70 protein-coding genes, 1 pseudogene and 1 riboswitch (2 of these 72 cut by a window edge) are annotated in these 115,343 nt (G+C 72.9%); of the genes and pseudogenes, 39 read left to right on the top strand and 32 right to left on the bottom strand.

Translation table 11 applies throughout. The annotated features are described in order from the left end of the window. Positions 1-407, bottom strand: partial view of a family 2 encapsulin nanocompartment cargo protein terpene cyclase gene (locus BS80_RS13905; protein WP_083974607.1) — the beginning only. The gene continues 679 nt to the left of window position 1, outside the view; 407 of the gene's 1,086 nt are visible here — the first part of the coding sequence; it begins with the start codon at positions 405-407; the stop codon falls past the left edge of the window. A 23-nt stretch (positions 408-430) separates the two neighbouring features. Beyond that, the gene (locus BS80_RS13900; protein WP_035796865.1) at positions 431-1,861 is read right to left on the bottom strand and encodes a family 2B encapsulin nanocompartment shell protein; all 1,431 of its coding nucleotides are present in this window, start codon (positions 1,859-1,861) and stop codon (positions 431-433) included. Positions 1,862-2,492: 631 nt separating this feature from the next. On the opposite strand from BS80_RS13900, the gene BS80_RS13895 reads away from it, so the two are divergent. Beyond that, complete coding sequence (locus BS80_RS13895; RefSeq protein WP_063771961.1) at positions 2,493-3,593, top strand: AraC-like ligand-binding domain-containing protein; 1,101 nt, start codon at positions 2,493-2,495, stop codon at positions 3,591-3,593. Between the two features lie 182 nt (positions 3,594-3,775). Here the strand turns inward: BS80_RS13895 and BS80_RS13890 are convergent, their stop codons facing one another. The 4 genes from BS80_RS13890 to BS80_RS13875 form a co-directional block, all read right to left on the bottom strand. After that, entirely contained in the window at positions 3,776-5,014 is a 1,239-nt protein-coding gene (locus BS80_RS13890; RefSeq protein ID WP_232246459.1) for an FAD-dependent oxidoreductase, read from the bottom strand. Positions 5,015-5,135: 121 nt separating this feature from the next. Beyond that, entirely contained in the window at positions 5,136-6,296 is a 1,161-nt protein-coding gene (locus tag BS80_RS13885) for a nucleotide disphospho-sugar-binding domain-containing protein (RefSeq protein WP_035796863.1), read from the bottom strand. Positions 6,297-6,320: 24 nt separating this feature from the next. Beyond that, a complete protein-coding gene (locus BS80_RS13880) occupies positions 6,321-7,694 on the bottom strand; it encodes an ATP-grasp domain-containing protein (protein WP_035796860.1) in 1,374 nt (457 codons plus the stop codon). Continuing rightward, complete coding sequence (locus tag BS80_RS13875; RefSeq protein WP_051966565.1) at positions 7,691-9,718, bottom strand: PEP/pyruvate-binding domain-containing protein; 2,028 nt, start codon at positions 9,716-9,718, stop codon at positions 7,691-7,693. Before BS80_RS13875 ends, BS80_RS13880 begins: the two co-directional genes overlap by 4 nt. A 340-nt stretch (positions 9,719-10,058) precedes the next feature. Between BS80_RS13875 and BS80_RS13870 the strand changes: the two genes are divergently transcribed. Continuing rightward, positions 10,059-10,628 (top strand): mycothiol transferase, encoded by a 570-nt coding sequence (locus BS80_RS13870; RefSeq protein WP_083974605.1) that lies wholly within the window; start codon positions 10,059-10,061, stop codon positions 10,626-10,628. A 49-nt stretch (positions 10,629-10,677) separates the two neighbouring features. On the opposite strand, the gene BS80_RS13865 is transcribed toward BS80_RS13870, so the two are convergent. Together BS80_RS13865 and BS80_RS13860 are read right to left on the bottom strand one after the other, a co-directional pair. Next, positions 10,678-11,376: a response regulator gene (locus BS80_RS13865; protein WP_035796857.1), complete on the bottom strand. Its 699-nt coding sequence runs from the start codon at positions 11,374-11,376 to the stop codon at positions 10,678-10,680. A gap of 87 nt (positions 11,377-11,463) precedes the next feature. Next, positions 11,464-13,365 (bottom strand): S9 family peptidase, encoded by a 1,902-nt coding sequence (locus BS80_RS13860; protein WP_232246458.1) that lies wholly within the window; start codon positions 13,363-13,365, stop codon positions 11,464-11,466. A gap of 186 nt (positions 13,366-13,551) precedes the next feature. Between BS80_RS13860 and BS80_RS13855 the strand changes: the two genes are divergently transcribed. Further along, positions 13,552-14,490 (top strand): helix-turn-helix domain-containing protein, encoded by a 939-nt coding sequence (locus BS80_RS13855; protein WP_035796854.1) that lies wholly within the window; start codon positions 13,552-13,554, stop codon positions 14,488-14,490. A gap of 45 nt (positions 14,491-14,535) precedes the next feature. On the opposite strand, the gene BS80_RS13850 is transcribed toward BS80_RS13855, so the two are convergent. The 4 genes from BS80_RS13850 to BS80_RS13835 form a co-directional block, all read right to left on the bottom strand. After that, positions 14,536-15,009 (bottom strand): GNAT family N-acetyltransferase, encoded by a 474-nt coding sequence (locus BS80_RS13850; protein WP_035796853.1) that lies wholly within the window; start codon positions 15,007-15,009, stop codon positions 14,536-14,538. A gap of 80 nt (positions 15,010-15,089) precedes the next feature. Beyond that, positions 15,090-16,478, bottom strand: coding sequence for a lytic transglycosylase domain-containing protein (locus tag BS80_RS13845; protein ID WP_063771959.1), 1,389 nt, complete (start codon positions 16,476-16,478; stop codon positions 15,090-15,092). A gap of 133 nt (positions 16,479-16,611) precedes the next feature. Continuing rightward, positions 16,612-18,207 (bottom strand): phytoene desaturase family protein, encoded by a 1,596-nt coding sequence (locus BS80_RS13840; RefSeq protein ID WP_035796852.1) that lies wholly within the window; start codon positions 18,205-18,207, stop codon positions 16,612-16,614. 18 nt (positions 18,208-18,225) lie between these two features. Continuing rightward, a complete protein-coding gene (locus BS80_RS13835; RefSeq protein ID WP_051966564.1) occupies positions 18,226-18,951 on the bottom strand; it encodes a GNAT family N-acetyltransferase in 726 nt (241 codons plus the stop codon). Positions 18,952-19,305: 354 nt separating this feature from the next. Continuing rightward, a riboswitch (SAM riboswitch) is annotated at positions 19,306-19,415 on the top strand. Positions 19,416-19,448: 33 nt separating this feature from the next. On the opposite strand from BS80_RS13835, the gene BS80_RS43830 reads away from it, so the two are divergent. The 6 genes from BS80_RS43830 (at position 19,449) to BS80_RS13810 (ending at position 27,142) form a co-directional block, all read left to right on the top strand. Continuing rightward, complete coding sequence (locus tag BS80_RS43830; protein WP_332262168.1) at positions 19,449-19,562, top strand: putative leader peptide; 114 nt, start codon at positions 19,449-19,451, stop codon at positions 19,560-19,562. 130 nt (positions 19,563-19,692) lie between these two features. Further along, complete coding sequence (locus BS80_RS13830; RefSeq protein ID WP_035796850.1) at positions 19,693-20,685, top strand: amino acid ABC transporter permease; 993 nt, start codon at positions 19,693-19,695, stop codon at positions 20,683-20,685. Positions 20,686-20,744: 59 nt separating this feature from the next. Further along, positions 20,745-21,779, top strand: a complete 1,035-nt coding sequence (locus tag BS80_RS13825; RefSeq protein WP_035796849.1) for a transporter substrate-binding domain-containing protein — start codon at positions 20,745-20,747, stop codon at positions 21,777-21,779. A gap of 182 nt (positions 21,780-21,961) precedes the next feature. Further along, positions 21,962-24,181: an NADP-dependent isocitrate dehydrogenase gene (locus tag BS80_RS13820; protein WP_035796847.1), complete on the top strand. Its 2,220-nt coding sequence runs from the start codon at positions 21,962-21,964 to the stop codon at positions 24,179-24,181. Positions 24,182-24,407: 226 nt separating this feature from the next. Beyond that, a complete protein-coding gene (locus BS80_RS13815) occupies positions 24,408-25,601 on the top strand; it encodes a CaiB/BaiF CoA transferase family protein (protein ID WP_035796846.1) in 1,194 nt (397 codons plus the stop codon). Between the two features lie 263 nt (positions 25,602-25,864). Next, on the top strand, positions 25,865-27,142 hold the full coding sequence (locus BS80_RS13810) for a S53 family peptidase (RefSeq protein WP_035796844.1): 1,278 nt from the start codon (positions 25,865-25,867) through the stop codon (positions 27,140-27,142). A gap of 236 nt (positions 27,143-27,378) precedes the next feature. Here the strand turns inward: BS80_RS13810 and BS80_RS39375 are convergent. Together BS80_RS39375 and BS80_RS13800 are read right to left on the bottom strand one after the other, a co-directional pair. Beyond that, positions 27,379-27,569, bottom strand: a pseudogene (locus BS80_RS39375) (HoxN/HupN/NixA family nickel/cobalt transporter); the annotation flags it as partial. Between the two features lie 37 nt (positions 27,570-27,606). Continuing rightward, positions 27,607-27,798, bottom strand: a complete 192-nt coding sequence (locus BS80_RS13800) for a hypothetical protein (RefSeq protein ID WP_035796840.1) — start codon at positions 27,796-27,798, stop codon at positions 27,607-27,609. Positions 27,799-28,097: 299 nt separating this feature from the next. Here BS80_RS13800 and BS80_RS13795 point away from each other — a divergent pair, with 299 nt between their 5' ends. From BS80_RS13795 to BS80_RS39370, 14 genes are all read left to right on the top strand, one after another. Beyond that, positions 28,098-28,985, top strand: a complete 888-nt coding sequence (locus tag BS80_RS13795) for an ACP S-malonyltransferase (protein WP_035796838.1) — start codon at positions 28,098-28,100, stop codon at positions 28,983-28,985. 3 nt (positions 28,986-28,988) lie between these two features. After that, the gene (locus BS80_RS13790) at positions 28,989-29,273 is read left to right on the top strand and encodes a phosphopantetheine-binding protein (protein ID WP_035796836.1); all 285 of its coding nucleotides are present in this window, start codon (positions 28,989-28,991) and stop codon (positions 29,271-29,273) included. Next, complete coding sequence (gene asnB, locus BS80_RS13785; protein WP_051966563.1) at positions 29,261-31,252, top strand: asparagine synthase (glutamine-hydrolyzing); 1,992 nt, start codon at positions 29,261-29,263, stop codon at positions 31,250-31,252. The genes BS80_RS13790 and asnB overlap by 13 nt, the downstream gene beginning before the upstream one ends. After that, positions 31,249-53,322, top strand: coding sequence for a non-ribosomal peptide synthetase (locus tag BS80_RS13780; RefSeq protein WP_035796834.1), 22,074 nt, complete (start codon positions 31,249-31,251; stop codon positions 53,320-53,322). The genes asnB and BS80_RS13780 overlap by 4 nt, the downstream gene beginning before the upstream one ends. Beyond that, a complete protein-coding gene (locus BS80_RS13775; protein WP_035796832.1) occupies positions 53,319-65,654 on the top strand; it encodes a non-ribosomal peptide synthetase in 12,336 nt (4,111 codons plus the stop codon). The genes BS80_RS13780 and BS80_RS13775 overlap by 4 nt, the downstream gene beginning before the upstream one ends. A gap of 58 nt (positions 65,655-65,712) precedes the next feature. Continuing rightward, positions 65,713-65,925, top strand: a complete 213-nt coding sequence (locus BS80_RS13770; protein ID WP_035796831.1) for an MbtH family protein — start codon at positions 65,713-65,715, stop codon at positions 65,923-65,925. Further along, positions 65,922-66,926, top strand: coding sequence for a 2,3-diaminopropionate biosynthesis protein SbnA (sbnA, locus tag BS80_RS13765; protein WP_035796829.1), 1,005 nt, complete (start codon positions 65,922-65,924; stop codon positions 66,924-66,926). Before BS80_RS13770 ends, sbnA begins: the two co-directional genes overlap by 4 nt. Before the next feature lie 31 nt (positions 66,927-66,957). Next, complete coding sequence (locus tag BS80_RS13760) at positions 66,958-68,085, top strand: LLM class flavin-dependent oxidoreductase (protein ID WP_035796827.1); 1,128 nt, start codon at positions 66,958-66,960, stop codon at positions 68,083-68,085. A gap of 509 nt (positions 68,086-68,594) precedes the next feature. Further along, the gene (locus tag BS80_RS13755; RefSeq protein ID WP_035796825.1) at positions 68,595-70,085 is read left to right on the top strand and encodes an APC family permease; all 1,491 of its coding nucleotides are present in this window, start codon (positions 68,595-68,597) and stop codon (positions 70,083-70,085) included. Positions 70,086-70,202: 117 nt separating this feature from the next. After that, the gene (locus BS80_RS13750) at positions 70,203-71,159 is read left to right on the top strand and encodes a hypothetical protein (RefSeq protein WP_035796823.1); all 957 of its coding nucleotides are present in this window, start codon (positions 70,203-70,205) and stop codon (positions 71,157-71,159) included. Positions 71,160-71,196: 37 nt separating this feature from the next. Further along, the gene (locus BS80_RS13745) at positions 71,197-73,935 is read left to right on the top strand and encodes a SpoIIE family protein phosphatase (RefSeq protein ID WP_083974603.1); all 2,739 of its coding nucleotides are present in this window, start codon (positions 71,197-71,199) and stop codon (positions 73,933-73,935) included. A gap of 231 nt (positions 73,936-74,166) precedes the next feature. Beyond that, entirely contained in the window at positions 74,167-74,586 is a 420-nt protein-coding gene (locus tag BS80_RS13740) for a TOBE domain-containing protein (protein ID WP_035796820.1), read from the top strand. A 79-nt stretch (positions 74,587-74,665) separates the two neighbouring features. After that, complete coding sequence (locus BS80_RS13735) at positions 74,666-75,592, top strand: hypothetical protein (RefSeq protein ID WP_035796818.1); 927 nt, start codon at positions 74,666-74,668, stop codon at positions 75,590-75,592. 42 nt (positions 75,593-75,634) lie between these two features. Further along, on the top strand, positions 75,635-75,859 hold the full coding sequence (locus BS80_RS39370; protein WP_408607375.1) for an HPP family protein: 225 nt from the start codon (positions 75,635-75,637) through the stop codon (positions 75,857-75,859). A gap of 9 nt (positions 75,860-75,868) precedes the next feature. Here the strand turns inward: BS80_RS39370 and BS80_RS13725 are convergent, their stop codons facing one another. Continuing rightward, positions 75,869-76,807 carry a LysR substrate-binding domain-containing protein gene (locus BS80_RS13725; RefSeq protein ID WP_051966562.1) on the bottom strand — a complete coding sequence of 313 codons (939 nt, stop codon included), beginning with the start codon at positions 76,805-76,807 and terminating at the stop codon, positions 75,869-75,871. 71 nt (positions 76,808-76,878) lie between these two features. Here BS80_RS13725 and BS80_RS13720 point away from each other — a divergent pair, with 71 nt between their 5' ends. Next, positions 76,879-77,925, top strand: a complete 1,047-nt coding sequence (locus BS80_RS13720) for a YeiH family protein (protein WP_035796816.1) — start codon at positions 76,879-76,881, stop codon at positions 77,923-77,925. Here the strand turns inward: BS80_RS13720 and BS80_RS13715 are convergent. Then, positions 77,898-79,670 carry a chloride channel protein gene (locus BS80_RS13715; protein ID WP_083974699.1) on the bottom strand — a complete coding sequence of 591 codons (1,773 nt, stop codon included), beginning with the start codon at positions 79,668-79,670 and terminating at the stop codon, positions 77,898-77,900. The genes BS80_RS13720 and BS80_RS13715 overlap by 28 nt on opposite strands. Positions 79,671-79,738: 68 nt before the next feature. Next, the gene (locus BS80_RS13710) at positions 79,739-80,236 is read right to left on the bottom strand and encodes a MarR family winged helix-turn-helix transcriptional regulator (RefSeq protein WP_035796813.1); all 498 of its coding nucleotides are present in this window, start codon (positions 80,234-80,236) and stop codon (positions 79,739-79,741) included. Positions 80,237-80,530: 294 nt separating this feature from the next. Here BS80_RS13710 and BS80_RS13705 point away from each other — a divergent pair, with 294 nt between their 5' ends. Then, complete coding sequence (locus BS80_RS13705) at positions 80,531-82,228, top strand: enoyl-CoA hydratase-related protein (RefSeq protein ID WP_035796810.1); 1,698 nt, start codon at positions 80,531-80,533, stop codon at positions 82,226-82,228. Positions 82,229-82,240: 12 nt separating this feature from the next. On the opposite strand, the gene BS80_RS13700 is transcribed toward BS80_RS13705, so the two are convergent. Continuing rightward, positions 82,241-82,684: an acyl-CoA thioesterase gene (locus tag BS80_RS13700; RefSeq protein WP_035796807.1), complete on the bottom strand. Its 444-nt coding sequence runs from the start codon at positions 82,682-82,684 to the stop codon at positions 82,241-82,243. A gap of 146 nt (positions 82,685-82,830) precedes the next feature. Here BS80_RS13700 and BS80_RS13695 point away from each other — a divergent pair, with 146 nt between their 5' ends. From BS80_RS13695 to BS80_RS13680, 4 genes are all read left to right on the top strand, one after another. Continuing rightward, the gene (locus BS80_RS13695; RefSeq protein WP_035796804.1) at positions 82,831-83,076 is read left to right on the top strand and encodes a DUF6296 family protein; all 246 of its coding nucleotides are present in this window, start codon (positions 82,831-82,833) and stop codon (positions 83,074-83,076) included. A 67-nt stretch (positions 83,077-83,143) separates the two neighbouring features. Further along, positions 83,144-83,590 carry a MarR family winged helix-turn-helix transcriptional regulator gene (locus tag BS80_RS13690; RefSeq protein ID WP_035796801.1) on the top strand — a complete coding sequence of 149 codons (447 nt, stop codon included), beginning with the start codon at positions 83,144-83,146 and terminating at the stop codon, positions 83,588-83,590. Positions 83,591-83,640: 50 nt separating this feature from the next. Further along, on the top strand, positions 83,641-84,255 hold the full coding sequence (locus BS80_RS13685) for a cation transporter (protein ID WP_051966560.1): 615 nt from the start codon (positions 83,641-83,643) through the stop codon (positions 84,253-84,255). 60 nt (positions 84,256-84,315) lie between these two features. Then, on the top strand, positions 84,316-85,449 hold the full coding sequence (locus BS80_RS13680; RefSeq protein WP_035796798.1) for a Fic family protein: 1,134 nt from the start codon (positions 84,316-84,318) through the stop codon (positions 85,447-85,449). A gap of 18 nt (positions 85,450-85,467) precedes the next feature. Here the strand turns inward: BS80_RS13680 and BS80_RS13675 are convergent, their stop codons facing one another. Continuing rightward, complete coding sequence (locus BS80_RS13675) at positions 85,468-86,574, bottom strand: AI-2E family transporter (protein WP_063771958.1); 1,107 nt, start codon at positions 86,572-86,574, stop codon at positions 85,468-85,470. Positions 86,575-86,793: 219 nt separating this feature from the next. Next, positions 86,794-88,803, bottom strand: coding sequence for an Ig domain-containing protein (locus tag BS80_RS37740; protein ID WP_051966559.1), 2,010 nt, complete (start codon positions 88,801-88,803; stop codon positions 86,794-86,796). 601 nt (positions 88,804-89,404) lie between these two features. Here BS80_RS37740 and BS80_RS13665 point away from each other — a divergent pair. Then, a complete protein-coding gene (locus tag BS80_RS13665) occupies positions 89,405-90,277 on the top strand; it encodes an LLM class F420-dependent oxidoreductase (protein ID WP_035796795.1) in 873 nt (290 codons plus the stop codon). Here the strand turns inward: BS80_RS13665 and BS80_RS13660 are convergent. Then, positions 90,274-90,702 carry a RidA family protein gene (locus BS80_RS13660; RefSeq protein ID WP_035796792.1) on the bottom strand — a complete coding sequence of 143 codons (429 nt, stop codon included), beginning with the start codon at positions 90,700-90,702 and terminating at the stop codon, positions 90,274-90,276. The genes BS80_RS13665 and BS80_RS13660 overlap by 4 nt on opposite strands. Before the next feature lie 149 nt (positions 90,703-90,851). Between BS80_RS13660 and BS80_RS13655 the strand changes: the two genes are divergently transcribed. Together BS80_RS13655 and BS80_RS13650 are read left to right on the top strand one after the other, a co-directional pair. Further along, positions 90,852-91,769 carry a LysR family transcriptional regulator gene (locus BS80_RS13655; RefSeq protein WP_035797543.1) on the top strand — a complete coding sequence of 306 codons (918 nt, stop codon included), beginning with the start codon at positions 90,852-90,854 and terminating at the stop codon, positions 91,767-91,769. Positions 91,770-91,879: 110 nt separating this feature from the next. Continuing rightward, positions 91,880-92,473 (top strand): flavodoxin family protein, encoded by a 594-nt coding sequence (locus BS80_RS13650; protein ID WP_332262167.1) that lies wholly within the window; start codon positions 91,880-91,882, stop codon positions 92,471-92,473. 6 nt (positions 92,474-92,479) lie between these two features. Here the strand turns inward: BS80_RS13650 and BS80_RS13645 are convergent, their stop codons facing one another. Further along, positions 92,480-94,018: a M1 family metallopeptidase gene (locus tag BS80_RS13645; protein WP_051966558.1), complete on the bottom strand. Its 1,539-nt coding sequence runs from the start codon at positions 94,016-94,018 to the stop codon at positions 92,480-92,482. A gap of 229 nt (positions 94,019-94,247) precedes the next feature. Between BS80_RS13645 and BS80_RS13640 the strand changes: the two genes are divergently transcribed. The 3 genes from BS80_RS13640 (at position 94,248) to BS80_RS13630 (ending at position 98,740) form a co-directional block, all read left to right on the top strand. Next, positions 94,248-96,587, top strand: a complete 2,340-nt coding sequence (locus BS80_RS13640; protein ID WP_051966557.1) for a molybdopterin cofactor-binding domain-containing protein — start codon at positions 94,248-94,250, stop codon at positions 96,585-96,587. Between the two features lie 10 nt (positions 96,588-96,597). After that, entirely contained in the window at positions 96,598-97,074 is a 477-nt protein-coding gene (locus tag BS80_RS13635) for a (2Fe-2S)-binding protein (protein ID WP_035796787.1), read from the top strand. Between the two features lie 235 nt (positions 97,075-97,309). Then, on the top strand, positions 97,310-98,740 hold the full coding sequence (locus tag BS80_RS13630) for an amino acid permease (protein WP_035796784.1): 1,431 nt from the start codon (positions 97,310-97,312) through the stop codon (positions 98,738-98,740). A 469-nt stretch (positions 98,741-99,209) separates the two neighbouring features. On the opposite strand, the gene BS80_RS13625 is transcribed toward BS80_RS13630, so the two are convergent. The 9 genes from BS80_RS13625 to BS80_RS13585 form a co-directional block, all read right to left on the bottom strand. Then, positions 99,210-101,312 (bottom strand): sensor histidine kinase, encoded by a 2,103-nt coding sequence (locus BS80_RS13625; protein ID WP_051966556.1) that lies wholly within the window; start codon positions 101,310-101,312, stop codon positions 99,210-99,212. Positions 101,313-101,551: 239 nt separating this feature from the next. Next, a complete protein-coding gene (locus BS80_RS13620) occupies positions 101,552-102,244 on the bottom strand; it encodes a response regulator (protein ID WP_232246456.1) in 693 nt (230 codons plus the stop codon). Between the two features lie 44 nt (positions 102,245-102,288). After that, positions 102,289-103,401 carry an NAD(P)-dependent alcohol dehydrogenase gene (locus BS80_RS13615; RefSeq protein ID WP_035796781.1) on the bottom strand — a complete coding sequence of 371 codons (1,113 nt, stop codon included), beginning with the start codon at positions 103,399-103,401 and terminating at the stop codon, positions 102,289-102,291. Between the two features lie 59 nt (positions 103,402-103,460). Beyond that, the gene (locus BS80_RS13610) at positions 103,461-105,020 is read right to left on the bottom strand and encodes an FAD-dependent oxidoreductase (RefSeq protein WP_051966555.1); all 1,560 of its coding nucleotides are present in this window, start codon (positions 105,018-105,020) and stop codon (positions 103,461-103,463) included. Beyond that, positions 105,017-105,574: a VOC family protein gene (locus BS80_RS13605; RefSeq protein ID WP_051966554.1), complete on the bottom strand. Its 558-nt coding sequence runs from the start codon at positions 105,572-105,574 to the stop codon at positions 105,017-105,019. The genes BS80_RS13610 and BS80_RS13605 overlap by 4 nt, the downstream gene beginning before the upstream one ends. Next, the gene (locus BS80_RS41855; RefSeq protein WP_051966553.1) at positions 105,571-106,053 is read right to left on the bottom strand and encodes a pirin family protein; all 483 of its coding nucleotides are present in this window, start codon (positions 106,051-106,053) and stop codon (positions 105,571-105,573) included. Before BS80_RS41855 ends, BS80_RS13605 begins: the two co-directional genes overlap by 4 nt. Continuing rightward, entirely contained in the window at positions 106,050-106,820 is a 771-nt protein-coding gene (locus BS80_RS38580; RefSeq protein WP_035796778.1) for a cupin domain-containing protein, read from the bottom strand. The genes BS80_RS41855 and BS80_RS38580 overlap by 4 nt, the downstream gene beginning before the upstream one ends. Before the next feature lie 47 nt (positions 106,821-106,867). After that, complete coding sequence (locus tag BS80_RS13590; RefSeq protein WP_232246455.1) at positions 106,868-108,109, bottom strand: sedoheptulose 7-phosphate cyclase; 1,242 nt, start codon at positions 108,107-108,109, stop codon at positions 106,868-106,870. 151 nt (positions 108,110-108,260) lie between these two features. Continuing rightward, positions 108,261-109,466 (bottom strand): dehydroquinate synthase/iron-containing alcohol dehydrogenase family protein, encoded by a 1,206-nt coding sequence (locus BS80_RS13585; RefSeq protein WP_035796775.1) that lies wholly within the window; start codon positions 109,464-109,466, stop codon positions 108,261-108,263. A gap of 322 nt (positions 109,467-109,788) precedes the next feature. On the opposite strand from BS80_RS13585, the gene BS80_RS37730 reads away from it, so the two are divergent. Beyond that, positions 109,789-110,520 carry a JmjC domain-containing protein gene (locus BS80_RS37730; protein WP_051966552.1) on the top strand — a complete coding sequence of 244 codons (732 nt, stop codon included), beginning with the start codon at positions 109,789-109,791 and terminating at the stop codon, positions 110,518-110,520. Between the two features lie 34 nt (positions 110,521-110,554). On the opposite strand, the gene BS80_RS13575 is transcribed toward BS80_RS37730, so the two are convergent. Further along, complete coding sequence (locus BS80_RS13575) at positions 110,555-111,439, bottom strand: SURF1 family cytochrome oxidase biogenesis protein (protein WP_035797524.1); 885 nt, start codon at positions 111,437-111,439, stop codon at positions 110,555-110,557. Between the two features lie 218 nt (positions 111,440-111,657). Between BS80_RS13575 and BS80_RS13570 the strand changes: the two genes are divergently transcribed. The 3 genes from BS80_RS13570 to BS80_RS13560 all read left to right on the top strand — a co-directional run. Beyond that, on the top strand, positions 111,658-112,947 hold the full coding sequence (locus tag BS80_RS13570) for a helix-turn-helix domain-containing protein (RefSeq protein WP_035796772.1): 1,290 nt from the start codon (positions 111,658-111,660) through the stop codon (positions 112,945-112,947). A 61-nt stretch (positions 112,948-113,008) separates the two neighbouring features. Continuing rightward, on the top strand, positions 113,009-113,752 hold the full coding sequence (locus BS80_RS13565) for a toll/interleukin-1 receptor domain-containing protein (protein ID WP_035796769.1): 744 nt from the start codon (positions 113,009-113,011) through the stop codon (positions 113,750-113,752). Then, positions 113,749-115,343 carry the 5' portion of an nSTAND3 domain-containing NTPase gene (locus BS80_RS13560; RefSeq protein ID WP_051966551.1) on the top strand. The gene runs 364 nt beyond the window's last position, so 1,595 of the gene's 1,959 nt are visible here — the first part of the coding sequence; its start codon is at positions 113,749-113,751; its stop codon lies beyond the right edge, outside the window. Before BS80_RS13565 ends, BS80_RS13560 begins: the two co-directional genes overlap by 4 nt.

Below are 115,343 nucleotides of genomic sequence, written 5' to 3'. Positions count from 1 at the left end.
CGCTCTGGGTGGTCGCTGGTGGCGGCGTCCTCGCAGAAGTAGTCGTCGACCGCGAACTCCGCCGCCATGCAGCGGGCCGCGGCCAGCAGCCGGTCGGGGTCGTCGGTGTCGGGGTGGGTCAGCATGAGCAGCCGGCCGTAGTTGGCCTGCCGGAACGTCTCCGACTGCCCGGCGTAGATGCCGACTTCCTCGGCCCAGCGGACCAGCCGCTCGTTGACCTCCTCGCCGAGGGCCGTGTCGTCGCGCAGGTGCGGCGGGCAGTAGAGCTCCGGGAGCCGGCTCTTTCGCGTACCGGTGTGGGGGCTGGTGTTGCTGGTGTTGTGGAGGCGGGCGGCCGAGGTGCCCAGTCCGGTCGGGCCGTGCGGGATCCAGCGGACGGAACCGGCGACGGTCTGTGGGGATGTCATCGATCCTCCTGGAGCGCCGGGGGTCAGGACCGGGGAGCGGCCACGTGGACGTTCTCCAGGATGCCGACGGCGTCCTGGACGAGGATGGCCACCGAGTAGTAGGCGGTCACCAGGTAGCGGATGATCGCCTGGTCGTCGATGCCCATGAAGCGGACGTTCAGCCCGGGCTCGTACTCGTCCGGGATGCCGGTCTGCCGCAGCCCGATGACGCCCTGCCGGTCCTCGCCGGTCCGCATCGCGACGATCGAGGACATCTGGCGTCCCGTCACCGGGATCTTGCCGCTGGGGAAGATCGGGACGCCCCGCCAGGCGGGGACCCGGTGGCCGTCGACCTCCGTGCTGTCCGGGTAGATGCCGCGCTTGGTGCACTCGCGGAAGAACGCGGCGATGGCCCGGGGGTGGGCGAGGAAGAAGTCGGTGCCGCGGCGCATCGACAGCAGGTCGTCCATGTCGTCCGGGGTCGGCGGCCCCGACCAGGTGCTGATCCGCTGGTCGTACGAGGCGTTGTGGAGCAGGCCGAACTCACGGTTGTTCAGCAGCTCCCACTCCTCGCGCTCGCGGATCTCCTGCACCGTCAGGTGCAGCTGCTGGTCGATCTGGTTCATCGGGTCGTTGTAGAGGTCGGCGACCCGTGAATGGACGCGGAGCACCGTCTGGGTGAGCGAGAGTTCGTACTCGCGGGGCGAAAGATCGTAGTCCACGAACGACCCGGGGATCTCTGCCTCACCCGCGTGGCCGGCCGATACGGCGACTTCCACCTCGCCCTTGGAATTCACCTTCCGGGCCGCGTTGTCGAGGAATGCGGCGATATGCAGGCGCAGTTCCTCGGAACGGTTGAACAGGTCGAGGAAACCCGCCCAGGGAAGAACCAGCAGCGTTCCGTCGGTGGCTGCCCGGACGGTGGCCGCCCAGAGCGGATCGCTCTGCAACAGGGCCTCGTCGCCCAGATGGTCGCCGTCGGCCAGGACGCCCAGGGTCTCCTGTCCGCCGTACTTGCCGGTGCCGATCCGCTCCATCCGGCCGTGCGCGACGATGAAGACCTCCTCGATGGGATGGCCCTCCTCGACGATGACCTCGCCGCTGCGGAAGTCGCGCAGGGTGAACCGGCCGGCCAGCTCGGCCAGCAGCGCGTCGTCACCGAACCCGCGCAGCACCGGAATCTCGCGCAGTGTCTCCGGGATGATGCGTACGTCGTCCGCGCCCGCCTGGACGAAGCCGACCCGGCCCCGGCCGACGGCCAGCGAGAGCCGCCGGTTGACCCGGTAGGTACCGCCGGACACTTCCACCCACGGCAGCCGGCGCAGCAGCCAGCGCGAGCTGATTCCGCGCATTTGCGGAGCGGATTTGGTCGTTGTTGCCAGATTTCGTGCGGCGGCGGTACTGAGACTGAGCCTTTCCCGATCCTGTGAAGCCTCCCGTTCTCGGGCGGCTTCGGTATCTGCTTCCACTGTCATGCGAAATCTCCATCGACGGGCCGGGAAATGAGGTCTGCGTCGGCGCAGCCGTCGGGAAAGGACGGCGGAGCGGACGACTGCCGAGTCGGCGACATTCCGCTGCGGTGCCCGGCCTATTCATTGATAGCGGGAAGCGGAGGGGGAGACACCGAGTGAGGGGAAAGCAGGACGGAAGTTCGAAACTATTCCGCCAGAATCGGCCGGTGGCTGGAAGAGGCGGATCGGGTTGAAACCCCGCAGGCGGGGTAGGCGGCCACGAACCGGCGGAGTCCCGCGCCGGCTTCGGGCCGTTCGTAGGAGAAGTGACACCGGGTCCGCCGACGGCAGGCCCGTGTGGCGGGCGCGGCCGGGCGCGACGGCTCCGGAAACCGGACACCGGGCGCCGCCGGCCGCCGTCCGGGGCCCGCGGCGGTCGCCGAGCGGACGATCAAGGTGGCGAGAACTGCCCGCTGTTCGGCCCCTCAATACCGGGATCGGTTTATCCGACCGTCCGGGCGGTTTGCGCCTGTTTCATAGGATGGTGACCGGAGGGCGGGTCTCCGGGGCCGTGGTCCTGAGTCATTGATCGTTCGTCAGATCGTCAGATCGTCAGATCGTCAGATCGTCAGGTTCGTCAGAGAGGTCATGCGCGATGTGGTCGACGCTGTCGTCAGCCGCGGTACCGGCGGGGGACCGGTTCGAGTGGTTTGCCGACGTGGTGGCCCAGGCGCTGGCGCCCACCGCGCTCAGCTGCGCGGCGCCCGCCCAGTTCCAGGCGGAGGCCGCGGTGCTGGACCTGGGGCCGGTGCAGCTGTCGACGTTCAGCTACCCGGCGCTGCGCTCCCGGCGTCCGCCGGCCCTCGTGCGGCAGAGCGATCCGGAGCGGTACGAGCTGGCGCTGGTGACCGGGAGCCCGATGTGGATCTCGCAGGGCCGCAACGACTCCGGCCTGGTCCTCGACGACCTGGTGCTCTGGGACACCTCCCACCCGTTCGAGGCGGGCGCACCCGTGGAGGGCAGCAGGGTCCGCGCGGTCATCCTGCAGATCCCCAAGGTGGCGCTGCCGCTGCGCGCGGACCGGGCCGACCGGCTGCTCGCCCGGCGGATCTCCGCCGATCAGGGGATGGGCGCGATCATGGCCCAGTTCATCGGCACCCTGGCCGCCCACGGCGCCGACTGCGATCCGGCGGACCGCGTCCGACTGGGCCGCGCCGCACTCGACCTGGCCGCCGGATGCCTGGCGCCGTATGTCGACGCCTGCGACGAGCTGCCCGCCGAGACCCGTACCCAGGTGCTGCTGGAGCGGGTGTCCTCCTTCATCGACCACAACCTCGGCGACCCGGAGCTGACGCCGCAGCTCGTCGCGGCGCACCACCACATCTCGCTGCGCCGCCTCTACCAGCTGTTCCAGGGGCAGCCGGAGAGCGTCGCGGCCACCATCAGGAGCCGACGGCTGGCCCGGTGCCGTGCGGACCTGACCCGACCGGAGCTGCGGACGCACCCGGTCCAGGCGATCGCCGCCCGCTGGGGCTTCGCGAACGCCGCCGTCTTCAGCCGGGCCTTCCGCGACGCCTACGGCCTCACCCCCTCCGAGCTGCGCCACCGGGCGGCGCGGGAGGACGGGGGCGGTTGCACGGATCGTCAGGAGGCACTGCACGCGGTGCACAGTTCCAAGATCCGCTCGGTCCTAGGCTCTGATGTCGAGGGACGGGCCGCCGTCCCGCCGCCGGGCGTCGAGGGGGAGACAACGTGAACCGTGGCAGCCGCGCCGGCCGTTCGCCGTGGGACTCCGTTGCGCGCGGCTGTGCCGTGCTGGGCGCCACGGCGGCGGGCGGCGGTGGGGGGAGGATTCCCGCGCAGTTCGTCCCGAGGCCGGCCGGTCCGGGCGCCGCTGAACCGCGCCAGGACGGTCCGAGCCCGTCGGATGCGGGCCCATCACTGGGGAGTGGGCCCGCATCCGACCGGTAGTGCGGTGTCCCAGTCGAGGAGGCGGAGGAGTTCCTCGTCCACCCGCTGGGCCGGGCGCGCCGAGTCCTGCGGGGGCCGCCCCTCGCCGCCGCCGGTGCCGTCGGCGCCGCTGTTGCTGTCGTCGGGTTGGGAGCGGTCCGTGCTCCGGCTCGCGGTGAGCGCGGCGCTGACCGTCATGTTCTGCTCGGCGCGCGGCCTGCGGTGCCGTTCGTAGGAGTCCAGAGCTGCGGCGAGGGTGTCGGCGTCGCGCAGCGCCTTGGCCAGCACCACGGCATCCTCCAGAGCCATCGAGGCGCCCTGGCCGGTGGCGGGCGAGGCCGCGTGGGCGGCGTCGCCGATCAGGACGCCGCGTCGGCTGTGCCAGCGCGCGCCGGGGCTCAGGTGCAGGGCGTTGGTCGCCATCAGGCGGTGCTCCGTCGCCGCGACGATGTCCGCGGCGGGCGTGCGGTCGGGGCGCAGCGCCGGCAGGAGGCGGTCCCGCCACCGGCCCGCCGTCGTCCCGGCGAGTTCCCGGGCGGTCAGTGCCGGGCCGGCCACCCGGGCGAACCAGAAGGTCTCGCCGGTGCGGGAGACCAGGTAGCCGAAGGCGGCGCCACTGCCGCGCACCATCGTGATGTGGTCCGGCTTCTCGTCCTGCGCCGGGTAGTCGGTGGTGTACCCGTAGAAGACGCTCTGGCCCGCGTAGGCCGGACCGGCCGCCGTCGGGAAGAGCTGGGAGCGCACCGCCGAGTGCAGCCCGTCGGCCCCGACGAGCAGCTCGCCGCTCGCCGAACTGCCGTCCGCGAACGTCACGGTGACGTCCGTCGCGCTCTCCGCGACGCCCACCAGCCGTGCCCCGTGCCGGATCGGGATCCCCCGGCGCCGCACCTCGCGCTGCAGCGCCGCGCCCAACTCCGCACGGCGCAGGCAGCGGTAGCGGGTCAGCGGGTGGTCGTGCTCGCCCAGCGGCAGGCCGGCCAGCTGCGCGCCGGTCTCGTCGACGACGCTCAAGCCGGTGACCGGGAAGCCGAGTTCGGCGATCGGCGCGGCCGCGTCGAGCTGCCCGAGCGCGCGCATGCCGTTGCTCGCGAGGGTGAGGAAGGCGCCGATGTCCTCGCCGGTGTCCGGATGGGCCTCGTACACCGTGACGTCGAGCCCCGCCTTGTGCAGCGCGAGGGCTGTCGCCGTTCCGGCGATGCCGCCGCCGATGACCATGATCCCAGCCAACTCGGCCCCTCTCGAAAGCTGCCGACAACGTCCCCTGACGACCATAGCGTCGAGCTGCTCGGGAATCAGGCCGTCAGCGTCCGTGGCCGTCAGCGTCTGTGGCTGTCAGCTCCGTTGGCTGTCAGCTTCGTTGGCCGGCGGGGACGGTGCGGGAGGCGAGGGCGGTGAGGCGTGGCTCCAGCGAGGCCGGGGCAGGCAGCGTCGCGATCTCGGTGCGGACCTCGCGGGCGGCCCGGCGCAGGGCGGGATCGGTGAGCAGGTGGTTCAGCAGGTCGGCGTCGACCTCGGCGGCGGTCGCGCTCAGGCCCGCTCCCCGGTCGCGGACCGCGTCGGCGGTGACGAAGCGGTCCGAGCCGTCCGGCAGCAGCAGTTGCGGCACTCCGGCGTCCAGCGCGCCGAGGGCGGTGCCGCTGCCGCCGTGGTGGACGGCGGCGGTGCAGGTGTCCAGCAGCGCGCGCCACGGGACCCAGCCGTACGGCCGCACGTTGGCGGGCAGCGGGCCCAGCGCGCCGAGGTCGAGGTCGCCGGTGGCGAGGACGAAGTCCGCGTCGACCCGGGCCGCCGCCTCGACCACGCGCTCGATCCTGCTCAGCCCGTCGAGCTTGGGCGCTACGGTGCCCAACGTCACGGCCACCCGCGGGCGTCGGGCGGGACTGGGCAGGCTCAGCGGCAGCTCACCCTCCCCGCTGTAGGCGACCGGGCGCATCGGCCACCCGTACCGCTGCCCGCCGGCCGCCATGCTCGGCGGGCACAGGTCGAGGGTGGCGGCGTCCTGCGGGAGCCGGCCGACCCCGTGCCGCGCGAAGGCGTCCGCCATCTCCGTGAGCATCAGCGCGCGTAGCGCCGGGGTGCGGGCGACCCCCAGGTCGTGCTGGACGGCGGGCACGCCCAGGCTCGTCGCCGCCAGCAGCGCGGCCGGGAACAGGTACTCGTACACCACCAGGTCCGGCCGCCAGCGGGCGGCGAGTTCGACGGTCGCGTCGGCCACCACGGTGTTGACGAGCGCGGCCAGCGGCACGAAGGCCTCGCGGTCGGCCGCGTTGGAGGCGACCACCCGCCGCAGCAGGTCGGGCCGCAGGTCCCGGCCCGCCTTGCGGATCTCGGTGCGCCAGTCGACGCCCGGGGCCAGCGGCAGGAACGGCAGTCCGGACGCTACCACCGCCTCCCCGCCGTCCATCGAGGCCACCGCGACCTCGTGGCCGAGCCCACGCAGCGCTCTGGCCAGCGGGACCAGCGGAAAGAGATGACCGATTCCGGGGGCGCCGGCGAACAGGACACGCATCAACAGCTCCGTGGTGGTGAGGTATCAGATCGTGGCGGCGTGGTGCAGGGCGGCTTCCAGCCCGTTCAGTACGGCGTTGCAGTCGCGGCGCAGGGTGGCGGCGTCGACGGCGGTCAGCAGGTAGACGCCGAGCCAGTTGCGCGACCCGCCGGACGGGTCGAAGACCGGCACCGGCCGCCCCGACGGCAGCGCGAACGCGGGCACCGGCTCGATGGTGCTGCCCGGCGAGAGCAGGCGCTGCCAGTCCACCGCCGCCGGGTTCCAGACGGGACCGGTCCGCCAGGGCACCCCCGCCGCGTCGACCGGGACGACCGCCAGCGACGCGGCGGCGCCGACCCGTCCGGCTCCGGTGACCGTGACCGGCATGACCGGCGGGTGGTCGACCCGTTCCCCCAGCAGCTCGCGCACCAGCAGGCCCAGCGGATCGACCCCGAACACCTCCTCCAGCTGCCGGAGCGTCAGCAGCCCGCCGAACCGGGCCGCGGTCTCGATCACCACCACCTGCCCGTCCGGCAGCAGCTTGAGCTCGGTGTGCGTGCCACAGGTCTCCAGCCCGAGCGCGTCGACGGCCCGGCGGGAGACCTCCTCGATCCGGCGTTGCAGCGGCTCCGGCAGCACGCACGGCGAGGTGCTGGCCACCTCGACGAAGGACGGCACGGTCGGCAGCTTCGCGGTGACGGCGAGCGGGTGGTAGACCCCGTCGGCGACGATGCCCTCGACGCTCACGTAGTCGCCGTAGCCCGGCTCCTCGTACCAGCCCTCGGTGGAGCCCTGGGCGATCTCCTCGACGAGCCGGTCCCGGTCGGTGTCCGGCGCGTACAGCTCGTCCATGCCGACGTGGCGGCCCGCGCGCAGCGCGTCCTCGATCTGCGACCAGGCCGGGCCGGCGTCCTGCGGCGAGTCCAGCACCAGCTGGGCGACCGACCCCGCGCCCCAGGCCGGCTTGAGCAGCAGCGGAGGCGTCAACTCGGCCAGCGCCGCACTGAGTTCCCGCTCGCTGTCGACCCGTCGGAAGCGCGGCACCGGCACCCCGGCCGCCACCCAGGCCTCCCGCATCAGCCGCTTGTCCCGGGCCCGCAGGATGCCAGGGCCGGCGCCGGCCAGGCCCAGCCGGCGCGCGGCGTGCGCGACGGCCAGCACCGCGAACTCCGACAACGTCAGGACGGCGTCGGCACCGAGGGCCTTCGCGTGCTCGACGATCAGCTCGACCAGTGCGTCACCGCGCGGCGGCGCGGACACCTCGGTGATGCCGGTGCAGCTGGGCAGCCACGCGTCCCGCGCGGCCGCGGGCAGCGGCGCCAGCGCGAGGACGTGCAGCTCGCCGCAGGCGGCGATCCGCGGGAACGCGTACTCCAGCGGTGCGCCGCCCTTGACGTACACGTACAGGATCCTGTTCAACCGGCGTTCTCCTCGGAATCGTCAATTCCCCCGCTGTGAAAGGGGCGTAGCTGAAGCAGGTGGATCAACTCGCCCTCGACCAGCCACTCGACGTCGACCGGCCGCGCGAAGCTGTCGTCGGGCGAGAAGTGCGACTGCAACAGCCGGCCGATCAGGGCGAGCTTGCGCAGGACGGCCTTGGTCGCGGCGTCCAGGTCCGTCCCGTCGCTGCCGAGCGACACCGTGCGGCTGGTGCCCTCGACGGTGTTGCACAGGTACTGCAACGGGCTGCCGCTGCCGGAGACCACCTCGGCCACCGAGCGCCGCGAGACGTTCAGGCAGACGGTGCGGAAGTCCCGGCGGTCCAGCGGGTTGCAGGTGACCAGGACACCCCCGGTCGTCGCCTCGACCTGCTCCTGCACGATCACGCCCATCGCACAGTGGTCCAAGGGGATCCCCGCCTGCCGGCGCAGCAGCACGGCCCGCGGGGAGACCAGCGAGGCCCACACCTCCCGTACGGCGTCCAGGACGTGACCCTGCTCCGCTGCGCCGACCCCCGGGAGGGAGGTGTAGAGCCCGGCGGCGGAGAAGCCGGCCAGGTCCTCCGCGTTGGACGAGCTGCGCACGACGAACCGGGGGACGCCGGTGAGATGGCGGACGACCGCGCGCTCGATCTCGTCGCGGAGGTCGGCCGGCAACGGGGTTGCGCGGACCAGCTGTTGCAGGTCGAGGCAGCGCGCCGCGAGGGCGGCGCCCTGCTCCCGGCTCTGCGCCAGCCGGGCGTGGGCGTCGCGGACCGTCGCCGAGGAGTCGAGGAACCGTTGGTGGAGCGAGAACGGCAGCGCGATGCCCCGGGGCACCCGCACATGCTCCTTCACCAGGCGCTGCGCCGCGGCGGCCAGTTCCGTTGTTGCTGTTGCCGCCTTCTCCGTCTCCGGTTCCAGGACGTCGAGTTGGCGCGCGAGGTGGCGCAGCAGGTCGGCCCGGGGAGGCCGGGGGACCTGGTAGAAGCCGAGCCATCGCGGCGACCCGTGCTGCACCAGATGGCAGATCTCGCCGAGATGCGCGGCCTTCGTGCCGAACCGGACGCGGTCGGCCGTCCGCAGCTCGGAGAGCGCGCTGATCGGCGTCGCCGCCAGCTCCGGCCGCTCCAGGGCGACCCGCCCGGCCGCCGCCCAGGGCGCGGCTGCCCAGGGCGCCGACGCGTCGGCGCCCGGCGGCCGGGCGGCGGTCAGCACGAGATCCGCGGCATCGGCGTCGACCCGGTACTGCGCCCACTGACCGTCGAGCCCGGCCCGCTCGATCAGCTCGAAGACGTCCAGCCGCACGGCATTGGGAATCCGCCACCCGGCGGCCATCACATTCACGTGCGACAGCGGGGTGGTGTGCTCGGCGTGGATGATGCCCGCCACCCGTGGGATGTCCTCGGGAATCCTTGGCATCACCAGGATGTCGTGCCATTGCGGCGGTTCCGCTGCCGCCCGGTATTCCTCCGCCGACCGGAACACCCGCACCCGCCCACGGACCGACCCGGGGTTCAACGGCACGAACGTCGCACAGGAGTAGAGCTCGTGCGCCAGAACCCGCGGTATCTCCTGCGCCGGGACGTCCACCAGATACCCCTCCTGGAGGTGGTTGGCCGGCTTCAGCACCAGGCGCACGGCCGGGTCGACCCACCCCCGGACCGCCCGGTAGAAGTCCCGCAGCAGCTCCCGGGACATGGTGTCGACGTCCACGGTCTCCAGCGACAGGAACCCCTCCCCGCCCCCCGCCCGCCGCCCGTGCAACGCCAGCGTCCCGAGGCAGAACCGCCGCCCGGGATCCCGGTACACCGCGTCGTTGAACGCGTCCAGCCCACGCGCCAACTCGTCCATGGACATGCCCAGTACATCGCACGCGACGTACTGCACGTGCAGGATCCCGCCCCCGCTGTCGATGAAATGAACCGCCCCGTCGCCCCGGTCCAGCACGACCTTCACATACCGGTACCCACTCACCGTCCCCGCCAGCCGGGAGAACCCCGGGAGCGTGAGTACTTCGCCCACGAGGGAGCTGCGCGGCGAGCGTGGGGAGGGTGCCTCTTCGGTGCCTAAGTGGGAGGAGTTCACGATTCAGCCATTCGTCTGTGCAAGCGTGGGCCTGGTGTATGTGGAGTCTTGGACTGGTAAAGACTTGGTGCATCGTGTCATCAGATCGGCTTTCTGGCGAATAGTTGTACGAATTTCGGCCAGGGTGAGTTGATCCGGCCAGGAATGGCGACAGGTGTCATGAGCAGGGCATTCACGGCGCGTGGACGGCCCTGCGACCGGATGACACGAGTGAACCTGCGCGCCGCCTCCGAGTACCGAGAAAACCACTGGCGAGCCAGGGCCCTCGCGAAGGACGATGGAAGGTATGACCGATCAACCCGCGCGATGGACCCAAGCGACCGTCCACCCCGACATGTGGGCAGACCCGGACGACGACCCCCGCAACAGTGACGGAGCCAGCCCCGACGGCGAACTGCCGACGCTGCAGGGGTACTTGACGGACTACCGGCTGACCCTGCTGATGAAGTGCGAGGGCCTCGACGCGGAGGCGCTGGCCCGTCGGTCGGTTCCGCCGTCGACGATGTCGCTGCTCGGCCTGGTGCGGCACCTCGCCAGGGCGGAACGGGACTGGCGTGACTGGATCAGCGACGGCGATCCGCTGCCGAAGCTGTACGGCAAGCGCGACGCGGACTTCGACGGAGCTGTCGCCGACCAGGCCGTGGTGGACGCCGGGTACGTCGATCTGGCGCGTGAACAGGCCGCGACGGACGCCGCGTTGGCCGCGCACCCGGACCTGGGAACGCGGCTGGGGAAGGACGGGATCACGGTGCGGGATCTGCTGGTGCACAGGATCGAGGAGTATGCCCGGCACTGTGGGCACGCCGACCTGTTGCGCGAGTGCATCGACGGCAGGGTGGGCCAGTGAGCTCAGCGCTCGCGTCCGGATGAGGCGGCACCGGGGCGGCGGCCGTCCGTCACGGTAGCGCCTGTTCCGCCCGGGGTTCGACCAGGCCGGACTCGTAGGCGGCGATGACCGCCTGGGCGCGGTCTCGCAGGCCGAGTTTGCCGAAGATGCTGGTGATGTAGTTCTTGACGGTGGAGACGCTGATCGCCAACTCCCCGGCGATCTCGGCGTTGTCGAGCCCGGTGGCGATCAGGCGCCACACCTCGACCTCGCGCGGAGTGAGGTCGCTCGGGGAGACGGCGGGGCGGGTGGTGAGCGTGGGGCGCTGTGGGGCCCGGACGTAGGTGGAGATCAGCCGGGTGAGCAGGCGGGGTGCGACGGCGGCCTCGCCGAGGTGGACGGTGTGGATCGCCGCGGTCAGTTCCTCGGGGGAGACGTCCTTGGGCAGGAACCCGTAGGCGCCCGCGCGCAGGGCGGCGACCACGTACTCGTCCATGTCGAAGGTGCTGAGAGCCAGGACCCGGCTGCCCGGCACCGTGGCGGCCAGCTGCTCGGTCGCGCCGACGCCGTCGAGGACGGGCATCCGGATGTCCATCACGACGACGTCGGGGCGCAGCCGCTGGGCGAGGGTGACGGCCTGCGCGCCGTTCTCGGCCTCGCCCACCACCTCGAACGACGGGTCGGGCGCGAGGATCATCGCCAGGCCGCGCCGCACGAGCGGCTGGTCGTCGGCGATCAGCACGCTGATCCGCTCGGGGGCCGCGTTCACCGCAGTACGTCCTCTCGTTTCGTTCGTCCGAACTCGGTGGGCAGGCCGGCCGGCTGGGACTCGTCGCCGGTGCGCAGGACGTCCAGCCTATAGCCAGCGGTCGTACCAGGCGCGGACGCGTCGCAGGACGTCGAGTTCGTGGGCGCGCTCCTGGATCCCGTGGCCCTCCCGGGGATAGACGACGAACTCGTGCTCGACCCCGAAGTGGCGCAGCGCGCGATGGAGGTGGATCGCCTGGCCGAGCGGGACGTTGGTGTCCTCCTCGCCGTGCAGGATCAGTACCGGCGTGCTGATCCTGGAGGCGTAGGAGGCCGGGCTGTGCCGGTCGTGGACGTGGGGTCCCGGGCCCTCCCAGCCGGTGCTGCCGCCGAGCGCTCCGTCGAGGGTTCCCCAGTCGCCGGTCCCGGCCTGCATGCCCCAGTCGCTGATGCCCGCGCCGATCATGGCAGCCTTGAAGCGGTCCGTGCGGCCTGTCGCCCAGGCCGCCATGAATCCCCCGTGGCTCCACCCGCCGATTCCCAGCCGCTCGGGAGCGGCGACTCCCTGCGCGACCAGCAGGTCGATCCCGCTGTGGATGTCGGTCCACTCGTCGCCGCCGACCGCGCCCGCGACCGTGCCGGCGAACGCGTGGCCGTGACCGGAGCCTCCTCGGGGGTTGGGCAGGAAGACCGCGAACCCGGCTGTCGCCAGCCACTGGCCGCAGTCGACCGAGTTGAGCCTGAACGCGTCGGCGTAGCGGGAGTACGGGCCGCCGTTGACGAGGGTGACGAGCGGAAAGGGACCGTCAGCCCGCGTCCGGCCGGCCGGCAGGATCAGCAGGCCGTCCAACGGGAGTCCGTCGGAGGCCTGGTAGCTGAGGCGCTCCTGGACGCCCCAGCGGATCCCGCGAAGTTCGGGCCTGGTGTCGGTGAGCCGGAGCAGTGGTCCGCCGAGGGGTCCCGCGTGGACGTTGCCGGGCTCGTAGGCGGTGCTCGCCAGCACAGCGAGGGCCTGCCCGGAGCGGCTCGCGCTGAGCCCGGCGAGTGCGCCGGGCGCGGAGGACACCAGGTGGAACCGCAGCGAGTGCGGGTCGAGCCGGTAGAGCGCGGTGTCCAGTCCGTCGGCGAACAGGGCGAGCGGGGGACCGCCCGCTGTCTGCACCAGTTCGGTCGGGCTGACGGGCATGCGGGCCGTGAGGTTGCGGTGTCCGACGGCCGGGCCGGTCGCGGGTGGGACGGTGTCCAGCACGGCGAGAGCGCCGACCAAGTGCCCAGGGGTCACGGCCAGGTGGGCCAGATGCCAGACGCCGCCGTCGTTCCACCAGACCGGGGGCTGGGCGTCGAATCCGACTGCTCCCAGGGCGTGGACGCTTGCGGTGCCCGGGTCGACCAGGTGGAGTTCCGCCGTCATGACGCCGGGGTCGAGCTCGGGCGTGGACCAGCTCAGTACCGCCAGCGGGCCGCCGTCCGGGCGCTGTGCCAGCCCGATCACGTGCCGGCCACCGAGGCCGTCCACGGTGCGGACGACGCCGCTCTCCACGTCGAGCAGGCGCAGCCGGGTGGCGGGGAGATGCTCGCCCCAGACCAAGGCGTCGTCGCCCTCGGCCTGCCGGCGTTCGTCCTCGGCGGTGGGCTCGTCCTCGGCGAGCAGGGCGACCGTGCTGCCGTCGAGGAGCGGGTAGTGGTCGCAGATGCCACCGCGCCAACTGGTCAGGGCCTTGGCGATGTCCTCGCCGCCGTCCAGCAGGATCCGGTGGAGTTGGGCGACGCCCCGCTCCTCGCGGTCGGAGGTGAAGAGGAGGGAGGCCGAGTCCGCCGCCCACTTCGGGGCGAGGTCGCGCGCCGTGCCGTCGGTGAGCCTGCGCGGGGGTGTGCTGGCGTCGGCGGCGGTGACCCAGAGGGAGCCGTAGGGGGAGCCGTCCGGGTACCCGTCCTTTCCGCCGTTCGCGACCACTGCGTAGGCGACCAGGCGGCCGTCCGGCGAGATGGCCGGTGCGACGGCGGCGGCCACGTCCACCACCGTCTCTGCGGTGAGCGGGACGGTCGGCTCGGGGGGCTCGGGGGGCTCGGGGGCTCGGTGGGCTCGGTGGGTGGCTGCGGTGCGCGGTGCGGCATGCGGATTGCCTCTCGGTCGTCGATATGACAAGCGGACATCCTGCCTTGAGCCTCCAGTGACTGGAGACAGCAGAGTAGGGGCATGGACGCTACGACCCTCTACTCGATCGGGGAACTCTCCCGGCGGACCGGCCTGTCCGTGAGGACGATCCGGTTCTACTCCGATGCGGGGGTGGTGGCGCCGACCACCCGAAGTCCCGCCGGTTATCGGCTCTACGACCCCGACGCTCTGCATCGACTGGAACTGCTCTGCACACTGCGCGAGTTGGGTGTGGATCTGGCCACGGTCAAGCGGGTACTCGACCGCGAGCTCTCGGTGGCGGAAGTCGCCGCGGCGCACGCCGACGCCCTGGATGTCCAGATCCGGATGCTGCGCCTGCGCCGGAGTGTTCTGCGAGTCGTGGCCGGCCGCGGGTCCAGCCCTGAGGAGACCAAGCTCATGCACAGGTTCACGCAGTTGACCGGCGAGGAACGCCGACGTCTGATCGACGAGTTCATCGAGGGCACCTTCGGCGCAGCGGATGCCGGTCCGGCCGCGGTGGCCATGGTTCGCGTCGCCATTCCCGACCTCCCCGACGATCCGTCCAGCGAGCAGGTCGCCGCGTGGGTGGAGCTCGCCGAGCTGGTCGGCGACGAGGACTTCCGGGCCCTGATGCGCCGGACGGCCGGCTGCCAGGCCGCCGGGCGCACGCCCGACATCGAGAGCGCGGCCGGCGAGGAACTGATGGCGTTCACCCGTCAAAGGGTGTCCGAGGCCCGGGAGTCGGGCATCGACCCGCTCGACGACAGGGCCGCACCCGTCGTGGACGACCTCGTGCACCGCTTCGCCGAGGCGTTCGCGCGCACCCCTGACACGGAGTTCCGGGCCTGGATGGCCCAGCAGTTCGAAGCGGCGCACCCACCCAGGGTGGACCGGTACTGGCGGCTGGTGTGGATCGTCAACGGTTGGCAGGTCGTACCGAACCTGGTCCCGGTGTACCCCTGGCTCATCCGGGCCCTGCGAAAGGACGGCGACGCGTAGTCACCCCGGCGGAGACCGCCCGGAAGGGCCGGGGCCGGTGCCACGTCACCGTGCGGTGTTCGACGTCCAGCGAAGGGTCATGTCGGGCAGGTTCTCCATGTTGCGGTCGCCGTCGTTGGTGTCGAGGACGGCGAAGCCGTGGCGCTCGTAGAAGGCGCGCGCCTCGGTGTTCTGCTGGAAGACGTGGAGGGAGAGCTCGCCGGAGCTCGCCCGCTTGACCTCGTCGAGCAGCAGCGTGCCGACGCCCTGGCGGCGGACGTCCGGGCGCAGGTAGAGGTCTTCGAGCATGTCGCCCTCAAGGGCGGCGTAGCCGAGGATCTCCCCGTCGCGCACCGCGACCCAGGTGCGGCAGTCGTTGAGCAGGATGTTCTGGACCCAGTGGGTCACCTGCTCGTGATTGCGCTTCTGCGGGGGCAGGTACGGCATCGTCGCCGCCCGCGAGGCCATGTGGATCTGCGCGATCACCGCGGCGTCCGTCGCGTCCGCGAGTCGAATGCTCAGCTTGATTTCGTTGGTCACGCCGGGAACCTACAAGATCAACAGGGATCGAGCGAGCGGTTTAACCGGCGGACGGCCCGCTGCGGGCCGTCCGCCGGTTCTCAGGCGGTGGGTCGGGCGCTCGCGCCCGCAGCGGCGGACGGGGACGGCGAGGCCGAAGCGGCGGCGGACGGGGAGGGCGAGGCCGAAGCGGCGGCGGACGGGGAGCCGGACGGCGAGGCGGACGGGCCGGGAGCGCCGCAGCTCGGGGCCGGGGAGGCCGGGGCGGAGGCCGACGCGGACGGGTCGGGGCTCGGCGAGGGCGTCGCGGTGGCGGACGGGGAGGGCGAGGGGGCGGCGCTCGGGGTGCCGGAGGGCAGCGGGCTCGCCGTGGGGCAGGTGGTCGGCGGTCCGGACGGCGACGGCGTGGGCGAGGCGGTCGGCGCTCCGGTGGGGGAGGCCGTGCCCGAGGGGCCGGGCGTGGGCGTCGTCGTCGGGTGGCCGGTCGGGGCGGGCGCGCTCGGGCTCGCCGTCGGCTTCGGCGCGGCCGTCGGCGTGGGTGCGGTCGTCGGCGCGGTCGTGGGCGGCGTCGCGGGCTGCGTGTTCAGCGGCGAGGGCGAGGCCGTCGGGTCCGTCGGCGTCGAGGCGGGGAACGGCGTGGCGAACGGCGAGACCGGCGGGAACGCCGGCGCGCTGCTGTCGGGCGTCGTCACGGGGGTGCCGGACCGGAAGTGCGCCATCCAGCTCTTCACCGTGTTCAGGTAGTCGGTGGAGTAGTTGTAGCCGAGGATCGCGCGGTCGAGCTGGGCCGGGTCGTTCAGGTCGCGGCCGTCGGCGCAGAGGTAGCGGCCGGCGGCCAGCGCGGCGTCGAAGATGTTGTTCGGGTCGGCCTTGCCGTCGTGGTTGGCGTCGACGCCCCAGACCGCCCAGGTGGACGGGATGAACTGCATCGGTCCGACGGCCCGGGCCCAGGCGCCGGGGCCGTCGTCGACGCCGCCGTCGCTGTTGGGGATCGCGGCGAAGCCGTTGCCGTTCAGGGCGGGCCCGAGGATCGGGGTGTAGGTGGTGCCGTTGGCGTCGACCTTGCCGCCGTCGGCCTGGCCCGACTCCACCTGGCCGATCCCGGCCAGCAGCTGCCAGGGCAGGTGACAGCCCGGGGTGCTGACGGCGAGTGCGGCCTCGGCGCTGCGGTAGGCGGCGAAGACCGTCGCCGGGAGCGCGGGGCCGCCGGGCGTCGGGACGAACGTGGAGGCGCCGGGCCCGGGCGGGGTGATCGGCGCGGTGGGCGGCTGCGGCAGCGGGAGGGTGCCGCCGCCGTCGACCGACGGACCGGTCGGCGTGTTGGGGTCGCCGAACGGCGTGGCCGGTGCGGTCGGCGCCGTCGGAGCGGCCGCACTCGCCGCGACCGGGGCCAGCACGAGTCCCTGGGAACCCGTCAGGGCGGCCAGCGTGGTGAGGGCCGCCAGAGTCCCCGCGGCCCGCTTCGTCACGCGGGTGTAGGTGTACGCCATGCTGGTTGCTCCCCCTGCTGTCCGCTGATCCGTAGACGGACAGACGATATGTCATATTCCCAGGGAGCGGTCAGGCGGGTCCCAAACCGTGGTGTCCGTCACGTCAGGGCTCGAAACACCGAGGTTTTCGCGGTCAGCGGCCGAGCGCGGCCATCGCCGCGTTGTGCCCGGGGATGCCGCTGACGCCGCCGCCGCGGATGGCGCCCGCGCCGCAGAGCAGGACGTTGGCGTGGGCGGTCGCCACGCCCCAGCGGTCGGCCGGGCCCTGGGCGTCGTCGTCGCGGTAGGGGAAGGACAGCTCCCGGTGGAAGATGTTCCCGCCGGGCAGGCCGAGTTCCTCCTCCAGGTCCAGCGGGGACTTCGCCTCGATGCACGGCCGCCCCTGGTCGTCCAGTGCCAGGCAGTCCGCGAGCGGTTCGGCGAGCAGCGCGTCCAGCGGGCCCAGGACGGCTTGCAGGGCGGCCTCCCGGACCGCCTCGCTGTCGCCGGTGAAGAGCCGTGCGGGCAGGTGCAGTCCGAAGAGCGTCAGGGTCTGGTAGCCGCGGGCGGCGAGTTCGGGACCCAGGATCGAGGGGTCGGTGAGCGAGTGGCAGTAGATCTCGGACGGCGCGGCGGCGGGCAGCCGCCCGACGGCGGCCTGCTGGTAGGCGGACTCCAACTCGCGGTAGGACTCGGCGACATGGAACGTCCCGGCGAACGCCTCGCGCGGGTCCACCGAGGTGTCGCGCAGCCGGGGCAGCCGCCGCAGCAGCATGTTCACCTTGAGCTGCGAGCCCTCCGGCGGGGCCGCGCCGGCCGGATCGCGGGGCGTGCCGAGCAGCCGGTCCAGCGTCTGCGGCGCGGCGTTGCACAGCACCTGCCGGGCGCCCACCCGGTGCTCGGTGTCCCCGGTGCGGTAGGTCACCTCGGCGGTCGTCCCGTCGGTGGCGATCGCGGTCACCTCGCAGCCGGTGAGGATCCGCGCGCCGGCCGCCCGCGCGGCGTCGGCGAGGGCGTCGGTGAGCGCCCCCATACCGCCGATCGGGACGTCCCAGTCCCCGGTGCCGCCGCCGATCACGTGGTAGAGGAAGCAGCGGTTCTGGCGCAGCGACGGATCGTGGGCGTGCGTGAAGGTGCCGATCAGGGCGTCGGTGAGCACCACGCCGCGGACCAGGTCGTCCGCGAAGTGCTGCTCCACGCTCTCGCCCAGCGGTCGTTCGAACAGCGCCTCCCAGGCTGCCGGGTCGCTCACTCGGCGGCGCAGCTCGGACCGGCTCGGCAGCGGCTCGGTGAGTGAGGGGAAGACCCGCTCGGCCACCGCGCCGGTCATCGCGTAGAACCGCTGCCAGGCCTCGAACTCCCGGTCGGATCCGGTGAGTTCGCGGAAGGCCGCGGCGGTGCGGTCCCGGTCGCCGGCGTCCACCAGTAGGCCGGTCGGACACCCGCCGCGCACCGTCGGGGTGTAGGAGGAGATCCGCCGCCGCCGCACCGCGAAGCGCAGCCCCAGCTCGTCGACGATCGTCCGCGGCAACAGGCTGACCAGGTAGGAGTACCGCGACAGCCGGGCCTGCACGCCGGAGAAGGCCTGGGTGGAGACGGCCGCACCGCCGGTGCGGCCCAGCCGTTCCAGGAGCAGCACGCTGCGCCCGGCCCGCGCCAGGTAGGCGGCGGCGACCAGGCCGTTGTGGCCACCACCGACGATGACGGCGTCGTATCCGGCGTGGGCGGGCTGCGCTGCGGCTGGCTGCATGCCCCCGTCCTACCAAAGCTACCCGCCGGTGGCGAGTGTTCCGGGCGTCCGGACGGTGACGAAGTCGATCCGGCGGCGCAGCCGGAAGCCCAGCGACTCGTAGAGCCGGATCGCGTTGGTGTTGTTCTCGGCCGCGTGCAGGAACGGTGTCTCCCCGCGCTCCCGGATGCCGGCCGCGACCGCCAGCACCAGCCGGGTCGCCAGCCCCTGGCCGCGGTGGTCCGCGTCCGTGCAGACCGCGCTGATCTCGGTCCACCCCGGCGGGTGCATCCGCTCGCCCGCCATCGCCACCAGGGCGCCGCCGCGCCGGATGCCGAGGTAGCTGCCGAGTTCGACCGTGCGGGGCAGGAACGGGCCGGGCTGGGCCCGGGCCACCAGCTCCAGCATCTGCGGCACGTCGGCCGGCCCGAGCGCGACGGCCTCCTCGTCGAACGCCACGGCGACGCCCTCGTCCACGAGTTGGACGCCGGGGGTGATCCTGACGACCTCCCAGTGCGGCGGCGGCGTGTCGGGCGGGGCCGCCATCAGCACGATCGCCCCCGGTCCGAACAGCTCGGCCACCTCGTGCCAGGTGTCCTCGTCGGGCGCGTCCGGCAGGGCGAGGAACGGCGTGACGTCGGTGGGGTAGCGCAGCAGGCTCCCGTGCCGTTCGGCGAGGTGTGCGTGCGGGCCGAGCAGCGCCGCGCGGGCGGGGCTGTCCAGCGGATGGGGGGCAGGGCGCAGTGCGGCAACGGAGGTGGACATGGGAAACCCGTTCCTCGATTCCTTCTCGCGGGGCAGTGTGCCGCCCCGGCTCGCGAGCGCGGTCGCCCTAGCGGGCGGCGGGGTGGCGGGAGTTCGTGGTGCCTGGGTGCCGGAGAGTCACGGCTGACAGAGGCCGGTCGGTGAGCCGACCCCGTCGATCCACCGACGACGGACCAGCGGGCAGCCCAAGGGTGCCCGCTCGGAACGCAGTTGGCGTGTACGCATGGCCCGGCCCGTCTCGACTGCCAGTGAGGAGAAGGCCACGATACATGCCGTCGGCCCGCAGGCCAGGTGCGTTGCCCGCCCCTCGGAAGGGGATTGCCCGCGACCGCTTCAGCCGTTAACGTGAGCGCTGGTAATGAGCGTCAGCATCGAGCCCTGGCTTGCTGACCGGCAACCCTCCCGCGCGGTGGGGTGCTCCAGGTGACGACCGGACAGGACGAGGCGTCCTGTAAGCGCGAGGCCCCCTCGGGGCGGGTGATGGCGAGGTGAACGGCATGGACGCACGACACGACGGCGCGGTGCCGCACCCGCACGGATCCTTCCAACTCCAGGTCGCCCGACGTCACGTCGACCTCCAGCGCGTCAGCAGCGCGCTCTGTCGCGCTTGAGCGCTGCCGGCCTCCCGCGCCGCCGCTGCCTGCCCGACTCCCTCCTGCTCGGCAACAACTGTGCTGCCGTTGCTCGTGGTTGATCGCTGACGCCCGGAGTTTTCGACCTTCGCTCGCTGGAGCTCCCCCGATGAACGAGTCACCCCTGCCCGTGCTTTCGCCTGCCCGCAGACCGTCCGAGCAGCCCGTTCCCGACGACGGCGCGGCTCAACGCCCGTTGTCCGCACAGCGCGTGGTGCCGTTGCGGCACCCCGTCCGGTGGCTGGCGACCGTGCTGGTGGTGGTGCTGGGCGCGCAGTTCGCCCACGGGCTGGTGACCAACCCGTTCTACCAGTGGGACCGCTTCCAGTACTGGTTCGCCCGGCCGGTGATCACCGGCGGCCTGCTGGTCACCCTGGAGGTCACCGCGCTGAGTGCGGTCCTCGGCCTGGCGGGCGGGGTCCTGCTGGCGCTGGCCCGGATGTCGCAGAGCCTGGTGCTGCGGGCGGTCGCCTGGGCTTACGTCTGGCTGTTCCGGTCCGTCCCGCTGATCGTGGTGCTGCTGATCCTCTACAACTTCAGCGCGCTCTACCGGACGCTGAGCCTGGGCGTACCGTTCGGCCCCGGTTTCGTGCACTTCCGCGAGTCGGATCTCGCCACCGACCTGGTGGTGGCCACCGTCGGGCTGAGCCTGAACGAGGCCGCCTACGCCGGCGAGGTGGTCCGGGCCGGCCTGCTGGCGGTGGACCAGGGCCAGCACGAGGCGGCCGCGGCCCTCGGCCTGCCGCGGCGCCGCCAGTTCGTCCGGATCGTCCTGCCGCAGGCGCTGCGCACCATCGTGCCCGCCTATGTCAATCAGCTGATCGGGCTGGTCAAGAGCACCTCGCTGGTCTTCTACGTCTCGCTGCTCGACCTGTTCGGCGAGGTGCAGAGCATGGGCAGCACCTACCCGGGCGACGTGGTGCCGCTGCTGATGGTGGCCACCGTCTGGTACGTCATTCTCACCAGCGTGGTGTCCGTCGCCCAGTTCTCGGTGGAGCGCCACTACGCCCGCGGCACCTCGCGCACCGCCGCGCCGACGCCGCTGCAGCAGCTGCGGGCCGGCCTGCGCAGGCTCGCTCCCGGCCCCGCCAGGGTCCGCTGAGCGCGACCCCTTTATTCCTTCCACGTCCCACACGTCCCGAGCCCGCCTTGAGGAGAAGCATGTCCAGCGCCGGATTCAGACGCACCCGGATCATCCCCGCCTCTGTCGCCCTGATCGCCCTCACCACCGGTCTGACCGCCTGCGGCAGCAGCAGCAGCACCGCCACCACCGGCAGCGCCAAGGCCGCCGCGCCGGCGGGCAGCACCGTGGTCGCCGTCGGCGCCCTGTCCAACGGTGCGGCCACCGAGACCTCGCTCACGATCGCGCAGGTCGCCTCGATCCGCGCCGAGCTGCCCGCTTCGGTGGTCAGCAGCGGGCAGCTGAACATCGGGCTCGGCCAGCTGCCGTCCGGCTCCGCGCCGATCGGCTTCGTCGGCTCGGACCAGAAGACCCTCACCGGCTCCGAGCCCGACCTCGGCAAACTGGTGGCGGCGGTCTTCGGGCTGAAGCCGGTGGTGTCCAATGCGACCTGGGACAACCTCTTCGTCGGCATCGACAGCGGCCGCAGCGACCTCGGCTTCTCCAACATCACCGACACCGAGCAGCGCAAGACCAAGTACGACTTCGCCTGCTACCGCCAGGACAACCTGGGCCTGGAGGTGCTCAAGACCAGCACCCTGAACCTCGACGGCAAGTTCGAGAACCTCGCCGGGAAGACCGTCGCGGTCAGTGCGGGCACCAACCAGGAGAAGATCCTCCTGGAGTGGCAGACCCAGCTCAAGGCCGAGGGCAAGACGCTGACCCTCAAGTACTTCCCGGACGGCGCCAGCACCTACCTGGCCCTGGACTCGGGCCGGATCGACGCCTACTTCGGCCCCAACCCCAGCGTCTCGTACCACGTGCTGCAGACCGCGAAGACGCCGAACCCGACCCGCAGCGCCGGGACGTACTCCGGAGCGGGCGCGACCCTCCAGGGCCTGATCTGCGCCACCACCAAGAAGGACGACGGGCTGGCGAAGCCCACCGCCGACGCGATCAACCACCTGATCGCCACCGGCGACTACGCCAAGTGGCTGGCGGCCTGGAACCTCTCCAACGAGGCCGTGCCCACCTCGGCGGTCAACCCGCCGGGGCTGCCGCTGACCAATTCCTGAGCCGAGCGGTACCGGGGCCGTGCGGCGGCCCGGTCCCGGTACCGCTCGTCCGTGCCGCCACCTCGGCGGAGAGTCCCGATCCCGCGACGCGCCGGGACTCTCCGCCGGGGGGCGGTGTCGGGAAGGGGCGATCACGAGATATCTTGATGTCGAGACGTTGTCGACGTGAAGCGGAGTACCCGGTGACTGACTCGACCATCATCTATACCCACACAGATGAAGCCCCGGCCCTGGCGACCTATTCGTTCCTGCCGGTGATCCAGGCCTACGCCTCGACTGCGGGCGTCCGGGTGGAGACTCGTGACATCTCGCTGGCCGGGCGCATCATCGCCAGCTTCCCGGAGCGTCTGGAGGAGGGCCAGCGCATCGCGGACGCGCTGGCCGAGCTCGGCGAGCTCGCCAAGAGCCCGAGCGCCAACATCATCAAGCTGCCGAACATCTCGGCCTCCGTCCCGCAGCTCAAGGCCGCGATCGCGGAGCTGCAGAAGGCCGGCTACGCGCTGCCGGACTACCCGGACTCCCCGCAGACCGACGAGGACCACGACGTCCGCGCCCGGTACGACAAGGTCAAGGGCAGCGCCGTGAACCCGGTCCTGCGCGAGGGCAACTCCGACCGGCGCGCGCCGCTCTCGGTGAAGAACTACGCCAAGGCCCACCCGCACCGCATGGGTGCCTGGACGGCCGACTCGAAGACCAACGTCGCGCACATGAGCGCCGACGACTTCCGCTCCACCGAGCGGTCCGCGGTCATCGCCGAGGACACCGTGCTGCGGATCGAGCTGGCCGCCGCCGACGGCAGCACCACGGTGCTGCGCGCCTCGGTGCCGGTGCTCGCGGGCGAGGTCGTGGACGCCTCGGTCATGCGCGTCGCCGCGCTGCGCGAGTTCTTCGCGGCCCAGATCGCCCGTGCCAAGGCCGAGGGCCTGCTCTTCTCGGTGCACCTCAAGGCCACCATGATGAAGGTCTCCGACCCGATCATCTTCGGCCACGTGGTGCGCGCGTTCTTCCCGAACACCTTCGCCCAGTACGGCGAGGTGCTCGCGGCGGCCGGCCTGAACCCGAACAACGGCCTCGGCGCGATCCTGCACGGCCTGGACGCGCTCCCCGAGGGTGCGGCGATCAAGGCCTCCTTCGACGCCGAGCTCGCCGAGGGCCCGGCGCTGGCGATGGTCGACTCCGACCGCGGCATCACCAACCTGCACGTGCCGAGCGACGTCATCGTCGACGCGTCGATGCCGGCCATGATCCGCACCTCCGGCCACATGTGGGGCCCGGACGGCGAGGAGGGCGACACCGTCGCCGTCATCCCGGACAGCAGCTACGCCGGGATCTACCAGGTCACCATCGACGACTGCCGCGCGCACGGCGCCTTCGACCCGGCGACCATGGGCTCGGTGCCGAACGTCGGCCTGATGGCCCAGGCGGCCGAGGAGTACGGCAGCCACGACAAGACCTTCGAGATCGCCGCCGCCGGCACGGTCCGGATCGTCGACGCCGCCGGCACCCTCGTGCTGGAGCAGCCGGTGGCCGCCGGCGACGTGTTCCGGATGTGCCAGACCAAGGACGTGCCGATCCGCGACTGGGTCAAGCTCGCGGTCAGCCGCGCGCGTGCCACCGGCACCCCCACGGTCTTCTGGCTGGACGAGACCCGCGCGCACGACGCCAACCTGATCGCCAAGGTCAAGGCGTACCTGCCCGAGCACGACACCGACGGGCTGCAGATCGAGATCATGAAGCCGGAGGACGCGATCGCGTTCTCGCTGGAGCGGATCCGTCGCGGCGAGGACACCATCTCGGTCACCGGCAACGTGCTGCGCGACTACCTCACCGACCTGTTCCCGATCCTGGAGCTCGGCACGAGCGCCAAGATGCTCTCCGTCGTCCCGCTGATCAACGGCGGCGGCCTGTTCGAGACGGGCGCCGGCGGCTCCGCCCCCAAGCACGTCCAGCAGCTGGTCAAGGAGAACTACCTGCGCTGGGACAGCCTGGGTGAGTTCCTCGCCCTGGCGGTCAGCTTCGAGCACCTGGCGCAGACCACGGGCAACGAGCGCGCCCAGGTCCTGGCCGACACGCTCGACCGGGCCACCGGCACCTTCCTCAACGAGGACAAGTCGCCGAGCCGTCGCCTCGGCGGCATCGACAACCGCGGCAGCCACTTCTACCTGGCCCTCTACTGGGCCCAGGAGCTGGCCGAGCAGACCGCCGACGCCGAGCTCGCCGAGGCGTTCGCGGCCCTCGCCAAGACGCTGGCCGAGCACGAGCAGGCCATCGTCGCCGAGCTGATCGCGGTCCAGGGCTCGCCCGCCGAGATCGGCGGCTACTACCAGCCGGACGCGGCCAAGGCCTCGGCCGTGATGCGTCCGTCGAAGACCCTCAACGAGGCCATCGCGACCCTCGGCTGAGACGTCTGAGCCCGCACGAGCACTGAGGCCCCCGGCCCCTGGTCCGCCCCACGGCGGCCCGGGGACCGGGGGCCTCGGTGCTGTCCGGTTCGCTCTGCTCGGGCCGATGATCTCCTTGCGTGCGGTTGATACCCGCGGGCAGACTGGGGCCGCTTTCCCGGCCGGCCGGCGCGCGGGCCGCAACTCCCGCGTCCAGGTGGATTCCGTCGACAAGGAGCCCCGCATCATGGCGTTCACCAAGGGCTTGCCGCTGGACGGCGTCACGGTCGTCGCGCTGGAGCACGCGGTGGCCGCTCCGCTGGCGACGCGGCATCTGGCGGACCTCGGTGCCCGGGTGGTGAAGATCGAGCGGCCGGACGGCGGTGACTTCGCGCGGGGGTACGACCGGACGGTGCGCGGGCTGGCGAGCCATTTCGTCTGGCTGAACCGGGGCAAGGAGTCGATCACGCTCGACCTCAAGACGGCCGAGGGGCGGGCGGTTCTCTCCGACCTGGTGGCCGGCGCGGACGTCTTCGTGCAGAACCTGGCGCCCGGCGCCGCCGCCCGGCTGGGGTTCGGTTCGGCCGGGCTGCGGGAGCAGGATCCGCGGCTGATCACCGTGGACATGTCCGGCTACGGCTCCAGCGGTCCCTACCGCGACAAGCGCGCCTACGACATGCTGATCCAGTGCGAGGCGGGACTCGCCTCGGTGACCGGGCCGGCCGAGCAGCCGGTGAAGACCGGTGTGCCGACCTCCGACATCGCGGCCGGGATGTACGCGCTCTCCGCCACGCTGGCCGCGCTCGTCGGGCGGGCCGGCAGCGGGCTGGGCGCCGCGATCGAGATCTCGATGTTCGAGGCGACCGCCGAGTGGATGGGCTACCAGCTCTACTACGCCCAGGGGAGCGGCAGTTCGCCCGGCCGGGCGGGTCTGTCGCACCCGAGCCTGGCGCCGTACGACGCGTACCCGACGGCCGACGACCGGCTGGTGCTGATCGGCGTCCAGAACGACCGCGAGTGGGCCCGGTTCGCGGCCGGGTTCCTGGAGCGTCCCGAGCTGGCGGACGATCCGCTCTGGGCGACCAACGTGGTGCGGGCACGCCGTCGACGGGTGGTCGACGCGTTGGTGGGCGGGCGCACCGCGACCATGACGGTCGAGCAGGTGATCGCCCGTCTGGACGACCTCGGCATCGCCTCGGCGCGGCTGAACGAGGTGGCCGACCTGCTGGAGCACCCGCAGCTGGCCGCCCGCGACCGCTGGCGTCCGGTCGCCACCCCGGTGGGCGAAGTCAGCGGCCTGCTGCCCCCGTTCGGGTTCGCCGGGATCGAACTGCCGATGGGTCCGGTGCCCGGGCTCGGCGAGCACACCGAGGACGTGCTGCGCTCGCTCGGATACCGGCCCGAGCGGATCGCCGCCCTCCGCGCGGCCGGGGCGCTCTGACCCCCCCGCCCGGCCGCCGCCCTGCGGCGGCCGGGCCGCTGACCCCGTCAAACTCCTCACAGGACTCCCTTCCTGAGTACATTCTGTGTATTTCCTGAACGCCCCATTGATTGTCATGAGCGCGGAAACCTACAGTCGAGCCCAGCTGCTGACAGCAGGTTTCTCCGCGGACTGAGCCACCGTCGGAGGACGTCGGCGGTCGGGTCCACCCCACAAAGGGCCCTCCCCCACACCCGGTTCACCGGAACAGAGGAGCACGTCCCTTGCGTACCTCGATCACCTCCGCCGCGCGGCGCACCGCGCTGGCCGCCACCGCCGTGGTGGGCCTCGCCCTCTCCGGCCTCGCCGTCGCCCCCGCCGACGCCGCCCCGGCGGCGGACGCGCACGGTCACGGGAGCCACCACGTGAGCGTCGCCCGGTCCTGCGCGGTGCCGCAGCACGCCGGCTACCTGGCCTGCAACGCGCTGCGCGTGACCGGCGGAACCCCCGTCAAGGCCCATGCCACCGGCGCGAGGTCGACCAACGCGGCCCCGGCCGCGGCCGTCTCGGGCTTCGGCCCGGCCGACATCCAGGGCGCCTACAACCTCGCCTCGGCCGCCGCCTCCAGCGGCGCCGGCCAGACCGTGGCCATCGTCGACGCCCAGGACGACCCCAACGCCGAGACCGACCTGGCCACCTACCGCAGCCAGTTCGGCCTGCCCGCCTGCACCTCGGCCAACGGCTGCTTCAGCAAGGTCGACCAGAACGGCGGCACCAGCTACCCGTCCGCGGACTCGGGCTGGGCCGGTGAGATCTCGCTCGACCTCGACATGGTCAGCGCGACCTGCCCCAACTGCAACATCCTCCTGGTGGAGGCCAACACCGCCAGCACCGACGACCTGGGCACCGCGGTGAACCAGGCTGTCACGCTCGGCGCGAAGTTCGTCTCCAACAGCTACGGCGGTTCGGAGAGCTCCGACGAGACGAACGCCGACAACCAGTACTACAACCACCCCGGCGTCGCCATCACCGCCTCGGCGGGCGACAGCGGCTACGGCGTCGAGTACCCGGCCGCCTCGCCGTACGTCACCTCCGTCGGCGGCACCTCGCTGACCGCCGACTCCAGCGCCCGTGGCTGGAGCGAGTCGGTCTGGGGTGGCAGCGGCGACGGAACCGGCTCCGGCTGCTCCGCGTACGAGGCCAAGCCCAGCTGGCAGACCGACAGCGGCTGTGCCAACCGTACGGTCGCCGATGTCTCGGCGGTCGCCGACCCGGCCACCGGCGTGGCCGTGTACGACACCTACGGCGCCTCCGGCTGGCAGGTCTACGGCGGCACCAGTGCCTCCTCCCCGATCATCGCCAGCGTCTACGCCCTCGCCGGCAACCCCGGCGCCAACACCACCCCGGCGTCCGACCCGTACGCCAACACCTCCGCGCTGAACGACGTCACCAGCGGCACCAACGGTGACTGCGGCGGCACCTACCTGTGCACCGCCGGCCCGGGCTACGACGGCCCCACCGGCCTCGGCACCCCGAACGGCACGGCGGCCTTCGTCGGCTGACCTTCCAACTGAGTGCCGGGCCCGATCCGTTGACGGATCGGGCCCGGCACTTCTGCGTGCCCGCTCAGCCGGAGGTTTCCGAGTCGCGGATGCCGGCGGACCACTTCTCCTCGATCCGGGCGAACTTCCAGGATCAGCGCGACGGCGGCGGACAGGGGCGTGATGGTGAGGTGGTAGTACACCTTGCGGACCGGCTTGGAGAACGCCCAGCCGTCGGCGAAGTTCAGGAACGCCAGGCGGGTGGTGTTGTCGATGGCGGCGATGTGGTCGGTGTCGAAGGCGTGCCGCATGCCGAGGGTGTAGGCGGTGACGCCGACGCCGGTGCGGAAGCTCTTGGTGCCGAGGCTGAGGTGCTGAGGTGCTGTGGCGCGACGATCGCGATCAGCGTGAACCAGCCGATCACGTGCAGGGCCGCGGGGGCGCACAGGGGCGCGGGTGGGGCGGTGGAGGCGGTGGAGGCGGGCTCAGGAGCCGGTGCTGTTCCAGTCGTCGGTGTTCTGGGTGGGGCCGCCCGCAGCGGAACGCGTGGTGCCGGCGGCGCCCGTGAGGTGCGGGGCGGGGCTCGGCAGGGCTAACAGGAGGGTCGCGGAGAGGGCGCAGACGCAGGCCGCGAGGGTCAGCGGGCGGGTGAGCAGGTGAGGCAGACGGGGGATCATTTCCAACACCTCTGGTCCTGGGTGATCGGCTTGTGGCCGCTTCGGGTGCAGCATCCCCAATCTCGATCTACAAGCGATCAACGCCTCGGAGAGCTCGATGAATGGGCCCGTAGAGCGCCGTTGAGCCCGCAGGCGCCGGGCTGTGGCCCCTCGGGACGCCCCGGGAGCGGCCGTGCGCCCCTCGGACGGCGAGTTGATCCCGCATAGATCCAGGTCGGAGACGCTGTGCCCCGGGTCGGCATGGGAATGCTCGGCCTCCCGGCCACTGGTATCGATCCGAGACGATCTGTGAGACACCCATGCCATTTGCGATTCTCTTCCCCGGGCAGGGGGCGCAGTCCCGAGGAATGGGCGAGGACGTCTTCGGCCGCTATCCCGGCTTGACGCAGTTCGCCTGTGACCTGCTGGGCTACGACCTGGCCGAGCTCTGCCGCGACAACCCGGACGACGTGCTCTCGCGCACCGAGTACACCCAGCCGGCGCTCTACACGGTCAACGCGCTGCGGATGTTCGAGCGTGAGCGGCGCGAGGAGCGGCGGGCGGACTGCTTCCTCGGGCACAGCCTCGGCGAGTACAACGCCCTGCTGGCCGCAGGGGCGTTCGACTTCGCGACGGGACTGCGGCTCGTGCGCAAGCGCGGGGAGCTGATGGCGGCCGCGTCCGGCGGGGGGATGACCGCGGTCGCGGACACGCCCGAGCCGGAGCTTCTGGAGATCTTCCGGCAGGACGGTGTCGAGGGCGTCGACCTGGCCGGCTTCAACACCGACACCCAGATCGTCATCGCGGGGACCACCGAGGTGCTCGACGCCGCCCATGCGGCGCTGCGCGCCCGGGAGGTCCGGTTCGCCCAACTGCGGGTCAGCGCACCGTTCCACTCGCGGTACATGGAGCCCGCGCGCGCCGAGTTCGAGGACTTCCTGCGCGGCTTCACCTTCTCGGAGCCGAGCACGCCGGTGATCGCCAACGTGACGGGCCGCCCCTACGAGCCGGGCGCGATCGTCGCGATGCTCAGCCGGCAGCTCGTCGAGCCGGTGCGCTGGACGGACAGCGTCCGCCACCTGCTGGCGCTCTCCGGTGACAGCACCCCAGTTGACTGCGAGGAAGTGGGCGGCAGGTCCCTCCTTCGCATGGTGGACAGGATTCGCGCGTCCGCCGCCCCCAGCCGCCTCAGCGAAAGCACGGTGTGACAGATGGACAGGACAGAGCAGATCCGGCAGTTCGTCGAGGACCGCTTTCTCGTCGACTTCGACGAGGACGGGCTGACGGCCGACACCGATCTCTTCAAGGCAGGGGTCATCGACTCGTTCGGCTACATCCAGCTGATGAAGTTCCTGGAGCAGGAGTTCTCGCTGCGGATCACCCACGACGACATCCTGGTCAACGTCTTCGTCTCGCTCTCGGCGATCGACGCCTTCGTGGCGCAGAAGTCCGCCGAGCTCCAGGCCGAGGGGCAGGGCGCAGCATGTGCGGGATAGCCGGATTCGTCGCCCCGGCACTCGACGCCGGGGCCGTGCCCGGGGTGGTCTCCTCGATGCTGTCGCTGATCCGCCACCGGGGGCCGGACGAGGCGGGGTACTACCTCGACGACGGGCTGGCGATGGGGACGGTCCGCCTCGCGGTGGTCGACCTCGCCACGGGGGCGCAGCCGATGGCGGACCCGGCCGAGCGCTACTGGATCTGCTTCAACGGCGAGCTCTACAACCACGTCGAGCTCCGCGAGGAACTGCGGCTGCTGGGACGGCCGTTCCGCACCCACTCGGACACCGAGGTGGTCCTTCAGGCGTGGATCCAATGGGGAGCCGGCTGCCTGACCCGGTTCAACGGCGCCTTCGCGTTCGCGATCCGCGACGCGCTCTCCGGTGAGCTCTTCCTCGCGCGTGACCGCTACGGCAAGCGCCCGCTCTACTACACGCAGGGGGACGGTGCGTTCCTCTTCGCCTCGGAGATGAAGGCGTTCCGCGGCTTCCCCGGCTTCCGCTTCGAGCTGGACCCCCGGGAGCTGGCGTCGATCTTCGCGGTCTGGACGCCACTGCCCGACCGTACGCCGTTCCGGGGCATCCGCCAGCTGCCGATGGGCAGCGTGATGACCGTCCGCGCGGGCCGGTGCACGCTGCGCAGCTACGAGGAACTCGAGCTGGAGGCGCCGCCGTTCACCGGGTCGGAGGCGGACGCCGCGGCGTTCGTCCGGGAGGCGCTGCGGGCCGCCGTCGAGGTGCGGCTGCGCAGTGACGTGGAGGTCGGCGTCTACCTGAGCGGCGGCCTGGACTCGTCCATCGTGACGAAGCTGGTGACGGACCTCTCGCCGCACCAAGTGCGCACCTTCTCCGTCGAGTTCGAGGACCGGACCTTCGACGAGTCGAGCAGTCAGCGGGTGGTCGCCGAGCACCTGGGGACCCGCCACTCGTCCATCGCGGTGTCCGGCGCGGACATCGCCGAGCACTTTCCGGCGGCCGTCCACCACGCCGAAGTCCCGTCCTTCCGTACAGCGTTCGTCCCGATGTACCTGCTGTCGCGGCACGTCCGCGAGGCCGGGATCAAGGTGGTGCTGAGCGGCGAGGGAGCCGACGAGGCGTTCCTCGGGTACTCGCTCTTCCGTGAGACGCTGCTGCGCTCCTCGTGGCACGAGCTGTCCGAGGAGCAGCGCTCGGCGCGGATCGGCAGCCTCTACCCCGAACTCGACCACTTCGGTCCCTCGCACCGGGCGCACCTGGCCGGCCTGCTCGGCCAGTTCAGCACCGAGAACGAGCAGCTGCCGGGACTCTTCTCGCACGAACTGCGCTACCAGAACGGCAAGTTCGCCGCCCGCCTGCTGAAGGACCGGTCCGATCCGTTCGCCGACACCATCGCCCTGGTGCGCGACACTCCCGGCTACGCAGGGCTCGGCCCGACCCAGAAGGCGCAGTGGCTGGAGTACAAGACCCTGCTGGCCGGCTACCTGCTGTCGACCCAGGGGGAGCGGATGAGCCTGGCGCACGGCGTCGAGAACCGCTGCCCGTTCCTGGACCCCGCCGTCGTGCGGGCGGCCGCCTCGGTCAACCTGCGCTTCGACGACGGGTTCGCCGAGAAGGCCATCCTGAAGAAGGCCTTCCGCGGCGAGCTGCCGCAGTCGAGCCTGACCCGGCCCAAGCAGCCCTACCGCGCGCCGGGCAGCGCGGTCTTCACCGAGCACCGGCCGGACTACCTGGAACTGGTGCTCTCCGAGGCTGAGTTGCAGAAGATCGACGGCGTCGATCCGGTCTTCGCGCGCAAGCTCGTCGGGCGGATCATGTCCGCCCCCGCCGCCGAGATCAGCACCAAGGAGGACCAGGCGTTCATCTACCTGCTCTCGACCGCCGTCCTCAACCAGCAGTTTGTCATGAACCGGGAGAGCTACATGGGTGCCCCGTCGCAAGCCACGCTGAAGCTGCGGACGGTCGTCGGCCGCCGCCAGGTGGGCGCAGGAGCGGTCCGATGACGCGCCGCAGGCGGAACCCGGCCGCCACCGCCACCCGGTCCGCCATCGAGCCCACCGGGCAGGACGGGCAGGATGTCGCGATCATCGGCCTCGGCCTGCGCTTTCCCGGCTCCGACACGCTGGAGGAGCTCTGCCGGCACCTCGTCGCGGGCCGGTCGCTGATCTCCGAGGTGCCGCCCGAACGGTGGTCCAAGGAACGCTGGTTCGGTGATCCGCGACGCGGGGCACAGAAGACGAACAGCATCTGGGGCGGCTTCATCGAGCAGGCCGACTGCTTCGACGCAGACTTCTTCGCCATCTCGCCGCGCGAGGCGGAGAGCATGGACCCGCAGCAGCGCTTCGCCCTCGAACTCGCCTGGCAGGCCGTCGAGGACGCCGGATATCCGGCCGGCGCCCTCGCGGGCACCCGGACCGGCGTCTACATGGGCGTCTGCCACGCCGACTACGCCGAACTGATGGAGGGCCAGGGAGTCAAGACCGACGGCTACTTCCCGACCGGCACGGCGTATTCGATCATCTCCAACCGGGTCTCCTACGTGCTCGACCTCCAGGGCCCGAGCATCACCAACGACACCGCGTGCTCCAGCTCGCTGGTCTCGGTCTACGAGGCGGTGGCGGCGCTGCAGAACGGCGAGTGCGACCAGGCGCTGGCCGGCGGGGTCAATCTGGTCTGGTCGCCGAAGCACTTCGTCGCCTTCAGTCAGGCGAGCATGCTCTCGCGCACCGGCCGCTCCCGGGCGTTCGACGACGGCGCCGACGGCTACGTCCGCGGCGAGGGCGGTGCGGTGCTGCTGCTCAAGCCGCTCGCGAAGGCCCTCGCCGACCGCGACCCGATCCACGCCGTGATCAAGGGCGTGGCCACCAACCATGGCGGACGCACGAGTTCGCTCACCGTCACCAACCCGACCGCGCAGGCGAACCTGATCGAGGGGCTCTACACCCGCACGGGCATCCGCCCCGAGACGGTCGGCTACGTCGAGGCGCACGGGCCGGGCACGCCGATCGGCGACCCGATCGAGATCGTGGCGCTGAAGCGCGCGTTCCAGAGCCTGCACGCGGCGCACGGCACCGAGGCGCGGCCGGACAGCTGCGGGGTCGGCTCGGTGAAGACCAACATCGGCCACCTGGAGGGCGCGGCGGGCGTCGCCGGGATGGTCAAGGTGATCGGCGCGCTGGCGAACCGGGTGCTGCCGGCGACCGTCGACTTCGAGGTGCAGAACTCGCTCATCCAGCTGGACGGCAGCCCGTTCTACGTGGTGCGCGACACGCAGCCGTGGGCGGAGCCGCCGGCCGCGCCCGACGGGCGGCCCGCGCCGCGCCGGGCGGGCGTCAGCTCGTTCGGCTTCGGCGGGACCAACGCCCATGTGGTGCTGGAGGAGCACCGCGCCGAGAGCGCCACGGCGCAGCCGCAGGAGCAGCCGGGGCAGCTGTACGTGGTTCCGCTCTCCGCCAGGAACACCGACCGGCTGCGGGTGGCGGCGGCCAACCTGCGCGCGTACCTGGCGACCCCCACCGACGCGGTCGGCGCCGCGCTGCGCTCCTCGCGCGCGCTGGCCGACGTCGCGTACACCCTGCAGGTCGGCCGCGAGGCGATGGCCGCGCGGGTCGCGTTCGTCGTCGCCGGCGCCGACGAACTCGCCGACGCGCTGGCCGCGTTCGCGGACGGCACGCTCGCGCAGGAGGCGGTGCACCTCGGTGCCCGCACCGAAGCCGGGGAGGCGGCCGCGCTGCTGGAGAGCGCGACCCGCTGGGTCCAGGGCGACCCGGTGGACTGGGCCGCGCAGTACGGCGACGACCCGCGCTCCCACCCCCGACGACTGCGGCTGCCGACCTACCCGTTCGCCCGCGACCGCCACTGGTTCACGGTGCCGGAGCCCGCCCCGCAGCCGGGCAGCGTGCTCCACCCGCTGGCGCAGCGCAACACCTCCGACCTCTCCGAGCAGCGCTACAGCTCGGTGTTCACCGGTGAGGAGCCGTTCCTGGCGGACCACCAGGTGCGCGGTGCAAGGGTGTTGCCCGCCGCCGCGTACCTGGAGATGGTCCGCGCCGCGGTGCAGGACGCCGCCGGGCACGGCGCCGAGCCGGGCGCTGTCGTGCGCCTGCGCGACGTCGCGTGGCTGCGTCCGCTGGTCATCGGCGCCGAGCCGCTCGACGTCCAGGTGGGGCTCGTCCCCGACGCCGCCGGCGCGATCGCGTTCGAGGTCTACACCGGCTCGACGGCCCTCGACCCGTCGGCCGTCCTGCACAGCAGCGGCGCCGCCGAGTTGGGCGCACCGCAGCCACCGCAGGCGCTCGACCTGGACGCACTCCGCGCGGCCTGCCGCAGCCCGCGCGACCCCGCCGACGTCTACGCGGCCTTCCGGCAGCAGGGGTTGGAGTACGGGCCGGCCATGCGCGGGCTGGCCGAGATCCGGATCGGGACGGGCGAGCTGCTCGCCCGGATCGAGCACTCCGGCGACGGTGGCTTCGTCCTGCCGCCGAGCGTGCTGGACGCCGCGCTGCAGGCCTCGCTGGTCCTGCTGGCGCAGAGGGCCGAGGGACCCGCCGACCGGCCGGTACTGCCGTTCGCGCTGGAGCAGTTGGAGGCGTACGGCGCCTGCGGCGCGCAGACCTGGGCCTGGGTCCGGCGCAGCGCCGACAGCGGCCCGCTCGACAAGTTCGACATCGACCTCTGCGACGCGGATGGCGTCGTCACCGCCCGCCTGCGCGGGCTGGTCCAGCGGACGGCCGCCGAGCAGCCCGCCGAGCGCCTGGCCGGTCGCGCTGTCGAGCCGGCCGCCGACCCGGCGCCGCGCGTCGTCACCGGCATCGGCCGCTGGACGGACGCCCCGCTCGCCCCGCTCTCCCCGTCCGGCGAGGCGGCCGCCCAGCACGTCACCGTGCACGGCTTCCTGGCAGGCAAGGGCGACGCGGCCGCGCTCGCGCTGCTGCCGCTGCCCGCCGTCACCCCCGACCGCCTCGCGGACGGCGCCGACGCCGTGCTCGCTCGCGTCTTCGGCCACGTCCAGGAGCTGCTGGCGTCCCGGCCCAGCGCGCCGCAGCGCGTCGTCGTGCTGGTCGACGACCGGGTGCCGCGCCACTTCCACGCACCGCTGACCGGCCTGTTCCGGACCGTTCCGCTGGAGAACCCGCTGGTCACCGGGCGGGTGGTGCGGGTCACCGGGCTCGACGGCGCCTCGCCCGAGCGGATCGCCCAGCTGCTGCGCGACGAGGCCGCCGACCCGCGCGGCGCCGCCGCCGAGCTGCGCTACGCCGCCGACGGCACCCGCCAGGAGTGGCGTCCGGTGGACGTCGAACTCGCCGCCGGGCCGCAGGTCCCGCCACTGAAGGAGGGCGGCGTCTACTGGCTGACCGGCGGCCTCGGCGGTCTGGGCAGGCACCTGGCGCGCTACTTCGCGCGCCGCGCCGGCGTCACCGTCGTGCTCAGCGGCCGGTCGGAGCCCGGCGCCGCGAGCGAGGCGGCACTCGCCGAGCTGCGGGCGGCGGGCGTCGACGCGCACTACCTGCCGGTGGACGTCTGCCGCCGGGAGGACGTCGAGCGGGCGGTGCGCGCGATCACCGACGCGCACGGCTCGCTGGACGGGATCGTGCACGCGGCGGGCGTCCTGCGGGACGGCTACCTGCTCACCAAGGACGCCGCCGACCTGCCCGCCGTGCTGGCGCCCAAGGTGCGCGGCGTGCTCCACCTGGACGCGGCCTCGCGCGATCTGGCGCTCGACTTCTTCGTCGTCTTCTCCTCCGTCGCCGGCGTCTACGGCAACGCGGGCCAGGGCGACTACGCGGCGGCCAACGCCTTCCTGGACGCCTTCGCGCGGCACCGGCAGGCGCTGGTCGAGGCCGGCGAGCGCACCGGGCGTACCACGGCAGTCAGTTGGCCGCTCTGGGCGGACGGCGGCATGACCATGGACGCGGTGACGCGCGAGTCGATGCGCCGTCGGCGCGGCTGGGAGCCGCTGCCGACCGAGGACGGCCTTCGGGTGCTGGGCCGGGTGCTGACCGACGGGCCCGAGCACGTGGTGGTCGCCTTCGGCGCGGCCGCGACGGTCCGCGACGAGCCGCCCGCAGAGGAGCAGGTCACCGCCGTCCCGGCGGCCGTCCCGACCGCCGGCCCGATCGCCGAGGGCGAGTTGCCGGAGCGGATGACGGCCCTGCTGACCCGCCTGCTGGGCCAGGTGCTGCACCGCGACCCCGAGACGATGGACCCGGCGGCCCAGCTGGTCGAGTACGGGATCGACTCGCTGGCCATCCTGGAGATGACCGTCCATCTGGAAGGACTCTTCGGCCCGTTGTCGAAGACGATCTTCTTCGAGTATCTGACGATCGACGCCGTCGCCGGGTACTTCGTCCAGGCGCACCGCGACAAGCTCGACGCCGTCCTGGCCGCGTCCGCGCCGCAGCCCGTGACCGCCCCCGCCGTGGCCGCCCCCGCCACGCGCGCGCGCTTCACGGCCACGCCCGTCGCCCCCCGGCCCGTCGCCGCCTCGCGCGACGACTACCACGACATCGCCGTGATCGGCGTCTCCGGCAGGTACCCGGGCGCCGACACCCTGGACGAGCTCTGGACGGTCCTCGAAGAGGGCCGCCACAGCTTCGAGGAGGTCCCGCGCGACCGCTGGGACCACGACGCGCTCTACAGCCGCGACCGCGCCGTGCTGGGCAAGAGCACCATCCGCACCGGCACCTTCCTGCGCGACATCGACCGTTTCGACCCCCGCTACTTCCGCATCTCCAAGCGCGAGGCCGAGCAGATGTCGCCGGAGGTCCGGCTCTTCCTTCAGGCCGGCGTGGAGGCGCTGGAGGATTCGGGCTACTCGCGCGAGACGATCCAGCAGCAGTACCAGGGCGACGTCGGCGTGCTCGTCGGCACGATGAGCAACCACTACAACCTGTACGGGTTCCAGAACAACCTGACCCGCGGCTCGGCGGCCAGCGGCAGCTACACCGGGACGCTGCCCAACATGCTGTCGTACTTCTACGGCCTCACCGGGCCGTCGATCTTCCTCGACACGATGTGCTCGGCGTCCTCGACCTGCATCCACCAGGCGGTCCAGATGCTCCGGGCGCGCGAGTGCCGGATGGTGGTGGCCGGCGGCGTCAACCTGCTGCTGCACCCGTACAACCTGGTGACCTCCTCGCAGGAGCACTTCACCACCGCGACCTCGGACGTGATCCGCAGCTTCGGCGTCGGCGCCGATGGGACGATCCTCGGCGAGGGCGTGGGCGCGGTCGTCCTGAAGCCGCTGGTCGAGGCCGAGCGCGACGGCGACCACGTGTATGCCGTCATCAAGGGCACGGCGATCACCAACGCCGGTGTGCGCAACGGGTTCACCGTCCCGAGCCCGCACATGCAGGCACGCGCGATCGAGAAGGCGATCGACGACGCGGGTGTGGACCCGCGCACGATCGGCTACGTCGAGGGCCACGGTTCGGGGACCTCGCTCGGCGACCCGATCGAGGTCAAGGCGCTGACCGTGGCCTTCCGGAAGTACACGGAGGACGCCCAGTTCTGCGCGCTGGGCTCGGTCAAGTCCAACATGGGCCACCTGCTCGCGGCGGCCGGCATGGTCGGCTTCGCGAAGGTGCTGCTCCAGCTCCAGAAGGGCCGGCTGGCACCCTCGTTGCACAGCTCCGAGCTCAACCCGGACATCGACTTCGCCGCCACGCCGTTCCGCGTGCAGCGTGAACTCACCGACTGGGCACCGGTGGTGACCACGGTCGACGGTCGCGAGGTGGTCCACCCACGGCGTGCCGGGATCACCTCGATCGGCGCGGGCGGGATGAACTCGCACATCATCCTGGAGGAGTACCGCAGCGCCGAGCCCGCCGTGAGCGGCCAACGCGACGGCCGCGAGGAGCTGTTCGTCTTCTCGGCGATGAGCGAGGCCGCGCTGGAGACCTGCCTGCTGCGCTTCCACCGCTACCTGGCCGCCGCCGACGAGGCCGAGCTGCCCTCGATCGCCTACACCCTGCGCGTGGGCAAGAACGAACTGCCGTGCCGCTGGGCCTTCCTGGCGAAGGACCTGGCCGGCGCCGGGGAGGCCGTCGAACGCTACCTCGCGGGCGACCGCGACCAGGCCGCCGCGCTGGCGAGCACCGACCCACGGGCCGCTGCCGCCCGCGAGCTGGCGACAACCTGGGCGCGCGGCAGGGGCGTTGACTGGCGCACCCTGACCGGGACCCGCCCGCCCCGGCGGGTGTCGCTGCCGGCCTACCCGTTCGAGCGGGTGCGCTGCTGGGTGCTCCAGGAGGAGGGGGCGCCGTCGGTGACCGCCCCGCTGGCGCTGCGCGAGCGGCTGCACCCCTTCCTGGGCCGCAACGAGTCGGACCTCGACGGCCTGCGCTACGGCCTGGAAGTCGAGTTGGACGACCTGCTGGACTACGGCTACCGGCGGGAGCGCACGCGCGCGATCGTGCCGACCTTCGCCGTCGACCTGGCCCTGGCCGCCGCGCGGGTTTCCGGCTTCGCCGGTGCCGCGCTGGTGCGCGACCTGCGGGTCCTCGGCCCGATCGACTGGGACGCCACCACGCGGCTGGTCACGGCCGTCACCGCGACGGGCCGCGAGGCGGCCTCCGGCGTGGTGTCCACCGAGGACGCGGCCGGGACGCGCACGCCCGTCCTCAGCTTCGAGCTGCGGCCCGGTGCCCCCTGCGGGCCGCGCTTCGAGGAGCTCCGACAAGGGGCCGAACGCGAGCTCACCGCACCCGAGTTCCTGGCCGAGCTCGCCGAGGGCGGACTCCACTACGCGCCGGAACTGTCCGGCGTCCGGAGCGCGCGCCGGTTGCCCGACGGCCGGCTGCTGCTGGCGGTCGGCGCCCCCGAGTTCCAGCAGGACCACGTGCGGCGCAACGTCGCCCTCGCGCCGCACGTCCTGGCGGCCGTCGCCCAGGGGCTCCAGCTGGCCGCGAAGCACGGCCACGCCCCGCACTGGGCCGACACCGCCCCGCACCGGATCGCCGAGATCCGGCTCTCCGCAGCACCGGCCGAGGTGGCGTACGCGCTGCTCGACCCGGCCGCCGAATCCGTCCGGCTGCTGAGCGCGGACGGCGAGAGCGTCGCCGAGCTCACCGGCCTGCGCTGCGACGACCGGCACGACCACCACGACCATCCCCGAAGGGAACCGACCGTGCAGCCGAGCGAACAGCAGGGGACCGAGGATCCGGTCCTGCGCTTCGCGGTGGACGAGCTGCGGGCCATCGCGTCCGGCCTGCTCAAGTTCGAGGTCGAGGAGTTGGACCCGCTGACGGGCTTCGACGCCTTCGGCTTCGACTCGATCTCGCTGGTGGCGTTCTCCCGGCTGATCCGCGAGCGGCTGGGCGCCGACCTGAGCCCGGCGGTCTTCTTCGAGCTGAGCACCTTCGACGCGCTGGGCCGCCACCTCGCGGCCGAGTTCGCGGACCCGCTCCGCGCGGCGTACGTCCCGACCCCCGTCCCTGCTCCCGCTCCCGTCTCTGCTCCCGCTCCCGTCCCCGATGTCGCCGTGCCGATGCCGATCGCGGTGATCGGCGCCGCCGGCCGGTTCCCCGGCGCCCCCGACCTCGACACCTACTGGGCCAACCTGGTGGCGGGCCGGGACTCCGTCTCGGAGTTCCCCGTCCACCGCTACGACGAGGCCTACGCACGCAAGGTCGACCAGGCCGACTTCCCACGCCACGCGGGCGTCCTGGACGACGTGGACGCCTTCGACGCCGACTTCTTCCGGATCTACCCGCGCGAAGCGGAGCTGATGGACCCGCAGCACCGTCTCGCCCTGCAGACGGTCTGGAGCGCGCTGGAGGACAGCGCCTACCGCCCCGCGGACCTGCCCCGGAACACCGGCGTCTTCCTCGGCGTCTCGGGCCACGACTACGCGACGCTGCTCACCGGCTACGGCACCCCGCCGGACGCCTTCACCTCCACCGGCAACGCGCACTCGATGCTCGCCAACCGGATCTCCTTCCTGCTCGACGTGCACGGCCCCAGCGAACCGGTCGACACGGCCTGTTCCAGCTCGTTGGTCGCCGTCCACCGCGCGATGGAGGCGATCCGCTCGGGCGCCTGCGACACGGCGATCGCCGGCGGGGTGAACCTGCTGCTCAGCGTCGACACCTTCGTCAGCGCCCATCGCGCCGGGATGCTCAGCCCGGACGGCCGCTGCAAGACCTTCGCCGCCGACGCGGACGGCTACGTGCGCGGCGAGGGCGTGGGCGCCGTCGTGCTGAAGCCGCTCGCCGCCGCCCGGCGTGACGGTGACGCCATTCTCGGCGTGCTGCTGGCCGGCGCCGAGAACCACGGCGGCCGGGCCCACTCGCTGACCGCGCCGAACGCCGCCGCGCAGGCCGACCTGGTGGCGCAGGCGATGCACGGCATCGACCCGGACACCATCGGCTACATCGAGGCGCACGGCACCGGCACCGCGCTCGGCGACCCGGTCGAGGTGCGCGCACTGCAGTCCGCGTTCCGGCGGCTGGGCAGCACCGGCCAGGGAACCTGCGGGCTCGGCTCGGTCAAGACCAACATCGGCCACCTGGAGGCCGCCGCGGGCATCGCGGGGCTGCTCAAGGTGCTGCTCGCGATGAAGCACCGGACGATCCCGGCCAGCCGCAACTGCCCCGAGATCAACCCGTTCATCCAGCTCGACGACGGCCCGCTGCGGATCGTGCGGGAGAACGAGCCCTGGCAGCGCCCGCGCGACCGCAGCGGCGCACTCGCCCCACGCCGCGCGGGCGTCAGCAGCTTCGGCTTCGGCGGCGTCAACTGCCATGTGGTGCTGGAGGAGTACGTCGAACCGGACACCGCCGACGGCGCCCGCCCGGACGCCGAGGCCGTCCTCGTCCCGCTCTCCGCCCGCACCGCGGACCAGCTCCGGCAGGTCGCCGGCAACCTCCTGCGGCAGCTGGAGTCCGCGCGGCAGCCCGAGCAGCTGCGCTCGATCGCCTGGACTCTGCAGATCGGACGCGAGGCGATGGCCGAGCGGGTCGGCTGGGTGGTCGCCTCGCGCGAGGAACTGATCGTCCGGCTGCGGGAGTTCGTCGCCCAGCAGGGGCGCCGGCCGGAGCCCGGGGGTGAGCTGGTGCCGCGTCAGGCAACCTTCGCCCCGTCGCGACGCCCGGCACGCACTCTCGCCGCACCGGCCGAAAGCCCAAGTACGTCCAGTACGAGGACTTCCGGCCGGCACGCCGATAGCACGCACCGGACACCGCTCCTTGACGGGCAAAGGTTGCCTGACGCGGCACTAGGTGCGCTGCTGACGCGCTGGATCGAGGGCGCCGCCGTCGACTGGCGCGCGCTGTACGGCGCGGTCACGCCCCGGCGCGTCCACCTGCCGACCTATCCGTTCGCCCGCGACCGCTACTGGATCCCCGACACCGACATGCCACAGACATCTCCGATCGGCACGGCGCTGCTGGTGCCGCGCTGGACGCCGCAGGCCGCCCGCACAGGTGGCGCCGACCCGCGACAGCGCGTGGTCGTCCTCTGCGGAGCGCTCGCAGCCGCCCGGCACGCGGTCGAGCGGGACCTCCCGGGCGTGCGCTGCCTCACCGTCAGCACCGACCGGCAGCAGCCCGCGAACCGCTTCGGCGACCTCTCGCGACAGCTCTTCGAGATCGTCCGCGACCTGCTCACCGAGCCGCCCGCCGGCGCGACGCTCGTCCAGGTGCTGGCGCCCACGGGTGGCGAGGAGGTGGTCAACCTGGCGCTGGCGGGCCTGCTGAGCACCGCGGCCCGGGAGGACGCCCGGCTGGTCGGCCGGCTGGTCGGCCTGGACGACCCGCAGAGCGCGGACGCCGTCGCCGCGGTCGTCGCGGCGGAGACGCACAGCGCCGACGAGGTCGTCCGCTACCGGGACGGCGTGCGCACCGTGCGCGGCTGGCACCCGGCCGAGGCGGACGAGCCGGCCGAGCCGGCCGTGGCGCCGTGGCGTGCGGGCGGCAGCTACCTGATCACGGGCGGTGCGCGCGGCATCGGCGCGGTCGTCGCCCGCCGGATCGCCGCCGACGTCGCCCGCCCGACCCTCGTCCTGGTCGGCCGGTCGCCGCAGGACGCCCGGACCGACGCGCTGCTCGCCGAGCTGCGCGCGGCCGGTGCCGTGGCCCGCTACGAGCGCGCGGACGTCTCGCGTTGGGAGGAGGTGCGCCACCTGGTGGCGCGCGTCCGGGCCGAGACCGGTGAGATCCACGGGATCGTGCACGGCGCCGGGGTGCTCCGGGACGCGCTGCTGACCCGGACGACCGGGGAGGACTGGGCGGAGGTGCTGGCGCCGAAGGTCGACGGCCTGCTCAACCTGGACCGGGCCACCGCGCAGGAGCCGCTGGACTTCCTCCTCACCTTCTCCTCGGGCGCGGCCGTCACCGGCAACCCCGGCCAGGCGGGCTACGCCACGGCCAACGCCTTCCTCGACGAGTTCGCCGAGCAGCGCACCGCGCTGGTCGCGGCCGGTGCGCGGTCCGGGCGGACGCTCTCGATCGCCTGGCCGCTCTGGAAGGACGGTGGCATGAGCGTCGACGACGCCACCCGGGCCCACCTCTGGCAGGACCGCGGCCTGGCGCCGATGGAGTCGGCGGACGGGTTGGCGGCTCTCACCCGGGCCTGGCGGCTCGGCGCGGACCGGGTCTGGGTGCACCACGGTGACACCTCGCGCCTGCCGTCGGCGCCCGGCGCCGCTCCAGCGCCCGCCGCACCCGCCGCACCCGCCGCACTGGTCGGCGACGCGCGGCTCGGGCGGGAGACCCTGCGCCTGCTGGTCCGGCTCTTCGCCCGCGTCACCAAGCTCGCGCCCTCGGCCGTCGACGCCGACCGGCAGCTCGGCGCGCTGGGACTCGACTCGATCATGGTCGTCCAGTTGAACGCCGAGCTCGCCGGGGCGTTCAGCGAGGTCTCCAGGACGCTCTTCTACGAGTTCCCGACCCTGCGCGCGATCGCCGGCCACCTCGCGACCGCCCACACTGCCGAGGCTCTCGCCTGGACGGGTGCTCCCGCCGAGCGTCCCACCCCGCCCCTCACCGCCACCGCCGACGCGACCGTTCGCGAGAGCGCGTCCGCCCCCGCCCCCGAGGCGCCGCCTGCCCGTGAGCCGATCGCGATCATCGGGATGAGCGGCCGCTACCCCCAGGCCGACAACCTCGCCGAGTTCTGGGCGAACCTGCGGGCCGGCCGCGACTGCGTTACCGAAGTCCCGGCCGACCGCTGGGCGTTGGACGGCTTCTTCGAGCCCGACCAGCACACGGCGATCGCCACCGGTCGCAGCTACAGCAAGTGGGGCGGCTTCGTCGGGGACTTCGCGGCCTTCGACCCGCTTTTCTTCCAGATCGCCCCGCGAGACGCCTACGCGATGGACCCGCAGGAGCGGCTCTTCCTTCAGGCATCCTGGGAGGTCCTCGAAGACGCCGGTTACACCCGCGAGTTGATCGCCTCCCGGCATCACCGCCGGGTCGGTGTCTTCGCCGGCGTGACGAAGTCCGGCCATGCGCGGCACGCGGCGGGACTGCTCCCCTCGGGCGAGATCGTGGTGCCGGCCCTCTCCTTCGCCTCGGTCAGCGCGCGGGCCTCGCACGTCCTGGACCTGCGCGGACCGAGTCTGACCGTCGACACGATGTGCTCCTCCTCGCTCACCGCGATCCACGAGGCCTGCGAGCAGCTGCACAGCGGCGCTTGCGAGTTGGCCATCGCCGGCGGCGTCAACCTGTACGAGCACCCGCTGGACTACGTCGAGCTGTGCCGCTCGACCATGCTCTCGGCGGACGCGCGGTGCCGCAGCTTCGGCAGCGGCGGTCACGGCTTCGTCCCCGGCGAGGGCGTCGGGTGCGTGCTGCTGAAGCCGCTCTCCCGTGCGCTCGCGGACGGCGACCGGGTGCTCGCGGTGATTCGCGGCACCAGCATCAACCACGGTGGGAAGTCCCATGGTTACACCGTGCCGAACCCCGGTGCGCAGACCGAGCTGATCCGCGACGCGCTGACCCGGGCCGGCGTCCCGGCCCGCGCCGTGAGCTACGTCGAGGCGCACGGGACCGGCACCGAGCTGGGCGACCCGATCGAAGTCACCGGCCTCACCCACGCGTTCGAACAGGACACCGCCGACCGGCAGTTCTGCGCGATCGGGTCAGTCAAGTCGGCGATCGGGCACCTGGAGGCCGCCGCGGGCATCGCGGGGCTCACCAAGGTGGTGCTCCAGCTCCAGCACGGAGAGCTCGTGCCGAGCCTGCACGCCGAGCAGCCGAACCCGAACATCGCCTTCGAGCGGACGCCGTTCTTCGTCCAACGCGATCTGGCGCCCTGGCAGTCGGACGGCTCGCTGATCGCCGCGGTCTCCTCGTTCGGCGCGGGCGGCTCGAACGCGCACGTGATCGTCGAGGAGTACGCCGCGCCCGCCGCCACGGTGGCTGAGGCGAGCGGCGAGGACGGGTCCGAACAGCTCGTCGTGCTGTCCGCCCGCACCCCGGAGCAGCTGCGCTCGGCCGCCGAGCGGCTCGCCGTCTTCCTCGAAGACCCCTACAGCGAAGCGGAGTTGGCTGATCTGGCGTTCACCCTCCAGGTCGGCCGGGAGGCGATGAAGGAGCGCCTGGCGGTGCCCGCGCGCTCGCTCTCCGAGCTGCGTCGGGTGCTGCGCGACTACCTGGAGCAGGGCGCGCAGGCGTCCGGCGTCCACTGCGGCACGGCCGGGCCCGCCCGGGGCGCCGCCGCCGAGATCGCCGAGGACGACGACCTCCAGGAGCTGCTGATCGCCCGCTGGCTCCGGGCGGGCAAGCTCGGCAAGCTGGCCGCCCTCTGGGCCGACGGGGCGGACCTCGACTGGCACGCATTCCACGGCTCGCACACGCCCCGGCGGATCTCGCTGCCGACCTACCCGTTCGCCCGGGACCGGTTCTGGATCGGCGACCTGCCGGCGGCCGCGCCCGTCCCCGCCCCCACTCCCGTCCCCGCGCCCGCCACCGACGGTGGCCGCGTCGCGCCGCAGCCGCAGCTCTCGGTGGACGAGCGGGTCGCGCAGCTCGTGCGCGAGAGGCTGGCGGCGGCCTTGGCGATGGACGTCGACGAGATCGACGGGAGTCTCGCCTTCGCCGACTACGGGCTCGACTCCATCCTCGGTGTCCGCCTGGTGCACCAGCTCAACGAGGCGCTCTCGCTCGATCTCGCGACGAGCGTGGTCTACGACCACAGCACGGCCGACCGCCTCACCGCGCACCTGCTGACCGACCACCGGCCGAGCCTCGCACCCGCCCCCGTGCCCGTCCCCGTGCCCGTCCCCGTCCCCGCGCCCACACCCGCGCTCGTCCCCGCGCCCGCCCAGCTCCCGCAGCGCGAGCCGATCGCGGTCGTCGGGATGAGCGGTCGGTTCGCCGGCTCCGACTCGCTCGACGAGCTCTGGGCCCATCTGGCCGCCGGCGACGACCTGGTCCGCCCGGCCACCCGCTGGGCCACCGACGACGCCCCGGGTGAGCGCCCGCGCGGCGGATTCCTCGACCGGATCGACGAGTTCGACCCGCTCTTCTTCAACATCTCGGGCGTCGAGGCGGCCGCCATGGACCCGCAGCAGCGCCTGCTGCTCGAGGAGTCCTGGAAGGCGCTGGAGGACGCCGGCTACGCCGGGCGACAGCTCAGCGAGAGTCGCTGCGGCGTGTATGTCGGCTGCTGGGCCGGCGACTACCAGGAGTTCCTGGGGGAGGAGGCGCCCGCGCAGGCCCTCTGGGGGAACATGGCCTCGGTCATCCCCGGCCGGGTCTCCTACGCCCTCAACCTCAAGGGCCCGGCCATCGCGGTCGACACCTCGTGCTCCAGCTCGCTGGTCGCGATCGACCTTGCCTGCAAGGACCTCTGGTCGGGCGAGACCACGATGGCCCTGGCCGGCGGCGTGTTCGTCCAGGCGACGCCACGGCTCTACGGGCTCACCGGCCGGGCCGGGATGCTCTCGCCGGACGGGCGCTGCCACACCTTCGACCACCGCGCGAACGGCTTCGTGCCCGGTGAGGGCGTCGGCGTCGTCGTCCTCAAGCGGCTGGCCGACGCGCTGGCCGACGGCGACCACGTCCACGCCGTGATCCGCGGCTCGGGCGTCAACCACGACGGCGCGACCAACGGGATCACGGCGCCGAGTTCGGTCTCCCAGGAGCAGCTGCTGCGCGAGGTCTACGACGGCTTCGGCGTGGACCCCGGGCAGATCCAGCTGGTCGAGGCGCACGGCACCGGCACCCGGCTCGGCGATCCGATCGAGTTCTCCGCGCTCACCCGCGCGTTCCGCAAGGACACCGACAAGTCGGGCTACTGCGCGGTGGGTTCGGTCAAGACGAACATCGGCCACACCCAGTTCGCGGCGGGCATCGCGGGCGTGCTCAAGGTCCTGCTGGCGCTGAAGCACCGTCAGATACCGGCCTCGCTGCACTTCGAGGCGCCGAACGAGGCGGTCCGCTTCGAGGGCAGCCCGTTCTACCCGAGCACCCGCACCCACGCCTGGGAGGCGCCGTCCGGCGGCGCGCGCACCGGCGTCGTCAGCTCGTTCGGGGCCAGCGGCACCAATGCGCATGTCGTGCTCGGCGAGGCTCCGGCGGTGCGCCGCGCCGCGGCGCCGCGTCCCGGGTACCTGGTCGTCCTGTCGGCGCAGTCGCGTGAGCAACTCGCCGAGCAGCTGGCCCGGTTGGCGGCGCACTGCCGTCGTGAACCGGCACTGGACTGTGGGGACGTCGCGCACACCCTGCTGCTCGGCCGGGAGCACTTCGCACACCGCTTCGCCTGCGTGGCCGGTGACCTGGCCGAGCTGGTCCGGCTGCTGGACGACGGCCTCGACGGTGTGCACGCCGTCACCGGCGAGGCTACCTCCGTGCGCCGCGCCACTGCTGCCACCGCGACCTCGCCCGGCGAGCCGTGGCTGAGCCGCTGCGCCGACGACCGGGCGGCCGCCGACCCGGACGGCTACCGGGCGGACCTGCGGCAGCTCGCGGGCTTTTTCGTGCGGGGCGCCGCGTTCGACCACGCCCGGCTCTTCCCGCAGGGCGCGTACCTGCGCGTCCCGCTGCCGACCTACCCGTTCGCCCGCGAGCGTCACTGGGCCACCCCGGCCACCCCGGCGCCCCCGGCCACCCCGGTCGCGCTGCCCGCGCCCGTGCCCGCTCCCGCCCGCCATCCGATGATCGACGCGGCCGCCGCCGTGCCGGCCGAGGCAGGCGTCCTGCGCGCCTCGACGACGCTGACCGGCGAGGAGCCGTTCCTCCGTGACCACCTGGTGCGCGGCAAGCGGGTCCTGCCCGCCGTCGCCCATCTGGAACTGGCCCGCGAGGTGGCCGTCCGCGCGCTCGGCGTGGACGCCGCGACCCCGCTGCGGATGCGCGACATCACCTGGGTGCAACCGCTGCTGGTGGACGGCGCGCCGCAGGACGTCGACGTCCTGCTGCGGCCGGCCGACGGTGGCGTCGCCTTCACGATCACCGCGCACGCGGCAGCGCCCGTGCTGTGCAGCGAGGGCCGGATCAGCCGGTCCGACACCCCGCGCCCGCCGCGCGCCGACCTGGCGTCGCTGCGCGCGCACTGCCCGATCACCGTCTCCGCCGCGAAGATCGGTGAGGCGCTGGTGGCGATGGGCATCAGCCACGGCCCGGCGCTGCGGGCGATCGACGAGGCCTACGTCGGCCCCGGTGTCGTCCTCGCCAAGCTGGACGTCCCGGCCGCGGCGGCCGAGCCCGGCGCGCCGTACGTCCTGCACCCGGCGCTGCTCGACTCGGCGATCCAGTCCTCGATCGCCCTCCAGCTCGCCGACGGTCCGGCGGCCCGGGAGACCGTGGTGCCCTTCGCGCTCGACCAGTTGGAGTACTTCGCGCCCTGCCCGGCCTCGATGTGGGCCGTCGTCCGGGTGGTCGACGCGGGCCGGGCGGCCACCGCGCTCAGCCGGCTGGACATCGACCTGGTGGACGCCGACGGCGCGCTCTGCGTCCGGATGACCGGCTACACCTCGCGCCGCGCCAAGGAGCCGGTGCCCGCGCTGTACGCGCCGGTCTGGGAGCCGATCACCGAACCGGCCAGCGCCGGCCGGGCCCCCGTCCCGTCCGCCGAGGACCGCGTGCTGGTCGTCGGCGGGACGGCCGAGCAGCGGGCCGCCGTCACCGAGCGCCACCCGCACGCGCTGCTCTGGGAGTTGGCGCCGACCGCGTCGATCGACGAGGCCGCCGCCGCCCTGCGCGCCGCCGGCCCGGTCGACCACCTGCTGTGGCTCGCGCCGGACGCGCCGCTGGAGCCGACCGACACCGCAGGCTTCGCCGCCGCGCAGCAGGACGGCGTCGTCGCGGCCTTCCGGATGGTCAAGGCCCTGGTGGCCGCCGACCGCGACGCCGGCCCGCTCGGCCTCACCCTGGTCACCCGGCGCTGCCTGGCCACCCACGCCACCGAGCGGACCCGGCCCGCGCACGCCGGTCTGCACGGCCTCTTCGGCTCGCTCGGCCGCGAGTACCCGAAATGGACGGTCCGCCGGGTGGACCTCGACGGCCCCGACCCCACGGCCGATGCCGACGCTGCCGCCGACCTCGCCGACCTCGCCGCGCTGCCCGCGCACTCGCACGGCGACAGCTGGGCGCGGCGCGCCGGACAGTGGCTGACCCGCCGCTGGGCACCGACCGAGGCCGCCTCGCCGCCCTCGGCCGGCGCCGGGAGCGCGCAGGCGGCGCCGTACCGCGAGGGGGGCGTCTACGTCGTCATCGGCGGCGCGGGCGGCCTCGGCACGGCCTGGACCCAGCACCTGGTGGAGCGCCACGGCGCACACGTTGTCTGGATCGGCCGCAGCGCGCACGACGCGTCGATCGACGCCAAGCTGCGCGCCGTCCACGGCCGCGGCTCGGTGAGCTACCTGGCCGCCGACGCGGCCGACCCCGAGGCGCTGCGCCGTGCCCGCGCCGAGATCCTGGCCCGGCACGGGCGGATCCACGGCGTCGTCCAGGCGGCGCTGGTGCTGCGCGACCGCAGCCTCGCCCGGATGGACGAGGCGGCGCTGCGCGCGAGCCTGGCGGCCAAGGTCGAGGTGAGCGTCGCGACGGCCGAGGCCTTCGGCGGCGACGAGCTCGACTTCGCGCTGTTCTTCTCCTCGATCCAGTCCTTCGCGACGGCGGCGGGCCAGAGCAACTACGCGGCCGGCTCGGTCTTCCTCGACGCGTACGCCCACCTGCTCGACCAGCACTGGGCCTGCCCGGTCAAGGTGCTGAACTGGGGCTGGTGGGGCAACCTCGGCAGCGTCACCTCCGACTTCTACAAGGAGCGGATGACCAGGTCGGGACTGGTCTCGATCGAGCCTCCGGAGGCGATGGGGGCGCTGGAGACCCTGCTCGGCGGCCCGCAACAGCAGCTCGGCTTCATCAGGATGAGCGCGCCCGACGCCCTGGAGGCGATCGACCCCGGGCTGCGGACGACGGTCTACGAACGGGCGCGCGTCCGCGTCCAGGCCGACCTGCCGGCCCGCTACGCGGCCCTGGCCGCCGACCGCGAGGTGCTGCACGCGGTAGCCGAGTGGCGCCGCACCGAGCGCGATCCGCTGCTCGCCAGGATGATCCACGGCCATCTCACGGCACTCGCGGGCGAGTTGGACGGGCCGCCGGAGCAGATCCGGGAGCGGGCCGGGATCCTGGAGCGGTACACCCCCTGGCTCGATCACGCCCTGCGGGTGCTGCCCGCCTCGGCACCGCCGTTGCAGGTGCTGGCCGACGAGTGGCGCGCGGCCTGCGCCCGGTGGTCCGTCGACCCGGACAAGGCCGCCGAACTACGGCTCGTGGACGCCACGTTGAGTGCACTGCCGGAGATCCTGACCGGCCGGACCCGGCCGACCGACGTGATGTTCCCGCGCGGCTCGGTCGAGCTGGTGGAGGGCTGCTACCGCGACAACCGGGTGGCGGACACCTACAACCGCGCGATGGCCGACTCGGCCGTCGGCATCGTCGCCGAACGCCTGCGCCAGGACCCGGAGGCGCGGCTGCGCATCCTGGAGATCGGCGCCGGTACCGGCGGCACCAGTGTCGGCATGTTCGCCGCGCTGCGCCCGTACGCCGACCGGATCGAGACCTACACCTACACCGACCTGTCGAAGGCGTTCCTGAACCACGCCCGTTCGTCCTACGGACCGGACGTGCCCTATCTCGACTGCACGCGCTTCGACGTGGAGCAGTCGCTGGCCGGCCAGGGCATCGAGGCCGGCAGCTACGACCTGGTGATCGCCGCCAACGTCCTGCACGCCACCCGCGACACCCGGACCACCCTGCGCAACGCCAAGGCGGCGCTGCGGGACGGGGGTTGGCTGCTGCTGAACGAACTCGCCGCGTTCGACGTCTTCAGCCACCTCACCTTCGGCCTGCTGGAGGGCTGGTGGCTGTTCGAGGACGCGCCACTGCGCATCCCCGGCTCGCCCGCGCTCTCGCCGGAGAGCTGGCGCGAGGTGCTGGAGAGTGAGGGCTTCCCGTCGGTGGTCTTCGTCCTGCCGCAGGCGCGCACGCTCGGGCAGCAGATCATCGCCGCCGAGAGCGACGGCATCGTCCGCCGGCGGACCGCGGCCCGCCCGGCCGTCCCGCAGACCGCTGCCGCTCTTGCCCCTGCCCCTTCTCCGGAGATCCAGCCGACCGAGAGCCGCACCGCGAACCTGACCGACTACCTGCGCGACAAGGCCGCGGCCACCCTCAGGATCCCCGCCGACCGGATCGACCCCGCGGTGCCGCTGACCGACTACGGCATGGACTCGCTGCTCGTCCTCCAGCTCACCAGCGCCCTGCGCGAGGACCTGGGCGAGATCTCGGCCACGCTGCTCTTCGACCTGGTGACCGTGGACGAACTCTGCGCCCACTTCCTGGCCACCCGCGCCGAGCACGTGGACACCCTGCTGGCGGACTCGGCACCCGCCCCCGCCGGGCCGGCCGGCCCGCCCGCACCCGCGCGAACGCCGCTCTCCCAGGTCCAACTGGGCGTCTGGTTCTCGCAGCAGGCCTCGCCCGACCTGACGGCCTACCATGTGCCGATCGCCTTCGAGGTGCACGGTGAGCTCGACGAGGCCGCGCTCGAAGCGGCCTGCCACGTGCTGGCCGAGCGGCACCCGATCCTCGGCTCGGTCGTCCGCGAGGACGACGGCATACCGTATCTGGAGGCCGACGGGACGGGTGGCATCGCCTTCGAGCGGGTCGGCTGCGCGGCTCCCTCGCGGTCGGAACAGGTGGACTGGCTGCGCGAGTTGGTGGCAGCGCCGTTCGACCTCGCGACCGGGCCGCTGGTCCGGGTCCAGCTGGTCTCGACGACCGCGCCGGACGACGGCGACCAGGACGGCGACGGTCGGGTGCCGCGGCTGCTGCTGATCACGGCCCACCACCTCGTGGTGGACGGCATCTCGGCGGCGCTGCTGGTCCGTTCGCTGACCGAGGCGTACCGCTCGGCCACCCGTCCCACCACGTCCACCGATCCCGCCCCGCACGCGGATGCCCAACCGGCCGCCGGATACGCCGAGTTCGTCGCCTGGGAGGAGGCGTTGCTGGCGAGCCCGGAGGGCCGCACCCACCTCGCCCACTGGACGGACGAGTTGCGCGCACCGCGCGAGGCGCTCGCGCTGCCCGTCGACCGGCCCCGGCTCCCGGGGCGCGCACCGCGCGGCGAGGCGATCAGCACCCGGCTGACTCCCGCGCTCTCCGCGGCGCTCACCGCCTGCGCGCGCGAGCAGCGGGCCGGGCTCGCGGTGGTCTTCCTCGCGTCCTATCTGGCGTTCCTGCACCGCGCCACCGGGCAGCGCGACCTGGTGGTCGGCCTGCCGACCGCCGGCCGCCCGGAGGCCCGGTTCCACGAGACCATCGGGCACTTCGTGAACCTGCTGCCGATCCGCTGTGCGGTCGCCGAGGACGACACCTTCGCCGACCTGCTGCGCACCGCGCGCCGCGCCGTCCTGGGCGGTCTGGAACACGGCGGCTACCCGTTCCCGGCGATCGTCCGCGCGCTGGACGTGCGGCGCGACGGCGCCCGTGCCCCGATCGTCAGCACCAGCCTGTCCTACCAGAACTTCGGGGAGGTCTCGTCGCTCACCGCCGCGAACACCCCCGCTCCGGGCGAACTCGGCCTGCGGCCGTTCGAAGGGGTCTACCAGCAGAGCGAGTTCGGGCTCGCGGCGGAGATCTACCAGGAGGCGGACGGGTTCCGGCTCTTCCTGAAGTACGACGCCGACTGCTTCGACGCCGCCACGGCCCGGACGATGCTCGACGACTGGTGCGCGCTGCTGGAGCAGCTGGCCGAGGCGCCGCAGCGGCGGATCGCCGAGCCGACGCTGCCGGAGCTCTTCGAGGCCCGCGCCGCGCTCGTGCCGGACGCGGTCGCCCTGACCTGCGAGGAAGGAGAGTTGACGTACGCGGAGCTGGACGCGCGGGCCAACCGGCTGGCGCGCCACCTGGTGGCCCTGGGGGTGGGCGCCGAGGACCTGGTGGCGCTGGCGCTGCCCAGGTCGGCCGAGTTGGTGGTGGCGGTCCTGGCGGTGCTCAAGGCCGGCGGGGCGTACCTGCCGGTGGACCCGGACTACCCGGCCGACCGGATCGGCTACACCCTGGCCGACGCGGCGCCGAGGGTGCTGCTGACCGACAGCCGAACGGCGCTGCCGCAGACGGCCGTCGAGACGGTCAGGCTGGACGATCCGGCAGTGGTCGCGGCGTTGGCCGGGCACGCGGACGCGGCGCTGTCGCAGGCCGAGCGGTTGCGTCCGCTCAGCCCGGCGAACGCGGCGTACGTGATCTACACCTCGGGCTCGACCGGCCGTCCCAAGGGCGTGGTCGTCCCGCACCGCAACGTGGTCGGGCTCTTCGCCGCCGCGCGCCGGCCGTTCGCCTTCGGTCCGGACGAGGTGTGGACGCTCTTCCACTCCTGCGCGTTCGACTTCTCGGTCTGGGAGTTGTGGGGCGCGCTGCTGCACGGCGGCCGGCTGGTGGTGGTGCCGCACGCGGTGACCCGCTCGCCGGAGGAGTTCCTGCGGCTGCTGGTGCGGGAAAGGGTGACGGTGCTCTCGCAGACCCCGTCGGCGTTCTGGCAACTGGTCGCCGCCGAGCGGGAGAACCCGTCGTCCGGGGAGGAACTCGCCCTGCGCTGGGTGGTGTTCGGCGGCGAGGCGCTGGAGCCGGCCGCGCTGGCCGACTGGTACGCCCGGCACGGCGACGACGCGCCGGTGCTGGTCAACATGTACGGCATCACCGAGACCACGGTGCACGTCACGCACCTCGCGCTGGACGCCCGGACGGCGGCCGACGCGCAGGGCAGCCTGATCGGTGAGGCCCTGCCGGGCCTGCGGGCCCACCTGCTGGACGCCGCGATGCGCCCGGTGGCACCGGGCGAGGTCGGCGAACTCTACGTCTCGGGTGCGGGGTTGGCACGCGGTTATCTGGGCCGGGCGGGGTTGACGGCGGGTCGGTTCGTCGCGTGTCCGTTCGGTGCGCCGGGGGAGCGGATGTACCGCACCGGTGACCTGGCGGCGTGGACGGCGGACGGGCGGCTGGTGTTCCGCGGCCGTGCGGACGACCAGGTGAAGATCCGCGGCCACCGCATCGAACTGGGCGAGATCGAGGCCCGGTTGGCCGAGCACCCGGCCGTGGGACAGGCGGTGCTGATGGCCCGCGAGGACGTCCCCGGTGACGTCCGTCTGGTGGCCTACGTCGTCCCCGTGGGCGATCGGGCCGCCACCGGCGGCGAGTTGCGGGAGTACCTGGAGTCCCGGCTGCCGGGGTACATGGTGCCGGCCGCGTTCGTCACGCTGGAGGCGCTGCCGCTGACGCCGAGCGGCAAGGCCGACCGCCGCGCGCTGCCGGCCCCGGACTATGCGGCGGCCGCCGAGCCGTCCCGGGCGCCGCGCGATCCGCGCGAGGAGCAGATGTGCCGGCTCTTCGCCGAAGTCCTCGGCGTCCAACAGGTGGGCGTGGACGACGACTTCTTCCGACTGGGCGGGCACTCGCTGCTGGCCACCCGGCTGGCCTCCCGGGCGCGCAGCGCCTTCGGGGTGGAGCTGTCGGTCCGGGAGGTGCTCGAGGCGCCGACGCCCGCAGGGCTCGCGGCGCAGCTGGATCTGACGGTCGTCCGCACGCGGCCGGTACTTCGCAAGATGTCCCGAGAAGGAGACCTTTCATGATCCCGTTGTCGTTTGCGCAGCAGCGGTTGTGGTTCCTGCACAAGTTGGAGGGGCCCAGCGCGACGTACAACATCCCGTTCGCCCTGCGGCTGTCGGGCCCGCTGGACGCGCCCGCGCTGGACGCGGCGCTCGGCGACGTGGTCGCCCGGCACGAGAGCCTGCGCACGGTCTTCCCGGAGGAGGCGGGGGTGCCCCGCCAGGCGGTGCTGGACCCGGCCGAGGCCTGGCCCGGGCTGGAGGTCGTGCAGGTCGCCGAGGAGGGCGTCGCGACGGCGGTCCGCACCGCGGCCCTGTACGGCTTCGACCTCGCCTGCGAGCCGCCGTTGCGGGCCACCCTGCTCCAGGTGTCGCCGCAGGAGGCCGTGCTGGTGATCGTGCTGCACCACATCGCCGCCGACGGCTGGTCGCTCGGCCCGCTGGCCCGGGACCTGTCGCTGGCCTACGGCGCCCGGTTGGCGGGTGGCGAGCCGGGCTGGGCGGAACTGCCCGTGCAGTACGCCGACTACACGCTCTGGCAGCGCGAGCTGCTGGGGTCCGCGCAGGACCCCGACAGTGTGCTCTCCCAGCAAGTCGACTACTGGCGAAGGACGTTGGAGGGAGCGCCGGAGGAGCTGGCGCTGCCGACCGACCGGCCGCGCCCGGCGCTGGCCTCCTACCGCGGCGGCTACGTCAACTTCACCTTCGGACCCGAGCTGCACGCGGGCCTGCTGGCGCTGGCCCGGGAGTACGACGCGACGCTGTTCATGCTGCTGCAGGCCGCGTTGGCGGCGTTGCTGTCGCGGTTGGGCGCGGGCCAGGACGTGCCGGTCGGCTTCGACGTGGCCGGACGGCTGGACGAGGCGCTGGACGGCCTGGTCGGCTTCTTCGTCAACACGCTGGTGCTGCGCGCCGACGTCTCCGGCGACCCCAGCTTCGCCGAGCTGCTGAGCCGGGTGCGGCACCGCGCGCTGGCCGCCTACGCCCACCAGGACGTGCCGTTCGAGCACCTGGTCGGCGCGCTGGCGCCGACCCGCTCGGCCTCCCGCCATCCGCTCTTCCAGGTGGCGCTGGTGCTGCAGAACCACCAGCAGGCGGCCTTCGACCTGCCCGGGCTGCGCACCCGCCTGGAGTGGGCCGGCACCGACATGTCCCGCTTCGACCTGCTGTTCTCGCTGACCGAGACGATCGAGACGACCGAGAACACGGGGACGACGGGGACCACCGGGGCCACCGAGACGACCGGCACCACCGCCGTCGCCCAACCCGGCGGCGAGGGCGCCCCCGGCGGCGTGCAGGGCTTCGTGGAGTACGCGGCCGAGCTGTTCGACCACGCGACCGTCGAGACGCTGGTCGGCCGACTGGTGCAGGTGCTCACCCAGGTGGTCGCCGAGCCCGACGCGCCGGTGCGCGAGCTGGAGGTGCTGACCGCCGAGGAGCGCCACGACGTGCTGGTCGGCTGGAACGACACCGCCCGCGAGGGCGGGGTGGGCGACGTGGTGGAGTGCGTCCGGCGGCTGGCGGCCACCGGCCCGGACCGGATCGCCGTCGTGGACGACGGAGCCGAGCTGGACTACGCGGCCCTGGCGACCCGGGCCGCGGGCGTGACGGCCCGGCTGCGGGCGCTGCCGCAGTGGGGGCCCGGCCGCGTGGTGGGCGTGCTGGCCGAGCCCGGGATCGACTTCGTCGCGGGGATCCTGGGCGTGCTGGGCGCCGGTGCCGCGTTCGTGCCGCTGGACCCGGCGGTCCCGTTCGGCCGCTCGGCCGGTGTGCTCGCCGACGCGGGCGCGCGGGTGCTGCTGGCCGGGGCCGGCTTCGAGCCGGTGGCCGGGCGGATCGCCGCCGAGGTGGGCCCCACGCTGACCGTGGCGGCCCTGCACGAGGCCACCGACGCCGCCGCCGGGCACGACGCGTGGCAGCCGACGCCGACCGGCCCGCTCGACCTGGCGTACGTGATCTTCACCTCCGGCTCGACCGGCCGCCCCAAGGGCGCCATGGTGCACCGCGCGGGCCTGGCCAACCACCTCTCCGCCAAGGTCGACGACCTCGCCCTGACCGCCGCGGACACGGTGGTCCAGAACGCGCCGCTGACCTTCGACGTCGCCGTCTGGCAGATCCTCGCCGCGCTGGCCGTCGGCGGCCGGGTGCGGGTGGTGGGCCACACCACGGCCGCCGACCCCGAGGCGCTGTTCGGCGTCACCGAGGCGGAGGGCGTCACCGTCCTCGAGGTGGTGCCCTCGCTGCTGCGGGCTGCCGTGGAGGCCTGGGACGCCGGACTGCCGGCGCCCGAACTGGCGGGCCTGCGCTGGCTGGTGGTGACCGGCGAGGAGCTGGCCCCGGACCTCTGCGAGCGCTGGTTCGCCCGCTATCCGCAGGTGCCGATGGTCAACGCCTACGGGCCGACCGAGTGCTCGGACGACGTCGCGCACGCGGTCCTCACCGAGCCGCTGCCCGGCCCGCGCACGCCGATCGGCGGGCCGGTGCGCAACACCCGCTTCTTCGTGCTGGACGACGCCCTCCAGCCGGTCCCGGTCGGGGTCCCCGGCGAGCTGTACGTCGCGGGGGAGGGCGTCGGGCGCGGTTACGTCGGCGACCCCGGGCGGACCGCCGGCGTCTTCGTGGCCGACCCGTTCTCCACCGGCTTCGGCGCGCGGATGTACCGCACCGGCGACCAGGTGCGCTGGCGGCCGGACGGGCAGCTGGAGTTCCTGAGCCGCCGCGACTTCCAGGTCAAGGTGCGCGGCCACCGCGTCGAGCTCGGCGAGGTCGAAGCGGCGCTGCGCGGCGCGCCCGGCGTCACCGACGCGGTCGCCGTGATCCGCCAGGACCTGGCCGGCCGCGCGCAGCTCGTCGGCTACGTCGCGGGGGAGGCCGATCCGGCCGCCGTGCGGACCCACGCGGCCTCGCTGCTGCCCGACTACATGGTCCCCGCCGCCGTGCTGGTGCTCGCGGCGCTGCCGCTGACCGCGCACGGCAAGATCGACCGCAAGGCGCTGCCGGACGCCGAGTTCGGTGCCGCCGCCGCCTCGCGCGCGCCCCGCACCCCGGCCGAACAGGTGCTCTGCGGCCTGTACGCGGAGCTGCTGGCGGTGCCGCGGGTCGGCGCCGACGACAGCTTCTTCGACCTGGGCGGCCACTCCCTGTTGGCCACCCGGCTGGCCTCCCGGGTGCGCGCCGTCTTCGGCGCCGAGCTGTCGGTGCGCGAGGTCTTCGAGGCGCCGACGCCCGCTGGGCTGGCGCTGCGGCTGGACACCTCGGCGGTGGCCCGCCCGGCGCTCGGCCGGGCCGTCCGGCCCGCCGTGCTGCCGCTCTCCTTCGCCCAGCAACGGCTGTGGTTCCTGCACAAGTTGGAGGGGCCGAGCGCGACGTACAACATGCCGATCGCGCTGCGGCTGTCCGGCGCGCTGGACGTGCCCGCGCTGGACGCGGCGCTGGGCGATCTGGTCGCCCGGCACGAGAGCCTGCGCACGGTCTTCCCGGAGGAGTCGGGGGTGCCCCGCCAGGCGGTGCTGGACCCGGCCGAGGCCTGGCCCGGACTGGAGGTCGTGCAGGTCGACGAGGACGCCGTCGCGGCGGCGGCCGAGGCGGCCGCCCGCTACCCCTTCGACCTCTCCCGTGATCTTCCGCTGCGCGCCACACTGCTGCGGGTCTCGGCCGAGGACGCGCTGCTGATGGTGGTGCTGCACCACATCGCCAGTGACGGCTGGTCGCTCGGCCCGCTGGCGCAGGACCTGGCCACGGCCTACGCGGCTCGCCGCGAGGGCGCCGCGCCGCAGTGGACGCCGCTGCCGGTGCAGTACGCGGACTACGCGCTCTGGCAGCGCGAGCTGCTCGGCGCCGAGGACGACCCGGACAGCGCGATGGCCCGGCAGGTGGACTTCTGGCGCCGGGCGCTGGACGGCGCGCCGCAGGAGCTGGCGCTGCCGTACGACCGGCCGCGCCCGGCGGTGGCCTCCTACCGCGGCGGCTTCCTGCCGTTCGCGTTCGGCCCCGAACTGCACGAGGGGCTCCAGCGGGTCGCCCGCGCGCACGACGTGACACCGTTCATGGTGCTCCAGGCCGCGCTGGCGGCGTTGCTGTCGCGGTTGGGCGCCGGCGAGGACGTGCCGATCGGGTTCGGCGTGGCCGGGAGGCTGGACGAGTCGCTGGACCCGTTGGTGGGCTTCTTCGTCAACTCCCTGGTGCTGCGCGCGGATGTCTCCGGCGACCCGACCTTCGCCGAACTGCTCGGCCGGGTGCGGCAGGCGGCGCTGGCCGCCTACGCCCACCAGGACGTGCCGTTCGAGCACCTGGTCGGGGCGCTGGCGCCGACCCGCTCGGCCGCCCGTCACCCACTCTTCCAGGTCGCCCTGGTGCTGCAGAACAACCAGCGCGCTGACTTCGAACTCTCTGGTCTGCAAGGCCAGTTGGAGTGGGCCAATACCGGCACCGCACGGATCGACCTGTTCGTCTCGCTCTCCGAGCGGCTCGGCGAGGACGGCGCCCCGCAGGGGCTGGACGGCTTCGTGGAGTACGCAGCCGACCTGTTCGACCGCGCGACCGTCCGGGCGCTGGTCGGCCGGCTCTCCCAGGTGCTGGAGCAGGTGCTGTCGGCGCCCGAACTGCCGGTGCGCCGGCTGGAGGTGGTCTCCGCCCAGGAGCGCCGGCAGACGCTGGAGGGGTGGAACGACACCGCCGTGCGGCTGTCGGGCGCCTCGACCCTGCCCGAACTCTTCGAGGCCCGCCGGACGGCCGCCCCCGACGCGGTCGCACTGGCTTGCGGCACCCGGGAGTTGACGTACGCGGAGCTGGACGCGCGGGCCAACCGGCTGGCGCGCCACCTGGTGACCCTCGGGGTGGGCGCGGAGGACCTGGTGGCCCTGGCGCTGCCGCGCTCGGTGGAACTGGTGGTCGCCGCCCTGGCCGTGCTCAAGGCCGGCGGCGCCTACCTGCCGGTCGACCCGCACTACCCGGCCGACCGGATCACCTACATGCTCACCGACGCGGCGCCCGCCCTGCTGTTGACCGACAGTCGAACCAGCCTTCCCCGGACGGCCGTTGAGCCGGTCCTGCTGGACGATCCGGCGGTGGTCGCGGCGCTCGCCGAGCACGCGGACGCGGCGCTGACGCAGGCCGAGCGGCTGCGTCCGCTGGGCCCGCAGAACGCGGCGTACGTGATCTACACCTCGGGCTCCACCGGCCGCCCCAAGGGCGTCGTGGTCCCGCACGCCGGCCTGCCCAGCCTGGCGCGCGCGCAGGCCGAGCGGTTGGGCGCGGACGCCTCCAGCCGGGTGCTGCAGCTGGCCTCACCCAGCTTCGACGCCTCGGTCTGGGAGCTGCTGATGGCCCTGGCCGGCGGCGGCACGCTGGTGCTGCCCGAGGCCGACGGCGACGCCGGCCCGCTGGCCGGTGACGCCCTGGCGGGCCTGCTGGCCACCGCCCGGGTCACCCACCTGACCATCACCCCGTCCGCGCTGGAGGCCCTGCCGCCGGGCGCGGAGGCGCGGTTGACGGGCCTGCGGACCGTGGTGACCGCCGGTGAGACCTGCCCTGCGGCCCTGGCGGTCCGCTGGTCCGCCGGCCGCCTGCTGGTCAACGCCTACGGGCCGACCGAGTCGACCGTCTGCGCCACGATGAGCGAGCCGCTCGACGCGCAGTCGCTGGGCGCCGGTCCGGTGCCGATCGGCCGCCCGATCGACAACACCCGGGTCTTCGTCCTGGACGCGGACCTGCGCCCGGCGGCGCTGGGGGTGGCCGGTGAACTGTACGTGGCGGGTGCGGGGTTGGCGCGCGGCTATCTGGGCCGGCCGGGGTTGACGGCGGGTCGGTTCGTCGCGTGTCCGTTCGGTGCGCCGGGGGAGCGGATGTACCGCACCGGTGACCTGGCGGCGTGGACGGCGGACGGGCGGCTGGTGTTCCGCGGCCGCGCGGACGACCAGGTGAAGATCCGCGGCCACCGGGTCGAACTGGGCGAGATCGAGGCCCGGTTGGCCGAGCACCCGGCGGTCGGGCAGGCGGTGGTGCTGGCCCGCGAGGACGTCCCCGGTGACGTGCGCCTGGTGGCCTACGTCGTCCCCGACGGGGAGGCGGCCGACGGCGCCGACCTGGTCGAGGAGTGGCAGGAGATCCACGAGGAGGTGTACAGCGCGAGCGACTCGGTCCCCTGGGAGGACGACTTCCGGGGCTGGGACAGCACCTACGACGGCCTGCCGATCCCGCAGGAGCAGATGCGCGAGTGGCGCGACGCGACGGTGGCGCGGATCGCCGAGCTGCGCCCGCGCCGGGTGCTGGAGATCGGCGTCGGCGCCGGTCTGCTGCTGGTCCGGCTGGCCCGGCAGGCCGAGGTCTACCGGGGGACCGACTTCTCCCCGGCGGCCATCCGCCGGCTGGCCGAACGGGTCTCGGCCGACGCCGAGTTGGCCGGACGCGTCGAGCTGCACTGCCGTCCGGCGGACGTGGTCGACGGGCTGCCGACGGACCACTTCGACACGGTGGTGATCAACTCCGTGGCGCAGTACTTCCCCGACGCCGGCTATCTGGCCCAGGTGGTCGACCGGTGCCTGGACCTGCTGGCACCGGGCGGGACGCTGTTCGTCGGCGACGTGCGCAACCTGCACACCGAGCGCGCGTTGCAGGCGGGCGTCGCCTGCGAGCGGGCGGCCGACATCGCCGACCTCACCGCCGATTCCACGGCCGACCCCGCCGGCACCCCGTTGGCCACCGTGCTGGACCGCGCGATCGCCGCAGAGCCCGAACTCCTGGTGGCCCCGGAGTTCTTCACCGCGCTGGCCGAGGCCGACGGCCGGGTGGCCGCGGTGGACATCCGCCTCAAGCGCGGCGCGTACCACAACGAACTGACCCGCCACCGCTACGAGGTGGCCCTGCGCAAGACCGCGCCGACGCAGCCGGCGGCCGACGTCGCCTCGCCGGACGGCGTGCCGGAGCTGCCCTGGGAGCTGCTGGCCGCCGACGGCGCCGACCCGCGCGCCGCCCTCGAAGCCGTCCTCACGGACCCGGCCACCCGACCGGCCGCCCTGCGCGTCACCGGCGTACCCAACGAGCGGTTGGTCGCCGAGTTCGCCGCACTCGCCCAGCCCGGGCCCGTCCACGAGGCGCGGGAGGCGCTGAAGCGCGGCCAGGGCCGGGGCGTGGACCCGGAGGCGCTCTGCCGGCTCGGCGAGGCGCACGGCCTGACCGCACTCGCCACCTGGTCGGCCGCCGGCCACGACCGCTTCGACCTGCTCCTGCTGCCCGCCGGCGCCCCCGGCGTGGTGGCCACCGGCGCCCGCCCGGGCGCCGACCCCGACCCGGCCGCGCATGCGAGCAACCCGGCCGCCGCCCGCCGCCGGCGGGCCCTGGCCGCCCGGCTGCCCGCCGTCCTGCACCAGCACGCCGCCGGGATCCTGCCGGCCTTCATGGTGCCGTCGGCCGTCGTCGTGCTGGCCGGGCTGCCGGTGACGGTGAACGGCAAGCTGGACCGCAAGGCGCTGCCCGCACCGGACTTCACCGTCGGCTCGACCGGCCGGGCCGCCCGCACGCCGGTGGAGGAGGTGCTCTGCGGCGCCTTCGCCGAGGTGCTGGGACTGGCCTCGGTCGGCATCGACGACGACTTCTTCGACCTGGGTGGCCACTCGCTGCTGGCCACCCGCCTGGTGAGCCGGGTGCGGTCGGTGTTCGGTGCCGAACTGGCGATCCGCTCGGTGTTCGAGGCGCCGACGGTGGCGGGCCTGGCGGCCCTGCTCGGCGACGCCCAGCAGGCCCGGACCGCCCTGCGGCCGGTCGAGCGCCCGCAGCGGGTGCCGCTGTCGTTCGCGCAGCGCCGGCTCTGGTTCATCAACCGCTTCGACGGGCAGGGCGCGACCTACGCGATGCCGCTGGCGCTGCGCCTGACCGGTGCACTGGACCGCGCCGCCCTGCGCGCGGCGCTGGCCGACCTGGTGGCCCGGCACGAGAGTCTGCGCACGGTCTTCCCGGATGTCGACGGAGTGCCGTACCAGCTGGTGCTGGAACCGCAGGCAGCCACACCGGAGTTGGAGGTCGTGCAGACCTCCGAGGCCGCACTGGACGGGCAGGTGTCCGCCGCCGTCGGCCGGGTCCTGGACCTGGCGGTCGAACCTCCGCTGCGGGCGAGCCTGTTCGAGCTGGCTCCCGATCGGCACCTGCTGCTCCTGGTGCTGCACCACATCGCCGGTGACGGCTGGTCGGTGGCGCCGCTGATGCGCGACCTGGCCGAGGCCTACGCGGCACGCCGGTCCGGCGCCGCGCCGGACCGGGCGCCGCTGCCGGTGCAGTACGCGGACTACACGCTGTGGCAGCGCCAGGTGCTGGGCGACGAGCAGCAGCCGGACAGCCCGATCTCCCGTCAACTGGCCTACTGGGCCGAGACACTGGCGGACCTTCCGGACGAGCTGGCGCTGCCCGTCGACCGTCCGCGCCCGGCGGTGGCGACCCACCGCGGCGGGACGCTCGACTTCCGGCTGAGCCCGGCCCTGCACGCCGCGCTGGCGGCGCTGGCCCGGGAGAACCGGGCGAGCCTGTTCATGGTCCTCCAGGCCGGTCTGGCCGCTCTGTTGACCCGGCTCGGCGCGGGCACCGACATCCCGGTCGGCAGCACCATCGCCGGCCGCACCGACGAGGCGGTCGACGAACTGGTCGGCTTCTTCGTGAACATGCTGGTGCTGCGGACCGACACCTCCGGGGACCCGGACTTCCACCAGCTGGTGGCCCGGGTCCGGGACGCGGGGCTGGCGGCCTACGCCAACCAGGACGTGCCGTTCGAGCGGCTGGTCGAGGTGGTCAACCCGGTCCGCTCGCAGGCCCGCCACCCGCTCTTCCAGGTCGGGCTCAGCGTGCACAACACGGCGCACGGCGACCTCGGCCTCGCCGGACTGGAGACCGTCCTGGAGCCGGTCGCCTCCGGTGCCTCCCGGTTCGACCTCAACTTCGGCTTCGCCGAGGAGCGGACCGCCGACGGCGCCCCGGCCGGCCTGCGCGGGGATCTGGAGTTCAGCCTCGACCTCTTCGACCCGGGCACCGCACAGCTGCTGGTGGACCGCCTGACCCGGCTGCTGGAGGCGGCCGCGGCGGATCCCGGCCGCCCGATCGGCGGGATCGAGGTGTTGGCGCCGGCCGAGCGCCGCACGGTCCTGGAGGAGTGGAACGACACCGCCCGCCCGGACGTCCCGGGCAGCGTGAGCGAGCTCTTCGCGGCCCGGGCCGCCGAGGCGCCGGACGCGGTCGCGGTGCTCTTCGAGGGCGCTGCGACGCCGTACCGCGAGCTGAACGCCCGCGCCAACCGGCTGGCCCACCACCTGATCGCCCGGGGCGTCGGTCCCGGTGACCTGGTCGCCGTCGCGCTGCCGCGCTCGGTGGACCTGGTGGTGGCGCTGCTGGCGGTGCTCAAGTCGGGCGCGGCCTACCTGCCGGTCGATCCCGACCACCCGGCCGAGCGGATCGGCTACGTGCTGGACGACGCCCGCCCGGCGCTGCTCCTCACCCTCGACGCGCAGTCGGCCGGCCCGGCGCTCGGGGCGGACGTGCCCCGGCTGGCGCTGGACGCGCCCGGACTGCCCGAGGCCCTGGCGGCCCGGCCGGCCACCGACCCCACCGGAGTGCGCCCGGCCGCGGACGACGCGGCGTACGTGATCTACACCTCGGGCTCCACCGGCCGCCCCAAGGGCGTCGTGGTGACCCGTGGCGGCCTGCACAACTTCCTGGCGGCCCTGGGCGAGTTGGTGCCACTGCGGCCGGCGGACCGGGTGCTCGCGGTGACCACCGTCGCCTTCGACATCGCGGCCTTCGAGCTCTGGCTCCCCCTGGTGTCGGGCGCCGCCGTGGTGCTCGCCCCACGCGAGACCGTCCAGGACCCGTGCGCGCTGTCCGCGCTGGCGACCGCCTCCGGCGCGACCGTGCTGCAGGCGACGCCCTCGCTCTGGCAGGCCCTGCTGGCGCACGCGCCGGAGGGCGCGCGCGGGCTGCGGATGCTGGTCGGCGGCGAGGCGCTGCCGCCGGCGCTGGCCGCCTCGATGCGCGCGCTGGGCACCCAGGTGCTGAACGGGTACGGGCCGACCGAGACCACGGTCTACTCGACGGCCGCGCTGCTGGACGGGCGGCGCCCCGGCGCCCCGGCGGTGGGCCGCCCGGTGCGCAACACCCGGGTGTACGTGCTGGACGAGGGACTTCGTCCGGTGCCGCCGGGGGTGCCCGGCGAGTTGTTCATCGCCGGCGACGGGCTCGCCCGGGGCTACCTGCGCCGCCCGGCGCTGACCGCCGAGCGCTTCGTCGCGGACCCGTTCGGCGCGGCGGGCACCCGGATGTACCGCACCGGCGACGTGGTGCGCTGGGGCGCGGACGGGCAGCTGGAGTTCGTCGGCCGCTCCGACCACCAGGTCAAGGTGCGCGGCTTCCGGATCGAGCTGGGCGAGATCGAGGCGGCGCTGAACGGCTGCGAGGGGGTCGCCCAAGCAGTGGTGACGGTCCGTCAGGATCAGCCGGGCGACCAGCGGTTGACCGCCTACCTGGTGCCCGGCCCGGACTGGGACGGCAACCTCGCCCGGGTGCGGACCGCGCTGGCCGAGTGGCTGCCCGAGTACATGGTGCCCGGGGCGTTCGTGATGCTGGCGGCGCTGCCCCTGACACCGAACGGCAAGCTGGACCGCGCGGCCCTGCCGGCACCGGAGTTCGTACCGGACGCCGCACGCCGCCTGCCGCGCACACCGCAGGAGGAGACGCTCTGCGCGCTCTTCGCCGAGGTGCTCGGGGCGCCCGAGGTCGGCATCGACGACGGCTTCTTCGACCTCGGCGGCCACTCGCTGCTGGCGACCCGGCTGACCAGCCGGATCCGCTCGGAGCTGGGCGTGGAACCGAGCCTGCGCGAGCTGTTCGCCGCGCCGACGGTGGCCGAGCTGGCCGCCCGGCTGTCGACCTACCGGCGCACCGGCGCCCGGCGTCCGGCGCTGGTCGCGGGCGAGCGACCCGATCCGATGCCGCTCGCGCCGCCCCAGGAACGCGTGCTGCTGATCGGGGAGGCCGACGGGCCGAGCGCGCTCTACACCATGCCGATGGCGTTCCGGCTGCTCGGCGCGTTGGACCCGCTCGCGCTGGAAGCGGCGTTGAACGACGTCGTCGGTCGCCATGAATCGCTGCGGACGGTATTCCCCGAGATCGCCGGAAACCGGTACCAGCGCATTGTCCCGGCCGAATTCGCGCGCCTTTCGGTGCCGGTTTGCGATGTCCCCGCCACCGATATTCCTGCTAGGGTTCGGGACGAAGCCCACCGCGTTTTCGATCTGCGCGAGGAAATCCCTCTGCGGGTGTTCCTCTACCGGCCGACCGGGGCCGATGCCGGGGCCACCACCGAGGCAGTGACCGGGCAGCAGGACGAGCACGTGCTGCTGCTGGTGTGGCACCACATCGCCGGTGACGGCTGGTCGGTCGGCGTCCTGCTGGCCGATCTCGCCGCCGCCTACGCCGCCCGCAAGGCCGGCTCGGCGCCGAGCCGGGAGCCGCTGCCCGTCCAGTACGCGGACTACACCCGCTGGCTGGCGGAGCTGCTGGGGGACGAGTCCGACCCGCGGAGCCGGGCCGCCGAGGAGCTGGCCTTCTGGCGCAGCACGCTGGCCGGTCTGCCGCCCGAGGTGACCCTGCCGCTGGACCGGCCCCGCCCGCAACGGCACGGCCGGCAGGGCGCGATGGTGCCGATCGAGCTCGGGCCGCAGCTGCACCGGCAGCTGCTGGAGCTGGCCGGACGGTACGACACCACGCTCTTCGTGGTGCTGCACACCGCCCTGGCCGCCGCGCTGACCCTGGCCGGCGCCGGCACCGACGTCCCGATCGGCATCCCGATCGCGGGCCGGGTGGACGAGGGACTGAACGACCTCGTCGGCCTCTTCACCAACACCCTGGTGCTGCGGCTGGACACCTCCGGACAGCCGAGCTTCGCCGAACTGCTGGGCCGGGCCAGGGACGTCGACTTCGCGGCGTTCGAGCACCAGGAGATGCCGTTCACCCAACTGGTCACGCACTGCGATCCGCACCGCCGGCCCGGCTGCTATCCGCTGTTCCAGGTGATGCTGGTGCTGCAGAACAACGCCGAATCCACGATGGAATTCGACGGAATCCAGCTGGAGCCGTTCTGGGTGGACCACGTGCCACCGCGTTTCGATCTCGCGGTGGTGCTGACCGAGAATTCCGGACCGGCCGGAATAGCAGGACACCTGGTCTACGACGCGGAGCTTTTCGACCGGAGCACCGTGGAACGCATGAGCGCGGTACTGACCGGCGTCCTGACGGCCGCCGCGGACCGCGCGGACCTGCCGGTCGGCGAGTCGACGCAGTGGGCGAGCGAGATCACCTCCGGCTCCGCCCCCGTCGCCTGACCGGCCACCGCCCTCCCGACCCACCGACCGTCCTGTCCCCTTTCCTGAGGAGCACCCCGTGCCGAACCCGTTCGACGACAACGAAGCGAACTTCCTGGTACTGATCAACCACGAGGACCAGTACTCGCTCTGGCCGGCCTTCGCCGACGTCCCGGCCGGCTGGCACCCCGTGTTCGGCCAGGACAGCCGGGCCGCCTGCGTGACGTACATCGAGCAGCACTGGACGGACATGCGTCCCCGCAGCCTGGCCGAGTCGATGGGCGACCGATGAGCGACGGGACCGGCATCCTCTCGACGATCGGCTCGACGCCGCTGGTCGAACTCGTCCGGCTCTTCCCGGACAGCCCGATCAGGGTCTTCGCCAAGCTCGAAGGCTTCAACCCGGCGGGCAGCATCAAGGACCGTCCGGCGCTGGCCATGTTGGAGCAGCGGATCCGCAGCGGGGAGCTCGTCCCGGGCGAGTCGGTCGTGGTGGAGTCCAGCTCCGGCAACCTCGGCATCGGCCTGGCCCAGGTCTGCCGCTACGTCGGACTGCGCTTCGTCTGCGTGGTCGACCCCCGGGCGAGCCGGCAGAACATCGCCATCATGCGGGCGCTGGGCGCCGAGGTGGAGCAGGTGACCGAGCCCGACCCGGCGACCGGCGACTACCTGCCGGCCCGGATCCGCCGGGTGCACGAGCTGGCGGCCCGGATCCCGGGCGCCTACTGGCCCAACCAGTACGGCAACGAGCTCAACGCGATGGCGCACCGGACCACGATGGGGGAGATCGTCGAGGAGTTGGACGGCCGGCTCGACTACCTGATCTGCGCGGCGAGTTCCTGCGGGACCCTGCGCGGCTGCGCGGAGTACGTGCGCGAGCACGAGCTGGGGGTGAAGATCGTGGCGGTCGACGCCCTCGGCAGCGCGATCTTCGACCCCTGCCCGCCCCCGGTGCCCCGGCTGCTGCCCGGGCACGGCGCCGCCACCCGCCCGCCGCTGCACCGGCCGGGCCTGGCCGACTCGGTGGTGCACGTCGGCGACCTGGACTGTGTGCTCGGCTGCCGCCGGCTGGCGGCCACCGAGGCGATCCTGGCCGGCGGTTCGTCCGGCGCGGTCGTCAGCGCGCTGGACGGCCTTCGCCACAGCATCCCGGCCGGCGCCACCTGCGCGCTCGTGCTGCCCGACCGCGGCGAGCGCTATCTCGACACCATCTACGACGACTCCTGGGTCGCCGCGCACTTCGGCCGGATCCCGCAGCCCGACCGCGGCAGTCCGCTGGCCACCCTTCCGTAGACCACGTCCCGCCCTCCCCGAAAGGCCCGCCATGCCCGTCGAGTTCCTCGGTACCGCCGCCACCGGAAACGGCTCGGAGACCGCCCCGCGCACCACCGCCGCGTTCGACCGCGACTACCTGCTGCGGCTGGCCCGCGCCCACGAGGACCACGGCTGGGACCGGGTGCTGATGGCGTACTTCGCCGGCGCCTCGGACCCCTCCACCGTGGCGGGCTACCTCGCGGCCCGGCTGGAGCGGCTGCAGATCCTGGTCGCGCACCGCCCGAACGTCTGCTCCCCGACCTTCGCCGCGCAGACCTTCGCCACCCTCGACCAGGTCAGCGACGGCCGGATCACCGTGCACGTGATCACCGGCGGCAACGACCGGGAACAGCGCCGCGAGGGAGACTTTCTGACGAAGGATCAGCGCTACGCCCGCAGCGGCGAGTACATCCGGATCATGAAGCAGGCCTGGACCAGTCGCAAGCCCTTCGACCACGAGGGCGAGCACTACCGCTTCGAGGACTTCGTCTGCGACGTCTTCCCCGTCCAGGACCCGCGCCCGAACATCTCCTTCGGCGGCTCCTCGCCCGCCGCCTACGCGGTCGGCGGCGCCGAGGCGGACATCTTCTGCCTCTGGGGCGAGCCGCTGGCGCAGACCGCCGAGCAGATCGAGAAGGTCCGCGCGGCCGCCCTGGCGGCCGGCCGGATCGAGCCGCCGCGGATCCAGGTGGCCTTCCGCCCGATCATCGCGCCGACCGAGGAACTCGCCTGGGAGAAGGCCTACCGCACGGTCGACACGATCAACGAGCGGGTGCGCCGGGCCGGACTCGGCGCACCCGCCGGGCAGGCCGGCGCCCCGCGCTGGACCCCGGAGAACACCGGCTCGCAGCGCCTGATCGCGATCGCCGAGGCCGGCGAGCGCTACGACCGCGCGCTGTGGACCCCGACCGCCGCCGCCACCGGCGGGGCCAACGACTCCAACGCCCTGGTCGGCACCCCGGAAACAGTGGCCCAGGCGCTGCTGGACTACTACGACCTCGGCGTCGAGATCTTCTCCGCACGCGGCTACGCGCTGATCGACGACGCCATCGACTTCGGCCGCCACGTCATCCCGATCGTCCGCGAAGAGGTTGCCAAGCGCGACGCGGCCAAGGCGGCTGAGGTGATCACGGGTTGAGACGCGGCAATGCCCCCGTCGATGTGCCCTCGGCACCGCCCGCCGCGACACCGTACGCACCGGATCGACCCTTCCCGCTCAAGGCCCTTGCGGGGTGGTGTGGTTCGCCGGGCAGGGGAGCGGGGCAGCAGTGGTCTGGTCCGGACGGGCACAATTAACCTCTCGTCAACGTGCATACCTTGACAGCTATTTGGACAGTGGAAATACTCACGGCCAGTCCTCGGGGCGGTTCTCCGTTGAGGCGCAGCGCGGCTCCCCCGCTGCCGCCGAACCCGGAACTCCGCACCGGACATCCGCCGTGTTCCCCATCGCGGACAGCACCTCTCTCGAACCGTTCTCGCACCGTTCTCGCACCGTTCTCACCGTTTCCACCGCACCCGCACCCGCGGGCAGCCGCCGCGACCGCCGGGCGGCGGTCCGCGGTCCGCCCGGCCATCCGGGTATCCGACACCCGCCGCAGAAAACGTCCCCCGGCGTCCCGCGGCTGCTTGCCAGGAAAGGCGCCACCGATGAGCACCCCCCACTCCTCCGGAGGAAAGTCGGGTCTACGGGCGAACGTCCTCGGGACCTTCGACACGATCGTGATGGCGGTGGCGGGCAGCGCCCCGGCGTACTCCCTCGCCGCGACCACGGCGACCCTGGCCGGCGCGGCCGGCCTCTTCTCGCCCGCCGCGCTGCTCTGGTGCGCGATACCCATGCTCGGCATCGCCTGGGCCTTCAACTACCTCGGCCGCATCGACGTCAACGCGGGCGCCAGCTACTCCTGGGTCGGCCGGGCGCTGCACCCCTCGCTGGGCTTCATGAGCGGCTGGGCGCTGGTGGTGTCGGCGACCTTCTTCATGGTCGCGGGCTCGCTGCCGGCCGGTTCCTACACGCTCTCGCTCTTCTCGGCGAGCCTGGCCGACAACACCGCGCTGGCCACCGTGGTCGGGGCCTGCTGGTTCCTGCTCATGGCGGGACTGGTCCTGATGGGCGCGCGGATCACCGCGCACGCCCAGTGGATCATGACCGGCATCGAGATCGTGATCCTGGTCGTCTTCGGGGCCGCCGCCCTGATCCACGGCGGGTCGGCGACGGTCTTCTCCTGGTCCTGGCTCTGGGGCTTCGGGCACTTCGGTGGGGTGAGCGGCTTCGCGGCCTCCGCGCTGATCGCCGCCTTCTACTTCTGGGGCTGGGACGTCACCGCCAACCTCAGCGAGGAGACCAGCAACAGCAAGCGCAACTCCGGCCTGGGCGGTCTGCTCGGCGTGGTCACCTCGTTCGCGATCTTCGAGGTGGTCACCATCTCGGTGAACCTGATCATCAGTCAGAAGGACATCCAGGCCAACAGCAGCACGCTGCTCTCCGACCTCGGTGAGGCCGTCTGGCCGGGCTGGGGCGGCAAGGTGCTGGTGATCGCGGTCGTGCTGTCGACCGTCGCCACCCTGGAGACCACGCTGATCCAGGTCTCCCGCTCGCTCTTCGCGATGGGCCGTGACCTCACGGTGCCCGCGGTCTTCGGCAAGTCCCACCTGCGCTGGCAGACCCCGTGGGTGGCCATCGCGGTGGTCGCCAGCGTCTCCCTGCTGCTGTTCATCGCCTCCAACGCGCTCGGCTCGGTCAGCACGATCCTGACCGCGGCGGTCAACGCCATCGGCCTGCAGATCGCCTTCTACTACGCGTTGGCCGGCCTCGCGGTGGTGGTCGCCTACCGCCGGCTGCTCTTCAAGTCGCTCTCCAACGCGATCTTCATCGGCCTCTGGCCGCTGGCCGGCGCGGTCTTCATGGGCTTCGTCTTCGTCGAGGCGCTGTTCAGCTTCACCGGACAGGAACTCTGGCTGGGCCTGGGCGCCCTGGCGCTCGGCCTGATCCCGATGACCTGGTATTGGATGAAGGGCAGCTCCTACTACCGTCCGGCCCGGCTGGACGCGACCGACGCCGACGCGGTCGAAGCCCGGTACGGGGACAGCGACCTGGCCCTGTCGGGCGCCGGACAGAACGGACTGGCCACCGACCTGTGACCCCCGGGGCCTGTCCCCACGACAGGCCCCTGGCGGGCCGCCCACACCCGGGCGGCCCGCCGCCGCATATCCACCTCGATCGGGAACCCCCGACCCCCAACTGGAGAGCGAGCCCCCGTGGCGCGATCACGAAGTCGTCCCCAGGCATCCCTCTACGATCCGACCCTCGGCGACCGGCTGCTCGCCGAGGCCCGCCAGGACGTCCTGGTCGGCCGCTGGCAGGGGGCCCGCGACCTGCTGCGGGACACCGGCCGGGACTGGGACCGGCGCACCCACCGGGTCCGGCTGCTGGCCGACGCGGCAGCCGGCAACCGCACCGTCGAGACCTGGCAGGCCGCCGAGCCCGCCAACCCGGACGCCATGGTGCTGCGGGCCGAGACCGACGTGATGCGCCTGTTCAACGCCATCGCCGCCGGCCCCTCGCCCACCCCCGACCGGGACGCGATCGAGCGCGAGCGGCTGGACCGCGTGGTGCGGATCTGCCTGCAGGCCGCAGGCGGCTACCCGGACGACCCGGTGCCCTGGGTCTCCCTGCTGACCCTCGCCCGGCTCTACGCGGGCGGCCACCCGCACTCCAACCAGTGGTGGCGCGAACTCCAGGCCCGCGACCGGGACAGCCGTGAAGGCCACCACCAGGTGCTGCGCCACATCTCCGCGCGCTGGCACGGCTCGCACTCCCAGATGTACGACTTCGCCTGGGACACCGCCTCCTTCGCCCCGCTCGGCTCCCCGCTCCTCGCGCTGACCCAGGCCGCCCGGGCCGAGCACTTCCGCTTCCTGCGGCAGAGCGGCACCGCCTCGGCGCTCAACCTCTCCCAGCACTGGAAGAGCGACGTCGCGCTGCGCGACCTGAACCGGACCTGCGAACGCTGGCTGGCCCACCGCAGCTTCGAACTGGCCCAGGATGTGGCAGATCTGAACTCTGTCGCCCACGCGCTGGTGCTGGCGGGCATGATGGAGGAGGCCCGGTCCGTCTTCCGGGTGCTCGGCAACCGTCCCACCCTGGCGCCGTGGTCCTACACGGACGACCCGGAGGAACTGTTCCGTCGCTGGTACGAGCGCCTCGGTCGCTGAGAGGCTGGATGACAAACCGGGGGTAGACAATGGGCTCATGGCCCGGTTGATGGCCCGATCCTCGGCCGCGCTGCCCACCGGCCGAGGACGGCGGGGCGGGCAGCGGCCCCCGGCTGCGGACCGGAGGCCTCCCAGACGCCGGCCACGGCCGTTGCGCTGGCTGCGCAGTGTCGCGGGCCAGGTCTTCGCGCTGCAGGTCGTCGTCGTCCTGCTGCTCGTGCTGGCGGCGGCGCTGGCACTGGTCCTGGAGTCGCACCGCGACACCACCCAGGAGGCCCGCGACCGCTCGGTGGCCGTCGCCCAGACCTTCGCCAACTCGCCGGGCATCGTGGCCGCGATGCAGTCGCCGGACCCGACCGCGATCCTCCAGCCCCGGGCGGAGGCCGCCCGGATCGCCTCCGGCGTGGACTTCATCGTCGTGATCAACACCGACGGCATCCGCTACACCCACCCGCTGCCGGACCGGATCGGCAAGAAGTTCGTCGGCGACTACCAGCCGGCGCTGCAGGGCCAGGTGGTCACCGAGCAGATCACCGGGACCATCGGCCCGCTCGTGCAGGCCATCGTCCCGGTCTACGACACCCACCACGTCGTGATCGGCGCGGTCTCGGCCGGCATCACCATCAGCAAGGTGAACGGCATCGTCGCCCACCAGCTGCCGCTGCTCTTCGGCGCCGCGGCCGCCGCGCTGGCCCTCGCGACGGCCGGTACCGCGCTGGCCAGCCGCCGGCTGCTGCGCCAGACCCGCGGGCTCGGCCCGACCGAGATGACCCGGATGTACGAGCACCACGACGCGGTGCTGCACGCGGTGCGCGAGGGCGTGCTGATCCTGGCCGGGGACGGCCGGCTGCTGCTCGCCAACGACGAGGCCCGCCGGCTGCTCGGCCTGCCCGCCGACGCCGAGGGGCGCCCGGTCACCGAACTCGGCCTGGACGACGCGGCGGCCGAGCTGCTGGCGTCCGGGCGCGGGGTCAGCGACGAGGTGCTGCTCACCGGGGACCGGCTGCTGGTGGTCAACGTCCGCTCCACCGACCGCAACGGCGGCCCGCCCGGCAGCGTGGCGACCCTGCGCGACTCCACCGAACTGCACGCGGTCTCCGACACCGCCCAGGCCGCCCGCCGCGGCCTCAAGCTGCTCTACGACGCCACGGTGGCCGTCGGCACCACGCTGGACGTCACCCGGACCGCCGAGGAACTCGCCCAGGTCGCCGTCCCGCGCTTCGCCGACTTCGTCACCGTCGACCTGGCGGACGTGGTCCTGCGCGGGGAGGAGCCGGCACCGGGCAGCGGCGCCGTGATGCGTCGGGTGGCCTTCAGCGGGGCGCCGGGGCCCTCGCCGTTCTACCCGGTGGGCGAGTTGATCACGATCCGGCCCGCCACCCCGCAGGCCTGGAGCCTGGAGACCGGGCGCGCGGTCTTCGACCCGGACCTGCCCTCCTCCACCGACTGGCTGGCGCAGGACCCCGAGCGCGCCGAACGGCTGCTGGAGTACGGGGTCCACTCGGTGGTCCGGGTCCCGCTGCGGGCCCGCGGCGTGCTGCTGGGGCTGGCCAAGTTCTGGCGCTCGCACGACTCGGCGCGCTTCGACGAGGACGACCTCTCGCTCGCCGAGGAGCTGGTCGCCCGCGCCGCCGTCTGCGTCGACAACGCCCGCCGCTACACCCGCGAGCACGCCATGGCGATGACGCTGCAGCGCAGCCTGCTCCCGCACGGCCTGCCCGAGCAGAACGCCCTGGAGGTCGCCCACCGCTACCGCGCCGCCCAGGCGGGCGTCAGCGGCGACTGGTTCGACGTGATCCCGCTGCCGGGCGCCCGGGTCGCGCTGGTGGTCGGCGACGTCGTCGGCCACGGCCTGCACGCCGCCGCCACCATGGGCCGGCTGCGGACCGCGGTGCACAACTTCTCCACCCTGGACCTGCCGCCCGACGAGCTGCTCGGCCACCTGGACGACCTGGTCAACCGGCTCGACCAGGACCAGAGCGCCCCCGGCGGCGGCGACGCCGTCACCGGCGCCAGCTGCCTCTACGCCGTCTACGACCCGGTCTCGCGGCTCTGCACGATGGCCCGGGCCGGCCACCCGCCGCCCGCGCTGGTCCGGCCCGACGGCACGGTGGAGTTCGTCGACGTCCCGGCCGGCCCGCCGCTGGGCCTCGGCGGCCTGCCGTTCTTCGCGGCGGAGGTCACCGTGCCCGAGGGCAGTCGGCTGGTGCTCTACACCGACGGCCTGGTCGAGGACCGCGAGCGCGACATCGACCAGGGCCTCGAACTGCTGAGCCAGGCTCTGCACGAGGCCGGACCCGGGCCCGAGGAGACCTGCGAGGCGGTGCTCGCCGCGCTGCTCCCCGCGCACCCGACGGACGATGTCGCCCTGCTGGTCGCCCGGACCCGGGTGCTGCCCGCCGACCGGATCGCCGAGTGGGACGTGCCCTCCGACCCGGCCGCCGTCTCCGACGTCCGCGCCGCCGTGAGCCGGCAGCTGGAGCTCTGGGGGCTGGAGGACATGGCGTTCGTGACCGAGCTGATCCTCAGCGAACTCATCACCAACGCGATCCGCTACGCCGCCGAACCGATCCGGGTCCGGCTGCTGCACGACCGCAGCCTGATCTGCGAGGTCTCCGACAGCAGCAGCACCTCCCCGCACCTGCGCTACGCCGCCAGCACGGACGAGGGCGGCCGCGGACTCTTCCTGGTCGCCCAGTTCGCCGAACGCTGGGGCACCCGCTACACCGCGACCGGCAAGGTGATCTGGGCCGAACAGGCGTTGGGCGGTGTGTAGTGCCGCGTCAGGCAACCTTCGCCCCGCCGCGCAGAAGTTGCCTGGCGCGGCACTGGCCGATGCTGCATTCGGACGCCTCTTCCGCTCACCTGCGACCCGCCCCCCAGCTGCGGGCCGGCAGCTGCGAGCGGCGCTCCTCGCAGCCCGGAACAGCTCGCTACGGTTGGTTGGTAACGCCGCGGACAGCACGGCGGCCACTCCCTGCTCACCCCTATCCGTGAGGTCGATCCCATGAGCCTGAGCATCCGCAACCAGATCCTCGGCACCGTCACCTCCGTCACCACCGGTGAGGCGATGGCCACCGTGAAGGCCCGCCTCAACGGCGGCCAGCTGATCACCGCGGCCGTCACCGTGGACGCCGTCAAGGACCTCGGCCTCGCCGAGGGCAGCGCCGTGCGCGCCATGGTCAAGTCCACCGAGGTGTCCCTCGCCACCGGCCCGGTGACCGGCCTGAGCATCCGCAACCAGATCCCCGGCACCATCACCGACATCGCCGCCGGCGCCGCCATGGCCACCGTCAAACTCTCCGTCGAGGGCGGCGAACTGACCGCCGCCATCACCAAGGACGCCGTCACCGACCTCGGGCTGACCGTCGGCGCGCCCGTCGTCGCCCTCATCAAGTCCACCGAGGTCTCGCTCGCCACTGCCTGACGCATCATCAGCCGTTCCGCTCCCTCCGTTCCACGGGCGGAGTAGCATCGCGACTCCTCGGCACTCTGGGGAGGCAGCGATGCACTATCAGCCCGACAGGCCCAGCCGGGCCGTCCAGCTCACGCAGAACCTGGAGGCCGTCCTCCGGGGTCTGACGGGTGATCAGAAGACCTATCTGCGACGCCCGAAGGCAGTGGGCCCCCCGCCGCCGCTGGACGACGACGAGAGCCTGGCGGAGCTGCGGCTGATCTCCGGGATCGCCGCACGCGCGATCGTCGAGTTGGAGCAGGGGAACCTGCTGAACACGGACGAGTACCCCGACGGCGAGCATGTCGCCCTCGCCGCCCTGGTGTCCGAGATCCGCCGGCTGACCGTGGGACACGAAGCCCGGACCGGCCACGCGGCGCGGCGCAGCCTGCTGGGTTGGTTCAGCGGTGACGGCGCGGCCTCGGCGCTGGCGTTCAAGGATCTGCGCGAGCGCCTGGTGGAGGTGCTCAAGCAGCAGGACGCGGACGCACTCGCCGCCGCCCAGCCCCGGCAGCGGCCGGTGCGGCAGGTGGTCCAGCTCACCAACCAGGAGTTGCTGAAGGCGGAGATGGCCAAGGCCATCGGGAGCGACGCCCCCAAGGGTGACACGCCGCTGGTCAAGGCGATCCTGGTGATCGACGGCACGGCCTACCGGGGCACGAACGGCGGCGCGGTGTCGGCCGTCACCAGCGCGCTCATAGGCCTCCTGGTGGACCAGCTGGAGGACTGGACTCTCACCGGCTGCGCGGAGGTCCACGCCCTGGACGCGTTCATCGTGGCCGGGAACTACGCCAGTGCGGCCGCGGTGCGAGCGGACTTCACCGGCACTCCCCGGGTGATCAAGGACCCGGTGATCGTCGCGATGGACGCCCGGGGCCGCCCGACCCGCAGCTGGGTCAAGCGGATGCCCTGCGAGCACTGCCAGCAGTGGCTCCCCGCCCTGAACATCACCCCCAGCATCAAGGACGCCGTCATCTAGTGCCTGACGCGGCACTAGCGGCCCTGTTCGGTCGTCCCCTTGGTGTGCCGTGGGGCGCTGGCCGGCGGGCCGGCGATCGGGGCGGTGACGATCGCGCGGATGCCGCACTCGCCGGCCGCCGCCACCGCGGTGATCGCCGTGCTCCAGGCGCCGCATCCGGTGCCCTTCCTGGTCCTGCTGACCACGGCGACCGTCCTGCTGGTGGCCGCCGGTGTCGCGGCGAGCCGGGCCCAGCACGCGGCCCGGTACCCCGCGTACTGGTGGTAGCCGGGCGGTTCAGCTCCGGCGGGTGATCCGCAGCAGGTGCTGGGCGGGCTCGGTGAGCTCGGTGTCCTTGCGCCAGACGGCTCGCAGCGTGCGGTGCAGGGCGAGGTCGTCGGTGGTGGGGATCTCGACCAGGCGGCGGGCGGCCAGGTCGTCGGCGACGGCCAGCTGCGACAGGACGGCCGGGGCCGCGCCGCCGGCCGCGGCGGCGCGCAGCGGGGTGGTCGAGCCCAGTTCGAGGACGGGCTCGCACGGGCCGTTCCAGGCGCGCAGGGCGCGCCGCAGGGTGTCGCGGGTGCCGGAGCCGGCCTCCCGCAGGACGAGTGGGGTGCTCGCGAGTTCGGCGCCGGTGAGCGGCTGCCTGCGGCGGGTCCACGGGTGTCCGGGGGCGGTGACCACCACGAGCCGGTCGTGGGCGACCACGGCGGTGCGCAGGTCGCGGGGCGTGGCGGGGCTCTCGATGAAGCCCAGGTCGGCGTCGTGGCGGCGGACCGCCTCGACCACCTGCTGACTGTTGGCGACCTGGAGCCCGACGTGGACGCCGGGGCTCAGCGTGCGCAGGGTGACCAGCCAGCCGGGCAGCAGGTGTTCGGCGAGGGTGAGGCTCGCGGCGATCTGCAGCCGTCCGTCCTGCCGGGAGACCAGCGCGTCGACGCCTTCGGCCAGCGCCTGCGCGGCCTCCAGCACCTGGCGGGCCCAGTCGGTGACGATCACCCCGGTGTCGGTGAGCCGGGAGCCGGTGGTGGAGCGGTGCACGAGCTGGAGGCCGAGCCGGCGTTCCAGCAGGTTCATCCGCTCACTGGCGGCCGGCTGGCTGATGCCCAGCCGGCCGGCGGCCCGTCCGAGGCTGCCGGTCTCGGCGACGGTGACCAGGAGCTCCAGCGCGTTGAGGTCGGGCAGTCGGCGCGGACGATCCGCAGGTCGGGGGCCTGCGGGTGGGGTCGAGGTCATAGGGATAAGTTATCGCGTGCCAGGTAACCGACGGGTACCGGCCGCCGCGGGGCCGGGGGAATCTGGCTGTCATGACCCTCTCCCTCCCGCGTCCCACCACGCCTCGTGCTCCCGCTCCCGCCACGCGCCTGCTGCCGGGGCTCACCGTGGTGGCGGCGGCGGTCGCGGTGGCGTGGTCGGTGAACCGGCTGGTGCCGGCCGTCGCGCCGCTCACCTGGGCGGTGGTGCTGGGGGTCGTCGCGGGGAACCTGCGCCTGCTGCCCGCCGCGCTCCGGCCCGGCCTGGCTTTCTCCTCCCGCCGGCTGATGCGGCTCGGGATCGCCCTGCTGGGCCTGAAGTTGGCGCTGGGCGACGTGGTGGCGCTGGGCTGGCAGACCGTCCTGGTGGTGCTCGGGGTGGTGTCGGCGACCTTCTTCGGCACCCAGTGGCTCGGCCGGCGCGCGGGGCTGCCCGGTGACCAGCCGCTGCTGATCGCCACCGGGTTCTCGATCTGCGGGGCGTCCGCGGTCGCCGCGATGAACGGCGTCACCGAGAGTGACGACGAGGACGTGGTCACCGCGGTCGCGCTGGTCACCCTCTGCGGCACGCTGGCGATCGCGGTGCTCCCGCTGCTCCAGGCCCCGCTGGGCCTGGGGGACGTCCAGTTCGGCCGCTGGACCGGGGCCAGCGTGCACGACGTCGGCCAGGTCGTGGCGATCGCGCAGGGCGCCGGACCCACCGCGCTGGGCCAGGCCGTGGTGGTCAAGCTGATGCGGGTCGCGCTGCTCGCGCCGATCGTCGCCGGCGTCGCGCTCTCCCGCCGCCGGGCCCGGACGGCCGCGGCGGCGGGCCCGGCGGGTGCGCCGGTCCCGGGCCGGCGGCAGCCCGTCGTGCCGCTCTTCGTGGCCGGCTTCCTGGCCCTGGTGGCCGTACGGACCAGCGGGCTGCTGCCCGCCTCGGTGATCACCGGTGCGGACCAGCTGGACGGACTGCTGCTGGCGGGCGCGCTGTTCGCGCTCGGCAGCTCGGTCGACGTCCGCGCGCTGGTCCGCACCGGGGGACGGGCCCTCCTGGTGGGGCTGGCCTCCTGGCTGCTGATCGCCGCTCTCGCCTACATCGGCGTCCGGCTCACCACCTGAGCGGCGACGGCAGCGGCGGGCGCGGTGGCCTGGCGGGGGATCAGGCGCTGGCGGTGGTGCTCCTCGGTGAGGTCGTGCCGCCGGGCGTGCAGCAGGTCGCGCAGGCTGATCACGCCGAGCACCCGGCCGGCCGGGAACCCGGGGGAGTGGCCGACCACCGGCGCGCTGGTGACGTGGTGCTCGGCGAAGAGGTAGGCCACGTGGCGCAGGGTGTCGTCGGGACGGATCACCACCCGAGCCTCCTGGACCGCGTCCGCTCCTGCGTCGCCGTCCGCGCCGGCCAGCAGGTCGCGTCGGGTCGCGACGCCGGCCAGGCTGCCGTCGTCGGCGGTCACCGGGTAGAGCCGCTGGCCGTGCCCGGCGGCGGCCTCGTCGCGCAGGGTCGCCAGGAACGCCGGGTCCGGCCGGTGGCCGGCGGCCAGCACGTGCGGTTCGCGCCGCATGACCTCCTCGGCGAAGAAGGTCTCCAGCGGGTCCGTGGAGTACTCGCGGGTCAGGTGCAGCCCGCGTCGGGCGATCTTCTCGGTGAGGATCGACCGCTTGAGGATCAGCGTCGAGAGCGCGTAGCCGGTGGTCGAGGCGACCAGCAGGGGCAGCGCGGTGGGCCAGGCGTGGGTCAGCTCCAGGGTGAAGACCACCCCGGTGAGCGGGGAGCGCATCACGCCGCCGACCACCGCGGCCAGCCCGGCCATCGCCCAGAAGCCCGGGATCACCTGGGGGAGCAGCATGCCCTCCCAGGCACCGAGCGCCCCGCCGATCATGAACACCGGTGCCAGCACGCCGCCGGAGGTGCCGGAGCCCAGCGACAACGACCAGATCAGCGTCTTGACCACCAGGATGCCGATGATCAGTGAGGTACTGGCCCGGCCGGTCAGCAGCTGGTCGATCACGTCGTAGCCCACGCCCAGGGCGCGGGGCTCGACCAGGCCGCCCAGCCCGATGACCGCGCCGCCGATGGCGGGCCACCACATCCAGTGGAACGGCAGCCGGGCGAAGGCGTCCTCGGCCCGGTAGACCAGCCAGGTCGCGGCCACCGCGAGGACGCCGCCGGTGAGCCCGACCACCGCGGCCAGCGCGGTGACGCCGCCGTTGAGGTGCAGACCGGTGGTCGGGACGGGGAACACCGGACCGGTGCCCATCAGGACGCCACGGGTCACGGTGGCGACCGCGACCGCGCCGACCACCGGCACGAAGCTGCGCGGCCGCCACTCGAAGAGCAGCAGTTCCACGGCCAACAACACAGCGGCCATCGGGGAGTTGAAGGTGGCGGCCATGCCGGCGGCGGCCCCGGAGACGAGCAGCGTCTTGCGCTCGTCCGCGCTCAGCCGCAGCGCCTGGGCGAGCATCGAACCGATGGCGCCACCGGTCATGATGATCGGTCCCTCGGCGCCGAACGGGCCGCCGGTGCCGATGCTGATCGCGGCCGAGACCGGCTTGAGCAGGGCGACCTTCGGGGCGACCCGGCTGCCCCCGGTGAGGATCGCCTCGATGGCCTCGGGCATCCCGTGGCCGCGGATCTTCTCCGAGCCGTAGCGGGCCATCACCCCGATCACCAGACCTCCGGCGACGGGCGCCAACAGCACCAGCCACCACGGGTGGTGGTGCAGGCCGGGCGCCACCAGCGCGGTGTCCCAGCGCTGGTAGAAGACGAGGTTGGTGACCAGCCCGATCAGCCGTTGCAGGAACAGTGCCGCCAGCGCGCCCGCGCCGCCGACCGGCAGGGCCCAGGCGCAGATCAGCAGCATCCGCGGGCCGACGGTGAAGTCCCCCAGGTGGGCGGCCCGTTGGTGCGCCCCGGTGACGGGCTTGGCGCTCACAGCGGCACCGGCCCGTGTACGTCGGCCGCGTAGCCGTCGCCGACCACCTGATGGAAGGCGCGCAGGCCCTCCGCCGTCGCGGCCCGTTGGCCGGGCTCCAGGCGGGCCAGGATGCGGGCGAACTCCTGGTGGCGCCAGTCCAGTACCTCGCTCACCACGTGGTGGCCGAGTGCGGTGAGCTCCAGGGTGACCACCCCGCGGTGGTGCGCGTCCGCGCCGCGCGCGATGTGTCCCGAGACGTGCAACCGGTCGGCCAGCCGGGTCACCGAGGAGGCGCCCAGGCCCAGCGCCTGGGCGACGTGCGAGGACGGGCAGCGCCCGAGGTCCCGCAGTGCGAGCAGCATCCGGAACTGCGGCAGCGAGACCTGTCCCGCGAGCACGTCCAGGCTCCTGAGCGCCACGCCGATCAGATCGCGCGCGGCGGTTTGGAACGCGTCGATCTCCTCCTGGGCGGGACTGTCCCCACCAGGTACGTCATCAGATATACCGACCATGTGGAGAGTATTGCATCCGACAACACTTGTCGGAGGGGGGTGTTCGCGGAGTGAGACCCGGAGCACAGAAGCGCGACAGCGGCGCGCCGGCACCTTGGCAGCGCCCCAGTACCTCGGCAGCGCGGCAGCGCCTCGGTAGCGCGGCGGCCCCGCAGCGTTCGCTCTGCGCCCGATCGGGCGACTCACGGGCCGGTCGCCGGGCGCGCGTTCGCGGTCGCCGCGCGCCCGGGCGTGAGGATCGCTGACGGCCGGGCCCGCCGCCTCCCCCGTGCGCCGGGCGGCCGGGAGGCAACCGTGCGGATTCTGCTCGTCGCGAGCGCGTTCAACAGCCTGACCCAACGGGTCTTCGTCGAACTGCGCGATCGCGGACACCTGGTGGGCGTGCAGCTGGCGCAGGCCCCGGACGACGACGCGCTGCGGGCGGCCGTCCGCCGGCACGCGCCGGACCTGACCCTGGCCCCGATGCTGAAGAGCGCGATCCCCGCCGACCTCTGGACCGCGCACACCTGCCTGATCGTCCACCCGGGCCCGGTCGGCGACCGCGGTCCGTCCTCGCTCGACTGGGCGCTGCACGAGGACGCGGAGCGGTGGGGCGTGACCGTCCTGCAGGCGGACGCGGTCATGGACGCCGGGGACGTCTGGGCCACCGTGCCCTGCGCGGTCCCCGCCGGCGTCGCCAAGAGCGACCTCTACCGCGGCGAGATCTCCGACGCCGCGGTGGAGGCGGTGCTGCTCGCCGTCGACCGCGTCGCCTCCGGCACGTACGCGCCGCAGCGGCAGGCCGGCCTGGTGCCCGCCGGCCGGACCCGTCCCTACCTCGACCAGAGCCTGCGCCGCATCGACTGGCGGCGCGACGGCACGGCTGCGGTGCTGCGGGCCCTGCGCGCCGCCGACTCGCAGCCGGGAGTCCTCGACGAACTCTGCGGCGCCCAGTGGTTCCTGCACGGCGGCCACCCGGAGGACCGGCTGCGCGGGCGCCCGGGCGAGCTGCTGGCGACCCGGGCCGGCGCCGTCTGCCGGGCCACCGCCGACGGCGCGGTGTGGATCCCCGAACTACGGGCCCGTCGCCGCCCCGGCGGGCCGCCCGGTGTCAAACTCCCGGCGGTGACGGCGCTCGGCGGGCTGCTGCCGGACCTGCCCGAAGCCGCTGACGGTTGGACGGACATCGACTACCGGGAGGACGGACCGGTCGGCGTGCTGCGGTTCGCCTTCCCCGGCGGCGCGATGAGCACCGACCAGTGCCGCCGCCTGCTCGCCGCCTACCGCCTCGCCTGCGCCCGCCCCACCTCGGTCCTGGTGCTCGGCGGCGGCCGCGACTTCTTCTCCAACGGCATCCACCTCAACGTGATCGAGGCCGCCGCCGACCCGGCCGCGGAGTCCTGGGCCAACATCCAGGCGATGGACGACCTGGTGGAGGCGGTGCTGACCACCACGGACCGGCTCACCGTCGCGGCGCTCGGCGGCAACGCCGCCGCCGGTGGCGCGATGCTGGCGCTGGCCGCCGACGAGGTGTGGTGCCGGGCCGGCGTCGTCCTCAACCCGCACTACCGCCTGATGGGCCTCTACGGCTCCGAGTACTGGACGTACACCCTGCCGCGCCGGGTCGGCCCGGCCGCCGCCCGGCGGCTGACCGAGGAGGCGCTCCCGGTCGGTGCGGCGGGCGCCCAGCGCCTGGGACTGGTGGACCGGATCGTGGAGAGCGGACCCGCGGACTTCGCCGGGGACGTCCGCGCGCTGGCCGCCCGGCTGGCCGCCCTGCCGACCACGCCGCAGCGGATCGGCGAGAAGAAGGCCCGCCTGGAGCGCGACGCCGCCGACCGCCCATTGGCCGCCTACCGCGAGGACGAACTCGCCCGGATGCACGCCATCTTCTTCGACCCACAGGCGCCCTACCACGCGCTGCGGCGCGCCTTCGTCCACAAGGAGCGCCCGACCCGCAACCCCGCCCAGCTCGACGCGCTGCCCCGGGCTGGGTCCGTCGGCGACCGCTGATCACTCGCCGGCTCAGATGCCGAGTGCCGCCGGGTCGGTGGCGAGGGCGCCGAGGGCGGCTCGCGGGTCGGGGACCAGGCGGCGGGCGGTGAGGTCCAGGATGCCGCTGACCGCCGTGAGTTCGGCGGCCACGGTGGGGGTCGCGGCGTCGGGTTCGTCGGTCCGGGTGATGGTCTGGATCAGCCGGAAGGTCTTGCCGGTGCCCCACTCGAAGCGGCAGCTGACCGCGACCTCGTCCCCGGCGCGCAGCTCGCGCCGGTACTTGATCGTCGTTTCCAGCACGACCGGGCCGACCCCGGCGGCCAGCAGGTCGGCCTGCCGGATCCCGGCGCTCTCCAGGTGGGCCCAGCGGGCGTGTTCGGCGTACTGGAGGTAACAGGCCTGGTTGAGGTGGCCCTGGGCGTCGGTTTCGTAGCCGCGGACGGTGATCGGGACGGTGAAATCCTGGTCGCTCATGCCCCGAACGGTACCTCCGGTCACCGACGCACCGTCAGGCCGGCGGGCGATGATCATGAGGGCTCGGCTGCGCCTATTTCATCGGCCCGACGAGGTTTGGGCGGCCGCTCGGCCGGTCAGAGGCCAATCGAGGGCAGGAGTCCGCCATGACCGTGATCGAACGCTATGCCATCACCCTTCCGGGGACGCCGGGCGCGCACGCCCCGCCCCGGGTGGTCACCGTCCTGCTCTCGGACCGGGTCGGGGTGGACGGGCGTCCGGTCTACGTGGACGAGACCGGCGAGTTCCTGGTGCAGATCGGCGCCGACGGGGTCGCCGAGCCGTTGGCGGACGATCCGGGCCCCTGCGTGACCAAGTGCCTGCACGCCGTCCCGCTGCCCGGGCCGCGCTGACGACCGCGGGAAACTCCCGATCCACCATTCTCCCTACGAACGGTTCCCCGAGGGTAGCGTTGGCCGCATGAGTGAGGCCGAACTCCCCGAGGTGACGACCACCTTGGTCTACCGGCTCGGCGGGCTGGGCGCGATCGCGTCGGCCAGGTTCGCGGCGGCCGTCGAGCCGCTGGGGATCAGGCCGAAGCACGTCGCGCTGATGGCCGTGCTCAGCGCCGGCGCGGCCGCCTCGCAACTGGAGCTGGCGCAGACCCTGGGCGTGGTGGCGAGCGTGGTGGTCGGGCTCACCGACCGGCTGGAGGCGCTCGGAGCCGTCGAGCGGCTCCGCGACCCAGACGACCGCCGTCGGCACCGCCTCTCGCTCACCCCCGCCGGACGCACCCTGCTCGCGTCCTGCACCGCCGCCGCGACCGCCCTCGACGCCGAACTGACCGCCTCGCTGAGCCCGGCCGAGGCGCAGTCGCTGCACCGCGCCGTCGGCGTCCTCGCGAGCGAGACCGGCCTCCCGGCGTAGCTCGCCCGGCCTGGGCCCAGCGGTCGGCGGCAGCTGGGAGGATGTCCGTCATGGCATCGACCTCTCCCGCGCCCACGTCCGCACCCGCCCCGGACACCGCCCGCCTGCTGCGCCGGGGCTTCGCCCTGGAGTGGGCCACCCTGGCGTGGAACGTCGTCGGCATCGTCGTCCTCGCCTTCGCCGCCGTCGCGGCGCGCTCGGTGGCCCTGGCCGGCTTCGGGCTGGACTCGCTGATCGAGATCGCCGCCTCGACCGTGGTGATCTGGGAACTGTCGGGCACCGGCGAGGAGCGGCAGCGCAAGGCCATGCGGCTGATCGGCGCCGCGTTCCTGGCGCTGGCGCTCTACCTGCTGGTCCAGTCGACCTGGGCACTGGCCGCCGGCCACCACGCCCACCACAGCCCCGCCGGCATCGCCTGGACCGCGGTCACCGCCGCGGTGATGTTCCTGCTGGCTCACGGCAAGTCCCGCACCGGAGCCGCCCTGGACAACCCGGTCCTGCGCACCGAGGGCCGCGTCACCCTCGTCGACGCCCTCCTCGCCACCGCCGTCCTGCTCGGCCTGCTCCTGAACTCCGCCCTCGGCCTCTGGTGGGCCGACCCACTGGCCGGCTACGTCATCGTCTTCTACGGCCTGAAGGAAGCCCGCGCCGCTCTGACCCACTGAGTGACCCGGCCGAGGCGTGTGACGATTGACGGAGTAATGCCATGATGGTGTCATTGCTTCATGCTGTACGAACTGCCTGAGCTGGAAGACGCCGATCTGCGGGTCCTCGCGGAGATCGAGGAGATGCGGGGGAACCTTCGGCTGCACCTTCGGACGCCCCGACGCTGGGAGGGGCAGTTGCGGCGGAATCTGACTGCGCGGGCAATCGCGGGCTCCAACACGATCGAGGGTTATGCCGCGAGCGTCTCGGATGTCGAGGACATCATGGTCGGCGAGACGCCGATCGACGCGGGTGAGACGGTGACGGCCGAGATCGAGGGCCATCGGCAGGCGATGACCTACATCCAGCGGCTGGCGGATGCCGCGGACGACTTTGCCTACAGCGCGGGCCTGCTGAACGCGTTGCACTTCATGATGCAGGGCCATCATCTGCTGAAGCGGCCCGGTTGGTGGCGCACCGGCCCGGTGTACGTCACGTCGGCCGAGGATCCGACCATCGCCGCCTACACGGCTCCCGCAGCTGAGCAGGTGCCCACCTTGACCGGTGAGCTGGTCGCTTGGCTGAACGATGGTGACCTGGCGGCCCCGGGGCTGGTGCGTGCGTCGATGGCGCACCTGAACCTGATGGCGATCCATCCCTGGTCCGACGGCAACGGGCGGATGTCCCGTGCTCTGCACACGCTGGTGCTCGCTCGGGAGGGAATCGTGGCCCCTGAGTTCTCCAGCATCGAGGAGTGGTTGGGGCGCGCTCGCAACACCTACCGCTACTACGACGTGCTGGCCGATGTCGGGGGTCCGGTCTGGACGCCGGAACGGGACAGCCTGCCATGGGTGCGGTTCTGCCTTCGTGCCCATCACCAGCAGGCGCAGACGGTGGCCCGTCAGGTGGAGACCACGCGGGAGGTCTGGTCGGGACTCGACGAGGCGATCGGCCGAAGGGGCTGGCCCGAACGGATGATCTACGCGCTCTACCCCGCCGCGATGGGCAACCGACTTCGCCGCGTGACCTATCAGGCGGACGCGGAACTGAGTGAGCAGCAGGCTCAGCGCGACATCCGCGAACTCGTGAAGTCGGCCTGGTTGGTCGCCCGGGGCGAGGCCCAAGGGCGCTACTACGTCGCCGGTCCGGAACTCCCGGACGCCGTCGTCCGTGGGGTGCGCGAGCCCCGGCCGTTGCGCGATCCGTACCGCTAGGAGCACCGGCGACGGGGGTCAGTTCGGGGCCGGGGTGCGGAGTTCGCAGATGACGGCCCAGGCGACCGAGACGAGGGGGAGGGCCACTACGGCGCCGATCACGCCGGCCAGGATGCCGCCGGCGGTGACGGAGAGGGCGACGGCGACGGGGTGGATGCTGACGGCCCAGCTCATCACCACGGGGTGCAGCAGGTGGCCCTCGATCTGGCCGATCACCACGATCAGGGCCAGCACGATCAGGGCGGTGACCGGGCCCTTCGCGGCCAGGGCGACGACGGCGGCGATCGCCAGCGCGACCGGTGAGCCGATCAGCGGGACCAGGGTGGCGAAGAACTCCAGGACGGTCAGCGGCAGGGCCAGCGGCACGCCGAGGACGACGAGCGCGATGCCGACCAGGATCGCGTTGCTGGCGGAGACGATCATGATGCCGCGGGTGTAGCCCGCGAAGGTGCGCCAGGCGGCCTGGCCGGCCCGGGCCGTGGTGGCGCGGGCGTCGGCCGGGAACTGGCGCTGCGCCCAGCGCCACATGCCGTCGCCCGAGTGGATGAAGAAGATCGAGCAGAACAGCGCGAGCGCCGCGCCGGTGACGATCTCCAGCACCCGCCCGGCCTCGTTCACCGCGGTGCTGACGAGCGTCGAGCGGTGCGACGACACGAAGGTACTGAGCTTCGAATGCAGTCCGGCGAGGCGGTCCGGCCGGAGGTGGAAGGGCGCTCCCTCCAGCCACTTCTCGATCCGGTCGATCCCGCCGCTGAAGTCGTTGCCCAGCCTGGTCCACTCGCCGGCCACGGTCTCGCCGATCAGCGCGAGCACCCCGGCGAGCAGCAGCAGTGCCCCCAGGACGGTCACCAGGACGGCGAGCACGCGTGGCATCAGCCGGGTGAGCCGGTCGGCGGCCGGGCGCAGGATCGCGGTGATCACCAGGGCGACGAAGACCGCCACCACCGGGAGCACCAGGCGCCCGAGCACGATGAGGACGACGTAGAGGGCGACGGCCATCACCAGCAGCCGCCAGGCGTACCCGGCGACGCGCTGCACCCCGGGCCCGACGGGCGAGGCCGGGCGCGCGGACTCGCGCAGTCGGTCGGCCCGTCGTACGGCGTTCCGCCTGGTGGGCGATGGCATCCGGCACCTCCTGGTCCAGGTGGGCCCGGGTGGGCTCAGCAAACCGTAGATCGCCGCACCGCGCCGGAGCCCCAGCGCCACGAGGTACCCCCCGAATGCCTGCGCCGAACGCCTGCGCCGAACGCGCCCGGACCGTGGGTGCCCGACGCGAACCGCCCGCCGCAGCCGGGGTGCGGCTGCGACGGGCGGATGGGGTCCTGCGGGGTGCGGCAGGAAGGATCAGTTCTCGCGGGCCGAGGCGTCGTCCACCAGGAACGCGGTGGTGGCGGCGCTGCCGGACTCGTGCGAGACCAGTTCGAGGCCGATCGTGGTGCCCCAGCCGACCTGGTTGAGGTACGGGGACAGGTCCACCGACTGGTACTGGTAGCCGGGGGTCGAGCCCTGGCTGCTCCACGTCTTGACCGTGCCGAGCGGCTGCTTGGTGTACTGGTCGATGGCGATCAGCGACAGCGTGTCGGGGGTGGCCGAGGTGTTCGTGGTCTCGGTGTCGAGCCAGAACGAGAACGACGCCGCGGAGTAGCCCGGGTAGGTGTCCAGGTACTGGGTGATGGAGTCGTCGCTGCCGACGCTCTGGCCGAGCCAGGCGTACCAGGTGCCCGAGTGCGCCGAGTGCAGGCTCGACGGGGTGATGACGTTGTAGCCGGACGGGCTCCACGCGTCGGTCATCCCGGTGTGGTTGACGTCGGCCGAGCCGTTCTCGAAGCCGGGGTCGATCAGCTGCTCGATGCTGCCGCAGCCGACCCGGGCGCCGGCCGCCAGGTTCTCCCAGAAGCCGGTGCTCGCCGTCTTGCCGGCGCTGTCGGCGGCGTTGACGGTGATCCGGACGTAGCCGTTGGTGGCGGCGGCGCTACCGGAGATGACGCCGGTCGAGGCGTTGATGCTGAGCCCCTTCGGCAGGCCGGTGGCGCTGTAGCTGACCGCGCCTCCGGCGCTGTCGACGGCCACTGCCGGTATCGAGAGCGGCGAGTTGGGGGTGTCCGTCCGGTCGCACATGGTGCTGAGCACCACGGGCGGGTTGGTGTAGACGGGGTCCGAGGCACTGCAGAGGTGGTCGGTGTTGGACCAGAGCGTCTGCAGCGGGAACGAGCCGGTGGACAGGTTCTCGGTGAACAGTCCGCCGTTCGAACCGGCCGGGATCCAGGCGCACTTGTCCGCGACCTCCTGGCCGGTGGCGTCGGTCCAGCCGCCGGGGGTGTTCGGGTCGGTCAGCGTCTCGGCGTACTCGTGGCCGCCGATGATGCCGTAGCCGTCGAGCCGGCCGCGGGGGGTGTTCTCGCCGAACCAGTTGGTACCGCACCCGGCGACGTCCGTCAGGTAGGGCATGTTGGTGTAGGCGAGCTGGCCGTACGAGGAGTGCTCGAAGTCGTGCCAGGCGCAGTACCCGAGCTCCTTCCAGGTGTCCGGGTCGGTGCCCTGCGGCGAGTCGATGATGTACTGCACGTTGCGGTTCTGCGCCTCGGTGGTGTTGCCGAAGTGCTGTGCGGCGGCGGCCGCTTCGGCACCGAGCTGCGGCTCGTTCGCGGACTGCGGGGCCGGGGCGGCGTTGTCCACCCAGACGCCGGCGAGGACGCTGCCGGCCTTCGGGTACGGGATGTGCGAGGCACCGGCCGGGCACTGGATGCTGCCGGCCGCGATGCCCTCGCAGTACTGGGTCAGCACCCCGCTCCAGCCGTCGCCGGCGCTGCCCAGGCCCTTGAAGAAGTCCTGCTGGTACGGGGCGGCCTGGTCGGCGTCCTTGGACATCACCACGTCACCGGCGGCGTTGGTGGACGGGGTGCCCCACTGCGAGCCCCAGAGCACCAGGTACACCTTCGGCGGGCCGATGATCACACCGGTCGAGTCCTGTCCGCCCTTGTACTGCAGCTGCAGGTCGTACTGGTTGGAGACGTACCCGTCATCGGGATTACCGGTGGACGGGTCGGCCCCGTCGGCGACCTGCGGGTGCATCTTGCCGCTGGAGTCGACCGGGGCGGGGCGGCTCGCGCCGACCTTGCCGCGGACCGCCGGCTTGGCGGTGGGCTTGGTCGGCTTGGCCACCTTCGGGGTGCCGGGCTGGACCTGCATCCAACCGCTGGCCGTGGTCTGCACCCATCCCGCGGAGGCGGGGTGCGGGTCGGCCGTGGCGGTCAGCGGGTTGGCGACGAGTCCGGCGCCGGCGATGGCCACGACGAGGCCGGTGAACACGGCTCGCTTGCCGCGCCGGAACAGACCGTATCTGAGTCTGGTCACGTGACACAGTCCCTTTCAGGTGGGGTGCATGGGGGAGGTGCCCCGGTCCACAGGCTGCGGACCGGGGCGTGCCAGTGGACTGGCTGAGGGGGAGCGTGAGGAGCGCACACGGGGGAGAGCTGCCATGCGGAGAAGCGGGGGAGGACCGAACGCGAGCAGCTCCGACGCGCGACTCGGCGTTGAGGCGCGCGGGGGGAGGAAACAACGGTGGAACTACTGAGGTACTGTGACGCTCTATCAGTGCAATACTATATTGCACATGCCACACTGCGCACAAGAGTCAACGTGTTCGCCCTAAATCGAACATTCCGAGCGGTGATTCATGGCCGAATTTCCGGCGTTTGGCGGTGGTGGCTGCACGGCCCGTGCGGAAAAGGATGAAAAGCGCTATTCCGATGCGTCAGATCCCCGAATGCCCGTATATCGACCCAGTGGTGCCGCGACCTGGGCGGGAGGGCGGGAGGGGTCGACGGGCGTCGACGGGCCGCGGCGACGCCGCAGGGCAGGGGTCGTTCTCCTGCGCCGCGGTGGCCCGCCCCGCCGCTATCGTGGGCAGCCGGACCGGCCGACGGGCCGTCGTATTCAGAGCTGAGGACTGTTCATGAAACTCGGTCTGCACTACTGGAACTACTCGACTCCCACCGATCCCGCGCTGATCGGTCCGACGCTGGCGCAGACCGCGCGGATCGCCGAGCAGTCGGGCGTCGCCTCGTTCACCGTGATGGACCACTACTTCCAGATGGAGCACGGCACGGGAAGCGCCGACCAGCCGATGCTGGAGGCGTACACGGCGCTCGGCTATGTCGCGGCGCTGACCGAGCGTATGGAGCTCGGAGTGCTGGTCACCGGCGTGATGTACCGCCACCCCGGTCTGCTGGCGAAGATCGTCACCAGCCTCGACGTGCTCTCCGGCGGCCGGGCCAGGTTCGGCATCGGCGCCTCCTGGTACGAGCGCGAGCAGCGCGCCCTCGGCGTGCCGGTGGTCCCGGTGGCCGAGCGGTTCGAGCGGCTGGAGGAGACCCTGCAGATCTGCCTGCAGATGTGGAGCGACGACGACGGCCCCTTCCAGGGCCGCCACTACCAGCTGGAGGAGACGCTCTGCGTCCCGGCGCCGCTGCGCCGGCCGCACCCGCCGATCATGATCGGCGGTGGCGGTGAGAAGAAGACCCTGCTGATGGTCGCCCGGTACGCCGACTCCTGCAACCTCTTCGCCACCTCACCGGACGAAGTCGCCCACAAGCTCCAGGTGTTGCGCGCGCACTGCGAGGACGAGGGGCGCGACTACGACGCCATCACGAAGACCGCCCTGGGCGGCCGTGCGGTGCTGGACGACGTCGACGCGTTCCTGGCCCTCGCCGAACAGTACGCGCGGTTGGGCATCGACGAACTCCAGGTGGTGCCGGACCGCCACCCGGTCAGCTTCGCCGAACAGCTCGCCGAGCGGGTCCTCCCGGGGCTCGGCTCGATCGGCTAGGACCTGTACGGCGTGGTGAGACTGCTCGGGGCAGTGGACGCGCGGTGGGCCGTCACCTCGATCTCGAACCTCATCCGCGGATCGGCCAGGCCGCAGACGAGCATGGTGGCGGCCGGCCGGATCTCGCCGAAGCTGCGCCGCAGGGTGGGCCAGCAGAGCGGGAAGTCGGCGCGCTCGGGCAGCAGGTAGCGGACCCGGACGACGTCGGCGAGGGTGCAGTCGGCCTCGGCCAGCGCCGCCGTGACGTTGCGCAGGCTCTGTTCGGCCTGCTCGACCACGTCGTCGGAGATGGTCATGCCCGCGTAGTCGAAGCCGGTCGTCCCGGAGACGTGCACCCAGTCGCCGTCGACCACGGCCCGGGCGTAGCCGATCTCCTCCTCGAAGGTGGAACCGCTCAGGATCGCGCGTCGTCGTCGCTCAGTCATGCCGGAAAGCTAGGCAGCCTGCGGTGATATGTCCAATACCCTGCCGCGTCCACCGTGATATCTCCGGCGATATCGCAGGGGCCGTCCCGAGTGCTGTCCCGTGTGCTGTCCCGTCGGTCATGGACGCTGTGGTCATGGACGATATGGACATGGACGATCGCCCCGAACTCGGACTCCGGCAGCTGCACGCCTTCGCGGTGCTCGCCGAGGAACTCCACTTCGGCCGGGCGGCCGAGCGGTTGGGCATCGCGCAGCCGCCGCTCAGCCAGCAGATCCGCCGCCTGGAGACGAGGGTCGGCTACCCGCTGTTCAGCCGGGGGCCCGGTCCGGTCGCCCTCACTGCGGCCGGGAGCGAACTCCTCCCGGCCGCCCGGCGCGCGCTCGACGAGCTGGCCGTCGGCCTGGACGCGGCGCGGCGCACCGGGGGCGGCGCGGCCGGTCGGCTCCGGATCGGTTTCGCCGCCTCGCTCGCGCTGACCGTCCTGCCGGACCTGCTGCGCGCCTACCGGGACCTGTATCCACAAGTCGATCTGGAGATACGGGAGATGACCACGGCGCCGCAGGTGGCGGCGTTGCACGGGCAGCTGATCGACCTCGGACTGCTGCGCGAACCCCCGGACGATCCCGGGCTGGTGACCGAGCCGATCCTCTCCGAGGGGTTCGTCGTGGTGCTGCCCGCCGGGCATCCGCTGGCCGCCCGGCGCGTCGTCCCCGTCGCGGCGCTGGCGGCACTCGCGGCCGAACCGTTCGTCCTGCTGCCGCGCGAGGCCGGACCGACGGTCCACGACCGGATCCTCGACCTGTGCCGCGAGGCCGGCTTCGAACCCCGGCTCGGCCAGCAGGCCGTGGAGTGGCAGACGGTCTGCGCACTCGTCGAGGCGGGTCTCGGCGTCTCCCTCGCCCCCGCGAGCATCCGCCGGATCCGCCTCAAGCGCGTCGCCTACCGCCGGATCGCCCCGACCACCGTGCGCACCACCGTCGCGATGGCCTGGCGACGCGAGGATCGCAACCCCCTGGTCGAACGCTTTGCGGCAGTGGCCCGCGACGCCCGGGGGCAACGGCGCTGAGACACGCGCCGGCCGCCTCGCCCGCCGACGAGCCTGCTGTGGGTCTGCTGCGTGTGGGTGCCGGGCGGGGGAGGATTGAGATTAGTTGCAGATGCATTTAATGTATGCGCATGATGACTGACGCAAAGAGCTTCCTCTTCGTCCTTGCCAGTTCCCGCGACGGCGGCAACACCGAAGCGCTCGCGCGGGAGGCGGCCGCTCAGCTGCCGGCCGGGACCGAGCAGCGGTGGCTGCGGCTGGCGGACTTTCCGCTGCCGCCCTTCAAGGACCTCCGGCATGCGGGGGAGGGCGCGGACCGGGAGCTCGGTGAGCACGAACGGCTGCTGCTGGAGGCGACGTTGGCGGCGACGGACGTGGTGATCGTCTCGCCGCTGTACTGGTACAGCGTCAGTTCCAGCGCCAAGCTCTACCTCGACCACTGGTCGCACTGGCTGCGGCTGCCGGGGGTGGACTTCAAGGAGCGGATGGGCGCCAAGACCTTCTGGTCCGTCAGCGTGATGGCGAACGCGGACGATGCGGTGGCCGAGCCCCTGTTGGGGACGCTGCGCCTGAGCGCCGCGTACTTCGGGGCGCGCTGGGGTGGCGGGTTGCTGGGGCACGCCACGCGGCCTGGGGGCGTGCTGACGGACGGGGTGGCGCTGGAGCGGGCCCGGGAGTTCTTTGCCGTGGACCGGGAGCCGGTGGGGGTGGGCACTGCGAAGTGACGGCCGTCATAGTGTCGCGGTACCACGGGTGGTGGCGACCGTGGTGGTGTGCGAGACCGTCCAGTCCGGGTGGCCGGGCATCGGCGGGGTGTGGGTGCCGTAGAGCCAGTCGGTGAGGAAGCCGCCGAGGTCCTGGCCGGAGACGTCGGAGGCGGTCGTGATGTAGTCCTGGGTGGTCGCGGTGCCGTTGCGGTGGCGCTGGAGGAAGGTCTGCTCGATACGGGCGAACGTCGCCTCGCCGACCTTCTCGCGCAGTGCGTAGAGGACCAGGACGCCGCCCAGGTAGCGCTGGCCGTCGAAGAGGTCCGCCGCATCGGGCGCGGCCACCGGGCCCGAGTCGTGGCGCCACTGGTCGCCCTTGGCGTAGGTGTCCTTCATTCGCGCCTCGAGCGAGGTGAGGCCGAGCGAGTCGGGCCAGCCGCGCTCATAGCGGTACAGCAGTCCGTAGAAGTCGGCGTGGCCTTCGTTGAGCCACAGGTCCGCCCAGCTCTGCGGTGTGACGCTGTCGCCGAACCAGGAGTGCACCAGCTCGTGCATCATGTGCGAGCCGATCGCGGACTCGGGCTGCCGCAGGAAGTTCGGCTTGTAGAGCGTCAGGGTCTGCGTCTCCAGACCCGTGAAGCCGAACGCGTCGGGGGCGTCGGTGTTCGCCGGCAGCAGCCCGTAGCTCTCCAACGGGAAGGCTCCCAGGCGCTGTTGCAGCCAGTCGAGCTGTCCCGGTGTCAGCGCCAGGGCCGGCTCCAGGTCGGCGGCGCGCGCGGTCGGGACGATGTCCCGCAGGCGGACGCCGACCGGTCCGGGGCGGTCGCGCACGGTGTAGTGGCCCACCGAGACCTGGACCAGCTCGGTGGCCATCGGGTCGCGCGAGGTGTAGGTGCGGGTGGTCTGCCCCTGCTGCTCGGTGGTGGAGGTGAGCGAGCCGTTGGCGACCCCGTACAGATCGTCCGGGGCGGTCACCCGGATGGTGAAGTCCGCCTTGTCGCTGGGGTGGTCGTTGCACGGGAAGACCGTGTGCGCGCTGTCCGGCTGCCCGGCGATCGCGAACCCGTCGGGGGTGGGCACCCATCCGCTGTGCGGCAGTGCGGCGCGCGGGTCGGCGGTGTACTGGACCTGGACGGTCATGACCGCGCCCGAGGGCACCGGGTTCGCCGGGGTGACGGCGAGTTTCTCGTCGTGCAGCGCGAAGTGGGCCGGCTGGCCGTCGACCTGCACGCTGTGCACGTCCAGGCCCAGCGCGTCGAGCTCGAAGCCGCTCAACGGGCGCAGGCTGCGTGCGGTGATGCCGGCGGTCGCGTCCACCGTGCGGGTTCCGGCGCGGTAGACGAAGTCGAGGTCGTAGCGCAGCGCGTCGTAGCCGGTGTTGCCCAGCGCGGGGAAGACCGGATCGCCCAGGCCGTTCGCCCTGCCGAGGCCCGTCCCGCCCGGGGTTGCGGCCGTGGCCGGCGGCAGCGCGGTCAGCCAGCAGGCTGCGGCCATCACGAGCGCTCCGGTGCAGGCGCCGAAGGGGGCGCCGGTGCGGGTGGCGCGGGGGCGAGTCGTCGTCATGGTCACGGATCGTAGAGGCGCCGCAGGGGGTCGGCCCGGAACGTCGCGATCGGTCGGCGGGTCGCCAGGTCGCCGGGTCGCCAGGTCGCCGGGTCGGCGGGTCGCCGGGCGTGGGGCGTGGGCTGTGGGCTGTGGCCACCCCGCCGCCGGTCGAACGCCGTTCGCCCCCTAGGGTTGTCGCGGGCATGCCTGACGTGCCCTTTCGCACGGTTCTTCGGGAGGACAGTTGATGGGGGATCAGGGCCGATTGCCGCAGGACGAGGACGACGAGAGCGGCCGCGGGGTCGGGCGGCGGCGCTTCCTCGGGTACGTCCTGGCGGGGCCGACGCTGATGGTCGCCGCGCAGCTGGGCGAGGCGGCGCTGGCGCCGACCGAGGCACAGGCGGCCGTGCCGTCCCTGCCGGAGCCGGCCGACCTGCTCGACCTCACCGACCTGCTGACGACGGCCGCGTCGCCGACCTCCGGGCTGATCAGTATCCAGCTGAACACCGACGGCACCGCCTCCTTCGCGCTGCCGCGTGCCGAGGTCGGCCAGGGCGTCACCACCTCCACCGCGATGCTGATCGCCGAGGAGCTGGACATCCCGCTCGCGCAGGTGCGGATCACGCTCGCGGACGCCCGGCCCGAGCTGCTGTTCAACCAGTTCACGGGCGCCTCCAACACCACCGTTTCCACCTACACCCCGATCCGCGTCGCGGCCGCGACCGCGCGCCAGCGGCTGCTGGCCGCGGCGGCCGTCCGCTTCGGCGTCCCCGCCTCGACGCTGACCACGGCCGCCGGCGTCGTCAGCTCGCCGAACGGGCAGAGCGCCACCTACGGTTCGCTGGCCGCGGCGGCCGCGAGCCAGGTGACGGTGCAGGTCGGCGTGGTGCTGAAGCAGCAGAGCGACTTCGAGGTGATCGGGACGGCGCAGAAGCGGATCGACGCGCTGGACATCGTCACCGGCCGCAAGCAGTTCGCCATGGATCTCGCGGTGCCGAACGCGCTGCCGACCATGGTCTGCCGGCCGCCGACGCTCAACGGCACCCCGCTCTCCGTGCAGAACCTGGCGGCGGTGAAGGCGATGCCGGGCGTCACCGACGTGGTCATCATCGCCACCGGCGTCGCCGTCCGCGCGGCGACCTTCGGCCAGTGCATCGACGCGGTGCGCGCGCTGCAGGTGACCTGGGGTCCGGGGACCGAGGACAACTCCTCGGACAGCACTCTCCTGAAGGAGTTGAAGGCCGCCGAACTTCCGTTGGTGGTACCGCCGTTGAACCTGCTGGCGCAGACCGTCGAGGCCACCTTCACGTTCGCCTTCGCCAGCAACAGCGCGCTGGAGCCGAACTGCGCGATCGCCGACGTCCGCCCCGGCCGGGCCGAGGTCTGGGCGGCGGTGAAGGCGCCGATCGTCGCGCAGGGGGCGATCGCCGCCAAGCTGGGACTGTTGCAGAGCGCCGTCACGGTCCATGTCGTCCAGGGCGGCGGGTCGTTCGGCCGCAAGCTGTTCGCCGACGCGGCCCTGGAGGCTGCCGAGATCTCGCAGCTGATGGGCAAGCCGGTGAAGCTGATGTGGCACCGCACCGACGAGTTCCGCCAGGGCCGGACGCACCCGATGAGCATCTCGCACGTGCGCGCGACCCACGCGCTCGGCCAGGTGCTCACCTTCGAGCAGCGACACGCCTCGGTGGCCACCGACTTCAGCCACGGCCTGGGCGAGGTCATCACCTCCCAGGTGGCCAAGCTGCCGGTCGGCGACATCGGATTCTCCGAGACCATCTTCGAGTTGACCCAGCAGACGCCCTACAACTTCGGCGTCACCACGCAGTTGCTCAGCGAGGTGGACAAGGGCTTCAACACCGGCAGCATGCGCGGCATCTACTCGCCGAACGTGCGCTGTGCGCAGGAGTTGATCGTCGACCAGCTCGCCGCCGGGGTGGGACAGGACCCGTACCAGTTCCGCCGCCAGACGCTGAAGGACCCGCGGGCCATCGCCGTTCTCGACAAGGTCGCCCAACTCGGCTCCTGGGGGCGGACGATGGCGCCGGGCACCGCGCAGGGAATCGCGCTCCACCCCGAGTACCACAGCGTGGCCGCGATACTGGTCGAGATCGACTGCACGGCGGCGACCACGGGCCGGCAGATCCCCGACGCCTGCACCGGGCCTCGGGTCACCAAGGTGATCTGCGCGGTGGACGCCGGTCTCGCGGTCAATCCGCTCGGTCTCCAGGCCCAGATGATGGGCGGTATCTCGGACGGCATCGCCGTCGCCCTGACCTCCGGCATGCACTTCGAGAACGGGGTTTTCCAGGAAGGAAGTTGGGACAACTACTTCTACACTCGGCAGTGGAACACCCCGCCCGACCTGCAGATCGTGGTGATGCCGCCGAGCAGCGGCACGCCGGGTGGTGCCGGGGAGCTCGCGGTCGGTGCCGCGATGGCCGCGGTCGCCTGCGCCTATGCCCGGGCCACCGGCACGATGCCGACCAGCTTCCCGATCAACCAGGCCGCGCCACTGGCCTTCACCCCGCTGCCGACCACGCCCCCGATCCCGCAGTCGCCCGTCGACGGCCTGACCCGCGCCTACTAGGAGCACCTCTGTGTCCGCACACACCTTCATCCTCAACGGCGCGCCGGTCTCGGTGGACGTCGAGGACGACGTCCGCCTGCTCTGGGTACTGCGCGACGTCCTCGGGGTCACCGGCCCCAAGTACGGCTGCGGCCTGGGCGTCTGTCAGGCCTGCACCAGCCACATCAACGGCAAGGCGTTCAACCCCTGCTCGGTGCCGGTGAGCGCGATCCAGCCCACTGACGAGATCACCACCATCGAGGGCTTGCCCGCGACCGTGGGCAAGCCCCTGCACCCGATGCAGGAGGCCTGGTTGGACTACGACGTCGCCCAGTGCGGCTACTGCCAGCCCGGCCAGATCATGGCCGCGGTGGCCAAGGTCCGCGAGGCCCGCGCCGCGGGGCACGAGATCGGCGACGCCGACTTCGACGAGATCCGTAACATCTGCCGCTGCGGCACCTACTTCCGCATCCGCGAGGCGATCACGGCGGGTGCGAAGAACTTCTAGGCGGAGTGTGTCATGGGGGGATGAGAAATCACCTCGCTTTCGAATCCTCAAATAAAGCTCAAGTATTCCGCCGCTGAGGAATAGTTGACTCGTCAGTAGGGAACGAGGATTTCCGCAGTCGGGTTACGTAATTCCGATATTCGGGCTATCTTTCCTGGCGTTGCGTGCGACCGTCCCCACCCCGTCCGGTCCTTGGACGAGGCATGCCGTCACGCAGGAAGGGCAGCAGACCGTCATGACCACCGATACCAGTTCCAGTTCCAGCTCCGAGACCGTCCCGGGTCAGGCAGCGCACGAAGTGCCGCACGGCGGGCAGCTGCAGGCCGGGCTGAAGAACCGCCACCTCTCGATGATCGCCATCGGCGGTGTGATCGGGGCCGGACTGTTCGTCGGCTCGGGTGCCGGAATCGCGGCCACCGGACCGGGAATCCTGCTCTCCTACGCGCTGGCCGGTGTGCTGGTCGTGATGGTGATGCGGATGCTCGGCGAGATGGCCGCGGCGGACCCGCAGAGCGGATCGTTCTCCGCCTACGCGGACCGGGCACTCGGGCGGTGGGCCGGCTTCACCATCGGCTGGCTGTACTGGTTCTTCTGGGTCGTGGTGCTGGCGGTGGAGGCGACCGCCGGTGCGAAGATCCTCAACGGCTGGCTGCCGGGTGTTCCGCAGTGGGCGTTCGCGCTGATCGTGATGGCGGTCCTGACCGCCACCAACCTCTTCTCGGTCGCTTCGTACGGGGAGTTCGAGTTCTGGTTCGCGGGCATCAAGGTCGTGGCGATCGCCGCCTTCATCGTGATCGGCCTGCTGGCGGTGTTCGGCATGCTGCCGGGCACGCACGCGGTGGGCACGACCAACCTGACCGGCCACGGCGGATTCCTGCCGCACGGCGTCGGCGCGGTGTTCCACGGCATGCTGACGGTGGTCTTCGCGTTCATGGGCAGCGAGATCGTCACGCTGGCCGCCGGTGAGTCGGCCGACCCGGAGAAGGCGGTCAAGGGGGCCACCAACAGCGTGATCTGGCGCATCGGCATCTTCTACCTGGGCTCGATCGCCATCGTGGTGACCCTGCTGCCGTGGGACTCCGCCAAGTTGCTGGGCAGCCCGTACGTCGCGGTCCTGGAGCACGTCGGGATCCCCGGCGCGGCGCAGGTGATGAACGTGATCGTCCTGACGGCCGTGCTGTCCTGCCTCAACTCGGGCCTCTACACGGCCTCCCGGATGGCCTTCTCGCTGGGGCAGCGCGGGGACGCGCCGAAGGCCTTCGCAGCGGTCAGCTCGCGCGGGGTGCCGCGTACGGCGATCCTCTCCTCGGTCGTCTTCGGCTTCGTGGCGGTCTTCTTCAACTACACCTCGCCGGGTACGGTCTTCCAGTTCCTGCTGAACTCCTCGGGCGCGGTGGCGCTCTTCGTCTGGCTGGTGATCTGCTTCTCGCAGCTGCGGATGCGGAAGATCATCGAGCGTGAGTCCCCTGAGCGGCTGACCGTGCGGATGTGGCTCTACCCGTACCTCACCTGGGCGACCATCGGGCTGATCGGCTTCGTGGTCGGCTATATGTTCACCGACCACGACGGGCGGATCCAGATGGTGCTGTCGCTGGTCGCCGCCGCCGTGGTGCTGGCGGCCGCGGCGATCGTCGACCGTCGGCGCAAGGCAGCCGCACTGCGGTAGCGCCTGGAAGGCACGTGGCCCCGGGCCCGGGAACCTCGGCGATTGTCATCCTCCGCAGCCGCGGATGATGACAATCGCCGAGGTTGTTTGCGGCGGCGGTTGCTACTTGCCGGTGGTGGCGGTTGTCGCCGGTTCCGGCGGTACGCATCTGTACAGCGGCGGCCCACAGCTCCCCGGAAGGTCCTCCTCTACAACCGGGGTCGCCCGGCGCTGCGGGGCCTCCGGGTCCGTCGCGGGACCCGCAGCCGGTGGCGGGGTTGGGGTCGGGCGGGCCGGGTTCTTGCTGGTCGCTGACATCTGGGACCTCCTTGCTCGGTGGCGGTCCAGTGGGGGTGGGCCGCGGTGACCGGTCGCTCGTGGCGACTGTTCGACTATCACGCTGGGCACGTCCCGGAGTCATGAGCCTGCGGTCCTGTTTGTCCTGGGACCTGTTTGTCCTGGGGCAGTCCGTGGGACGTGCTGGATCCGGTCATGGGGCGGTGGGCTCGGTGAGGCGAGGGAAGACGGCACTGACCACGGTGCCCCGGGCGTCGTTGGCGATGGTGAAGCTGCCGCCCAGCTCTTCGGCGCGCTCGGCCATCGAGCGCAGCCCCACCCCGGCGCTGGAGTGGTGGACGGGGAACCCGGCGCCGTCGTCCCGGGCCTCGACGGTGACCTCCTCGGGACCGACCCGCAGAGCCAGCCGGGCGCGGGCGGCTCCGGAGTGGCGCAGCACGTTGTTCAGGGCCTCCCCGGCGATCCGGTAGACGGCGACCTCCACGGCGGCGGGTAACGGCGGCAGCGGATCCGGGGCGAGCTCGACGGCGACCCGCAGCCGCCCGCCGTCCAGTCGGCCGGCCAGCTGGCGCAGCGCGTCGGCGAGACCGACCCGGCCCAGTTCGGCGGGGGCCATGCCGTCGGTGATTCGGCGCAGCTCGTCGATGGCCTGGCCGATACCTTCGGCAGCGGTGAGCAGCGAGGCCCGGGCGGCGGAGCCCACGGGAAGGCCACTGCCGGTGGCGTCGATCTGCAGGCGCAGACCGGAGAGCGTCGGACCGAGGCCGTCGTGCAGGTCGTGGCGCAGCCGCTTGCGCTCCTCCTCGCGGGCCAGCACGATCTGCCGCCGGCTGGCCTGAAGATCCTCGGAGAGCCGCAGGCAGGCGATCGAGGGTGCGGACTGATCGGCCAGGAAGCGCAGGACCACCTGGTCCTGGCGGTCCAGAGCGAGTTCGCCGGAGCGTGGCGGGGCGTACAGCTCGCCGATCACCCCGCCCTCGTAGGTGAGCGGGAAGACCTCGCTGTGCGGTCCGACCAGGCCGAGCAGCGCGAGCTCGCGCGGGCCGTCCCGGGTGTGGACGACGACCCGGGCGCCGGGCAGGCCGAGCGTCCGTACGACGGTGTCGCAGAGCAGCCTCGGTGCGTCGCCCGGGTCGACCGCCCGGCCGAGGTGTTCGGCGAGGGCGCGGACCACCTGGTAGGGGTGGGCTCGCTCGCCGTAGTAGAAGCGCTCGACCGCGCGGTCGATCCCGCGTGCGCTGGGGCGCACCAGGACGCCGACGGCCAGCGCACAGCCCGCCATGAGCTGGGCGTCCATGCCGGACGCGCCGGGCAGCAGGTGCGGCAGCTCCAGGGCGAGGAGGAAGTAGCCGAAGATCAGCACCCCGGTGAGCAGGAAGCTGGTGAGCACCCGGCGGGTGGTGCGGTCCAGCGACCAGGAGCGGTCCCGGGCGAAGGCGTAGCAGAGCGCGAGCGGCCAGAGGGCGGCGGTGAGGGTGGCCAGGAAGTCCAGCACGGGGATGCCGAGGCCGATCCGCTCGCCGAAGAGGACCAGGAGCAGCCAGGCCAGGTAGGGCAGCAGGACCACGCCCTGGTGCGGCCGCACGGTCGGTGAGCGTCGCCATCGCATGGCGGCGACCAGCAGACTGAACAGCAGTAGCCCGGAGGCGATCCAGAGGATCCGGGAGTCGAGTGCGTCGGACAACCGGGTGGCAGCGGCCGCCCAGCCGCCGTGGACGAACGGGCTGGGCAGCCCGTACCAGTCGGGGGCCGTCGCATGGCTGTCGTAGGACTGGACGGCGCTCCAGAGCAGCAGGGCACCCGCGTACCACCGACCCCAGCCGCCGGGCAGCCGCCCGTCGGGGAACCAGAGCGCCACCGCGTACATCACGAAGAGGAAGAGCGTGTCGCTCAGCACCAGGACCGCCCCGCCCAGGGCGCCGCCCGCCCGGCCGGCGCCGGTGAGCGCGAGGGTGAAGAGCAGGAAGCGGGAGAGACAGATGGCGAAGCCGGCGGCGAGTAGGGCGCGGCCGAGCGAGCGGCCGGTGTGGTGAGCCAGCATGAACAGGCCGGACAGCGCGAAACCGAGGCCGAGCAGGATGTTGGTGCGGTCGAAGGCGATGTCCCGGTTGTGCGCGGGATCGTCCAGGTGGGTGAGGGCGAGGGCGACCCAGCCCAATGCGCAGAGCAGGGTCAGACCGCAGACGCCGTAGGCGGTGGCGAGCCCGGTCGTGGTGCTCGCGCGGGTGGCCGTGCGGGTCGGCGGCGGCGCGGGGGTGGGCGCCGAGCCCTCGGGTGTCGTGGTGGCTGCGCGCATCCTGCCCTCCTCGGTCCCCGCCCATGGTGTGACGGTCCCTGGTGTGACGCTTGCCATCGTCGTCGGCTTGGTGTCCCGGCCGCATGAGCCGTATGTCCCGCCTTGGCCTTGGTGCGGGGCCGGGCGTCTGGGACCGGGCGTCTGGGACCGGGAGTTGGGGCGGGGAGTGGGGATGGGGAGTGGGGACGGGAGGAGGAGCAGGTGTCGGCCGGCCGGTGGCGGGAGGACCGGCCGGCGGATCAGCTGTCGCCGAGGCCCATGTCGCGGGCCCGCGCGACGGCTTCGGCGCGGCTGGCCACGTTGAGCTTCTCGAAGATGTGCGTGACGTGGTTGCGGACGGTCTTCTCGGCGACCACCAGCTCGCGGGCGATCCGGCGGTTGTCCAGGCCGCGTGCCACCAGGTCGAGCACCTCGCACTCGCGGGCGGTCAGGCTGGGGAAGAGCTGGCCGGCGTCGTGCAGTCGGCTGCCGGCCAGCAGCGTGGTGATCCGGGCCGCGACGTCCGAGCCGAACACCGCGCCGCCGGCCGCCACCGTCCGCACGGCGTGCAGGACTTCCTCGCGTCCGGCGCCCTTGACCAGGTAGCCGCGGGCACCGGCCTGGAGCGCGGCGAGCAGGCTGCCGTCGTCGTCGGCCATGGTGAGCATCAGGACGGGGGAGTGCGGGCTCTGTGCGGCGAGTCGGCGGGTGGCGTCCAGGCCGGAGGCGTCGGGCAGGTTGAGGTCCATGATGACGACGTCCGGGCGATGATCCGCGACGGCGTCCGGAACGGCGCCCGCGGTCTGCGCCTCGGCCACCACCCGCACCCCACGGTCGGTCTCCAGTGCGGCCCGCAGGCCCTCCCTGAAGAGTGGGTGGTCGTCGACGATCAGGACCCGCACGAGGGTGTCGGCCGGGCCGCCGTCAGGGCTGTCTGCTGGCTGCTCATCCACGAGTTGAACACTATCAGTAACCGTCCAGTGACTTAATGCCGATCTCAGTCGATCAGCAGGACCGGCTTGACGACCCGTCCGGAGCGGGCCTCCAGGGCGGCCCGCTCGATCTGTTCGAAGGGGAAGGTGTGCACCAGTGCGTCCACCGGCAGCCGGCCGGTTCGGTAGAGCTCGACCAGCGCCGGGATGAACCGCTGCGGCAGGCTCGCGCCCTGGTTGATGCCGACGATCCGCGGTCCCCGGTCGAGCAGTTGGGGCACGTCGATGCCGACCTCCGTCCCGGCGGGCGGCGCGCCGACCACCCCGCACATTCCGCCGACGGCGAGCCCGGCGACGGCCTGGCGCAGCGCCCGGACGTCGCCGCTGGTCTCCAGCGTGCGCTCGGCACCGCGTCCGCCCGTCAGTTCGGCCAGTGCGGCGACCGGATCGCTCTCGCCCGCGTTGACCACCGCGGTGGCGCCGAGCCGCCGGGCGAGGTCGAGGCGGCCCGGATGCAGGTCGACGGCGATGATCCGGGTGGCGGCGGTCAGCCGGGCGGCCAGCACGGCCGACAGGCCCACCGCCCCCGCGCCGAACACCGCCAGCGTGTGGCCGGGTTCGGGCCGCAGCACGTTCAGCACCGCGCCGGCGCCGGTCTGCACGCCGCAGCCGAAGCCCGCGAGTGCCTGGACGGGCAGGTCGGACGGCACCGGGACCACGTTGCGGTCGGAGGCGAGGGCGAGGGTCGCGAACGAGGACTGGCCGAAGAAGTGCCCGTTCAACGGCTCCCCGTCGCTGCCGAACAGGGTGGGCGAGCCGTCCAGCCGCCGCCCGCCGAAGAGGTTGAGCGCGGGCCAGTGCGCGCACTGGACGGGTCGCCCCTCGCGGCAGGGCGGGCAGTCACCGCAGGAGGCGAAGGTCGCCACGACGGTGTCGCCGGGCGTGGTGGCGGCGACGGCGCTGCCGACGCCCACGACCGTGCCGACCGCCTCGTGGCCGAGGACGCCCGGCAGCGGGAACGGGGTGTGGCCGGCCCGCACACTCAGGTCGGTGTGGCAGATGCCGACGGCCCGGACCCGCAGCAGCACTTCGTGCGGGCGCGGTTCGGCGAGCCGGACCTCCTCGAACGTGAAGGGCCGGCCCGCGGCGCGGGCGACGGCTGCGGTGGCGGTGGGCATGGCGGGGTACCTCTCTCGGTCGTCGGTGGTCGTGGTCGTGGTTGGCTGGTGAGGGGATGTCAGGGGAGCAGTACGCCGTGGTGGGCCGTGCGCAGGGCCTGCGCCACGATGGTGAGGGTGGGATTGACGGCGGCGGAGGACGGGAAGAACCCGGCGTCCAGCACGAAGAGGTTCCGCACCTGGTGGCTGCGGCAGTACGGGTCCAGGACCGAGCGCGCCGGATCCTGGCCGGCCACCACGGTGCCGCACTGGTGGCCGGTGGCCTCGATGCCCATCCGGTGCGACGGCAGCAGGGGATAGCCGGCCCGGCGCAGCATCCGCCGAGCCGCGCGCAACAGACCGTGGTGGGCACGGAGATTGGTGGCCTCGCGGTGCACGGCGATCCCGCCGTCCGGCGCGAGGGTGACCCGGTTGCGTGGATCGGGCAGATCCTCGGACATCACCCACCAGTCGAGGCTGTGCGCGCTCACCGCGCTGCGCAACCGCCGCGGGAGTACTCCGGGCAGCATGGCCGGCCCGATCTTGCCCATCAACTGCAGGTTGCCGAGCGGAAAGGCGCTGTGCGGGCCGGCCCGGTAGAAGTCGTTGAGGGCCAGCGTCTTCTGGAAGGTGACGGGGTTGCGGCGGCGCGGGTCGACCGCGACCAGCACGCTGTTGTTGTGCAGCATCAGGTTGCGGCCGACCAGTCCGGAGCCGTTGGCCAGCCCGTCCGGGTGCGCCGGACTGTGCGAACGCAGCAGCAGGGCAGCCGAGTTGATCGCCCCGCAGGAGACCACCACGGTGCCGGCCCGAACGGTGACGGGCCGTCCGCCGCGCAGCACCTGGACGGCGGTGACGGCGCGGCCGGCCGGGTCGGTGTCCAGCCGGGTGGCATAACTGCCGGTGAGCAGACGGACCGTGCCGCTGCGCAGAGCGGGGCGCAGTGCGCGGGTCTCGGCGTCGCTCTTGGCGCCGACCATGCACGGGAACGCGTCACAGGTGCCGCACCGGCGGCAGCTGCGACCGGGGCCGAGGTCGATCCCGAGCTCCAGCGGGTAGGGGTGCAACCCCTGGGCACGCAGCCGGACTTCGAGGTCGGCGACATAGGGTTCGTGCGGAACGGGAGGGTGCGGGAACGGGCCGGAGCGGGGACCGGCGGTGGGGTCCTCCGGTTGGCCGTGCACGTGGAAGAGGCGTTCGGCCTCGGCGTAGTGCGGCTCCAGCGCCTGGTAGTCGAACGGCCAGGCGGGGGAGGTGCCCTGGACGTGTTCGACCGGGCCGAAGTCGTCCTCGCGCAGGCGCGGTAGGCCGGCGCCGTAGACCTTGGTGGTGCCACCGACGTAGTAGTGCGCGGCGGAGTCGAACGGTCGGCCGATGCGACCCGTGCGGCCGACCGTTCGCCAGGGTTCGGCGTTGTGGTAGCGGCGTGCGCCGAAGACGGCTTGGGCGGACCAGTTCTCCGGCTCGCGCGGGAGGAAGCCGCCGCGTTCCAGTACCAGCACCCGGGCGCCGCTGCCGGCCAGTGCCCAGGCGGTGGTCGCACCGCCGGCCCCGGAGCCGACGATCACCACGTCGGCGTCGTAGCGGTCGTCCTCGGCGGTGACCACGGGCGGTGCGCCGGGGGCCCAGATGTCGGTCATCTGCTCACTCCTTGCCGCTCGTTGAGCTTCCGCGGGTCGAAGAGACGGACCGCGGTGCTCTCCTCGAAGGGCAACTGCTCCGGGAGGTGGATGAGTTCGAGCTGCATGCCCCAGGGGGTGGTGAGATAGACCCAGCGCGCCCCGGAGATCGGCCCGTCGGTGACGGTGTCGATTCCGCCGAGTACCCGGACCCCCGGACGGGCCGCCAACTGTGCGACGGCGGCGTCGATGTCCTCGGTCCACAGGGCGAGGTGGTGGCCGCCCCAGTCGCTGTTGAGCGGCAGCGCGCGGCGTTGGTCGGGGACGGCGTACTCGAAGAGTTCCAGATTGCCGACCGGGCCGAGCCGGAGCATCGCGAGCCGCACCACGGCCCGGGGGTGCACCCCGAGGTGACGGGTCGTCCAGTCGCCGTCCGGGTCACTGATCGGCCCGGCGCGGTAGGCGAGTTCGGCGCCGAGGGCCTCGGTGAAGAAGGTGACGGCCTGGTCGAGGTCGGGCACGGTGTACGCGACGTGGTGCACGGCGCCGAGTAGCGGGCGGGGGTGGGCGTTCATGAGGTGGCTCCTTGGTCGGTCACGTCGGTCAGGTCGGTTCCGCGGTCGGTCAGGTCGGTTCCGCGGTCGGTGAGGTCGGTTCTGTGGTCGGTCAGATCGGGTCTGCGGGAGGGGAGTCGGTTGCTGACGGTGCTCGGCAGGACGGTCAGGCAGAGCAGCTCGGCGCCGAGTGGACCGCCGTGCAGGTGGACCTCCCCGCCGCGCGGGGCGAGGACGAGATCGCCCTCCACGAGGGCTCGGCGCGGCCGCTGCGGGAGCCCTTCGTCGAGGAGGGCGACCGAGCCGCGCAGCACGTACCAGGCGGCCTCGGTGCCGTCACGGCCGGTCAGGTCGTAGCAGGCCGCCGGGCTGAGGCGGACGTGGTCGAAGGCCTCGCACTCGCTGTGCAGCATGCCCCGGCGGGCCAGGCAACGGATCCGGATCCGGTGGGTGCCCGGGCCGACCAGGACGGTCGGCCGGGCGGTGCCGGTGACGATCATGACGGTTCGCCTCCTTCGGGGGTGCCGGGCACGGCCAGCACGGCGTGCAGGTACTCCAGTCCGTCCGGCCCGGCGGTCAGGACGGCGTCGGTGCCCAACGGGAGGGTGAGTGCGGTGCCGGGGGTGAGCGGGACCCTCAGGACGCCGGTCTGCGCGCCGCCCGGCGCGGCCCGGCCGGACCCGGCGGTGACGAAGACGGTGTGCTCGACGCCGTCGGTGGTCAGGTCGGCGCGCTCACCGGCCGCCAGCCGGGTGATCCGGAGCCGGCGCAGCGGCCCGGAGAGGACCACGCGCGGGTCGATGGATCCCACCCTGCGCAGGTTGGTGACGACGGTGCTGCGTATCGGCGGGCCGGCGGGAGTGGGAGTGGGAGTGGGAGCGAGGTCGGTGGGGTGTTGTTCGGGGAGCCTGACGGCGGTCATCTCGATCACCAGCCATTCCAGGGGTTCGGGTCCGGTGTTGCGCAGGCCGTGGCGGCTGCCGAGGCCGGTGAGGACCACGTCCCCGGCCTCGACGTGGACGGCGCGTCCGTCCAGGGTGATCTCGCCCCGGCCGGAGAGGAGGACGTACACCTCCTCGGTGCGGGTGTGCAGGTGCTCGCCGCTGATCGCGCCGGGCGGCAGGCAGGCCCACTCGATGGCCTCCCAGCTGCCGAGCAGCCCGGTCCGACGGGCCAGGCAGGTCCAGTGCGTCAGCCCCTCGGTGCCGTGGACGCCGTGGACGTCGGCGGGTTCGCGGGTGGTGGCGACGATGACGGCGCGTCGCATGATGCCTCCGTGGGGGTGTACCTCGGTGGTCCCTCGGTGGGGTGTGTTCAGGCGGCTGCGCGGGCCGAGGTCGACGCCGGGGCGGCGGCCTCCCGCAGATCGGTTGCGGCGAGGGCGAGTTCGCGTGCTGTGAGGTCGTCGACGAAGCAGCCGGAACCGATGCCCACCGGCAGCGGCAGCCGTTGGCGGCCGTCGCGGTGCCGGACGGTGTCGGTCAGCGCGTCGCGGAGCAACCCGGGCTCCAGCAGGCGGTGGTGGACCGGCAGCCCCAACCGCCGCATCAGGGAGAGGATCCGGCCGCGCTGCGCGGCATCGAGCAGTCCCCTCCGCTGGGCGAGCACGGTGGTCAGCGCCATGTCGACGCAGACCGCCTCGCCGTGCAGCAGTTCGGGCAGCGCGCGCATCTCCAGGGTCGGGCTGAAGGAGTGTCCGTAGTCCATCGATCGTTCCAACTCCTTCTCCCAGAGGTTGGGTTGAAGCTCCTGGAGCATGCCGTTCACGGCCCGGACCAGCACCTCGGCAGAGGTGTCGCCCGGCGTCTGGAACCGGTCGGCGAGCAGCCGTTCGCCGTGCCGATCGAGCGTCTCGAAGAGCCGGCCGTCCTTGATCAGGGCGATCTTGAGGATCTCCGCCAGCCCGTTGCTCAGGTGCCGGAGGTCCAGGGTGGCCAGGAACGTAGGGTCCAACAGCGTCTCGACGGCCGGGTGGTAGCTGCCCAGCCGGTTCTTCTGTCGGCCGAAGTTCACGCCGGTCTTCGCCCCCACCCCCGCGTCGACCAGGCCGATCAGGGTGGTGGGGACCCGGACGAACGGGGTGCTGCGCCGGTAGAGACTGCAGGCCAAGCCGACGATGTCGGTCAGCACGCCGCCGCCGATCGCGATCACCGGTTCACCGCGCCGGGCCAGGCCGAACCGGTCCAGCTGCTCGACCACTTGGAACACCGACTCCATGGTCTTGACCTGCTCGTGGGCGAGCAGGACGCAGCACGACCAGTCGAGCTGCTGCGCCTCGCAGTAGGCGTGGATCCGCTCGCCGTACAGCTCGTGGACGCGGGCTTCGACGACCAGCAGCATGCGCCGCCTGCGTTGGCGCCGGGGCCCGGCGGGCAGCCCGGCGGTGGCGAGCGCCGGGTTGTCGGCGGCGAGCAGCCGCGGGGCGAACCGGACCTGGTAGTCGACCGGCAGGGCGGTACGGACCGTCCAGGAGGTGACCGGTGAGCCCACGGTGAAGAGGCCATGGCCGGGTTGGCCGGGCTGCCCGGCGAGGGCGGTGGTCTGCTCGGGTATCACGGGAGGCTCCTTCGGTGGGTGACTCGGTGAATGGGTGGGTTGTTGTGCTGTGAGGACGGTGGCGTCCTGATGACCACCTTCGTGATCCCGATGTCCCAGGTGCACGGGAGGACGGCCTTGTCCCTGTCCCGGTCCCGCCTGGGGCCACCGGTCACCCCACGGCGAGGGCCGCGGGCATGGTGACCCGGGTGAGTGGGATCACCGGGGTCCCCCCGTCAGCAGCCACGGGCACGGCCGGGGTCAGGACGGCGCGCAGGTCGGCCGCGCCGACCCGGGTGAGCAGGCTGCCGGCGGTGCAGTGCGGTTGTCCCAGGGCGTCCAGCAGGACCAGGTCCAGCGCGCCGGGGCGAGCCGTCGCGTCCCCGTGCGGGAGCTCGCCGGCCAGGCCGGCCCGGGTCAGCAGCTCCCGGTGGGCGCGCCGGCCGGCGGCGTCCAGCAGTCCGAGCCGCTCCGCCAGCCGGGCCGTCGCGAGCAGCCCCGTCCCGGGAGCGCCGCCGACCGACCGCGCGAGCGGGGCGCCGTACTCCAGGACAGCGCCCCGGCCGCGCGCCAGCGGGTCGTCGTCCAGCACGGTGCTCCGGGCGTCCGCGCAGAGCGCGACGAACGCGGCCAGCGTGGTCGGCGCGTAGCGGCCGTCGGCGCGCAGCCGGGCGGCCACCGAATCGAAGTGGTACGGGCAGACCGCCAGGACATTGCGCAGCAGCGGGTACAGGCCGGCCCGCTCCGGCGGCTGCGCGCGCAGCAGTCCGGGCCGGCTCCAGACCAGCGCCGGGGCCCGCAGGCAGCCGCCGTCGGCGTCCCAGCGGACCGACACGGCGGCGTCGCACATCGCCGCCAGCGTGGTCGGGACGAGCACCAGCGGCGCCGCGCCGGCCGACCGCGCCGCCGCCCGCAGCAACCGGCTGCCGCCGACCGCGACCACCACCGTGCCGACGGCCGGTGCGGGATGGCAGGGACCCGCGCCGGGGCGCCGGCGCAGCAGCAGGACGGGAGCGTCCGCCGCACTCAGCGCGGCGAGGACCTCGGCGAGGACCTCGCCGAGGGCGGCGTCGGGGGCCTCGGCCTGCTGCCCGGGCCGGGCGCTGTCCTCGCCGAGAACCAGGAAACGGCGGGCGCCCAGCCCGCGCAACGCGCGGGACAGCTCGTTCCGGGCGATCCGGCCGGCGGCCCCGGCACGGATCCTGACCGAGACGTGGCACGGACCGATCCGGATCTCACGGTCGAGGTCGGACGGCGCGCAGGACGGCGCGCACGACGGAATGGTGGCTGGCGGGTCGGGCGGGTCGGGCGGTGCAGCGAGCAGCGCAGTGGGCGCTGCGGAGGACGGTATGACGGGTAGTGGGTCGGAATCGGGCATCGGAACGCTCCCCGGCCGGTGGCGGACGGCACGTCGTACCCCGCCACCCTGGGCGTTCCGCCGTCCCGGGCACATGAGTCGCCGGACCCGACCCGGTCCGCAGGACACCGGCCCCCGTACCCGATGTGGCCCGGGCAACCGAAATTGCGGGCAAGGTTCCGGAGGGCACCGATCGGTGCCCGATCGGGCAACGGAAACGGCGTTGAACGCTCCGCGATGACGCCAGAATGAGAACAGTCAGCCGCTGCTTCCAGCCGTCGGGAAATTCGTCGACAGGCCGGACCGTCTCGCGGCGCGGTGAGCAGGAGAGAGGGATCCACGCATGGAGGACAATCGGCCGACGGTCTGGCTCGACGCCCTCTGCGGCGAGCTGCGGAGCCAGTGGCGCGGTAAGCCGACGGTCCTCACCGCCCCCTGGTGCGGCCCGGTGCTCGACCTCTCCTGGTATCGGACCCTGCTCGCGAGCGGTCTGCGCGCCGGGCAGGTGGCGGTCCTGCGTGGCCGGGAAATGCTGCCGACCCGGGATTTCTGCCGTCCGGTAAAGGTCCGCGGAATACATTCAGCGAAAGCCCTGGTGGATTCCGCTGCGCAGGTCGCCGACCCGATGGCACTCATTCGTCATCTGGAGGACGGACACACCGTTCTGCTGCCGCGGATCGAGCAGTGGAATGCCGAGGTGGCGGCCATCACCGACCGCCTGGCCCGGCTGCTCGGCCGCGACGTGGAGGCCCATCTTTCCGCGACCGCGTCCGGTGCCCCGTGCCGCGACCCGCAGCGCGACGAGGCGGACGTGCTGATCGTCCAGCTCAACGGCGCCCGCGGCTGGCACATCGAACCGGACCTGGCCGGTGCGAGCCAGGGCGCCACCCAGCTGGAGACCGAGCTCACCCTGGGACGGCTGCTCTACGTCCCGAGCGGCTTCGCGCGCGCGGCGACCGGGAGCGAGGGGCTGTCGATCCACCTCTCGTTCCTGGCTCGTGAGATCGGCGCCCAGCAGCCGGCCGACGCCCGGCAGCGCCTGCTGAGCGCCGTCCCCACGACCCTCGCGGGTTGAGCCCGCGAGGTCGAGCCAGACGACGACTGAGAGGCTAGGCGCCGGGCGCAGCCGCCACCGGCTCGCTCTGCTCCTCGGCCGGTCCCGGCGCACCCCCGGCGCCCGGGACGACCGCAGCGGCCTTCTCGCGCGCCTCGCGGATGTCCCGACGCAGCAGGATCCACCACCCGACCGGGATCATCGCGGCGAACAGCCACCACTGCACGGCGTACGGCAGGTGGACGCCCTTGCCGACCACCGCGCCGTCGCCCGACTGGCTGTTGTTGGACGCGCTGGGACTCGGCACCAGCTCAGCCTCGTCGGCGGCCGGCGGGTTGGGGTTGGTCGAGGTCAGCTCCAGGTAGCCGGCGACCACGGGCTCCGCCAGCCGGGATGCCTGCTCGCCACTGTTGATCATCATGAACTGCCGGTCGGGCAGCCCGCCGACCTCGTGGATCCCCGTCGAGGCGTGCGTCTCGTCCGGCCGCAGCCGCCCGGTCACCGTGATGTCCCCCGAGGGCGCGGGAGGCACCGGCGGGTAGTCGGCCGCGCCGCCACCGCTGGGCAGCGCGATCCAGCCCCGGTTCACCAGCACCGCCTCGCCCTCCGCGGTGACCAGCGGCGTCACCACGTAGTACCCCATGTCGTCGCCGGACGCGTCACTGCGCTGCCGGATCACGAACTCGTGCGCGGTGTCGTAGTGCCCGGTCGCGGTGACCGTGCGGTAGGTCAGGTCGACGGGCACGGTGCCGCCGGGCTTGGAGATGACGTCCATTGCCACCGGCGGGGCGGCCAGGCTGGCGGCGATGCTCCCGTTCTGCCGGTTGGTCTGCTGGTAGCGGTGAAACTGCCAGAGACCCAGCCACGACATGGCGGGAATGAGCGCGAGGAAGACGAGGGTCAGGGTCACCCACCGCCTTGTGAGCAGGATGCGGAACACCACAAGAAGGTACCTCCGCTCTCCGTCGGCCCGACCGCGGCCCCCCGGAGTCGTGCCCTCCCCGGGGGGCGAGGCCGTCTCGACACGCACGGCCGTTTCCGCTGTCCTCAGAACTGGAAACGGGAAACACCCGTACTCGCCTTGTCCCCCACGGCCGCCTACCGCACTCTGGCACAGGTGACTCGCGGCTGTTCGGTGGGAAGTTGACGGAGGTTCAGATGCCCCAACAGCCGCACCGGTTCGGACGTGAGCTCCGGCTCAGGCGGTTGGCCGCCGGAGTCACCCTGACCGGCCTGGCCGCGGCGGTCCACTACAGCAAGGGGCAGTTGAGCAAGGTCGAGCGAGGCATCAGGGCACCCAGCCCTGAACTGGCCCGGCTCTGCGATGCCGAGCTGGGCGCCGAAGGCGGGCTGACCGCACTGGTACCGGCCCGGTCCGGCCAGGAGGAAGCCCCGGAAACGGGCGGTACGGACGAGGAGGTGTGGCTGATGCAGCTGTCCCCGGACGGGCAGAGTTCGTTCCAGAGCGTGGGCCGGCGCCAGGTGCTGGCCGCCGGAGCGGCCTCGGTGGTCGGGCTCGGCCTGAACGGCGCGGGCGCGTCCTCCGGCGCGGCGGAGGCCACCGCGCAGCTGGAGGCGTCCCGGGTGCTGTTCGACCAGTACCGGCTGCTCGGACAGACAGACGGACCCGAGTTCCTGCTTCCCGCGCTCATCGCGCAGACCAACACCTTGCGGGCGCTCTCGACCAGTGGCGACTGCGGGACGCGGCAGAAGATGTTGAGACTCGGCTCGCGGTACGCCGAGTACGTCGGCTGGCTGGTGCAGGAGACCGGGAACGACCGGTCGGCCCTGTGGTGGACCCAGCGGGCCGTCGACCTGGCGGCCGCCGGCGGTGACCACGATCTGGCGGCGTACGCCCTGGTCCGGCGGGCTCTGGTCACGTTCTACCGGGGGGACGCGGCGCAGACCGTCGGTCTGGCGCAGCAGGCCCAGGGTGGCGGTCTGCCACCCAGGATCCGCGGGCTGGCCGCCCAGCGGGAGGCCCAGGGGCATGCGATCGCCGGTGACTACGACGCCTGCATGCGCTCCCTGGACCGGGCCCGGGTGCTGCTCGCCGGCCACGTCCCCGACTCCGACGCACCCGTCATCGGCACCACCAACCTGTCCGATCCGGTGGCGATAATCACCGGTTGGTGCCTCCACGACCTGGGACGGCCCAAGCAGGCGGCCGAGCTCATGGACGCCCAGCTGGCACGGGTGTCGCCGCACGCGACGCGCACCCAGCTCCGCTACGGCGTTCGCAGCGCCCTGGCGTATGCCGTCAGCGGTGAGATCGATCACGCCTGTGAACTGACCCGCAGGCTGCTCGGCAGCGTCGGCACGGTGAGCTCCGCGACGGTCGCCGCCGATCTGCGACAGCTGGTGCGGACCCTGGGGCGCCACCCGCGCAACGCGTCGGTGCGGGCGCTGGCCCCGCAGCTCCAGACGCTGCACCTCATCGTTCCCTGACCGCTGACCGCTCCGGATTCTGCACGTCCAATTAGCCATCCTTCAAGGAGGGGACTTCGTCATGCCCGACGTCTTCATCAACTACCGCACCGGCGACGGAGAGAAGAACGCCGCCGTGATCGACCGGGAGCTCTCCCGCCGCTTCGGGGAGGACCGGATCTTCCGCGCCTCCAAGTCGATCAAGCCCGGCGACCGGTTCGCCCAGGAGCTGCTCGCCAACGTCCGGCGCAGCGGTGTGCTGCTTGCCGTAATGGGGCAGGGCTGGTCCGCCTCCCGCGCGCTCTACGACGAGGCGGACTGGGTGCGCCGGGAGATCCTGGAGGCCCTCGCCTGTGGGATCCCTGTCATCCCGGTCCTCGACGGGCGGAAGGCGGAACGCCTGCGCGCGGCCGACCTGCCGGTGGAACTGGCGCTGCTCGCCGAGGTCCAGTCGCTCCGCCTCGACCTCCAGAACGCCCTGCCGGACCTGGAACGGATCGGCGACGCGGTGGCCGACCTGGTCCCCGCGCTCCGGGACGCGGATCGTACGGTTCGGCGGACGCCTGAGCCGGGCTCGGTGACCAACACCGCCGAGACGGTCAACGGCACGGTGACGCAGGCCCGTGACGTGGCGGTGACGGGCGACCTGGCCGGCACGGTCGTCAAGGGCAGTCAGGCGGCGCTGCACACCGGGAAGGGTGACATCCACCACCACGACGGACCGCAGTTCACCGGCGACGGCGCCACCTACGTCGCCGGAACCAATCGGGGCGGGATCCGCCACCAGTTCGGCGGCAGTCGCAGGCGCGAGGACGACGCTCGGTGAGCGACTCGTTCAGCAACCATGTGCACGGCGCCTACGGAGTGAACACGGGCAGCGGAGACCAGCACCTGCACTTCACGCTGCACCAGGAGAACCCCCGTGGCCGCAGCTCGCAGACTGTCGCGCACGACCAACTGCTCTGGCTTCATCAGCGGTTCGTCCACCCCACGGGCTTCGGCGACGCACGCGAGATGTTGCGCAGCAGCGGAACCGTCCTCCTGAACGGCGCTCCCGGGACCGGCAGGAGCACGGCCGCGCGGATGCTCCTGCACGAGCTCTGCCGCGACACCGCGTCCTTCCAGGAACTCCTGCCGGACGATGAGGGCGGGGAGTTCCTCAACCCGGCGAACGTCGGCGACGGTGACCACCTGCTGTTGGACGTTTCCAGCGCCGACGAGCGCGTGTGGAGCGAGGTCCACCAGGGTCTCTCGGCCTTCCGGAGCGCGGTGCGGGAGCACGGTGCGCAGCTGGTGGTGGTGCTTCCGCACGACAGGATCGCGAGGCTACGGGAGGATCTGAATCCCTATGTCGTCGAACTCTCCCGGCCCTCGGGCAGCCAGGTGCTCCAGCGCTATCTGCGCAGCGAGTTGGTCGATCCGTCGGAGTCCCTGCGGCCGGTCCCCGCGCTGGCCGGCTTTCTGGCCGCAGGGCCTGCGGTCGGGGCGGTGGCCCGACTCGCCGAGAACATCGTCCGGGTCAAGAAGCGCGGCCTGATCGGAGGCGGCTTCCCGGCCTGGTGCGCACAGGCCCTTGACGCGGTGAAGGACTGGAGCGCGAGCGTGGTGACGCTCGTCGCGCAGTTGGAGGCGGGGCCGCAGCGCGCGCTGCTGCTGACGACGGCGATGCTGCAAGGGGCGCACGCCGACGCTGTGCACTGGGCCTGTGCCCGGTTGCTGTCCACGGTGGGCCATCCGACGGACGAGCGCTCGCTGCTGGAACGCGCCGATCTCGCCCAGCGCTTGAACGAGATCGAGGCTGCTCCGGACGCCGAGGGAAGGGTCTTCTTCAAGAAGCTCGGGTACGACTCGGCGGTGCGAGCCCACTTCTGGAGCCACATGCCCGATCTCCGTGCCCATCTGCGTAGTTGGGTGGGCGATACGGTCGCGCTGGCAGAGCTGTCGGCGGACGACCGGGCCAACCTGGCCACGCGGCTGGCCGAGCAGTACCTGCGTCGCACCGACAGCCTGCCCGAACTGGCCGCTCTGGTCAGGGAGTGGGCGGGGGAGCCGCCCCGGACCGCCCGGTGGCAGGCCGCGGCGCATGCCCTGGAGGCCGGACTTCGGGACGAGCGCCACGGTCAGTCCTTCCGCTCGACCATCTATGCCTGGTCGATCGGCGGGACGCTCTCCGACGGGTTCGCCGGCGTTCTGGTCGGTGTGTGCGCGGAGGTGATGGCGGTCGAGCACCCGGATGAGGCCATGGTCCGCCTGCACCACCTGGCCCGGCGCGAACGGACCGGAACCAGAGCACGGGCGGCGCTGCTGGAGCTCGTCCGGGCCGACCAACGGCTCCACCGGCGGATGCTGGACCGGCTGGCACGTCCACTGCGGTCGGCCGGGTGGCCGGTCGACAACGACCTGTTCCTCGAACTCTG

The sequence above is a fragment of the Kitasatospora mediocidica KCTC 9733 genome (assembly GCF_000744225.1).
Lineage (GTDB): Bacteria > Actinomycetota > Actinomycetes > Streptomycetales > Streptomycetaceae > Kitasatospora > Kitasatospora mediocidica.
Note: the sequence above shows the minus strand (reverse complement) of the source record. Positions and strands in the feature narration are given on the sequence as shown.

Coding starts and splice junctions, on each gene's coding strand:
- BS80_RS13895 (WP_063771961.1), top strand. CDS start 2,493: ATGTGGTCGACGCTGTCGTCAGCCGCGGTACCGGCGGGGGACCGGTTC.
- BS80_RS13840 (WP_035796852.1), bottom strand. CDS start 18,207: ATGCAGCCAGCCGCAGCGCAGCCCGCCCACGCCGGATACGACGCCGTC.
- BS80_RS13845 (WP_063771959.1), bottom strand. CDS start 16,478: ATGGCGTACACCTACACCCGCGTGACGAAGCGGGCCGCGGGGACTCTG.
- BS80_RS13625 (WP_051966556.1), bottom strand. CDS start 101,312: ATGCGCGCAGCCACCACGACACCCGAGGGCTCGGCGCCCACCCCCGCG.
- BS80_RS13720 (WP_035796816.1), top strand. CDS start 76,879: ATGACCCTCTCCCTCCCGCGTCCCACCACGCCTCGTGCTCCCGCTCCC.
- BS80_RS13660 (WP_035796792.1), bottom strand. CDS start 90,702: ATGACTGAGCGACGACGACGCGCGATCCTGAGCGGTTCCACCTTCGAG.
- BS80_RS13665 (WP_035796795.1), top strand. CDS start 89,405: ATGAAACTCGGTCTGCACTACTGGAACTACTCGACTCCCACCGATCCC.
- BS80_RS13855 (WP_035796854.1), top strand. CDS start 13,552: ATGGACGCTACGACCCTCTACTCGATCGGGGAACTCTCCCGGCGGACC.
- BS80_RS13655 (WP_035797543.1), top strand. CDS start 90,852: ATGGACGATCGCCCCGAACTCGGACTCCGGCAGCTGCACGCCTTCGCG.
- BS80_RS13605 (WP_051966554.1), bottom strand. CDS start 105,574: ATGAACGCCCACCCCCGCCCGCTACTCGGCGCCGTGCACCACGTCGCG.
- BS80_RS13780 (WP_035796834.1), top strand. CDS start 31,249: ATGACGCGCCGCAGGCGGAACCCGGCCGCCACCGCCACCCGGTCCGCC.
- BS80_RS13775 (WP_035796832.1), top strand. CDS start 53,319: ATGATCCCGTTGTCGTTTGCGCAGCAGCGGTTGTGGTTCCTGCACAAG.
- BS80_RS13650 (WP_332262167.1), top strand. CDS start 91,880: ATGATGACTGACGCAAAGAGCTTCCTCTTCGTCCTTGCCAGTTCCCGC.
- BS80_RS13755 (WP_035796825.1), top strand. CDS start 68,595: ATGAGCACCCCCCACTCCTCCGGAGGAAAGTCGGGTCTACGGGCGAAC.
- BS80_RS13710 (WP_035796813.1), bottom strand. CDS start 80,236: ATGGTCGGTATATCTGATGACGTACCTGGTGGGGACAGTCCCGCCCAG.
- BS80_RS13565 (WP_035796769.1), top strand. CDS start 113,009: ATGCCCGACGTCTTCATCAACTACCGCACCGGCGACGGAGAGAAGAAC.
- BS80_RS13570 (WP_035796772.1), top strand. CDS start 111,658: ATGCCCCAACAGCCGCACCGGTTCGGACGTGAGCTCCGGCTCAGGCGG.
- BS80_RS13585 (WP_035796775.1), bottom strand. CDS start 109,466: ATGCCCGATTCCGACCCACTACCCGTCATACCGTCCTCCGCAGCGCCC.
- BS80_RS13725 (WP_051966562.1), bottom strand. CDS start 76,807: ATGACCTCGACCCCACCCGCAGGCCCCCGACCTGCGGATCGTCCGCGC.
- sbnA (WP_035796829.1), top strand. CDS start 65,922: ATGAGCGACGGGACCGGCATCCTCTCGACGATCGGCTCGACGCCGCTG.
- BS80_RS13615 (WP_035796781.1), bottom strand. CDS start 103,401: ATGCCCACCGCCACCGCAGCCGTCGCCCGCGCCGCGGGCCGGCCCTTC.
- BS80_RS13815 (WP_035796846.1), top strand. CDS start 24,408: ATGGCGTTCACCAAGGGCTTGCCGCTGGACGGCGTCACGGTCGTCGCG.
- BS80_RS13680 (WP_035796798.1), top strand. CDS start 84,316: ATGCTGTACGAACTGCCTGAGCTGGAAGACGCCGATCTGCGGGTCCTC.
- BS80_RS13715 (WP_083974699.1), bottom strand. CDS start 79,670: ATGCTGCTGATCTGCGCCTGGGCCCTGCCGGTCGGCGGCGCGGGCGCG.
- BS80_RS13675 (WP_063771958.1), bottom strand. CDS start 86,574: ATGCCATCGCCCACCAGGCGGAACGCCGTACGACGGGCCGACCGACTG.
- BS80_RS13740 (WP_035796820.1), top strand. CDS start 74,167: ATGAGCCTGAGCATCCGCAACCAGATCCTCGGCACCGTCACCTCCGTC.
- BS80_RS13830 (WP_035796850.1), top strand. CDS start 19,693: ATGAACGAGTCACCCCTGCCCGTGCTTTCGCCTGCCCGCAGACCGTCC.
- BS80_RS41855 (WP_051966553.1), bottom strand. CDS start 106,053: ATGATCGTCACCGGCACCGCCCGGCCGACCGTCCTGGTCGGCCCGGGC.
- BS80_RS13645 (WP_051966558.1), bottom strand. CDS start 94,018: ATGACGACGACTCGCCCCCGCGCCACCCGCACCGGCGCCCCCTTCGGC.
- BS80_RS13900 (WP_035796865.1), bottom strand. CDS start 1,861: ATGACAGTGGAAGCAGATACCGAAGCCGCCCGAGAACGGGAGGCTTCA.
- BS80_RS37730 (WP_051966552.1), top strand. CDS start 109,789: ATGGAGGACAATCGGCCGACGGTCTGGCTCGACGCCCTCTGCGGCGAG.
- BS80_RS13795 (WP_035796838.1), top strand. CDS start 28,098: ATGCCATTTGCGATTCTCTTCCCCGGGCAGGGGGCGCAGTCCCGAGGA.
- BS80_RS13610 (WP_051966555.1), bottom strand. CDS start 105,020: ATGACCGACATCTGGGCCCCCGGCGCACCGCCCGTGGTCACCGCCGAG.
- BS80_RS13870 (WP_083974605.1), top strand. CDS start 10,059: ATGGAAGGTATGACCGATCAACCCGCGCGATGGACCCAAGCGACCGTC.
- BS80_RS13885 (WP_035796863.1), bottom strand. CDS start 6,296: ATGCGTGTCCTGTTCGCCGGCGCCCCCGGAATCGGTCATCTCTTTCCG.
- BS80_RS13685 (WP_051966560.1), top strand. CDS start 83,641: ATGGCATCGACCTCTCCCGCGCCCACGTCCGCACCCGCCCCGGACACC.
- BS80_RS13695 (WP_035796804.1), top strand. CDS start 82,831: ATGACCGTGATCGAACGCTATGCCATCACCCTTCCGGGGACGCCGGGC.
- BS80_RS13630 (WP_035796784.1), top strand. CDS start 97,310: ATGACCACCGATACCAGTTCCAGTTCCAGCTCCGAGACCGTCCCGGGT.
- BS80_RS13800 (WP_035796840.1), bottom strand. CDS start 27,798: ATGATCCCCCGTCTGCCTCACCTGCTCACCCGCCCGCTGACCCTCGCG.
- BS80_RS13640 (WP_051966557.1), top strand. CDS start 94,248: ATGGGGGATCAGGGCCGATTGCCGCAGGACGAGGACGACGAGAGCGGC.
- BS80_RS13835 (WP_051966564.1), bottom strand. CDS start 18,951: ATGTCCACCTCCGTTGCCGCACTGCGCCCTGCCCCCCATCCGCTGGAC.
- BS80_RS13825 (WP_035796849.1), top strand. CDS start 20,745: ATGTCCAGCGCCGGATTCAGACGCACCCGGATCATCCCCGCCTCTGTC.
- BS80_RS13735 (WP_035796818.1), top strand. CDS start 74,666: ATGCACTATCAGCCCGACAGGCCCAGCCGGGCCGTCCAGCTCACGCAG.
- BS80_RS13700 (WP_035796807.1), bottom strand. CDS start 82,684: ATGAGCGACCAGGATTTCACCGTCCCGATCACCGTCCGCGGCTACGAA.
- BS80_RS13745 (WP_083974603.1), top strand. CDS start 71,197: ATGGCCCGGTTGATGGCCCGATCCTCGGCCGCGCTGCCCACCGGCCGA.
- BS80_RS13790 (WP_035796836.1), top strand. CDS start 28,989: ATGGACAGGACAGAGCAGATCCGGCAGTTCGTCGAGGACCGCTTTCTC.
- asnB (WP_051966563.1), top strand. CDS start 29,261: ATGTGCGGGATAGCCGGATTCGTCGCCCCGGCACTCGACGCCGGGGCC.
- BS80_RS13690 (WP_035796801.1), top strand. CDS start 83,144: ATGAGTGAGGCCGAACTCCCCGAGGTGACGACCACCTTGGTCTACCGG.
- BS80_RS43830 (WP_332262168.1), top strand. CDS start 19,449: ATGGACGCACGACACGACGGCGCGGTGCCGCACCCGCACGGATCCTTC.
- BS80_RS13760 (WP_035796827.1), top strand. CDS start 66,958: ATGCCCGTCGAGTTCCTCGGTACCGCCGCCACCGGAAACGGCTCGGAG.
- BS80_RS38580 (WP_035796778.1), bottom strand. CDS start 106,820: ATGCGACGCGCCGTCATCGTCGCCACCACCCGCGAACCCGCCGACGTC.